A 114,373-nucleotide genomic window follows, 5' to 3' on the forward strand; every position below is an offset into this window, starting at 1 on the left:
CGCGGTCGACCACCTCCGGACGATGCTCGCGAGCGCGAAGCCCGCCGTCGACGCCGTCGGCAACAGCGCACGCCTTCTGCCCGGGATGCTCGGAGCGGGCGGTCCGCGTACCTACCTGCTGCTCGCGCAGAACCCGGCTGAGCTGCGCGCCACGGGCGGTCTGGTGGGAGCGCTGGCGCTGATCCGCGCCGACCACGGCAAGATCTCACTGGGGGAGCAGGTGTCCGGCACCAGCCTCGTCCCGTTCGAGGCGCCCGTCTCCGTCATCCCGGCCGCCACGCAGGGCCTGTACGGCCCGTTGCTGGGCCGCTACATCCAGGACGTGAACCTGACCCCCGACTTCCCGCTCGCGGCGCGAACCGCGAGTGCAATGTGGACGGCGAAGGCCGGGGGGCATATCGACGGCGTCGTCACGATCGACCCCGTCGCGCTCAGCTACATCCTCCAGGTGACGGGGCCGGTGACTCTGCCGAGCGGCGACGTCCTGTCGTCGAAGAACGCGGTTCCCCTGCTGCTGAGCGACGTCTACCAGCGCTGGTCCGACCCCGCTCAGCAGGACGCGTTCTTCTCGGCCGCGGCCAAAGCGGTGTTCGAGAAGGTCGCGACGGGCTCGGCCGACGGCGCAGCGCTCATGTCCGCGTTCGTGCACTCGGCGACGGAGCGGCGGATGCTCGTCTGGAGCGCGCATCCGGGGGAGCAGAAGGTGCTCGACTCGACGACGCTCGCCGGCACGCTGCCGGCTTCGACCCCGTCCAGTGCCGGCATCGGGGTGTACTTCAACGACGCCACCGGCGCGAAGATGGACTACTACCTGCGGACCGAGATCGAGGTCGGCAGCGCCGTCTGCCGCATCGACGGAAAGCCGAGCACCCAGGTCACGGTCACGCTGACGAACGAAGCGCCGCTGGATGCCGCGACGAGGCTGCCGGCCTACGTGACGGGGAACGGGACCTACGGCGTGCCGGCGGGTCACATCCGGACGAGGGTGGCCGTGTACGGGCCTCAGGACGGCCTGCTGACCGCCACCAGGAGCGGAACGGCCGACTACCCGACCATCGCAGGCACCGACTCCGGGAGGCCGGTGAGCGTCTTCACGGTGGAGCTCGCGCCCGGTCAGTCGAAGGCCGTGAAGGTCGACCTGCTCAACGTGAAGCAGAACGTCGCGGGTGCAGCGGTCACGGTGACACCGACGATCCACGCGACGAACGCGACCCCCGATGTGGGGGGTCAGTTCGGCGCGTCGATCATTGCTCTCGACTGCGGCCAGACAGTAAAGTGAGAAATAATCACATTGATGTCCCCGGGATAGACCGGGCTGCGAAAGGCTTCCGAATGCGCAAGAAACTCGTCGTGGCGTTACTCCTCGGAGCTGCCGTCGCTCTCGCGGCGCCGGCCGCCGCCAACGCGGAGCCCTACACCAAGGGCGGATCCTGCAGCATCAGTCCCATCACCGTAGTGGCCGGGGGCACGACAACGCTCACGTGCAGCTCCGGGACGTTCCAGCCCTCCGAATCGGTGGCCTACACGGTCTCCGGCGAGAACGGCGCCGACGCGAGCCTCGCCTCCTACCGGACCGGTACCAGCAGCGCCCACGCCACCAAGATCTCCTCCAGCAACGGCGGAGCCGTGCTGCAGATCACCGTCCCCAGTGAAGCGAGCGGCGCATATACGGTCACCGGCACCGGCGAGACGAGTCACGCGGACGCCGCCGCGACCGTGACCGTGGTCCCCGCCGACGCATCGGCCGGAGCGTCCGCGAGCGGCGACGGATCGTCGACGAGCGCCACCGGTTCGAGCACGATCGCGTCGACCGGGTCGGTGGTCGCCTCGTACATCGCCTGGATCGGCGGAGCGCTCGTCGTCCTCGGCCTGATCGCCCTCGTCATCGTGGCTGCGGCACGCCGTCGTCACGCCAACCCCTGACCCGGCTCTCACGAGCCCAGGCCGGACGCCCTCCCTCTCTGCGGGGCGGGCGTTTGCGCGCTGCGGAGCATCCGGTGGAATCATCGCGGCCCCGTGCTGGTTGCCCTAGGGGTGAGTACTGAAACCCGTGTTCCGCTGAACGTCCTCGATATGGCGAGCCGCCCTTCCGGCGGCAGCAACGCCGACGCCGTCGCCGGCAGCATCCGGTTGGCACAGGCTGCCGAGTCGCTGGGCTACCAGCGCTTCTGGGTCGCCGAGCACCACGGGATGCCCGCTATCGCCTCGAGCGCTCCCGCCGTGCTGATCGCCGGAATCGCGGCCGCCACGTCGCGCATCCGGGTCGGAAGCGGCGGAGTGATGCTGCCGAACCATGCGCCCCTGGTCGTCGCCGAGCAGTTCGGCACCCTCCGCGCGCTCTACGGCGACCGTATCGACCTCGGCATCGGCCGGGCGCCCGGGACGGACGGCGCCACCGCCATGGCCCTGCGGCGCAGTCCGGAGGGCCTCGGTGTCGAAGACTTCCCTCAGCAGCTGCTCGACCTCATCGGCTTCTTCCACGGCGGCATGAGCGACGCCAACCCGATGCACACCATCACCGCTGTGCCGGGGCTCGGGGATGCTCCGCAGCTCTGGCTCCTCGGATCCAGCGGCTACAGCGCCCAGGTCGCGGCGGCGCTCGGTCTGCCGTTCGCGTTCGCGCACCATTTCGCGGGCGACAACACCGAGGCGGCGCTCGACCTGTATCGGAGCCGGTTCGAGCCGAGCGACAGCCTGGCGGAGCCGCATTCGATGATCGCCGTGAACGTGATCTCCGACGACGATCCCGAGGTGGTGCGGGCGCTGTCCCTGCCCGGCCAGCTGTCGTTCCTGCGGATGCGCCAGGGGGCCAAGCCGCAGCCTGTGAGCATCGAGGAGGCCCTCGCCTACGAGTTCTCCCCGCTCGAGGAGGAGTTCATCGCCGCCCGCAACGCCCGCCAGGCCATCGGCACGCCCGACGAGGTGAAGTCGCGGCTGGAGGCGTTGCTCGCCTCCACCCGGGTCGACGAGCTGATGGTGTCGTCGGCCGCCGCCACGATCGACGGCCGGGTGCGGTCGTTGGAGGTCGTGCGCGAGGTGCTCGCGTAGGCCACGGGTTCTGGGCCCGGAAACACGAAAGCCGGAACGCAATCGCGTTCCGGCTTTGTCGTGTCGGGGTGACAGGATTTGAACCTGCGACCTCTTCGTCCCGAACGAAGCGCGCTACCAAGCTGCGCCACACCCCGATGGCCCGAGGGCCTCAATAAGAATACACGAGGCTGAGGGGCGTCGCTGACCATCCGGTGTGTGCAGGACGCCCGTCAGGCCGAGGCGGTCAGGGTGACGAGCGTCGCTTCGGGACGGCACGCGAAGCGCACCGGCGCGTAGATCGAGGTTCCGAGGCCCGCCGAGACGTTGAGGAAGGCCGAGCGGAACGCGTGACGCCAGATGCTGAGGCCCTTCACCTGCGAGCGCGGGATGTCGCAGTTGGTCACCAGCGCGCCGAAGCCGGGCACGCAGACCTGGCCGCCGTGGGTGTGGCCGGCGAAGATCATCGAGGCGCCGTAGGTCACGAAGGCGTCGAGCACGCGGCGGTAGGGGGAGTGGGTCACACCGAGGGTGACGGTGGGCCGCTCGGCCCGAGGCGTGTCCTGCGGCCACATCGCGTCGTCGGAGTACGGATCGTTCTCCCGCAGCTCGTCGAGGGCGCCGGGGATCGCCTCGACCCGGTCGAACCCGATGTGCGGGTCGTTGACGCCGAACAGCTCGAGGTGGGTGCCGTTCACGTCGATCGCGCCGGCCGCGTTGTTGAGGTCGAGCCAGCCGAGGTCGTCGAAGTATGCAGTGAGAGCGGCGTTGTCGAGTCGGGGCGCCGTGGAGGATCCGGTCTTGGACGGCCCCATGAAGTACTTGAACGGATTCTTGACCTGCGGACCGTAGTAGTCGTTCGACCCGTGGGCGAAGACGCCGGGGATGCCCCGGAACGGCTCGAATGCGCGCCGGATCCCGGAGAGCCCGTCGGCGTGCCCGAGGTTGTCTCCGGTGTCGACGATGAGGTCGGGCTCGAGGGCGGCGAGAGATCGCACCCATTCCTGCTTGTCGTGCTGCCACGGGGCCATGTGCAGATCGGACAGGTGGAGCACTGCGATCGGGTCCGACCCCGGCGGCAGCGCCGGCACCGTCACCCGGCGCAGGGTGAACAGTCGGCGTTCCACCAGGGAGCCCCAGGCGAACGCCGCTGCGCCGGCGGCAGCGAGCACCGTGAGTGCGGTGCCCGCCGCGTGCATCCCGGATGCACGTGCCACTACTTGCTCGGCTCCGGCTTCGGTATCGGTGCTGACGCCTTCGCGGTCAACGTCACCTTCGAGCCGGTCTTCACCGGCGTTCCCGCTGCCGGTGACATCGACTGGACGGTGTCGTCGCCCTTGCCGCCGCCCGAGATGGACACGGAGAAGCCGGCCAGCGTCTTCTGGGCATCGGAGACCTTCTGCCCGACGACGTTCGGCAGCGCGACCATCGATCCGTTGCTGGTGTAGACCGTGACCGTCGAGCCCTTTCCGATGCTGGAGCCCGGCGCCGGGTTGGTGGACGAGACCGTGCCGACCGGCTGGACGCCGTCCTGCTGACCGCCGTCGGCGAACTCGAGGCCGAGACCCGTGAGGATCGACTTCGCGTCGGCGGGCGACTTGCCGGCCAGGTCGGGGACGGTGACCTGGATGCCTCGCAGGAGGCGGTCGTCCGGTGACGGGAAGGGGTCGCCGCCGTAGCGCGTGACCGCCGCGGACATCATCGTGTTCATCACCTCGGGACGGAGTCGCGCGGGCGTGCTTCCGTGCGTCGGGTAGATGTTGCGCATCGAGGCGTGACCGTCGATGTTGCCCACCCAATAGGCGCCGGCGACCTTGGTGGTCGCTGCGATCAGCCAGATCTGTTCGTTGCCGTCGGTGGTTCCGGTCTTGCCGAGCATGTCGCGGCCGGTGCTGTTGGTGCCGGCAGCGGTGCCGCGGTCGATGACGCCCTTGAGCGCGTATGCCATGGTCGCCGCGATCTGCGGGTCGACGGCCTGCGTGCACTTCGACGTCGGCGCAGCGACCTGCTTGCCGGTTCCGTCGAGGATGCGGTCGATCGCGACCGGCGTGCAGACCTTGCCGCCGTTGGCGATGCCGGCGAAGGCGGTCGCCATGGCGAGGGGTGAGATCTCGTTGGTGCCGAGCACGCTGGCCGGGTTCGTCTCGAGGGCGCCGCCGTCGGCCCGGTGCACGTCGAAGGCGGCCGCGGTGTCGCGGATCTTGCAGAGGTCGAGCTCGTGGGCCATCGCGACGTAGGCGGTGTTGACCGAGTTGACGGTCGCCGTGTACGCGCTCATCGGGCCGCCGCCCTCACCCTCGTCGTTCGCGGGCCGGTAGGGCGCGCCGGCGGTCGACCCGCAGCTGTTGGTGAAGGTCGACGGATCGTACGTCTTCACGCCGGAGTTCACCGTCTCGTAGAGCGAGTGACCCTGCTTCAGCCACTCCGCCAGAGTGAACGCCTTGTACGTCGAACCCACCTGGAAGCCCGACGAGCCTCCGTAGCTCTTGTCGGTGTTGTAGTTCACCGAGGTGTAGTTCGCGCCGGACGCGAGGACGTCGGGGTCCTGGCTGTAGTCCTTGTTCTGGGCCATGTAGAGCACTCGACCCGTGTTCGGCTGGACGCCGACGAGCGCGCCACCGAGGTTGGCCTCCGCGTACGTCTTCGGCACATAGCTGTTCAGGGTGTCCTGCGCGACCTGCTGCAGATCGAGGTCGAGCGTGGTGTAGATCTTGTAGCCGCCGCGGTTGAACTTGCTCGTGCGGATGTCCTGGTCGGCGCCGAACGACGGGTCGCTCTTGAAGATCCTCTGCACGTAGTCGCAGAAGTAGGCCGAGGGACCTGCGGTCTGGCAGCCGCGCACCGAGGGCGAGATCTTCGGCGTGACCGGCGACTTGACGGCCAGGTCGTACTGCGCCTTGGTCAGCTTCTTGTACTGGTACATCTTGCCGAGGATGTAGTCGCGGCGGTCTTTGTTGGCCTTGTAGCCGTTGGCCTTGCCGTTGGTCTTGCTCGTGGGGTCGTCGATCTTCAGCGACGTCGGCTCGTTGACCATGGCCACCAGGCTGGCGGCCTGGGCGGGGGTGAGCTGGATTGCCTTCACCCCGAAGTAGTAGCGGGCCGCGGCCTCGATGCCGTAGACCGAGCCGCCGAAGCCGGCGATGTTGAGGTAGCCCTCGAGGATCTGGTCCTTCGAGTACTTCTTCTCCAGGCCGATGGCGAGCTTCATCTCCTTGACCTTGCGGTCGGGGCTGACGCCCGTGGACTCGTCGACGCAGTTCTGGTAGGCGACCTTGTCTTCTGCGGTCTTGACCGACATGGCCTCGCACTTCTGCAGCAGGACGTTCTTCACGTACTGCTGGGTGATGGACGAGCCGCCCTGCACGTCGTGGCCGACGACAGTGGACAGGACACCACGGATGGTGCCCTGGATGTCGACGCCGCCGTGGCTGTAGAAGCGGGGGTCTTCGCCGGCGATCGCTGCGTCTTTGGCCGCCTGCGACATCTTGTCGAAGGTGACCGGCAGCCGGTTCTGGGCGTAGAAGGTGGCCAGGGCGACGTCTTGCGTGCCCTTCTTGGCGTAGATCGTGGTCGGCTGCGCGAGCTGGTCGACGGCCAGGTACTCTGGAAGGCCCTCGAAGACGCCGATGCTGTCATTGGCGGCCATGCCCGTGACCGCGATAGCGGGCGTCACGGCGGCCGTCACCAGAAGCCCTGCAACGGCACTCATGCCGACGAACGCGACGAGTGCTCCGAGCAGACCTCTAGCCTGGGGTTTTTTGGCAGACATATGATCAAGGTTAGGTGACGAACCTGATAAACCCCCCGAACGCAAGGAGCACAATGCCGCGCTGGGAATACCTCACGACCCCTCTCATCATCCACAACACCGCCGCGATCCTCAACAACTGGGGCTCGGAGGGCTGGGAGCTCGTCCAGGTCGTGACCGGCCCGGAGGGCGGCCTGGTCGCCTACTTCAAGCGCCCGGTCCTCGACGAGGTGATCGCCTGATGGCCGACGTCGAGGCGCGCCTGGCCGAACTGGGCATCGTGCTTCCGGATGTGGTGCCTCCGGTCGCCGCGTACACGCCGGCCGTGATCGACGGCTCGCACGTCTACACCTCGGGTCAGCTCCCGATGGTGTCCGGAGCGCTCCCGGCGACCGGCAAGGTCGGCGACGGCCACGGTCTCGTGCCGGCCGACGACGCCAAGGAGTACGCCCGCACCTGCGCGCTGAACGCACTCGCGGCCGCCAAGAGCGTCATCGGCTCCCTCGACCGGGTGACCCGCATCGTCAAGGTCGTCGGCTTCGTCGCCTCCGACCCGTCGTTCACCGGTCAGCCCGGTGTGATCAACGGCGCGTCCGAGGTGCTCGGAGAGATCTTCGGCGACGCGGGCGTGCACGCGCGCTCGGCGGTCGGCGTGTCCGTGCTCCCGCTCGACTCTCCCGTCGAGGTGGAGCTGATCCTCTCGTTCGAGTAGCGGCACGCGAAAGGGGCGGGACATCGTGCGATGTCTCCGCCCCTTCGTGCATCCGGGCTCGCCGGCTGCGTGAGCCCGCTGCGTGAGCCCGGTACGTGAGCGTGCTACTTGAGCTTGCTCTGGATCGAGCTCATCACGGCCGTGTCGGCGAGCGTCGTCGTGTCGCCGACCTCGCGCCCCTCCGCCACGTCGCGCAGCAGACGGCGCATGATCTTGCCCGACCGCGTCTTCGGCAGCTCCGCGACGATGAAGATCTCGCGCGGGCGTGCGATGGCGCCGATCTGCTCGGCGACGTGCCTGCGGAGTTCGGCTGCCACATCCGTCGCCGCTGCCGCCTCGAGCTGGTTCTGCTTGATGATCACGAACGCGACGACGGCCTGGCCGGTCGTCTCGTCGGCTGCCCCGACCACCGCGGCTTCGGCGGTGAGCGGATGCGCGACCAGTGCCGACTCGATCTCGGCGGTCGAGAGCCGGTGGCCCGAGACGTTCATCACGTCGTCGACCCGGCCCAGCAGCCAGATGTCGCCGTCTTCGTCGAGTCGCGCGCCGTCGCCGGCGAAGTACTTGTCGCCGAACTTCTCCCAGTAGGTCTCCTTGAACCGCTCCGGGTCGCCCCAGATGCCGCGCAGCATGCTCGGCCACGGCTCGGAGACGACCAGCAGGCCCCCGTTGCCGTTCCCGACGTGCTCGCCACGATCGTCCAGCACATCGATCTCGATGCCCGGCAGCGCGACCTGGGCGCTTCCCGGCTTGGTGGCCGTGATGCCCGGCAGTGCGGAGATCATGATGGCGCCGGTCTCGGTCTGCCACCAGGTGTCGACGATCGGCGCCGTGCCGCCGCCGATGACCTCGCGGTACCACATCCACGCCTCGGGGTTGATGGGTTCGCCCACTGACCCGAGCACGCGCAGGCTCGAGAGGTCGAAGCCCTGGGGGATCTGGCGTCCGAGCTTCATGAACGACCGGATGGCCGTGGGCGCCGTGTAGAAGATCGACACCTTGTACTTCTCGATCAGCTCCCACCAGCGACCGGGGTGGGGGGTGTCCGGGGTGCCTTCGTAGAGCACCTGGGTCGCACCGTTCGCGAGCGGTCCGTAGACCACGTAGCTGTGGCCGGTGACCCAGCCGACGTCGGCGCTGCACCAGTAGACGTCAGTCTCCGGATGCAGGTCGAAGACGTTCTTGTGGGTGAAGGCGACCTGGGTGAGGTAGCCGCCGGAGGTGTGCAGGATGCCCTTCGGCTTGCCCGTCGTGCCGCTCGTGTAGAGGATGAACAGCGGATTCTCGGCCGGGAACGCCTTGGCCACGTGGTCGGCGTCGACCTGGGCGATCTCGTCGTGCCACCAGAGGTCGCGTCCCTCGGTCCACTCGACGTCGTTCTCGCCGCGCTTGACGACCAGCACGTGCTCGACCGTCGAGTCACCGGAGGCGATCGCCGCATCCACCGCGTTCTTGAGGGGGAAGACCTTGCCCTTGCGCCAGCCGCCGTCGGCGGTGATCACGAGCTTCGCCTCGGCGTCGTCGATGCGCGAGCGGAGGCTCTCGGCGCTGAATCCGCCGAAGACGACCGAGTGGACGGCGCCGATGCGGGCGACGGCGAGCATGGCGATGACGGCCTCGGGGATCATCGGCAGGTAGATGGCGACACGGTCGCCGGCCCGCACGCCGAGGCTGGTGAGCAGGTTGGCCGCCTTCTTCACCTCGGCGGTCAGCTCGGCGTAGGTGATGCTGCGGCTGTCGCCGGGTTCGCCTTCCCAGTGGATGGCGACCCGGTCGCCGTTCCCGGCGAGCACGTGCCGGTCGAGGCAGTTGTACGCCACGTTCAGTTCACCGTCGTCGAACCATTTCGCGAAGGGCGGGTTCGACCAGTCGAGGGTGCGCGTGAACGGCTTGTGCCAGTGGACGAGCTCGCGTGCCTGATCGGCCCAGAAGCCCAGTCGGTCGCGTGCGGCACTCTCGTAGAGCTCCGGGTCGGCGACGGCGCTCGCGGCGAATTCCTCGGTCGGTGCGAAGTGTCGTGTTTCGTGGAGCAGGTTGTCGATTGTGTTGCTCATGGGGAGGCTGTCCGCTCCTTTGCGATGCTGATCTGTCTGTCGTGGCGCGACATTGCCTGACTCTACAACGTGCCGGTGACGGGCTCTGAACAGACTTGCGTTTGCATCGATTCTGCGTAGACTGTTGGACGGCCGAATTTTATAAATTCTGGCGTGCGGCGCAAACGATTCCCCCCAATCATGCGTCGCAGTGGCCGCACCTGTTCCCCCCAATAGGTGCGGCCCCCCTTTTTTAACCTGGCGGTTCCCGTCTCTCCTCCACAGGCGCGGAATACGACGGGTTCTCCACCGATCTTCCGACGAGCTCCGGATGCCCGGCCAAGCTCCCTAGCGTCGGCGTATGCAACCTCGATCACCGCGTCCTCCAGCGTCCGCCGCCACCGTCCGGAGCGTCACGTCCGCCGACCCCCGCGATCCGGGCTCGCTGCCGTATCAACCCGTCGACAGGGATCCGCGTACGCCCTGGCACACGTTCGGACCGCTGGCTCCCTATCTCTTGCGCGACGGGGTGACCGACCTGTTCGTCAACGGGGCCGGCGAGCTCTGGACCGACGGAGGGCCCCGCGGGCTGCGGCGCCTCGACGGGTGGCACGCCGATGAGCGGTCGACGCGAGAGCTCGCGGTGCGTCTCGTCGCGCGCGGCGGCAGGCACATCGACGAGGCGACGCCGTTCGTCGATGTGCGTCTCCAGGGAGGCGTGCGCGTGCACGCCGTGCTCCCGCCCGTCTCCACCGGCGGAACGCTGCTGTCGATCCGGATTCCGAACCCGCACCGGGTGCGGCTGCCCGACCTGGTCGCAGCCGGTTCGATCACGACGGCTCAGCAGGCTGTCCTGCAGAGGGCGATCGCGTCGCGCACCAACCTGCTCGTCACGGGCGCCGGGGGAGCAGGGAAGACGACCCTCCTCGCTGCGCTCCTCTCTCATGCGCCTCCGACCGAGCGGTTGGTGATCATCGAAGACGTCGCCGAGCTCCGCATCGACCATCCGCACGTCGTCGGCCTGCAGACCCGGCAGGCGAACCTCGAGGGAGCGGGTGCCGTCGATCTGCGGCGGCTGGTGCGCGAGGCGCTCCGGATGCGTCCCGACCGTCTCGTGCTGGGGGAGTGCCGCGGCGCGGAGGTGAGCGATCTGCTCAGCGCGCTCAACACCGGCCACGACGGCGGTGCCGGAACGCTGCACGCGAACTCGCTCGCCGACGTCCCTGCGCGACTCGAGGCACTCGGAGCGCTGGCCGGGATGCCCGAGCGCGCCCTCGCCCGGCAGGCGGTGAGCGCCATCGGCCTGGTGATCCACGTCGAGCGGGAGGGCGCGCTGCGGCGCGCGGCGGACTTCGGACGCCTGGTCGAGCGCGAGGGCCGTCTGGGTGTGGTCGCGTATGACGGCTGAGGTCCGGAGGAACCAGTCTCGCGAGGCCGATGCCGCGGCCGAGACCGTCGAGGGTCTGGCGACGCTGCTCGAAGCGGGTGTCGCCCCCGAATCCGCCTGGCACCATCTCGGGGAGTTCGACCGGCACCCGGTGGTCGCGGCGATCGCCGAGGCGGTCGGCGGCGGTCTCCGGCCGGTCGAAGCGATCGGCCGCGCCGTGGCGAACCGTCGCGTCGTGGCGAACCGTCGACGCCCGCCGCCGATCACGGGTGCGTCGCGTCGTGACGACGTCGGCTCGTGGCGAGCCCTCGGGGCCGCGTGGGCCGTCGCGGATGCGGCCGGAGCCGCGCTCGCGCCGAGTCTCCGGCAGCTCGCCGTGTCGGCCCGCGATCGCGCCGAGACGGATCTCGAGATCGAGGTGGCTCTGGCCGGCCCGCTCGCCACGGCTCGCCTCGTGGCGTGGCTGCCGGCCGTCGGACTGGGCCTCGGAGTCATGATGGGCGCGGATGTCCTGGGCACCCTCGTCGGAAGTCCCATCGGGTGGGGTCTGCTCGGTGCAGGGATCGCTCTCGTCGCCGTCGGTCGTCTCTGGACGCGTGCGCTCACCCGCCAGGCGGCCTCCAGCGGTGGGACTCCCGGGCTCCAACTCGACCTGACAGCCGTCGCGCTCACCGGAGGGGTCTCGGTGGAGCGTGCCGGATCCCTGGTTCACGACGCCTGCTCGCGCTTCGGGATCGACGGCGCAGAGCCCACCGAGCTCCACCGCACTCTGGCGCTGGCCGAGCGGGCGGGCGCGCCGGTCGTCGAGCTGCTGCGGAGCGCGGCGCGCAAGGCTCGGCGGGATGCGCGGATCGAGGGCAAGCAGCGGGCGGCGGCGCTCGCGGTGCGGTTGATGATGCCGCTCGGGGTATGCGTGCTGCCGAGCTTCATGTTGCTGGGCGTCGCTCCCATCGTGCTGACCATCGTGTCCTCCACAGTCAGTGCGATCTGAGGTGTTTCCACAGATTGATCGGAGCCGCGCTGCAGGCCCGGTGTTCGGTCGACGATGGAATCGACCACGGTACGGTCCGTGGTCGCGAACAAGGGGGAGAACATGCGGGAGAAATCAGGGAATAACGTGGGATCGACGTTCATGCGGGCACGGGCGTTCCTGCGCGACGAGCGGGGGTCGGCGACGGCGGAGTACGCCGTCGCAACGATGGCCACCGTGGCAGGGCCAAGACGTACTTTAGACTCAGCGCATGTCCCTGAGCACTCAAATGCCCTCAACGCGCCTGGCTAGCTATGCCCGTCAGTCCGTCGGGGAAGACCAAGGGCTTAGGCAGCAAGTCGAGGATTGCAGGAACGAGGCGACCCGCCGAGCATGGTCGCTCGTCGCGGAGTTTGCCGACAACGACACCAGTGCCAGTAAAGCACGAGGGGCCGCGACTGCCTGGGCAGCCATGCTTCGAGCTTTTGACGCAGGCGAGTTCGACGCCCTAATCGTCACAGACGTTGACCGCCTCACTCGCAGCCTTACCGACGTGCTCGAAGTGCGCCCGCCTAAGCGCGACATGCGGATCATCGTGGTTCGGGGAAGTATCGACACCTCGGACCCTTCCGGTGACTTCATGTTCAAGCAGCTCGTTCTGCTGGCTGAACGTGAAGTAGCGGTCAAGACTGTCCGAGCCCAGCGGTATGCACGAGATCGACGGGCTGCTGGACATCCGAGCCCAGGCCTGACTCCGCACGGCTACCGATGGATTTTCAGCAACGAGCGAGACCACACAGGCACGCGTTACGCAATCGTCGAGGAAGAAGCGCAGGACGTCCGGCAGATTTTTCGTGAGTACTTGGCTGGTGCCGCACTCGGCCAGATTGCCCGCGATCTCAATGAGGCAGGCAGGCGGACACGCAAGGGTGCGCGCTGGCATACGTCGACGGTGCGCCGGATTCTTCTGAACCCGTTTTACGCTGCTCTTCTGCCTCCAGCACAGCCCACGGGAGAGCACGACTTGGCCCGAATCGTGATCGAAGAATGCACCGCGGGCGCCTGGGAGTCGATCATTCAGCGCGAACAGCTCCTCGCCACCCGCTCCACTCTTGTTGGTGCGAAGTCGAACCACGATGGCAACGCACGGCGATGGCTGTTGTCGGGACTGGCTATTTGTTCAATCTGTCGTTCGCCCGTGAGGTCGGCGCGGGGCGAGACTCACCCGACTGCTCGCAAGGACGGCAGTGGGACGGCCGCATCTCTGCGCTACCACGCGTACCGATGCGTCAACGGTCATTTCATGAGGAATGGCGACATCATCGATGAGTACGTTGCTGAAGTGTGCATAGGCCGCATCTCACAGCCAGATTCACGCACGCTCCTGGAACCGCCTGAAACGGGTCCCGATATAGAAGTCCTGAACGCTCAAAAAATCGAGCTAGAGGGCAGAGAATCTGCGATTGCTCTGTTGATCGCCAGCGGAAAGATGAACGCTCAAGCAGCACGAGATGCTCTTGACGTCCTTGCCGACGAGTTGAGAGGTGTGAACAACGAAATCGCGCGCTCGATACTCCGTGATCCACTTGCGGAACTCGCAGGCGTGGCTGACGCTCGAGCTTGGTGGTCCGAGGCGACACTCGCTCGTCGTCGGGCCGTCATCGACGCGCTGATGGTGGTGGCCATTCAACCCGTCGGTGCAGGACGTCGAGTCACGACGATGGACGCCGCAGCAGCGAGCGTTGCCATCGAATGGCGTCACTAGCTCGCCGCAACCTGTTTGCCGAAGCCAAGGAGTGGGCCTGTTCTAGCGCCCACCCCTTCGCTGCACATCACCAACGGCGGTATTGGTCTGCAAGTTTGAGTCCCAGCTTCCAGATGACTGCGCCCGACAGAGCAATGCCGCCGATCGTTCCACCGCCGATCAAAGCCTTCGCCCACCACTCGTCTGCCAACTCAAAAGCGGTCCATGCCCAGGTGAGCAGCGGACCGACGCCGAGAGCTTGTAGTGCGCCGAACGCGAGCCCTCCCACCACGAGCAGCACGGCAGCGAACGGGACCAGCGCTAGACACAAGCGCCCTACGGTGGTCCATGTCGTACGGGTCGTCATTGCATCAACGCGACGTTCTGCTCTGCCTGCAGCGCGGACCGCGTCTTCGACTCTGGCGACAACTCGCTCGACCTCCGATGAAGTGTCGACCATCCGCTTGGTGATAGCCGAAGCGCTGCGAGTCTCCCACTCAGCAAGTCTTGCTTCGAGACGCGAGACCGAGGGCGCAACCGCTGCGGCAAGCCGCGCGTCGAGGACGCTGATTGCCTGCTGGCTAAGCCTCGCCGCGTCGACTCGTATGACCCCTCTCGTTCGCACCGTCTCAGCCAGCTCATTCGAGGCCGAAGTCGTCGTCTGCAACTGTTTCTCGATCTTCAAGACCATCGCGTGCGCGTCCAGGTCTGACCTGCGCACGGAGCTTCCCTCGGGCAGCTTCACCGCTTCGTTCATGCTCAACTGCTTCGCGATGATTGCGAGCGTCTTCTCGATCTCGCTCAGCCTGCTCTTCGTCGCGTCGTCGAGCGGCAAGCTCAAGGGCGGTTCGGGCGGCTGCAAGGTCGACAGATTCCCGAGCCTCCTGTCCTGCTGCTCGTCCATGATCCTCACGAACGTCGTCAGATCCGCGACTGATTTCGTGAGCTTCGTGAGTTGCTGCTCGACGGCGGGAAGCGTCGAGGTCAAGCGCTCCAACATCTCCGAATTCTGTTGCCGTTCGTCCTGCTCCTTGATCGTGTCCAGCAGCCCCATGAGCCTGCCCTCTCTTTGCGTGGTATTCGAATACTCGTTGAGCGCCTACTGCGGTGAATTCGGGAGTCAGCCCGCTCGCCTTCTTACGGCCGTACTTCCCGTTGTCCAGCCGGCGCATCTTGTAGCTCCAGCCGTCGCGGTCCGTTACCGCCAACGTGATGTCGTACTCAGCGAGCACCTCCTCAAATGACTCGCGGTTGACCGACCGAGGATCTGCCAATGCCGCGTAGACCTTGTCCCCTAGGACCTGCTCGAATCCATCGGAGGCGAACTCCTCGCGTCGGAGTTCCCACTCGGCCTTCGGCTCTTCGGGGTCGGGGAGCACGAGCAACCCTTCGTCTCGCATCAGTTCGTCGTTCAACTGGCGCAGCCCGTGCTTCCACGATGTGTATCGCTGGAGGGATTTGCCGGTGAGGTTGTCGTGATTGGAAATGAGGATGTGCGCATGCCCGTGGCCTCCTAGAGAGTCCGCATGTACGACCACCATGTAGTCCGCACTGTGCATCCGCTCGGCCAGCTCCATGGCAACGTCGGCGATGCGCTCCATATCGCCGGACGCGCTCACATCGAACTCGTCCGGATGGAACGCAAGCACATAGCTGTAGAGCATGTTCTTTCGCCCGTGAGTTTCGGTGAGGTGTTCTGCTCGGGCGACAAATGCGGCGGGAGTCACATCCCCTGCAGCTACCGAGAGCCTGAATGCCGCGGCCCGGGTCGCCCCATCCGCGACGAGCCGAACCCGTAGCTTCGTCGAGTTTCCGTAGAGCACGTAGTTGACCGAGGCTGCGGCATCACGAGACGGCCTGACATTGACCGTGCTCACTGTTTCGTCCTGTCGCCAAACGAGAGGCGAATCTCGTCCAGTGCCGCGAGGACTTCGCACAGGAGCGCGTCCTCTACGGCACGCCCCGTGCGGAGCGTTTGATTGAGGTTCACACCTACACGGCGCAACTGTTCTATCGCCCTCGCACGCTCGGGCTGAGGCGTCGCCAGCGCCACCTCGTGCATCCGCGCTTCCTGCCCTCGACGAGCGTCGAGGGCATCCAGCATGACTGCGCGCCCCCACGCGCTCGGCTTGACGCCGAGCACGCGGGCACGGTCACGGATCGCTTCGCGCTCCGCAACCGTGAGCCGGACATCCAACGAGACCCGGCGTCGCTCGAGTGACGTCTCGTTGGATGTCCGGCTGTGGCGCTTGATTATTCCAAAGGGATGCAGGCCAGCAGGGTACTTGTCGGACAATTCGCTTGCGCTCTTGTCCTCGAAGTACCGCTGGCCCTCGTCCTCGCGCCCTGCGGGCGCTGCGGGCGAGGGAGCAGAAAGACCCGCTGCGCGGGCAGAGGGATCATGCGCGATAGTCATCGCTGTCACCGCCTTCAGCGACGGTAGGGTCACCGACGTGGTCCGTGACGCTGGACAGCGACCCCGAGTCGCCTCCATGAGCGGAATCGTGACCCTGGGCATCTGCAAGATGTGTAGCCGCGTAGCGACGAATCTGCTCCGTGTCGAGCAGATCTCCGAGGGCGGCCACGTCTTCTGGCGTGTCCGCACCCATCGATTTGGACAGTCGATCCCCTAGAGAACGACGAGCACGCTCGAGCGCTTCGCGCTCACGTCTTAAGGCGCTCCGTTTCGCGTCGCGAATCTGCTTCGCCAAGGCACGCTGCTGTTCGATGAGCTTGTCGAGATTGGTTGTCATAAGTTGTTCCTTCCCTCTGATGTGTTGGTCAAACCGTGTGGGCATCGGTCGTCGCGGCCGAGGTTGGTTCGGGTTCGAAGAGCAGCCGCAGCGCCTCCTCGCGCTGCGCAATAACCTCGCTTGGATCGGAGAGAATGTCTCCGTCCTCGTCAAGGACATATCCCTGTTCGGCAAGTTCGTTGCACTTGCCGTGGTGGCCGTGATGGCACCAATCGGGCTTGCACCTACCGGTGTGCCAGGAATGACTGCAGCCATTCGACTGCCAGGCGTCCTCTGTGGCGCCATCCGGCACTGTGTAGTGGTCGCCCAGCTTGTATTCCTTCACTAGCTCGTGGAGGTTCGAGTTCCGCTGGCCCGGGGACGTAGTCACGTAACCGCTGTCGATGAGGACATGGAGCGCTTTGATGATCGTTTCGGCCTTCCCCTTGATCTCCTTCTTGATCGCCGCAGTCGTCTGCGGCGTTTGGGCGCTCTTCAGGAATTCTGAAATGCCGAGCATCTGGCGCGTGGGGGCCCAGTCGTCATTCGCGTCCGGCCCGAGCGTTGCTTCGACACCGTTCGGGCCACGCGAAGTTTCTGGGGCGATGGTCAGCGTTATGGAGCTTTCGCCTGTCACGAAGTAACCGTGACGATCTTTCGTGGCCGTGATTCGCGCCTGACCGGGACGTCCCTTCGCGAATGCCATGTCCTTTCCAACTTGCTGAATGAACTGCGCGCCGGAGATAGCCGCCCGTTTCCGCTGCGATCCGATCGGTGACGTTGCACCGCTATCCGACTTCGGAAGATGGTCTAGCAGCAGGACGGCGGGGCCATGCTTTGCGATGGCTGTAGCAACACGTTGGAACCAGACCGCGACCGCGTCGTCTGAGTTAGGGTCTGTGCCCTCCAGCGCCATGCTCTCGCCCGTGCTGTCCAGCACCACGAGTGTCGGCTGTATGAGCTCAAGAAAAATCCAGAAGACGGCGCGAACGTCATCCTTGAACGCCTCATCCGGCCGAACGTAGGCAAACCTCGACTTGTCGCCAATCACGTCGGCAGGGACACCCAAACTGAGGAGCCGCGAAGCGACTCCCAACGGACCGTTCTCCATGTCGATGTAGATAACGTTGTTGCCGTCGTTCAGTTCGGATTTGACCGCCGCAAGCGCCGTCCAGGTCTTGCCGCAACCAGATTCACCAGCGAGGCCATTCGTGGCACCGGCGTACAGCCAATGCGAGCCATCCGTCAGTCGACCAACAGTCGGTTTCGGAGGCTCGAGAGTTCCGTCCTGCAGCCCTTGGACGAGCTCACCCAAGCTCGCGGGACGCCACGAAGCGCCCGCCTGCGGCGAGCTTGCAGACATTAGAACGCTCGCTCCGCTCGCTCTGTTCGGGGTGGGAGTGGGATGCGGAGGGATAGTAAAGCGACGGGAATTGCTGCCATCCGTTCCCGTTCCCATTCCGTTCCCTGGGCCGGGAACGGGTGATTGACCGCTCGGTGCAATTGCCGATTCGACGCGTTCCCCCGTTCCCTCTCCTAGAGGGAACGGGTGGAACGAGTCGGATTGCAGAGTCAAGGGCGGTGCATCCAAGCTGTCGCGACCCATTCCGGAGGGGAACAGCTGTTGAACGGCTCCTTCACTCTCCGAGCTCGGCCCGTGAGCAGAGCGAGCGGAAGTCTGCTCGCCCCCTGCCCGCTCGTGACCCGGGCGAGGGAAGCCGGCCGGTGGACTGTTCTGTTCGTGGGCGGCGCTCATCGTGCACCTCCGAGAATTACAGCGAGTCGTTCGCGCTGCGCATCGGTCAGTGGTGGAGCAGCTGAAACCACGCGGGCGACGGCATCGGCAAGTTGGTCGAACGGTGCCAGCGCGTCAGATGCGTCCGAATCGAACGGCCGCGCCACAGAGGACGGGAGCGACTCGTGCCGCGTGCGTTCCACCCCCGTGGGGACGGGTTGCATGTATCCGATGAGGTCAGAAATGCGGACGCGAACGCCGTCAACGGTGTGGGCAGCGGGCAGCACTCCACGGTCGTGGCGGCCAACCTCCGTCCAGCGACGAACAGTCCGGCTGGACCTCTGGGCGACAGCTGCGGCATCGGCAAGCGAGATGTACTCGTCACCTTCAACCGATAGGTCGTGGTTGTCGCGCGCTGGAGCGGGCGTCGAAAGGGTAATAGGCATGCGGAAGGATCCTCGTGGTGAGTTTTTCTTCCGGTCCCCGCTGTTTAGGCCTTTTACCGATTGCTATCCGGGTGCTGTCTCTCGCGCTTCGCAGCCATTGATTCCATCTGGATATCAGTAGCCCTGTCGCGACCCCGGTGGGATATTTTGTTGTGCTTCGACGGTAGTGACCAGCACTGACATTTTTCGTCGCACTTGTCACCGCTTGGCGTCAACTTGGGCGACATCTCGGAGCCCGCACTCCTCGACTATGGGGTCATTTGGTGGCGGCTATGAGGCACAGGGCATGCCTCTACGCCGCGGATTGCAAGCCCGTGGGGTCATTTGGTGGCGGCCGTGAATCCTGCGACGTTTTCAATAACAATGCTTGTTTTCTTCGCGTTACAAATAATGCTTGCCTTCAAGAGTGGGAGCGCAGACTTTCTTAGTGATGCGGTCTCGCACTATCCGTACAACCGCTGGGAGATGGTTTGGCACGATGAGGTGCTGGGCGGCCTCGTACTCGAGCTTCCAAGTGTCTGGGGAATCCACCGGCCAGTACCGCACGGCCCACTCGCCATCTTGCAGGGTCCAAGCTTGATCGCCAATGAAGCTCATCGACGGGACCTGCATCATTACCGCCCCTCGGTTGGTGCCTGGGCGACGGAACTGACCGTAAGTCGAATCGAGGAGCACTCGATGTTCATCTGACACAGCAATCAGATGCCCCACCTCACGGAACCAATCGGAACCATCAGCGGGCACCGTGTTGGAACGTACTGTTGCGCCACTAGAGAGAGCGAAATCGCGCGCTCGGTAGCCGGTGGCGGATTGTCCGGCGGTGTCTCCGCTCCAGATAGACACGGGTTGCGGCCGAAGCGAGAGGCCGAATTGCTCGCCGGCTGCAACAAGAAGGGCGCTCGCCTGGATACATGCGGGCCGGGTTTCAAACCGTGACCCCACGGTTGCGCACAGAAGAGAACGGAGAGTGAGCGGCTCGAGATTGCGGGTGACTTCCGCCCCCGGTTGAGCTGCTGGCATAACTTTGGTCCTATCGCTGACGGTCTGGTGAACGAAACTGTCAACCGTTCCCTTCGAACGGCTCCACAATGCTGTGCACGCCGTGATCGGCGCAAACGAACGCAATCCTGATGCCCGCATCTGTGTCGAACGGCTCAGGCTCGCAATCGGCCCCGCACGCCGGGCAGGTGCGGTACTGCTCTTCGCGATCGGACTGGGACACTACGCGGCCGCCAGGGGTGCATACTTGCCAGCCCCGCTAAGCGCAGCATGGAGCGTCTGGCGCGAGCACCCTAAATCACGAGCCACTCTGGCCTTCGGCACGCCCGCAGCGACTCGCTCGCGTGCTTCCTCGATCTGCTCGGAAGTAAGCTTGGGTCCCCGCTCGTACTTGCCGGCGGCCTTCGCAATCGCGATGCCCTCCGCCTGCCGCTCCCGGATGGTGGCCCGCTCGAGCTCGGCGACAGCGGCCAGAATGGTCAGCATGAAACTGCCCTGCGGGGTCTCAGTGTTGAGCGCCGGGTTGTCTACGAACTCAAGGGCGACGCCCTGTGCCTTCAGCCGCTCGACCATGCCGAGCAGATCCGTCGTCGAGCGGGCGAGCCGGTCGGGTGACTTCACACGTATGGTGTCGCCCTCGCGCACATACGCGAGCATCTCCTGGAGCTGGGGGCGGTCCGTGCTCTTCCCGCTCACCTTCTCGGAAAATAGCCGGTCAACTTCTCCGATGGCTTCGAGTTGCCGCGCCTCGTTCTGATCTGCGGCGCTGACCCGGGCGTAACCGACTACCTGCCCTTTGTGTCCACTCATCTTAAAGACCCTCCGTCAACTGTGTCTAATAGTACGCCACACCGACCCTGATTGACGGGCTTCCCGACTCTTCTCGACCTGCTCGATCGGGTACACCCTGATGGACATGGGGAGCCGCGATGGACGCAGCCGGGACCATCTCAGAAGAGCTGGTGAGAGATACGCCGCAGATGGCTTCCAGCCACGATGGACGATGGAGCAAGAGAGAGATCTATTTCAAGTCGGAGCTGTAGCCGACGCCGACGTTGGATCGGTGACCGTCGAGTCGCATGCCTTTCACACCGCGGGGGTCGTCCTGCTCGGCGTCGACGAGCGGCACAGCGACCCTGTCCGGGTGCGCCGGGGCGCGACTCCACTCGCTCTCCGGGGTTACATCCCAGTCGCCAAGGATGATGTTCCCGCTGCCTTTGAGCAGCGCGAGGAGACGCGTGATCCTCGGTCGCTTCTTTGCTGTGCTCTGCCAGTACTGCCGAGCACGCTCGGAAAAGAAGGCGCCACCGTGCGCACCGAATGGTGCCGGTCGGCCTTCGAGCTCGTCCGCGTCGATCGACACGATGACGGTACCGGTGAGGGTGCTCCACTGGATCGCGCCGGGCTTCGCGAAGATCGCCGGGCCCAGTTCCGTCGTCGACTGGACGCCGGAAATATTGGTGGAGGTAAACGCGGCGCCCTTGTCATCCTCGCCTAACACCGTCGTACCGGCGATCGTTGCGACGTAGATGGCGATAGCCTCTGCCTTCCTCGCGTCGCCGCGCGAGCTGAACGGCTTCACCGTCTGTAGGATTACCGAACCGGCCGCGTCGCGGAGCTGCTCGGCGGCTTGGTTATGGGTTTGGAAGACCCGGGACATGCTGTCGGCGATGCCGATGTAGATCGAATTTAGTTCCTTGTTTTCGTAGATGTATAGCCAGCATTCGGCCATGGTGCAACACCTACCTCGAGGTCCAAACGCTAGTAATTGAAGAGCAACCCGCAAGTCTATCGGCGTCCGGACTTGCTGCTCAGGCCCAGAGGCGGCTTGGAAGGTGTCTCGGAAGGCGATTCACCTAAAGCTGCGACACGCAATAGACCGGCCGATCCAGCGGCTGCATCAGTAGTCCGGGTCGTATTTCTCCTCGTAGTCCAGCGCGCTTTCCCACCAACTGCGTTGACGCCACCCGTCGGAGATCAGAAGGAACGCGGTGCCAGGCGCCACGGACGGTGGTCGTTGGGTGAGCGCGACAGCCTCGATGAACCGGATTTCGTTCGTGGGGCTGGCCTGCCCTGTCCGCAATCGTTCCGCGATCTTTGAGTCGGCGGACCAAAAGAACTGGTCTTCGTCGGGCGGCTGGAAATGTCGAATCACCTCAGGGACCAGCGAACGCACGAGGTTGTCGAGGTCCTTTCCTTGACCGCTCTCGAAGTACAGGACCGTCACGCCGACGATCGGGCGAAGTGGGAACAGGTGCGGGTATGCGTGCACCCGCTCTGTCATGAGCTCTGTGATGCGCCGTTTGAACCGTTCGGTGTCGCCCGCGGCTTCCGGGATTGGGCCGAGGTCGAAGGCGTACGGGTTAGAGCGCATCGGTGGGATGAGCCACTCATATAGGCCGTGCTTGTCTGTTGCGAGTTCGGTTATGGCCAACGCGGACAGATGGTCGAGCGCCTTGATGTGACCCATCTGCCGCGTGAAAGCCAGCTTCGCCGTCACTCGATCCCACTCTTCTTGCTGGAAACCGCCAAAATCAGGATGGAGCTCCCGCAGATAGTCCTCGTCGAGTTCGGTCTCGAAGTCGCGTGGTCCGAAAGGTGAATCATGGACCTTCTTCGGATCCCACGGTGGATCAAGTGAGCGCGCTCTCCTGACTCCATCGAGGGTGAGGGAGAGCCGTTGCGCGACGAGATGGATGGTGGGCTTCGGTTCGGGCAGCTCGGCCATCCCTCTGAGCCCGGGTGCCCACGGGTCGTCCGGTGCGACCTCAATCTTTTCAGGTGGTCCATAAACCGACTTGATGGCGAAGAGAAGCTTGACCTGTTTATCGTCCTTGAAGACGATCGCGTCGCTGTTCGGACCTCCTAGTTCGTCGAGCAGCCACTTGCAGATCTTGTCTATGCGCGGTGATTGCTTGCGGTTCGAGGAGACGCGCAGGTCGAGTGCGATGCTCGCGCGTGCGCGCGGCCAGGTTGTTCCGAAGCGCCCGCGAAGGTCGAGCCAGGGCTTCGCGTCTTCCTTGATCATCTCGGCGAGCTCGTCGCGGTCTTTGGTCCGGGAGGAACTCTTGGATCGGGCTTCGATTGGAAGCGCGAGTCGCAGTGCGCTCATCATGCGCTGCTGAGACTTGTACCTTTGCCCAGCCTCAGACTTCCAGAACCCGTGTGAACCGCTCATTATGTGCATTCTTCCGCACCCAGGAGCCCTGACCCTTTTGGGGCCGAAATTCGGGAGCCGTCCCGGGTGCAGACACATCAATAATCTGTGAACCGGAGGCGGCCGGCGGCGCATCACGGTATGCACGGTCGGATGCGTTTTCTGCGGAGACATCATGGAAGCCCCGGGCAGGCCCCGATCCGATACGGTGAGCCCGGGTCGACGTAGGTATGCCCTTCAGTGCGTCGAGCTGCGCCGTGAGGTCCTGCCGGGCTGTGGAAACTCGCGCGGATCCGATCTTCATGCGCAAGGCGTAGCGTTCTGCATCCCCTTACCGGGCAATCTATTCGGGCGGGCTTTCGAGACATTCGAGGCCGTGCAGCGTCGAAGATGAAGTTGGGGCTGCGACAGCTTCATAGCGTCAATTCCCAATAGTTCGACTGCGTCGCCGGTTGAGTGTCTTGCGTAACTTGGATCCATCCGCCATCGAAATGTCTCACGGGCCCCGCAAGACATCCCGCTTGCGGGACGAAGTTCCGCGCCAGAAGGGAACGGCCGAGCAGCCCGGAATGTGTTCGCTGGCCGTCCGGCATTCGGGACAACTCGTGCTGCGCGCCTGCGGGAGCATTTCGCGGATCACTCGATCGTGCTCAACCGCGCGTTACGACGATTGTCGAGGGCGACCGATGGGAGGATCTATTCCACCGACGCTCGGAGATCACAGATGGCGCAAGACTATCCCCTCGAGGAATTGAGTCCGCATGCGTTCGAACAGTTGACAGTCGCTCTTGCGTCCGAGGTCATGGGGGCTGGTGTTGAAGCGTTCGGTGCCGGACCCGACGGTGGGCGAGAGGCGACATACGACGGTCCGGTCGAGTGGTCTGCCACAACGAGCTTCGGAAAAGACTCGTGGAACGGCTACGTAGTCATCCAAGCGAAGCAACGAGAACACTTGGGTGAGCCCAGCACCAACGCAAGGTGGCTCCGAAAGCGAATCGACGAGGAGCTTGACGCTTGGGTGAGTTCATCCAGCAAGCGTGGTCGGTTGCCCGATTACATCGTGTTCGTGACGAACGTTCGACTCAGCAGCGTTCCGGGTTCGGGCATCGACTTGATCAACAACCACATCCGCACTCGACTCGGCGCTCCGATCGACTCCGACGCGCGCGACACTTTGTCGAGACGAGGCGTTCGTGCCGCAAAGGTGTGGCATCGCGACCAACTCAACGCACTACTGACGAAACACGCAGGCATTCGCCTTGCCTTCAAGGGCCTTCTGACCGTCGGAGATCTGTTGTCACGTCTCGGCGAGTTGGGGGGCTTACTCGACCCCAGCGCCTTCCAGCCCGTCCTCGTCGCACACGCATCAGCGACGCTCGGCACCGAGCGGTGGGTCAACTTTCGGGAGGCAGGAGGGACAGAACGCGAGTCCGTCGACCGTGTGGTCATCGATTTGAGGGCGCAAGGGGCGGCGTGCGCAACGACGGTGCTCGCCGAGACGATCATTCGTGCCGACCAAGTGCTTCGTCCTTCCTACGCCGGCTCTCCGCGACACATCGTTCTAACTGGCCAGCCAGGCAGCGGAAAGAGCACTATCACCCTGTTCTTGAACCAACTCTTCCGCGCGGGATTCGCGTCGGAGGAAAAACTCACGGACACGGCGAAAGAAGTCATTGAAGCCACGGCAGGAGCCCTTCGACGACTGAACCTCGATGCTCCAAAGAACCGGCGCTGGCCTATCAGGGTGAGCCTCCCCGAGTACGCCGATGCTCTTGGAACGAATGGCGACAAGTCGCTGCTCCGATGGATGTGCGAGAGGATCAGCGCGCGCGCCGAGCTCGACATCAAACCGAACACCCTGAAACGCTGGCTCCAGCACTGGCCCACCCTCGTGATTCTTGACGGTCTAGACGAAGTCACAGCGCCGGAAGTGCGGCCACGAGTGCTAGATGAAATCCGTGGCTTCGTGGAGCAGGCCGACGTTGACGACGCCGATCTCCTGGTCATCATGACCACGCGACCCACCGGTGAGGCTGAGAGGTTCATGCCCGAGCGATTCGGCCAGCTCAGACTTTCCTACCTCGACTCGGACGCTGCGCTGGATTATGGCCGACACATCACACATCGTCGGTTGGCTGATGATCCGGACTCCCGCGATCAGCTCATTGCACGATTCGAGCGCGAGGCATCGAACGGCTCGATGCTCCGCCTCATGAAGACGCCCTTGCAGGTTCTGATCATCACGTTGATTCTTCAGTCGCTCGGCACGCTTCCTGCCGACAGATATCAGCTTTTCTTCAAGTATTTCGAGACGATCTACCAGCGCGAGCAAGCCAAGACAACGAGTCTCTCCAACCTCCTCTCGACATACAGGCCGGCAATCATCCACCTTCATGAGGCTGTAGGTCTCGAACTTCAGATCCAGTCCGAAACGGCAACCGACGCTCGAGCAATATTGCCAAAGCATGAGTTGCAGAGACTCACGCTGGAGCGGCTAATCGCGCTCGGCAACGACCGAGGCGCCCAGACCGAACGAATCGCAGCCCAAATCGTCCAAGCCGCGACCGAACGTCTTGTGCTTCTCGTCCCAGCGGAAAACGACGGCATCTCGTTCGAGATTCGGAGCCTGCAAGAGCTCATGGCAGCACGCGCACTTAGCGACGCACCCGATGCGCAGATTCGCGCCCGACTCACCCTTGTGGCGCCGAGTCCGCACTGGCGAAACACGTGGACCTTCCTCGCCGGTCGCCTGTTTGCGGATGGACCAGACCACCGGCGAGACCTCGTCGTCGAAGTGGTCGAGGCCGTGGACCGCATGCCCGGATGGCCCGGCTGGTTGCTGCCCATTTCAAGCGAACTCGCAGCCGCACTCCTTGAAGACGGCATGTCGGCCGCAATGCCGAAATGGCAGTCACAACTTCTCGACATCGGTCTTCGCGCTATCGACGGACCAATGCCGCTGAACACACGAATGATTGCCGAAGGGCTTTCCGAGATTGCCGTTGACGGTAACCGCGCGCGCATCCGTGAAGCGATCAAGGCGGGCCTCGACGGCTCGCCAGTCAATCGGCAAATAGCTGAACTCTTCCAGCGGCACGGCAAGTTCGGACAAAATATGCAGGCGAGCTGGCGGTCCGGGTCGAGGCCGCAACTTCCGACTATCGTCACACGTCAGCCCATCGCTGACGTACTCGAACCGGTAATCGTGGATCTCGGGCTAGATGGAACCGCGCGCCAACGGTTGCTGGCGCTAGTCGAGGAGATTCGAGGTTTCGGCATCACCGACGAGTGGGACCCGAAACTCGTTCCGCTGCACGCAGTCCTCCCCGCTCAACTCCCCGCCACACTCTCGGCACTCCGCGACCGCGATGCCTCCGCCGCTGTCGAACTCGCTTTTTCTACTCTCGGGCCGGACCGTTGGACGGCATCGGCCGCACTCGGTGTACTGATTGGCGCCTCGCTTGCCCGTACACCAGTTGGCGACTTACTGAATTCAAGCGCAACTATTGCAGTCACTCCTGGCTAGCAGCCGAGCGCCGGCGCATGGCAAGGTAGTGAAGGTGTCAGAAGGCCCGCGTTCCGCCGAGGAAATGGCTCGATTCCCGCTCGCCGTGAGTTGGCCTCATGAGGAGTCCACGTCGGTTGGCGAGATCACAGCGGAAGACGGCTACCTGTGGCTCGACTCAGTAATGGCGTGGGCGATTCGACAGGTCGCAGGAACCGCTAGGTGTAGCCGCTCACATCCATCTTCGCCGACGTGTCCTGGCAACTGTGTCGGGGGGACACGCATATGGTGACCCCATGATCGAGTTCATCGCCGCCCACCTCTGGGACATCGAGGAGGCGCTCATCCTCATGGCGGCGGGCGCAGTGCTTGGGCTCGTGGTCAACCTACGAGGCCGACACCAGCGGAAACAGCTCTAGCGTGGATGCTCAATCGTTCGCCCCATCTGTGCCCGGCCTTGTCATCGGGCTCATACTGCTCATTCCTGGTGTCATTATCGGCTCGGCGTTGGGACAGCTCGCTGAACCCCGTAGCCATACCAGCCGGTCGCTAAATGACGCCCTTTTCAACGCGGACACGGCAACAGACTTTGGGATCCGGTGGCCGTCACACGCGTCCAGATCATCCCGTTCTGACGACCGTGGCTTAGCGGCATTCATCGTCCTTGTCTTCGCCCTCGTCCTCGGGTGGTACGTGAATCAGGCTCCGACGGTTTCGGTCACTCTCTATTTCATCGCCCTGGCGGTTTTCATTGCGGTGACGTCAGCCTTTGCGGTTCTTTGGTGGCACCGATTCGTTGATGGAACAACCGTCGCATTGCGACTACTCCTGGTCGTCCCAATCCTTGGGTCGGGATTCTTCAACGCCACCTGGCTCATTCACCCGCCACTGCATGCGGGCGCTTTAACGGCGGCGCAGAATGCAATCGCCTCCCACGGAGTGATTGGTTGGATTTTCACCCTCCCACCGTCGGTGACGGCTCTTCTCTTCCTCCAGCTCGTCGGCGCGATCTTGACCGTAGTCATGCTTGTCAGCTTCATCGGACTATGCCTCGCGACTATCTCGTCTGCGTTCATGGACATCGGGGCGCGACCCGAACTGCTGTGGAGCGTCGTATTCTGGTGCAACAAGTGGGCGGCCGGTCCGATCGCCTATGTCATCGCGCTCGCTGCTGGACTGCTAGCACTCGCGCTGACGAGCGGACTCGCTCTGGATTGGGTCCACGACGCTTGGGCCCTCTGGATGGGATTGTTTCGGGTACTGACTCCGCACGCTCCCAACAACCTCTGACATTCCAGATCGCGTCTCCTGGCGCCCCTCTCCGGCGACGCCTCCCCGGCGGCCAAGCCGGAATCCCCGAGGTCGAGGCGCGCGTGCGCATGGCCTTCGCAGAGGCCGGTGGCAGGTATGCATGACGCACCGACGCCGGAGCCCTCGAACGCCGCCCAGCGGGTTCGTGCGCTCCGTGAAGAGCGAGGGATCAGCCGAACGAGGCTCAACGAGCGATCTGGCATCGACGCAATGTATCTCGCCCAAGTCGAGACAGGCGGCGGCAACCCGACGCTACACAAGCTCATCCAGGTCGCAGCGGCGCTCGACACTACGGTCTCAGCGCTGGTCGACGGACTCGGCCGGGACGACCTGCCGGCGAACACCACCCGCCCGGTCACCGAGGCCAAGATTATTGCCGAACTTCGCACCAGAGCGCAGCAGCCGAAACACTGCACCATAAACCGTTGCATGTGAGTGTCGCAAAGCGATACACCCGGGCCACGCAGCCATCCCTTACGGGGTGGCGCTCCTGCCGGGGCAGGTTCCAGTTTCATCGCCTCCAGCCGACGCGAGGCCGGTCTTACGGTTGGCTCCGCTGGCGTCGCGGCCGGGCACTCCAGCCGAGGTGCCCGCTGAATAGCGGGCGAGGTTGATCGCGGCGTTCAGATCCCGATCGATCCCATGACCGCAATGTTCACACCGAAAGGTGCGCTCGGATAGGAGCAGCTTGATTTTCACTGCGCCGCAGCCTGAGCAGGTCTTCGAGGAGGGGAAAAAACGATCAGCGCGGGTGAGCGTTCCACCCGCCCATCTCGCCTTGTAGGCGAGCATCCGCGCAAGTTTCGCGAACGAGGCGTCCACGAGAGCGCGATTCAGGCCACGCTTGCGGGAACCCCCTGCTGTGGTCATCCCACGCACGTTCAGATCTTCGATCACGATGTTGCCGTAGGCGCGCGTGATGCGGGTCGTCGCTTGATGGAGAGTGTCCTCCCGGAGGTTCGCGATCCGGGCGTGGGCGCGAGAGATCCGGGCCTGCGTGCGGCGCCATCCCGACGAAGGGTCGCGATGCCGATTCGAGGCGGGGTCCCATGGGCCGACTTGGCGGTCAGCTTTTCGCTGCAACGCCCGTAGCCGGCGTTGGGCTTCGGCGAGGTGCCTCGGCGCCGAGATACGTTCGAGCTCGCGCCCGTTTGGACCTGCGACGACGAGCAGATCTTTCACGCCGACATCGATTCCCACCGGTCGGGATAGCCGATGCAGCTTTGCGTGGTCATCGACGTGCTTGTGGACCGTGAACGACACGAACCAGCGGCCTCGGTGGAATGCGAGCGTCGCCCGCGAGATCCGAGCCTGACCCGTCTCGACGAGGGTCAGAAGCTTCGTCGTGTCCTCGAACGCACGGAGTCTGCCGAGTCTCGGGAGGACGACATGACGGCGGTCATCCACTCGGATCGCACCGGTCGTGTATGTCACCGACTGCCGGCCGCGCCGTGAGGCGAAACGGGGGAACCCCGACTGCCCCTTTCTCGTCCCGCGGCGAGCCTTGTGCCAGTTGGATAGCGCTGCCGCAAGCCTCCTGCAGCCGTCCGCGTACGCCTCCTTCGAGTTCTCCGCCCACCACGGCGCCCACTCCTGCTTGTAAGCGTTCCAGAGCTTCTGCAACCCAAATGCCGACCTGTCCACACTCGGGGTGAGCAACTCAGGCGGGATCCCGTAGGAGCGTTCCGCGTGCCGCTGGGCGAGGTTCGCAGTAACGACGGCGAGCATTTGGTTGTATGCAAACCTGCGCCCCCCGACGTGCGACAACGCGGTTTCCGTCTGCGACTGGTTCAGATCCAACGCAAACCGGTACGCGAGTAACCGCTCACCCACTAGAGGTGCCCGTCGTGCTCCTGTGAATCTCGGCTGATTCCGGCACGAGGTCGCCGTGTGCTCCCCGGGTCGAAGAGGGGAGCATGTTCCAGCACTGAATGCTCACCACCAGTCGTCCGACTCGACGATTTCTCTTATATCGTTGACGTCGCCGCCGTCACGGAGCCACTCAACCGGGGTCTGGCGCCCCTCGGCGAAGAGGTCTGACTGCGGTGTCGCCATGAATCCGGCGACGCTCTGCCAGTCCCACCGCGGGGTGACGACTGAAATGACATCGGCGAGCCCCGGAATCAGCTTCTCGGGGGACCCGACGTTGAACTGCCACGCGGGAAAGCGGAGCCGGCCGGAGATCTCGATCGCGTAGAGGCGCCCCTCGGAGACTGCGGTGCGCACAGCTTCTTCGTCCAAATTCAAATAGCCGGTGACGTCGTCGAGCGACATTGTGGCGCACAGATTCGACAAGAAGGCCTCTGCTGCACCCAGTTGCAGTGATCCTCGGTCGACTTCTCTTTTCGTCGCTTCCAGCTCGTCGGCGGTGAAGGTTCCTGACTGGATTAGGAACTGCTCCTGCTGCTTGGTCAGCCGGCCTTCGCGGGAGACGGGCCGCATGGCGCGGAGATTTTCGGTGAGCGCGCGCGTGATGTAGGACGTTTCACCTGCGAGGTCGTCGATGGCTTCCCCGAGTTCCCGCAGGTCATCGGTAAACTGCGGGTCCATTTGCCCATCTGACCGGTCAGGGGTGGGTGTGGAACGGGTCATGAATCGCAGGTTAGGGGTTCCTCGGCTCTATTGCGAGCCTGCAGTAACGCCGCCAAATTTCTGTGAAACGCAATTTGTTCGTATATGAGGTGAACTGATGGATCGGGCTAGGATGCTCCCAGGAGATTCACAGGTCCACGGGCGTGCTACGGCCATGCTCGACGCTCGTTGCGACTCCAACGTGATCGTGATCAGTCTACGATTTGGCTGGTATTGGCGGTTCTCTTTCCGCAGATGGCGTCCTGCGGGGCCCCGTTGCGTGTCCGAACCGACGAGGGGATGTGCTCGCAGCGCGAATACGTGCGGCTCTTCGGCCGTAATTCGCTCTTCGACCGCGAAATGGGGCTCAGCCAGATAGTGGCGATAACTGTTCTTATCGACTGCAGAAAACCAGCCCCTTGAAGTGAGATGAGGCTGTTGTCGACCGTCGCCATAGATTGTCTTTCCGCCACGAAGATTGTCTTTCTGAGAGGTCTGGACAATCTAAGTGGCGGGCTTTGTCGAACAACCTCCCCGCGGTTTCAGCTGGTGGATGCAACGAGGAGTTTGTTGCGTGTTTGGGCTCGGTTACGCCATCCCAGTGTTTGGCGGGGTCGCCCATTCCGTGCAGCCGAGTTCGGAAACTGAAGTGTTCCGCTGGGATGCAAAGGTCGTTCGGTAGCGTCCCGCTATCGGGGCGTGCGACGGTGCGCCTGCTCTGTTGCCACCCCGGCGCCTTGGAGAGAGGGCGGTCTGCGCTATGTTTTAGGGGCACATGGTGGCCCTCACTAGGACTTGGGGTATGGGATCGCGCGATTTCCCGCCTGGGCGGATCCCGTCCTCGGCGGACTGCTGTGAGCATCCGGCAAATGGTTTGCAGTAGTGCCATTGCGCTTGGCGCCGGGATCGTGATGGGGATCGTCTGCTGGGCCATCCACGTTCAATCGCCGGCGCCACCGCCGATCGCACTGATCGGGCTTCTGGGCATGGTCGCAGGCGAGAGCGGGGCGCGCCTGGTTCGTCGCCGCCTCGCGATGTGGCGAGCGCGCCGCAAACCCGTCCGGTGACCTCGCACCTCGGGGTCGCGTCAAGTCATGAAGGTTTTGAGTTGGACGTGGGTCGCTTCAGGTGCTGCAGCCCGGCGATCCTCCGGTCATTCCTTTCTCCGCACTGGCCGATCACCGTGGCAGGTCCCACCCGATATGCGGTTCCCGCCCCGACGGCCGCCGGGACGGGAACCCGTGGTCTAGGGCTGGAGCACAAGTTTTCCGGTGGTCTGGCCAGACTCGAGGAGGCGGTGCGCATGAGCAGCCTCCGAGAGGGGAAGCACCTGTACGCTCGGCGCGCTCACTTCACCGGAGGACACCCAACCAACAAGCCGCTGAAGAGCCGCGACTGACTGCCCGGGGCGCTCCGCAAACCACGTACCGAGGTTGAATCCGATCAAGGACTGGCTCGGCGCGGGATCGTACAGCAACTGCTCGAGTGCCTTGGGGTCGAGGCCGCTGACTGAGCCGCTGACCGAGCCGTAGACAACAATCCGGCCGAAGGGGGCGAGGATGCTGAGTGTCTCGGCGAGCCGGGTAGGCCCGCTCATTTCGAGGGCGACGTCAACGCCGCGCCTGTTGGTGATGGCTCGAACGTCGTCAATCCACGTCGCGGTGGTGTAGTCGACGACGTGATCGGCCCCGAGCTGCAGGGCGATGTCCCGCTTCTCGGAAGTGCTGGCGCCCGCGATGATGGTTCCTGCGCCGAGCTGCTTCGCGATCTGCACGGCATAGCTGCCGACGCCACCCGCGGCCGCCGGGATGAACACGGTTTCGCCTTCTCGAAGCTTGGCGAGGTCGGCAAGGATTACCGTTGCAGCCAGCCCCGAGACGATGACGCCCGATGCGGTCGCGAGGTCAAGGCCGCCGGGAACGGGAATGACGTTGTACGCGGAAGCGACCGCGAGTTCCGCATAGCCACCCGAAGTGTCGGAGCCGACAGTTCCGAAGACGTCTGTTCCCACGACCGGGCTCTCGACCCCATCTCCGACAGCGACAACTGTACCCGCGACCTCAGCCCCGGGAACGAACGGCAGGGAGGTGGGTACGGGGTAGACGTCGCCGCGTCGCCGCATGACGTCGGAGAAATTGACGGCTGCTGCTTTGACTCGAATCAGCACTTCTCCCGGGCCCGGTGTCGGATCGGGCAGCTGCACCTCCTTGAGTACCTCGGGTTCGCCCTGCTCGGTCATCTGAATTGCTCGCATTACAAACGTGCCCTTCTTGTCATTTGTGTTGGAACATTAACTGTTCGAGACAGGTAACCTGAGCGAGTTACAGCGTATTCCTGGCCCTATGACGCTGTTCGGCGCAGGTGTCTATCTACTAACGTTGTCTGATGGGTACCGATCGGAAGCAGTGGGAACGAGCTCGGTCGTCATCAGCGGCCGGGGGCGCACCGATTAGTAACGCGCTCATCCAGGTCACCCGAATGCACATGATGGTCGCCCGCCAGCTGCTGAAGAGGCTCGGGCTTCACCCTGGCCAGGAGCTGCTGCTGATGCACTTGTGGGACTCGGGCGCGCAGCGGCAGTCTGTGTTGGCCTCCATCTTTGCTACGGACTCAGCCGCGATGACCCGGACCGTGCAGCGCCTTGAGAACGCAGGGCTCGTAGAGCGTCGCTCGGATCCGACCGATGGGCGAGCAACGCTTGTCGCAGCGACGGCGGCCAGCCAGCTCATCCGGCAGCGACTCGAGAATGTGTGGACCGAGTTGGAATCGTTGACGGTTCGGGACATGACTGAGGAGGATCAGGAGCGCCTCATGACCGGTTTGATCGCCCTCGAACAGAACCTGTCGGCCGTCATTACTGAATCCTGAAACGGTATCCCGACGTGCGCCTGAGCACTGTCGATCGGGGCTGTCTGGGAGCCAATTGCTGGGGGCTGTTTCGGGCCATGAATTCGAAACTTGCGTGAGTGTCCAAACCGCGTCTAAGGGCTTAGCAGTTGAAAAAGGTCAGATCGATGGCCACTGGCATGGGCGCACCGCCATTCTCTCGACTTACCTAGGTAGGCAGGCTGAAGGTCGCGTAAACTGAGGGGTTGTTCAACTACAAAGGAGAAGAGGGACATCTCATGGCACTATCCGATCAGCTGCTCAAGCTTTCGCAGCAGGCCAAGAACCTCGAGACTTCTGCGGAAGCCGTCAAGGACAAGAACAACGCCGCGATCACACAGCGCAAGGCCGAGCTGCAGAGTTCGCTCGAGGCCAGCCGCCAGTCGATACAGGACCACGTCGCCGACGCCAACGACAAGGTGGAGTCCGAACTCGACACCCAGAAGAAGGACATCTCGAAGTCCTTCAAGTCACTTCACGACAAGCAGGCCGCCCGACATGCGAAATGGTCGGCGAAGCGCGCCGAGAATGCAGCCGAGTGGGCGGAAAGCGACGCGCTCGACGAAATCGACTTCGCGTCCTACGCCATAGAAGAAGCGGAATACGCCATCCTCGACGCCGCGGATGCCCGCGCCGAGGCGGACAAGAAGGCTGCGGCGGCCCAGTGACGGACGACCGACCGCGCACCGCGAATGGATGATCAATGCAACGCGTGGTCCCCGGCTTCGATGCTGACGGCGGGCTGATCCCGGCCTCCGGAGCCTCGCAGCGAGAGGGCAAGGGCCCGCCGGCACCATCCCCTCGGCAGCGTGACGTGGACAAATGCACCAAACGCTCGGCTGGCGCATCCCGGCCGAGCGTTTAGATGACCTGCAATTGCTGATCTAAGCCTTCTCGGGCGTTGCCATTTCCACTGAACGCCGCGTCGCCGGGATGCTCCTCGGTGTCCGCCCGCGTGCTGCGCCCGGGCGCGGCGCACGATTTCGGAAGACCGTCAGCGTGCTGCACCTGCGGATGATCGTGCCGCCCGCGATACGCAACGACGACGAGGTGCGCCTGGCGGCGACGTTCATGACCGTGACGACGTCGGTCGGCGTCGTCACCGACCAGCCGATCCTCAGCGAACTCGCTGTCAGTTCGTCATCCTGTTTTGCGGGCCAGGCCCAGCGTCCGTTCCACACCGATGCGCCAGCCGGCTACGCCGCGCTCCCGTTCGTCCGCACTCATGTGTGGTTCCCAGCCGTGCGTGATGGTGTAGTTCGCACGCAGGTCGTCTAGCCCCGACCAGAACCCGGTCGCAAGCCCCGCGGCGTAGGCGGCGCCGGTGGCTGTGATCTCAGCTGCGGCGGGAGCGACCACCCGGGAGTCGAGGATGTCGGCCTGGAACTGCATCAGCAGCTCATTCTTGGTCATGCCCCCATCCACTCGGAGTTCGCCGAGCTCCGCCAGGCCGGTGTCGGCGAGCATCGCTTCAACCAGGTCATAGGTCTGGTACGCCGTGGCTTCCAGCGCCGCCCTTGCGATGTGTCCCTTGTTGGCGAACCTTGTCAGGCCCACGATCACCCCTCGCGCATCATCGTGCCAGTACGGCGCGAACAGGCCGGAGAACGCGGGGACGAAGACTACGCCGCCCGAGTCCTCGACGGATCGTGCGAGGGTCTCGACCTCGGAAGCGTCGGAGATGATTCCGAGGTTCTCGCTGAGCCACTGGATGAGGGCGCCGGCCATCGAGACCGAACCCTCGAGCGCGTAGACCGCGTCGGCGTCGCCCAGCTTCCACGCGACCGTCGTGATCAAGCCATGCTCGGACATCACCGGCTCCGTCCCGAGGTTGACGAGCAAGAAGGCTCCGGTGCCGTAGGTGCTTTTCATGTCGCCGTGGTCGAAACACGTGTGACCCAGCAACGAGGCCTGCTGGTCGCCGAGTACGCCGGCAACGGGGACGCCGGCCAGATCGCCCCTCGCGGTGCCGTAGACCTCGCTCGAGGAGCGGATCTCCGGGAGCAGCGCGCGCGGGAGGTCCATGATGTCCAGCAGTTCCTGATCCCATTCGATCGTGTGCAGGTTCATCAGAAGCGTTCGGCTGGCATTGCTCGGCTCGGTCACGTGCACACCACCGTCGGGACCGCCGGTGAGGTTCCACAGCAGCCAGGTGTCGGGTGTGCCGAACAACAGGTCGCCGCGGCGGGCCGCCTCCCGCCTGGCGGGGTCCTGGTCGAGCAGCCAGCGGAGCTTGAGAGCCGAGGAATATGTCGAGATCGGCAGACCGGTGCGCTGCTGGAACCGATTGATGCCTTCGTCGGCCGCCAGCGCGTCGGCGGCGGCCGCCGTCCGAATGTCCTGCCAGGTGATCGAGTTCGCTACCGGGCGCCCCGTACGGCGATCCCACAGTACGACGGACTCGCGCTCGTTCGTAATGCCGATCCCGGCGATATCCGTCGGCTGGGCATCCGCCGTGGCGAGCGCCTCATGGATGCATTCCTGGGTTCGCTGCCAGACCTCGGCCATGTCGAGCTCGACCAGGCCCGGTCCGGGGTAGTGCATGGTCTGTCCGCGCTGCGCGGTTGCGACGGCGGTCCCATCCTCGCCGAACAGCAAGCATCGCGTGCTGGTGGTGCCGTGGTCGATGGCCGCGACAAATCTGCCTGCCATTGGTCACGTCTCCTGCTCAGCCGGAGGCGGTTCGAACGGATCCGGGGCCGCCCCCTCCGGTGCCTCCGATTCGAGCTCGATCTTCACCGCCTGAAGGTCTCGCAGCGCATCGTCGTCGAGCGTTGGGTACTGCGGGTCGATCTCGATCAGTGCGTTGGCGATCACTGCCGCGGCTGCAATCCGGGCAAACCATTTGCGGTCCGCCGGGATCACATGCCACGGAGCCCACTCGGTGCTCGTGTGGCTCAGCATCTGCGAGAACGCCTCCTGGTAGTCGTCCCAGTACCGGCGCTCCTGCACATCGTGCGCCGAGAACTTCCAGTTGTGCTCTGGCAGGTCGATGCGCCTCAGGAAGCGGACGCGCTGCTCCTCTTTCGAGAGGTTGAGGAACAGCTTCACGACCCGGAAGCCGTTCTCGACGAGGTACTGCTCCCAGTTGTTGATCGCTTCGTACCTATGCTTCCAGACGTGGTCCCCCCGCGCCTCGAGCGGCAGCCTCTGGCGAACGAGGTTCTCCGGGTGCACCCGGACAACGAGCACTTCCTCGTAGTGAGAGCGGTTGAAGATGCCGATCTCGCCCCTGGACGGCAGGCGCTCCACATACCGGCGCAGGAAGTCGTGGTTCAGGTCCGTCGCCGAAGGAACCTTGAAGCTCTCGACTCTCACGCCCTGCGGATTCACCCCACTCATCACGTGGCGGATCGTCCCGTCCTTGCCGGCCGCGTCCAGCGCCTGGAGGACGACGAGGACGCCGATGGTGTCCTGAGCCGCGAGCCTGGCCTGGTAGTCCGCAAGCAGCTCGATCCCCTCGTTCAACAGCTCGGCGCCGTCCTCCCTCGTCTCGATCCCCGCCTGGAACGCGGGATCGAAGTCCTCAGCGAGTGTCACGTGCGAGCCCGGGGCGACTCGGAACGGCTCGATGAACCGTGCGATTCGTTCGGCAGACGGGGCATCAGCAGGCATGGTCGAACCTCCTCCCGTTACCGAGAATGCTACGCCGCTCGGGCGCATGCTCCAAGGAACCCTCGCTCGTCGCCGAAGCCGCCAAACAGCCGCTCCGAGGGAGTTGCAGAGTACGCCGCAAAGCCGGGGATCGCTCCACCCCGGCGCCACGATCATCGCCGGGCAACCCGACCTGGATCTGGACGACGGCACCCGGTTGCCGCTGCTGTGGCCGAGTCCGCCATCGGCGCCCGCGCTCTGAGACGGCACGCCCTCAGCGCGACGCGTGCCCTCCTGCCAGGCCTCAGCGTCAGTGGCTACCTTGTTGAGACGAACCTCGCACTCGTGCCATCCATCGGGGCAGCCTAAGAGCCGTCCACCCTGCCTCGATTTCCGCGCGCACGCCGATCGACTTCTGGAACGAGGGAACCCACCGTGTGAGCGCTGGAATGTCATGCTGGTAGACGGGGCTGCTGCGCTGCGCCGTAGGGATCACTTCTAGCAGGGACGTCATTGACGCGCTCGTAGACTCGGATCATCATCGCGGGGGCTGGCGCGGTCCCCACGAGACCGGCACCCGGTCCAGATGCCGACCGCTTTGGTCAGAGAACAGGGCAGTATTGGAGGTTGATCGTGGAGATTCCTGTCCAGTACTTCCAATCGATCATCACTGTGCAACTTGCGATCGCCGGCGCACTGCTTTGGCAGATCCGGTTCTTCGACAGCGACCTCCGTGACAAGGAGCGAGATGCCTCACTGCCTGACCCGCGGCTGCGTCTACTTATGGCTCTTCTAATCACCGCAAACCTGTTCGGCGCTTTGGAGGCAATGCGCGAGGGCGGCGGACGCATAACTGCCATCCTGCTCACGGTCGGACTCGCAGTGTCACTGCTGCCCATCCTGTTGCGCACGCTGCCGCCCCTTGGCCGCGACGCCGCCACGATGAAGCGCGATCCGCACTACTGGGTCACGGTGGCCGGCCTTGTGCTGTTCACCGCAGTTGTGGCATTGATCGTTTCGATCCCGTAGCCGGAGTCCCGCTCGAGACGACAGTTCGCGTCGTGGCCTAGGACGCGGCTACTCGCGGAAGATGTGGATGGCTTCGCGTGCGGCGTAGAAGACGATGACGAGTCCGGCGATCGGGTCTGCCCACCACCAGCCGAGGGTGTAGTCGAGCAGGATCCCGATCAGCACGCTCGTCGCCAGGATCCCGTCGATCAGGGTCACGCGTCCCTCGGTGAGGAGGACCGGGTTGTTCAGGCGCTTACCCACGACCCATTTTCCCCAGGCCAACGCGAACATGACGACGGCGGTGAGAGCGGTCCAGCCGATTCCGCCGATCAGGGGGGTGGCGTGATGGCCTAGCAGCAGCGCGACCACGGCCTGCACAAGAAGGTAAGCGGCCAGGAGGACGAACGCCCACGCGATCAGTCGGAGGGCGAGCCGTTGCCGGGTCTGGTTGGTGTCGGTGAGCTCCCAGATCACGACGGTGCTCGCACCGATCTCGATCAGGCTGTCCAGACCGAAGCCGAGCAGTGCCACGGATGAGGACTGGTAGGCGAGGATCGCCAGCAGCACCACTCCGACAACGTTCCAGCCGAGCGTGATGATCTCCAACCCGATCCCGGATCGGCGAAGTTTTAGCGCATGGTCGGTCACTCGACGACGCTACTCGATCCGGACGCGCGGCGGGATGAAACAATATTCAAATGTCCGACTCTCCGCATCCCCCCGGGTCCGACCCGGCGACCGCAAAGGCGCCGAGGTGGAGTCAACGCCGCCGGATCCTGATCGTTCTGTGCCTCAATGTTGCCTTGATCGTCGGTTTGGTCGTCGCGGGCCTGCTCGCCCACTCGGTCAGTGTGCTTGCCGCGGCCGGCGACACCGTGGCCGACTGTTTCGCCCTGGTTCTTGGCCTGATCGCCATCGCCCTTCGCGACCGCGATCCGGATCACCCGCACGCACAGCGACCGATCGCGATCGCGGCCCTGGTGAATGCCATTCTTCTGCTGGTCGTGGCCATAACCGTGACGATCGAGGCGATCTCTCGGCTCAGCGAAGGCTCACCACCGGTCGAGGGTCTGCCGATGGTGATCGTCAGCCTCATCACAGTCGTCGTCATGCTCAGCGGCGCATTCGTCCTTGGCCGTTCCGCCGCAGGCGAGGACCTGCACATGCGATCCGTTCTGATTGATGCTGTGGCCGACGCGGCCGCCGCGGCAGCGATCGCCGTGGCTGGTGCCATCATCTTGGTCACGAACGGTCTCTACTGGCTTGACCCGGTGCTGGCGCTGGGAGTGTCCGTCCTGATCGCAATCGCGGCCATCCAGCTCATCGTCAAAGCGATCGCGGCTCTGCGCGGAAAAGACGTCGACTTCGACGACGACTGAACAACGGGGACCCCGGACAATCTAGTTGGCGGCCCAGGGACTCCTGTTGGCGGAGCGAGCGGTCGAACGCGTACACAGGACAGCGTTAGTGGATCGTCGACAGCCAAGGTGAAATCAGGTGGTCGACTTACGATCGAGACCAATGAGTGCGCCGGGCAATTGGAAGCTTCCGCCCGTGTTCATCGGTTCCTCCACGAGGGTTTGGACATCGCGCGGCATCTGCAAGGACCTCGAGGCCACTGACGCGATCCTTGATCGGCGACTACTCGGATGCATACAGTCGAGCCGTGGGCGCGGCCGCGTTCGCGCCAGTGAATGGGGAGGAACATCATGGATCTAGAAAGCGTCCTAGAGAAGGTGGCCGAGTTGAGCCGCGAAGAACTTCACATCGTGCGCAAGCGTGCAGAAGAGAAGACGGTGGCGCGCGACCACAGCCATGACTTCCACGAAATGCAAGACCTCGCCAAGCGGCTCGACGAATACGCGAAGCACCTTCGCACTCTGCACGATAGCGAGTTCGCGGACGGCTGGCGCGACTAGGCCCGCGAGAACGTCAGCGCGCACCTTGTTTCCGGCCGCGCCTGACCACTTCCTCGATCTCTGGGGGTCGGGACCTCTACTCGGGTACTGAGAGCCGGAAATCCACGCACTGGATGCGGTCGGGATGCTGCTGCTCGCCCCCATCGGCGCTGCCACTGGGATCTGGCTCGGCACGGGACTTCGCGACCGCTGATACGCAGTCCAGACCCGTAACGGTTTGCGCCGTTGAACACACGAGCGAAATGAATCGAGTCACCTGACGCATTCGGGAGCCAATCGCTGCGGCCCATACTCGTCTCACGACCAACCGCGGTCGCGTGAGGAGACACGATGACTACACGAACCACGACGCGCGCTGGGCTCGGCGTCGGAACTGCTCCCTCGTTTTCAGCTCGTCTCGCAGCCGAAGCAGCGGGCACGTTCATCCTGGTCTTCGGCGTCATCGGCGCGGCGATCTTCGGTGCGGGATTCGACGCAGGTCGGGGTGGACTCAACATCGGCTTCCTCGGCGTCGCACTCGCTCTGGGCCTGAGCGTGTTCGCTGGGGCGTCAGTATTCGGCCCAGTCTCGGGCGGTCACTTCAATCCTGCGGTGACCATCTCCATGGCCCTCGCGCGACGACTGCCCTGGCGGCACGTCGGGCCGTACATCGTGGCACAGATCGTCGGCGGCGTGGTCGCATCCTCGATCCTGGTACTCATCGCCGCGCTAGGCCCGAGCGGGTTCCTGGCTTCGGCCCGGGCATCGGGGTTCGCCTCGACCGGGTGGGGACCACTCTCACCCGGCGACTTCTCACTGCCCGCCGCATTCATCGTGGAAACCGTCACCACCTGTGTGCTCGTCTGGGTGGTCCTGGGAGTGACCCGACCGGCCGCAAGGGCCGCCAGCGCCCCGCTGTCGATCGGTCTCACGCTGACACTCGTCGCCCTAGTCGCGATCCCGATTTCTAACGGCTCGTTCAATCCGGCACGGTCCATCGCCACTGCAATCTTCGGGGGACAAATCGCGCTAGAGCAGCTGTGGCTGTCAATCGTCGCGCCGATCCTTGGAGCGGTCATCGGATCGTTCATCCCCGGTCTCCCGCGCAAGAGCGGTGATCCGACGTCTGCGAACGCGGCCTCGGAAGCAAACGGGAACAATTCGGCCGCCTGAGCGGCCAATCCACACGAAATTGGGCCTCATGCAGCACTCAGTCGGTCATGCAGCTAACGGTTCACGGACGCGCGACTGCATTCGGATGAAACCCGTTAGAACTCGACGCCGACGCGTATGGGTTCCGTCAGGACGCGACCGGCGACACCTCTCGGCTAGTTAGATGAGTCCTTGGGTTCCGGCAGGGCGCCGGAACCCAAAGTCCCGTCGGCCGATGGGCGCGAACCCGAGAGTGTTCCGCCGACATCAAACGGATGCGTCGCCGATTCGGGAACGGTCGCCCCATCGCGTACTTGGATGTTCACTCCTTGATTGACGTCGTGGTCACGGCCTCGAGGATCAGCGCCGCGATCTCGTCTGGATGGGTGACTATCGAAAGATGGCCGCTGTCGAGCTCGATGGTGACGGCGTCCATCCGCGCCGCAAGGAATCGCTCGAGTGCGGGAGAGGTCGTCCCGTCATTCCGGGAAACGGCGTACCAGCACGGATGGTCGCGCCACGCGGTCACCGTGGTTCTGGACGCGAAGAGGGTCTGCGAGATCCGACCCTGGACGGCGTAGAGGACGCGCGCGCGTTCTGTCTCGACGCCATTGGCAAAATGCTTGATGAACGAGCCCTCGTCGAGCTGACCGAACCCGTCCACGAAGGAAAGTCTTGCTGATGCGGGCGGAGCCGGGTATTCGGCTGCAAGCGCCCCGTAGTCCTCGCCCGCCTCCGGTGCGCGAGCCGCCACATAGACGAGGGCCGAGACATTCGGATGGTCACCCGCCTCGGTGATGACCGTCCCCGCCCACGAGTGGCCGACGAGCACCGTCGGAGCGTTCTGAAGGTCGAGAGCCCGCCTGGTCGCGGCTACATCATCGGCTAGGGACACCAGCGAGTTTTGGACCGACATCACGGAAACGCCGGCGCCCTGCAGCCTGGGGATCACGTCAGACCATGACGAACCGTCGGCATAAGCGCCATGGACAAGGACGACATTGCCGGCTACGCCTGAATTGGCCATTCTGATCTCCCTTCGATTGCCTCGACGAGTCGGGGCAGTTCTTCGACTGTCCTACGAGTGAGCGCGCTCCCGGTAGCGTCACTTGACTTGACCCGGAAGCGCCATTTCCCGGCGCGTCGGTACGGGCAGATGACTTGACCCGAACCTGTTAGGTCCTCCTCATTGAGGGAGGTCATAGCAAGGGGAGCAGGACGATCACCGCGGACAACGTCGCGATTGACAGCACATGCGAGTAGAAGAGCGTCGGACCCACAACTCCCACCTTGACTCCGTGGCTCACGGCGAGGAGCACGCCGAAGAACCCGGAGGGAACGGCCATGAGAACGACGACCTCGGCTGCCATCGGGCCGGTCATGCCCAGCGCTTTGACGACGAGTACCGCGAGGAGCGGGCGGCCAATGTCGGCCATGAGGCTCGACACCCCGACGTTGAGTCCGAGGCGTAGGTGCTGCCCGGAGAGCACCAGTCCGGTGACGAACAGGGCGAGGCCGGCCGTGAGCCCGCCGAGCTCCATTAGCGTCGAGCGCAGCAGACTCGGGAAAGGCAGACCGAGAAGACTCCAAGCTAGACCCAGAATGGGCGCAATCACGACCGGGGTACGCAGCGCCCGAGCGAACATCAGGAGCGGCTTCGTCCATGCGGGTGCCGATGACGAGCCCGGTCGGAGGGTCTCCTGCTCGGTCGAGTTCAGGACGGCGATGGTCACCGGCGTCAGAATGATGGAGCCGACGGCCAACGACACTGCCACCGCGAGCTCGCCGGTATTACCAAGGGCCGCGTCGGCGATTGGGAGGCCGACGGCAGCTGCGTTCGGAAACGCCACCGTCAGGGACTGGACGATCGACGATGCGGTGGATTGCCGAAATGCAGTGCGCTGAAGTACATAGGTGCCTGCATAGGTGACGGCCGTCACGACGAATACCGCGGCAGCCACGGCGCTGTGAGCCAGGACGTCCGCCCGCTTGGAGCCCGCAAGGATTGTAAAGAGCGCGAGCGGCAAGGCAAACGTCATCACGATCTTGTTGAGAGGGTCGACGTGCGCGTTCTCGACGACATGGAACTTGCCCGCAGCAAAGCCCACCCCGAGTGCGAAATATACGGGGAGAAGCGCCGCCAGAACGCTCATCACAACCCTCTGCGCGCGCAGGGCAGACTTCCGCAGCCGGCCTCTTCCGAACCGTGCCGAACGCGGCGCCGGCCCGCCTTTTCAGCGCCGGATGAAGTCGAGGATGTCCTGGTCGAGTTCGTTCTGGTATGCGCCGTAGATGCCGTGCGGGGCACCCGGGTAGACCTTGAGCGTTCCGTCTTTCACAAGCTTGATCGACTTCTCTGCGGCCGCTGCAATGGGCACGATCTGGTCGTCATCACCCTGCGCGATGAAGATCGGCACATCGAGCGACTTTAGATCTTCGGTCTGATCGGTCTCGCTGAATGCCTTCACGCAATCGTAGGCTGCAGCTAGGCCGACGAGCATCCCCTGCCGCCAGAAGTCGTCCCTGGCACCTTGCGACACCTGCGCTCCAGGGCGGTTCGCACCATAGAACGGCGAGGACAGGTCCTTCCAGAACTGCGACGCATCCTTGAGCACGCCCGCACGGATGTTGTCTAGGTCTTCGATCGAAGTGCCCTCCGGATTCGTGGCGGACTGGAGCATGATCGGCGGGACAGCGCCAGCGGTTGCCACCTTCACGACCCGGCCAGCGCCATGCTGCGCAGCGTAGCGCACGACTTCACCTCCGCCGGTCGAGTGGCCGACCACAACGAGGTCATGGAGGTCGAGGTGGTCGACGAGCTCGGCGAGGTCTGTGGCGTAGGTGCTCATGTCGTTGCCCGTGTACGTTCGCGATGAGCGACCATGTCCGCGTCGGTCGTGCGCGATGGCGCGGAAGCCCGCATCGGCGAAGACTTTCAGCTCGACCTGCCAGGCATCGGAACTCAGCGGCCAGCCGTGCGAGAAGAGAACGGGCTGCCCCTCCCCTTGCTCGGTGTAGTAGATCTCGGTTCCGTCTGAGGTGGTGAAGTACGGCATTTGCTTGCTCCTTTCGTTGAGGACGCCCCGAACCACTCTCACAGTTCCGACGCTGCCCGAGCAGAGTCAAACGACCTCAATTCACCGAATGAGTCACCGAGTGCGCGCGAGCATGCGCCGCGGCCTACGAACCCTTCTCCCAGTTCGGCGCGGACGCATTTGCTGATCGCGCCGCCCAGGAACTCAAAGCAACCGGCACAACTGCCCCGCAGCATCTCACGGACGATCGCGGACTCACTCCCCAGGAGGAGCAGATCGCCCGCCTGGTCGCGGAGGGGCCGTCGAACCCGAAGCCCACGACGAGGCCGTCTCCCAGCACCTGCACAGTCGAATATCACCTCCACAAAGTGTTCTCGAAGTTGGATGTCTCGTCGCACATCAACTCGCCAAGATGTTCACGCGATAGCCGTTCCCGAGGTCGATGAATTCGGCCCAACTCGGTGCCTCATTCGGTGAATTGAGGTCGTTTGACTCTGCTCGGCCAGCGTCGGAACTGTCACAGTGATTCGGAATCCTCAACAAAAGGAGTATCCGATGTCACAACCAACCCCGTACGCGGCGAAAGTTACCGTTCCGTTACCCTCTGACGAAGACGCCCGCAAAGTGATCGGAAATAGCTACGACCCAGAGCAAGAGCTCAATGTCATCAAGATGATGTCGGGAACCGAGGAGTTCTATCCGGCACTGATCGGCATGGTGAAAGCCATATTTGGGACGCCTGACATTGATTCGAAGCACCGCGAGATCATCATCCTGAGAGCGGCATCGGTTCTGAACGTACCGTACGAGTGGCAGGCGAACTATCAGATGGCTGGAAACGCCGGGCTGACTGTCGCTGAGCGTGACGCGCTCGCCTCTGACGGACCGGTCAAGGGGATAGATTCCGAATACGTTCTAATCGCGGCCGCGACCGACGAGATGCTCACCGGTGGCACCCTGAAAGACCAGACTCTGCAGCAGTTGCTGGACACTTTTGGGGTCGTCGTCACCCGCAAGTACATCGCGTCGATCGCATGGTTCAGTCTGCTGGGTTTGTTCCTCAACGGAACGCGGGTGCCTATGGAGACAACAGACAAGATCGGTGGCCGGACCAGCCCGCTGAGATGAGCGGCGCGGTCTCTCGGGCGACCGTCGCATATCTTTTTCGTCGAGACTCGCGCCAGGAACGCCGACTCCGTTGTGCGGTTGTCGGTCTGCACTTTGGTGGCATAGCGGTCATGAGCAAGGGCGGGCCCCGATAGTGCCGAAAGCATCACTTCCCGGATTTGCGAAACCTCTCGGACATGACGCCAGGGGAACCTCTCCACCCGCCCGCGCGAGTTCGAAGACGCCGGCTATGTGGGGACCAACGCCAACCGATCACGAACTGTGAATACTCGTTCCGAGAAAGGAGCGTGTTATGGCCGGAAACAGCAACCCGAACTCCGGCTCGGGCGCTCGAACATCGGTGGGTCGCCCCACGCAGGTTGAGCGGCTCGCCGCGTACGCGTACCGCGCCCAGTTTGGCGACCTGTCCCCAGAATCGGTCCGTCAGTTGCCCATACACATCCTCGACAGCTTGGCCTGCAGCATTGCGGCGCTCGGCGCCCCACCCATCAACGCGTTCCGCGAGCAGGTGCAGGACTTCGCTGGGACCGGTCCGTCCTCGCTGATCGCTGGAGGCAGCTCGAATCCGGTCTACGCCGCGTTCTGGCACACCGCCCTCGTGCGCTACGTCGACTTCATGGACAACTTTCTCGCCCCGACAGAGACGTGCCACACGGCAGACAACTTCGGTAGCGTCCTCACCGCCGCCGAGTACGTGGGCGCCAGCGGGCGGGATCTCATGCTCGGTGTCGCGCTCTCATATACCGTCCAGTCGAGATTCGTCGACCACGCCAACTTCATGACACGCGGCTTCGACCACACCACGCAGCTCGCTTTCTCGATCCCGGCGGCGGCCGGAAAGTTGCTCGGGATGAGCGAGGGCCAGATCGCTCACGGCATCGCGATGGCCGCGTCCAGCGACGCGTCCTTCGCTGTCATCAGAGCCAAACCCCTATCGCAGTGGAAGGGACTCGCGTCGGCCCAGTCCGCACTCGGTTCGATGAACGCTATCTTCCTCGCCCGCCGCGGGGTGCAGGGCCCACTCGCCGTGATCGAGGGAACCAACGGCATCGACAACCTCCTGCACAGGCAAATCGACATCGACTGGGAGCATGAAGGGTACGAGGGAGTGGTCACCAGCACAATCAAGAAATACAACGCGATGATTCACACCCAGTCGGCAGTGCACTGCATGATCGAACTCATCCGGCAACAGGCGATCCACCCTGACGACGTGATCTCCATCGAAGCCGACGTCACCCAGATCACCTTCGACTTCGCCGGCGGCGGACTCTACGGCCCCGTCGGAGACAACATCACTACGAAGGAGCAGGCCGACCACAGCCTTCCGTACCTGCTCGCCGTAGCGCTGCTCGACGGAAGCGTCATGCCCGCCCAATTCGCCCCAGATCGGATCAACCGAGCCGACGTCCAGCAGCTGCTGCGCAAGGTCGTCACGCGACCAAACCCCGACTACACGCGCGAGTATCCGGTCCAGATGCCGGCGAAGATCACCGTCCGACTCAAAGACGGCACGGTCCGAACGCACACGGTCGAGGACTTTCCCGGCATGCCATCCCGTCCGTTCAGCTGGCAGCAGGCCGTCGACAAATTCGACAATCTCGTCGACGGACACCTCGACCGCACACTCTCAGACGAGATCAAGGACGCTGTTCAGTCGCTGGCAACCATCCAGACCCGAGACCTAACTAATCTCCTCGGTGCGATTCTCTATCCCGCCTCGGGGTAGTCGACAATGACCACCAAGTACCGGTTGCGTCGAACTCGCGCCACCCCCTGGAACCGGGCGGCGTCTCATCGCAGGCGCAGAACAATGTTCAGTCATGGCGCACCGCCGCCGCTGAGCGTCGAGGCAATCACCGTCAGTGGTTGCGGCTCAGTGATTCCAGAGTTCCACGTGCGACTTCACAGAATCACATCCGAGAAGTCTCATGAGGACCCTCCGGGACTAGAATCCGCATTGAGTCCGCAGGGGACTCCGTCATGAGCGACATCACCCGATCGCAGATTGCGACACCAGTTCTGACGACGGTCACTACATCAGGGACCGCCCCTTTTCTCGCGCTTCCCCACCTGCGAAGCGGTGTCCCAGTGCGCCCGTCCCCACGCGACCCTGTGCCTCAGCGACTATTTCGTCCAAGGATCAGCCGACGGAGAGAGTCGGCCGACCGCCAATGAGGGAGGAACCCGAAAAATGAGTACTAGTGATTCCAATCAGACTCCTGTGATGAAGGACCTACCCATCGGGCTGAACGCCACGGGACAGCGTGCGGAGTTCGACAGCATGGGTGCTGTCGATGTGCCGGCTGACCGGTACTGGGGTGCGCAGACGCAGCGTTCCCTGCTGCATTTCTCCATCGGCAACGATCACATGCCCAAGGAGGTGTACCACGCCTACGGGTACGTGAAGAAGGCCGCGGCCATGGTCAATAACGCGGCTGGACGCCTGGAGAAGTGGAAGGCGGATGCGATCATCAAGGCCGCTGACGAGACCATCGCGGGTCAACTCGACGACGATTACCCGTTGTTCGTATGGCAGACCGGGTCGGGCACGCAGAGCAACATGAACGTCAACGAAGTGCTCTCGAATCGTGCGATCCAATTGCTGGGTGGGGAACTGGGATCGCAGCATCCGGTCGGTCCCAACGACGACGTCAATATGGGTCAGTCGAGCAACGACACCTTTCCAACGGCCATGCACATCGCCGCGATCACCGAGATCGACGAGAGGTTGCTGCCCCGGGTTGCCGACCTCGCCGACGAACTGGAGAGCAAGGCGAGCAAGTGGATGGATGTTGTGAAGATCGGCCGAACGCACCTCGAAGACGCGGTTCCGCTGACGGTCGGCCAGGAGTGGTCGGGCTGGGCGGCGCAGATCCGTGCGTGCGCCGACGAGATCACGCACAGTCGCGAAGGGCTGCTGCAACTCGCAGCTGGCGGCACCGCGGTCGGTACCGGACTGAACGCGCCGGAGGGTTTCAGCAAGGAGATCGCCCGCACGATCGCCGAACTGACCGGCAAGAAGTTCGTGACCGCGCCGAACAAGTTCATGGCGCAGGGCTCGCTGGATGCCATGGTTCGCGCCCACGCGGCGCTGCGTGGTCTCGCGGTGGCGCTGATGAAGATCGCCAACGACATGCGATGGCTCGCGTCGGGTCCGCGGACCGGCATCGCCGAGCTGGTGTTGCCTGCCAACGAGCCGGGATCGTCGATCATGCCGGGAAAGGTCAACCCCACCCAGTGCGAGGCGATGGTGATGATCAGCATCCAGGTACTCGGTGACGACGCCGGGGTGGCGTTCGCCGGGTCTCAGGGCAACTTCGAGCTCAACGCCATGCGCCCGATCATCATCAACAACTTCCTCCACTCGGCGCGGATCCTCGGCGACGGGCTCGAGAAGTTCCTCACCTACTCGGTGAAGGGGACCGACCTGAACGAGAAGAAGATTGCGGACTATGTCGGTGAAAGCCTGATGCTCGTGACCGCGCTCAGCCCGGTGATCGGCTACCAGAACGCGGCACACATCGCCGAGGATGCCCTTGCCAAGGACCAGACGTTGAAGGAGGCGGCGATCGCCTCGGGTCACGTGACCGAGAAACAGTTCGACTCCATCGTCGTGCCGGCAAGTCTGGTCGGGCACGGCGTCGAGGGCGCCTGATGTCCGAGCGGCGCGGACCTGACCAGGGGCCAGCGTCGCAGCCATCATCTCCCGCAGCAGCCGACACGGCTGCTGCGGGAGAGCGGTTCATGGCCGACGCGATAGCTGCCCTGCACTCCAATGGCGCCGGATCCCAGCGCACGATCGCGCGCACGAACCAGATGGCTGCCGCGCTGGGAACGTCCGCGCGCGTGGAACTCGGATGGGATCAGTCCACCTTGACGCTCGGCGACAGTCCGTCGGACGTAAGGACTGACCTTGTGCCGGCACGGCCCGCCGGCATCGGCATGAACCGGGTGCTCGGGGTGGACAAGGCGATCAACCAACTCTCCGCCGGTCGGCTTACGCTTTCCGAAGCCATGAGTGCAGTAGAGCGGGCGGTAGCGCTCCCGCCTCCGAACATCTTCCTCTTCGCGGCCGCGTGTGCGGTCGGAGCTTGCTCTCTCGCCATCATTCTCGGCGTCGAACACTGGCAGGCCGTGGTCGTCATCGCGATCTCGTCGGCGGCGGGTGCATTCCTTCGCCGAGGAATCGCGAGGCTGGGCGGGTCGAACTTCTGGCAGGTCGGTTTCGCTGCGCTCCTTGCAGGGCTGCTCGGGGCTGTGGCGATCAACCTCGGCTTCAGTTCGACCCTTCGGCTGGTGGCGGTCTGTCCCTGCATGATCCTCGTTCCAGGTCCTCACCTTCTCAACGGATCGCTCGACCTGGCCGCGCTACGAATATCGCTCGGTTTCGACAGGCTGGTGTTTGCTTTCCTGACGCTCTTGTCGATCGGTGTGGGACTCGTCGTCGGACTGTGGTTGGGCGGTGCCGGACTGATCGTCGACCCGGCCGGTCGCGAGATCTCGATCGGGCTTGACGTCGTGACGGCAGGGGTCGTCGCGATCTGTTATGGGGTGTTCTATTCAGCTCCCCTCCGCATCCTGTACTGGCCATTTCTCGTGGGTGCAGCGGTGCACGCGATTCGCTGGGTCGCACTCAATGAATGGCACCTCGAGTCGTATGTGGGAGCGGGTCTCGCCTGCCTTGTGGCCGGGGCAGTTCTCATTCCGGTCTCGCATCGGTTCCAGGTTCCGTTCTCTGCGATCGGTTTCGCATCCGTGGTGTCGCTGATGCCAGGGGCTCTCGTCTTCCGATCGCTGAGCGAACTCGCGCAGCTACAGTCGGCGACGGGGGCTCAGGCAATCTCGCTGCTCGTCGCCTCGGTGAACGACGCAAATGCCGCCCTGCTCACCGTTCTGGCCATGGCGCTCGGGTTCATCGTCCCGGCAACGATCTACAGCACGGTCGGGGGCCGTCGCCGTCAAGGAGCGCGGCCATGACTACGACCAAGAAGACCTCGTCGCCCGCGATGGCTGTGCCGACGGCCCTCAGCGTGATAGCCGGCGTCACCGACGTCACGAGCTGGCTTCTGCTCGGCGGATTCTTTTCCGCACACGTCACCGGAAACCTCGTCGTCATCGCAGCCGACACTGTGACTGGGGCAAGGCCCGGTACTGCGCTGTTGCTCGCGGTACCCTCGTTCATCATTGTCACGGCGATCGCCACCGTTGTGGCAGCGAGGCTGGGTGCCAAAACCCCTCGATCCACGTACGCACTGCTTGGTGCTCAGGCCGTGTTTCTCATTGCGGCGGCAATCCTGTCATTCACCGGTCGCGCTTCGGCGGACCCTGAACACGGCATCGCGATCGTCATTGGAATCTGTGCTGTATCTGCAATGGCTGCGCAGAACGCCTACCTCCACCTTGCCTCGCCGAAGACACTCTCGACAGCCGTAATGACAGGCAACCTCGTAGGTGCCACAGTTTCGGGCATGGAGATCATCGTCTCCCGGGGGCGATCAGACTCGGCTCGTGCGCAGTGGACGCAGACGTGGCCCCTTATCGTTGGGTTCCTCGGAGGATGCGTGGTGGGGGCGTTCGGCGCGACACTTCTAAGTGACCACGCCGCCGTGGTTCCCGCGGTGCTCGCGACGGTGCTCCTCGCTGGAATCGTGTGGAACAGACGCAGGTCCGAGCGCGGGACCTCAACGGACGTGATCGTATGATCGGGTCCGTTCCTCATCCGATGAGATTAGGAGATTCAGCTGGGTTCGAATCAGCCGATGTGAGCCTGAATCTGGCAACAACTCCCTTAGCTGGTGCCGCGGTCGGCCCTGCACATATGCAGAACCGACGAAATTCGACCACGAACTACAGCGCGAGCGCACCCTCCGGCCGTCCGTGGAGTGCGCGCGATTCGAATGAATTGACCCAGACGCTGATTGGGCGGGACGGCGAATTGGTTCTACTTGGTGAGTTCGTGGATTCGCTCTCTCACAGCGGGTCCGGGTTGCTTCTCCTTGGAGAGCTTGGGGTCGGCAAGACTTCGCTCTTGCGGACAGCGGGGGAGATGGGGCGCGGCGCGGGGTATCTTGTCCTTGCGACCGATGGCTTCGGCCGGGAAAGTGTGCTCGACTTCTCCGCGCTCCACAAGCTGCTGTTCCCGGTGCTGGAGCACCTTTCGTCACTGAGCGTTTCACACCGCACAGCCTTGAGTACCGCGCTTGGCGTCGAGGTCGGCCCCCGCTCAGACGCGTTGGTTCTCTTCAATGCGGTGCATTCTCTGCTGACTCGGGCGGCGGCCGACCGCCCAGTGCTGCTTTTGGTTGACGACCTGAGCTTGGTGGATTCCTCGACAGACTTCATGCTCTCCCTGCTCGCACGCCGGCTCAGCGGGACGAGGATCGGGCTAATTGGCACGGTAGAGACATTGGGTCAACGAGTCCCATTCCCGCTCGAACGGCAGATCGTCCTTAGCCGACTCGCCAGGGGAGACGCCGAAGAGCTGCTGGATTCCGTCGAGCCGAGGCTACCGCTTCATGCGCGCGCCGTGCTGCTGGAGCAAGCCGACGGTAATCCGCTCGCGCTGCTTGAACTCCTGCCCGAGGTAGGTCGAGCGCTGACGCTGGGATCAGGTGGATACCCAATAGTCGCGTTGGATCCCGATCCTGGTGTGTCGCCGTTTTCGACGCAGATCGATGACCTTCCTGAAAGAACGCGGCGGCTTCTGCTTCTGCTGGCGTTGGACAGCGGAGGCGACCTTCGGGCGCTGCCGGAAACTCAGCTGACGTTTGATGATCTAGCCCCGGCAGAGCGGGCCGGTCTGATAAAGGTTGATCTGGCGACCTTCACGGCACGCTTCGAGCATCCGCTGATCCGATCAACATTGGTCGCCCGTGCAAGCTCAGGGGAGCGCAGGGTCGCGCACCTCACGTTGGCGAAACGTCAAGGGACCCGTCTCGAAGCCAGGGCGTTTCACCTCGCCGAAGCTGCAACCGATGCGGACGAAACGGTTGCGATGTTGCTCGAACGTGCGGCAGGAGTCGCTCTCGCCCGCGGAAGGTCGCGCGTGGCGACTCAAGCCCTCGCCCAGGCGGCCCGTATGAGCCCGCAACCGATCGAGAGACGGAGGCGGTTCGCGCGCGCGGCGTTCGTCGCCGCCGAAACGCTGGGAGAGGCGGTTCTTGACTCTGGATTGCAAGAGGAGGTCGGCCCCTCCGACGGTACCTCCGGTTCGATGTACGCTGCGCTGGCCAAGGCCTTCGCCGTTCTCGAAAACGGATCGGGCAGTCGCACCGCATGTCAACTGGCACAGGACGCCGTCGAGAAGGGCCTTCACGGCTGGGACGCGACGAACAGGGAACTGGTCGACGCCATGCATTTCTGGTTAGCGCTGTGCTTGACAACGAGCCGTGAGGTTCAATGGCGGGCGTTCTTCGAGGCGCTCGCGCGAATGAAGCCCGAGGCCCCCGAGAAGCTCCGAACGCTAAGTATCGTCCTTGCTGACACGGCGCACGCCCAGCCAGCGCAGCGCGCTCGGATCGGGGACATGTTGTCCGCGCTCGACGACCGTGACGAATCGGTCTACGTCCACCAGCTCCTGACCGCGGCAACGTTCCTCGATCTTCAAGTCAACGGTCGCCCTGTTGGCTGGCGTCTGATCGAGTCCGGGCGGGGCCGAGAGACGACTCTGACATACATCCGCTCACTTGCTTCGGTCACGCTGAACGACTTTTCAACCGGACGGTGGCGCGAAGCGCAGGAACTGGTCAGTGAGGGCCGTGCGGCGGTAGCAAGCATTCATCTACTGGCGCACCCAGTTCTGGGCATGTTCGAGTACGTTGCCGCGCTGCTCGCAGGAGCCCGAGGTGAATCAGGCGAGGCGGCTGAGTCGGCGGCTCGGTTGGATGAGATCGCCGTGCGGCTCGACTCGGTTGCGCTACAACGTTTCAGTCATCACGCACGAACCGTCGCGGCGTGCGGTCGAGCAGACTGGGAGGACGTCTATGGTCACGCTTCGGCAGTGGGGCGCTCAGGGGGGTTCGCGCCATACGTGCCAGAAGCCCTCTTGGTTGCGTATGACCTGGTCGAGGCGGGAGTCCGCACTGGACGAATCGAGGAGGCGCGGGCTCATTACTCGGCGATGATCGAGGCCGGCCTGCCCGCATTGTCGCCACGTCTAGCGATGCTCACACATGGTGCTGCAGGTTTGGTACTCGATGGGGCGGGTTCGTGCCAGGAATTCGAAAGTGCGATCGCTGTGCCTCACGCCGATGACTGGCCACTGGATTATGCGCGAGTCCAGCTTGAATTCGGGTCACGACTTCGCCGCGAGCGATGTCTCGGCGATGCCCGGGACCAACTTCACTCCGCGCTCGAAACGTTTGAGCGCCTGGGCGCCCAACCATGGATTTTGCGCACAAGCAGCGAGCTTCGAGTCGCGCGCGAACATCTGAGCAATCCAGACGTTCGGGCCCCTTTGACTGCCCAGGAGCTCGTCGTCGCCGAGCTCGCAGCGGAGGGTTTCAGCAACAAGGAGATCGGTGAACGGATGCTCTTGTCCGCGCGAACCGTCAGCGGCCACCTTTATCGCGTGTTTCCCAAACTAGGAATCGTGAGCCGGTCGGCGCTGCGCGACGCCCTTCGTGGCCAAGAACACCACCCCACGTAATGCCAAACCGATCCGACTTTGAGTGATGGGACCGAATCGGCGCGTTCCGCATGCAGTGAGTGCCGTCAAGGTGCAAATGCGTACGGCCAACCATTGGGGTCCGGAGTTCACCGCTACAGCATCATCCATTCACTCGCCATGCATCCATATTCGACACGTTGACCTCATGGTGAGATTCTTCGTCGGAGCTGTCGCCCTGACCATGGTCCTGTTCAATACGGGATGCAGCAGCGCTGGGGCAAATCAAACCAGCTTCGATTCGGTTGCGAGTGCGTCTGCCGCCGCTTCTCATGCAGCAGCAGTCTCCGCGGCAAAAGCAGCCGCTGAAGCCGCCGCAAAGGTTGCCGCAGAGGTTGCGGCCGCAGAAGCGAAGCAAGACGCAGCAGCCAAAGCAGCCGGAATGTTGCGTGCAGGACCCGAAATATACATGAAAACGATACCCGGAGCGGATTGTGGCTACGGTGCTTGTTCCGTACTTGCTCTTTTTACCGTGCGGGCATGCGCGGCGGGGATCTACGTCGAGGCCTCGGAGATGGCGGGTGGAGTTTCCGTCGGTCGCAGGAACGCAATCACGGCAGGCCTGCCAGAGAACGGTTGGGCAAAGGTGACCCTTCGCGCCGACGACGGGACGGATTCGCTCACTATTCAGGAAGCGCACTGCCTTGGATAACGGCCTTGAGGGTGGAGCGACTAGGAAATCGAGCCGGTGGGCGAACCCTTCGGGCTGCACGAATCGTTGACGTGCACTCGCGTGTAACAAACCGACCGACCCGATGCCATCTGGGCCGAATGTGGTGTCCCTGTCCCAGGTCACAACTAGGAGCACGTTATGACAATCACTGACGACCAACTGCCTGAGTTGCCGGATCTCCACGGCGTGCTTGATCTCGTGTTTCGGGTGCTCGCGCGCGAGGACGGCTATGTGGACAGTGGTCCGAATTGGGTGAGGTTTTTGTCCGCGGATGCCTATCTCGATGTTGAGGAGAAACTGGGCAACAGCACCAGTCTCAGCATCTCTGCATACCTGCTCGACCGGGACGGTGTCACCGTCACAGAGGCTGAGGTCCTCGAGTGGGTCAGCAAGCAGCCGCACCCCGTGTTGGGTGTTCTGTCCGTCGGTCGCGACGAGCACGATGACGGATCGGTTACTGCTCGGCCTCTGATTCGTTTTGAGATTCGTCACGACTCGATCGTTCCGGACTTCATCGACTCCGTTGTCTTGCCATTCGCTGACGCCTGGGAAAACGGTGGCGTTGCGGAGGTGCCCGCCGTGGGTGACCTGTTTCCGTACCGGGTCGAGCCGGCGACGGACGCGCCTCGGAACGCGTGGCTGCTTATGGCAAGCGAGGCGAGCTATCCGACACCGGAGGAGCTCGCCGAAATGTGGGACGACGGTGTGGCCGGCATCTTCGACACGGAATGGACAGCGCCGAAGAACGGAGAGTTCGGCGACCTTGTTCTGGTGTACTTCGTAGCACCGAGGAAAGCCGCGCATTTCGTGGCAAGGATGGCATTGCGACCCTTCTGGGAGTCCGGTCTTGAGGTGAACGCCGACGCGACCGTTGACCCGCATCAGTGGTGGGTCTATCTGACACCACTCGTCGAAATCGAACCCATTGCCTACAAGGAACTCCAACAGGCTCACAACGGCGACCTCCCGCTTCGGGGGCGTTCGGGTCACTATCTGCCATCGAAGACGATCGCGGCCCTCACCTTCAAAGCGGTGCGACCCGAGCAGCAAGCGGAGGTGGATCGCATTGTCCAGATACCAGTCGGCATGGCCGAGCTGCCGGACAAGGCTGACACGACGTTTGAGGAATGGAAGGCGATCCCGGGCGGCCTGTTGCCGTTGGAGGCCAGCGTCTCCGAGCACGTCGTGTGGCCGCTTGCGCGGCTCCTGGATGCCGCACCGTATCTCTCAACCGCACAGATGCTGGACGGGACCCTAGGACCTATTGTGACGCCCGAGTATCGCGTGCCTTCTGGCTTCGTCGACTTCGTCTTCGACTACGGTGGACCTCCAGCTCCCGCGCTTGCGGTAGAGGTCAAACTCACTCTCCTTCGGCCCGCGTCGGGGGTGTGGTCCGACTCTCCGGATTTTCGCCAGCTCCGACGATATATGGATGACCTCGACGTTCCGGGGCTTCTTGTGGACGCTCAGCGTCTCCTGCTCGTGAGGCCTGGAGCAGACGGCCCGTTCGCCGAGATCGTTCGATCCAATGCCACCTGGGGTGACATAGCTCTAATCCGCGATCTCATGCTCGAAGGGTGCCGTCGCAAATCGAATGAGCGTCCTTCGAGACCGAGCCGTCCGACACGTCGAGTGTTCAATCGAGGTTGAAATTCGAGCCACTCTGCCACGGTCTCAAGACACGAACATTCGACCGCTTCCCATGTCGGATCGGTTCGGATCCGTGAGTCTCAGGTGAGGGGGGCGATGTGTCGCTTGCGAGCGGAGTCGCGTTCGATCTTCAGTGATCGAATTGTGTCCTCATCGAGCCCTGGGTCTACGAGCTCCGCGAATGGGCTGGGTTGACCGGTGCGTGCATAGACAGCCTCGACGTAGGCGGCGGCCGCCAGCGTGAGTCTTGCGTTTGCGCGCTGGAGCTGTTTGACGGAAACGCGATGTGCACCAGCGATCTCACCGTGCTTCTTCAGCGCTTTGAGAAGCTCCTTCAGAGCTGAGTCGATCTTCTTCGTCACCTGTTCATTGTGGCGCATCCGCTAGTGCCGGCCCCGATAGTTCACCGGATTGGTCCGCCCGGTCCGGGTGAGCAGCCAGAAACGTCGACTATCCGCATGCTGTTGCCGATGTCAGCATCGGCCATATCTTCCGCAGCGACGTCGCCCTCACACCGCCAGGATGACGCTGGGTGGGTCCGACGAGCTCGTCGAGGACATCGTGAAGTTCGAGGGTGTCCGCCATCTGGGAGCGCGCAGGGTTCGTGCGAGCCCGACACTGATGTGATACTGCTGCGGCTCGGTGGGCGACGGATCTAGCTGGCCGCGGGATCGCGCGAAAGGGCACCGGGGTCAAGCGGGTACCGCGGGGCGAGTCCGTCGGCGATGCATGACCGATACGAGATCTCGTGATCGTCCGCGCGATCCGCGCGGTGACGGGTCGGCTCCATCCGACCGTTGAGGCTTTGGCAACTCGAGCACTGCTGTGCATCCTGCGAGAACCTGTTCGCGCCAGAGCGTCGGTGACCACAGTCCTCGCACGCCCAGGTCCCGCAGGCGGGACAGGGCTGGTTCTTGTTGGTGAGCGCCGAGGGCGCGATGAGGTTGCTCATGGAACCCTTTCGATATCGGTGACGTGAAGCTGCTCGTCCATGAGCGCGCGGCACGCGTTCGAGTTCCACGGGTCGGTGCTGGCGACGACGGGTGTTCACGATGCCGAGAGACGTGAGCACTGCGAGCACGGAATCCAACCGGGGTGAGCCCGTGCCGTTCTCCAGTGCCCGGAGGATGTCGCGGGTGACGTGCGCCCGGTCGGCGAGCTGCGCGGCACTGAGGCCCTCGAGCTTCCGCCAGTGCTTGATGTTCGCGCCAAGCTCGCGAAGGAGGCGAGCCCGGGCCGGGGGTTTCCTGGTGACTATGGTTGCGCCGTTTAGTCGATGGAATCTGTGTCAAGCGCATCCCGTAGATCGGCGATGGTCAAAACTTCGAACGGTCCGTCGACAAATCCCGCGGGGATAGGGTGACGCGTTACGAACACTGGGCGGACCACGTGCCCCTTCTCCGAAGTCGGCAACTTGAGTGCGGCGGCGACTTCAGCTTCATGGGAGAGCAGATCGTCTCGTTTGCGCGCAAGCTGGGTTGCATACGCGGGTTTGTTCTTTCGGTCGAGGTAGAAGTCGTCCAGCTGGTCGCGCATCTGCGAGAGGGCGTGGACGGAAGCAGGGTCTTTCGCCTCAAGAAGAAGCAGTGTCTTCTTTCCAGGCTTGCCGGCCACGACATCGATCTCGGTGGTGAGGTTTTCGAGGTTCAGGCGGCGGGCCTTTGTCTCCTTGATGTTCGTCTCCACGTTCCAGCGATGCTCAGTGAGCACCTGCGCGATGTCGTCTTCAAGGGACTTGTTCTTCACGTTGCGGAACCGCTCGAGCGCCACGTCGAGCGCCCTCGGCGGTTGAGGTTGAGTCCATGGCAAGACGCCCTGCGCGAGATAGGCCTGGTAAACCCGCAAGCTTGTGAGTAGGTAATGCGGCGAAATGACCAGGGTTCCGTCCGAGAGTTCCGGGATGGGTTGCGCTAGAAGGCGACGCTTTCTCTGACGGGTGCGCCAAGGCTGCCACTCCCCTTCGGAAAGTGAATCGGTGGTCGACGTGAGGAGTGCGAGTGCTGCTTGGACCTTTTCCGATCCATCGTCGTCTGCTCCCAGATCGGTGGCGTCGAGAACCTGTCGAACCGCATCCCGCGAGGTGACGACGGCAACGTCACCCTCGGTGCCGTCTACCGGCCAGGATGCGAGCCCCCCGAACACCGCATAGAGGTCGATCGCCCCGATCCCGTATGCAGCCTCCATCGCCGTGCTGACCTCTACATTCATAGGGTCCCCATGGCTTCCGCGGGGCTCGGGGTCGAACTGCTCAGCAGCCATGGCGAGGCTGAGTTCATGCTGGTTCAGCCGATAAGGCGCGCCAGCGTGCGGCTCCACTGGCGTGGGGTCGTCTACGGTATCTATTTCATACAGGTCGTTGATCTCCAGAGCGACGGGTGTTACCTGTAGGTGCACGCCTTCGCTGCGCGTGGTTGCTTCGACGAAAGCATTTGCTGCAGCGAGTAGGCCTGCCCATGAGATCTCGTTGAGTTGAGAGTCACCGCGCGGGTTCTCGCGAAGGGCGGCTTCAACGATCACCTCGTTTGCGCGCCGGAGCTGGAAGGCATCGCTCTGTATCTTGTTCGCGGTGGCGATGGGGTCCCAAGCCAGCGCGAGCGACTTCTGTGACTGCCGAATTCCCCGCAGTTCTCTGTCTCGCTGTGCCGCGCCTCGTTCAAGCTGCTCCATGCCGTACCGGATCAGATCGTCGCGATCGTACGGGGCCAGCTTGGCCCGGAGTGCGTCGAACGCCGCGCGTGAAAGGATCTCTCGATCCAGGCGCTTCGCTTCCGCGCCGGTGTAAGTGCCGGGCGCAACCCCTACGTCCTTGACCGATGTTGCGATCACTCGGTCGATCTCCGAACTCAACGACTCGTTGAAATCGACAGGAGACCGAAGCTCATTGTGTTGTGTGATCGTGTTGATGATCTGAAAGGTCAGAGTAGGCGGGGCGGTCCGCCACGCGCGCGCTACTGCAGCACCATCGTCTTCGGTTACCCCGCCCGAGCGGAGCAACTGCTCGATCAGAGTCGCCATCTCATCACGGATGAGCAAGTCCGCCCCTTCACCATCGAAGGCCTCGAGAACTGAGAAGGCTAGGCCGGCGGAAACATGATGGATGCCGTCGGGGTTCACTTCGCTGCTGATGATAGAGAACAGAGTCTTTGGGTCCGATGCGCTCCCGGGAACGATCTCGAGTACGTGGCCGAGTGCAGTGTGTGGACGGTGCGCGGTGTTCCAGTCCGACTCGACCTGTGCAACGCCGAACGGGATGGCCCCGGCGATGTCAATGACGAGCTTCCACTGATTCGCGGGCCAGTCATCGGACCAAGTCACGGCAACCGGATGCTGACCAGTGTGCAGTACCCAAGCGTCGAGCTCTCGCACTGCCTCACGAATGCCGGGTGCCCCGTCTGTTGAGGGGTTCTTCCAAGCAACCACGGTGGGTGCGTCGGTCCCTGCTCGTTCCGTAAGTGCAGAGTCGCGATCCACAGGCAGGTGAAGCCTGGATAGGGTCAACTCAACGTCGGTGCGTGTCGCGGCTAGCTCCCACTCCGCTTCCCCGCTGTGCGGCGCGAAAGTGATCATGGTTGGACTAGCGCCGCCGGCGAAGAAGGTCTTGCCCCGGTTACGCCAGGGTTCCCAGCGGTCGATGACCTCCCATCCCATCAGCTGCGGGCCGGTGGGGTTGGCTAGATCCTTACAGAACTGGGCGAGGTCGAGGTCGTCATTGGCGGTTTGCGCGATCCAGCGCAGGTCGTCAAGCGACATGGAAGCCAGTCCCGGTCCTCCCGGGCTAGCGGTGATGTGGTGTGGTGACGAGGCAACAAGAAGCGGTATGACTTCGGTTCCCTCGGGGATACTCACGCCGCGGTAAGCGAACGGAACGGAGAGCTGCGTGGGTGACGGGCTCGCGTCCGCGATTCGCTTGACCACTGGCTCCCCGGGAAGGCTGACGCTGTCGCCGAGCTCGGAGAGCATTTGAACGGCAAGAACGACCTCGCGGTCAACGGGCGCGATCCACTGCACTACGTTGCGCGGTGACACCGCGGGACCGTCCTCTAAATCATTGGGTCCCAAGACCGATGGGGAGAATCGCCATAAGTAGTTGCGAGCAGCTGCCGCAGACTCCTGGGCGAATCGCAAACGGGCCTCGGGGAGATGGGCCACAGAGGCACCTAACTCGCCAACTGCGTAACTCAGAACCTCCGGCAAGAAAGCCAGAGGGAGCCAGCGAATCTCAGTGCCGCGCCGAACCCGAGCGCATCTCCCGAAAGCGCTCTGTGGATGCATCGGGTCGAAGGACACAGCGGACGCATCTTTAGTCAGCCATCCAAGTGCCAGATTAAGGCGCTCCGAATCGCCGGGTGCATCTTCGGTGGGTAGTAGCGCACGCGAAGCGATCAGCTCCGCCTCTTGAAGTGTCCCCGTAGGTTCGGCGTCACCTTCTGCTTCGGATGCCGGCCAGCCGGGCGCGAGGACAGCCAGCGATGCATCGACGTGGGCGGTGATGACGTCTACAACGTCCTGGATACCAAACCCGTGAATACGACGAACAAACTCATCGACAGCGCGCGACGTGAGGGTTGCGCGGTCAATATCCGCGACAGGACGCTCAATACATCCCGGGAACAGACGTCGTACAGAATTGCCTATCCGGAGTCGGACGTCCAAGCGCGGATCCGCCGCAACGAAATCTTCGTTCCATGCCAGCGCTGGGAACTGCTCTACCGCCTCCTCGAGGAGTGGATCAAGCGCATGCATATCGACGGAGTCTCCCGATGCCGCCCAATCGGCTCGGATGCTGGCATATGCCATGGCCCCCACGGACGCCCATCGGTGACGCAGATTCGGCGATGAGCCAGCGGCGACGATCAGTGCCCACAGGTCGTCCGCTTGATATGTCCGTACCAGCCTATCGAGCCCGCTCAGCGCATTCGGTCGCGCCTTCTTCGGCTTCTTCGCTTTGTTCCGCCCCATAGGCAGAGCCTATGAGTAGCGAGCGACATCAGCTGGCAACCGGCCCAGCCGCGACAGCGCCGCCAACGGGTTCCTGGTGCTAAATGAAATCGCAGTGCTCGCGTGGCTAGCCGGCCGCGGCGATTGGGAAGACGGCATTTGAGATCGGAGGCGCGGTATCTTTGTTCCCTGGCTGGTTGCGATGGTTTGGGGTCTACGCATTGCGGGCAGCCCGGCGACCCAACATGGTCAGGCCGGCGTCAGTTCCCCAACAGTGTGAGTAAGGGTCACGAGGTCATCGTCTTCCAGCGTCTTAAGGAGCATTCCAACGGTGATCGGGCCGATTTCGGCGGCAGTGGGGGGATTGATCTGTCCGGCATTAGCGAGGTCGACGAGGATGCGATTTCGGAGTTCACCGATGTTCATCCCGCGGCCTCGCATTGCTTGCAGCCACACCTCTTCATTGACACCTACGACAGATGAGCCGGACAGAGAGTTGTCAACGGTGATCCGCCAGCGTGCTTTCAGTGCATGAAGCGCCTCCTCGACCCGACCGGCTACCAGTCCGAGTGCTTCTGCCTTCTCGACCAATTCCTCGTCATCCACATTGATGTTCCAACCTCCCAAAGAACCGCGGCGCAGCAGCAGATGAGAAGTGCTCGCGACAATTCCACAGGCCGGCGGAACGATCATGCGTCCGGGCCAAGGCGTCCGTCCTGCGGCCGACCCGCAGCAAGCGTGTCGCGTTTGGCGCCCCTTCACCGGGCACTTTTGCGGGACAGGCATACGAGAATCCCATGCTCAACTAGCAGGGGGCGGTGTGTGCAAAAGGAACGCGACGAAGATCGGCGAATCGGTCACACGCTCACGATAGGCGCCGGTCTAGGGCGCGGCTACACAGATAGTGACGCCCGGGCTCGGGGCATACTCGATGCGAATCGATCTGCTGTCACCACTCGACCCCCCACGCGCGCCTGGCAACGTCGAGCACCAAGTCGGGGTCGGTGTCGAAATGGTCGACCGGCCGCGACTCATCCACAAAATAGGTGGAGGGCGCGAACATCCACAACAAGACATCTGCGGGATCCCAGCCACTGCCTCGCGCGAGCTCTAGAAGGTCCTCGAGAACACCACGCTGTTTGTCGGACATGGATTCGTCGAGCCGGCTGCCTGCGGACAGGGCATGACGCTCTCCACCAACTGTCGGCTCTTTGCCTGACGCGCTACCACCGCTCATACCCAACTCCTGCCGCTTGGCCGGCGAAATTGCCTTCAGCGTCGCAATGCAAAGGATAACTCCGGAACAGTTCTGTTGAACGACAGAATTGCCTCGTCGACCGTCGCCATAGATTGTCTTTCCGCCATGAAGATTGGCTTTCTGAGAGGTCTGGACACCCTAAATAGCGGGTTCTGTCGAACAAACTCCCAAGAACCGCGGCGAAGCAGCAGATGAGAAGTCCTCGCGACAATTCCGCCGGCCGACGGAGAGGGCACGTGCCCGGGCCAGCGAGTCCGTCCTGCGGCCGAGCTGCAGCAAGTGTGTAGTGTTTGCGGCCCCTTCGCCGGGCATTTTTGCAGGACAGGCGAACGGGAATCCCATGTTCAACTAGCTGCTGATATCGTCGGCCTTGCTTTGCGGTGGGGGGCGTTTCGGTGAGGGACCGGTTTTCGGCGCGGAAATATCTATCGGATCACTGGCGCGCGATTGCACTCGCCAGCGACCACCATACTTTCGCGGTAGCCACGGTGCCCTCCATCGAACCCACCAATAGGTGGGCTGACCTTGAATGTCGAGGCTGAATCGCATCCCTCCAAGGTGAGAACCGAGGCGGCTGGGCTCCCACCATTGGACTATCACCCAGCACTCCGCGAGTGGCGCGGACGCAGAAAAGTGAACCCGTAAGTCCGGGCCCCGGACTTCCAAGAGCGGCGTGGTGGCGGCTATCGACGTCGGGGGAGACGTGCCGTCGATTAGGTCGAGGTCAACCTCGTAGAGCGCCTCAGGACCGATGGCCGAAAGGACGAGCTCGCCTCTGTGCTGGCCATTCGCGAAGCTTTGGATGTTGTCTATCGACACGCGAATTTCTCTACTGGGGGCTTGGCCAGACAGTAAAGTCACTATTCCGAGGAGGATTGCAGCGAGTAACGCGATGAGCGTGACAACGCCCGCTATCCCTACCCAGCCCGGCCAGGAGAGCCAACACCACGGGCCGTCCGAGCACATCGTTGACATGAGCACACCATAGGGCACGATGCGCTCTCATTTAGGGCGCTCTTTGCGCGGGCTTGGCAGAATCTTCGTCGTCATCGCCCAGCTCCCACGGAAGCTCGGTGGGGTATTGAGCTCAGCCGACTCAGTGACGTTCCCTCGGAACGAATCGGATCAGCGGAGTGCCCGAGCAGCCCTATCTGGCCGACGTTGCGGATGGCGTCCGTCTTGCGGGCGGTGAGGTGGCAGTTGACCGCTGCTTTGGGTTGCGCCCTTCAGATGTCGTGCTCAGCGACTCGAAATTTGGAAACTAGGGTCGAGGTGTGAATCGCACCGACCGTCTCTACGCACTCGTCGAGGAGCTGCGGGCGGTGGCACCGCGCCCGAGGAGTGCCCGGTGGCTTGCCGAGAAGTTCGCTGTCAGCTCCCGGACCATCGAGCGGGACTTGTCGGCGTTGCAACAAAGCGGAGTTCCCATTTGGGCAGAACCTGGCCGCACCGGTGGCTACTGCCTTGATTCGGGGCACACCCTGGCACCCTAGGGTTCACTGTCGACGAGGCACTCGCCGTAATAGTCGCTCTGGGCACGCTGGCCACCAGTCCATTCCGCGACGCGGCGACGTCGGCGCTCCGCAAGGTTGTCGCCGTCACCGACGATCGCAGCCTAAGAGAGACAGCGGACCTAGCGACCCGCATCCACCTGCTCGGCGAGCATAGGTCGAATGACGCGCCGCGCGAACTGGCCAACGCACTGCGAACCGGGCACGTTCTACAGATCATCTATACCGATCGCAACGGCATCGCGACCTCGCGAAACGTCGAACCCATGGGATTCGTCGGAAAGGGCAGCAACTGGTACCTGATCGCCTGGTGCCGGCTGCGCGACGGCGTTCGCGCATTCCGAGGCGACCGCATCACCGAGGCGAAGCCTACGGGCGAGCGACCACCGCGGCGCCCGCTGCGCGTGGAGGATCTCGGCATCGTCGAGGGAGAGCTCCGGATGGTCGGCTTGAGCGAGAAATCGCCCTAAACACCGACAGGACGTTGTCGCGCGTCTGGCCCATCCTGGACACGTCGAGCCAAACGGCCCGGCTGAAAGGAAGACCATGGACCTCGCATCGATCCGCATCATCACTCACGACGTCGACAGGCTCGTTCGTTTCTACGAAGCCGTCATGGGCGCTCTCGCCGCGCGGCTGGCTCCTGTCTTCGCGGAGTTCCGAACGGCCACCGGCACCATCGCGATCGCGAGCACAGTAACCGTCGCGATGCTCGGCGACGACGCCCCGAAACCGGGCAGCAACGACACGATCATCGTCGAATTCCTCGTCACGGACGTCGACGCGGAGTTCGCTCGACTGCAGGACGTGCTCGAGGACATCGTGCTCGAGCCGACCACGATGCCCTGGGGGAACAGGTCCACCCTGTTCCGCGATCCTGATGGCAACCTCGTGAATCTCTTCTCACGCGCGACCCCCTGAGACCGATCTGCGTTGTGGACCCTTGCCGCGGCCTGCATGCGTCAATAGGGGACGGCGACGCTCGAACACGACACATCGCCCGGTGAGGGATCCTTCTGCGTGCATCGAGTCGAACCCGTTTCCAATGCTCGAGGGGAGCCGTTTAGGTTGTGGCGAGGCCGATGACGGTCTCGTCAACGACTCCGTCAGCGCGATCAGGACGGTATGCGTGGGGGTGGTCCCGGTGTTCTCGCCCGCATGACGTTGCGCCGGCAGCCACACCGCTTGGTTCGCGGTCAGTTCAACGTCGCGATCTCCGGCCGGCGTGCTGAGCCGTCGATGGAAGTTGGTGAGCGTGACCGTCCACTGTTCGGGTGCATTGTGCGGTGGTGCTCTCACCAGGCTCATCGGCGTAGTCCAGGGCCCGGACATATTCGAGTTTGCTCCCGCTACCTGAACTCAGGCTCGGCGGAATGAAGAGGGGACGCAGCGGCGGCAACACGATCGGCTTCCGGACACAGTGCTCGGAAGAGCCACGTTCGCCCGAGCAGTCTTCCAAGCTCACGCGGGTCCCATGCCCGAACTCGGCCTTGAGCAGCCGCCTGTCCCCTCCATACGAAACAATGAGTTCATGGGAATGCGACGTCTCGAATTCGGTGACAGCCTCAGCGGATTGCTAATCGATGGCGTCGCGGACACGCCCTACGTTGGGGCTGCGTTTCAGTTGACGCGCGACACGGGTGTGACGGTCGAGGTGCCCTATCTTTCCAGTCCGGACGCCGCGCAGTTTGGTCACGTCCAAGCGTGGTTCAAGGATCAGTCCCCGCCGACCAACATGGTCCTGTTGACACCCGAAGGGACGATTTCACTTTTCGACATTGCCTGGAGTGGGCACTCCGAGAACTGGGGCGGGAGGAGTGCGTCAATCGGATCGGTACGACCCGCCCTTGCCATCCTCGGTGACCGCGACGGTGCGCTGGCGGACCCGCTCGTCATGGGCGAGATGCACAGTCGGTTGGACGGGCTGAACGAATGGTCGCGCTTGTCGGCAGTGAGCAGTGACAGCGAGACCGATGAGGAGGGCCGCATTCAGTCTGTGACGATGCTCCTTCATCGAGACGACGGGATCACCTGGCAGCAGGGTGACGCAACGATGGTCATTCGGGCGGGTTGGTTTCACTCCCCCGAGCAGGATGGGTATTACCGCAAGACGACCGTGGACGACAACGTGCATATCGAGAGCACCTTCGGATCGGGGCCGGCGCCCTTCTGGGAGCACTTTGTGGAACAGCGCAAGGTCGCCAACCTTATGGTCTTTCTATTCGGGCGACCGCTGTCCTTTCGCGAGCACCAACTGCGCGATGACCTGTTCGCCTCGCGGACGAACGACGGGCGAATCTATGCGCATCCGCTGACCGAGATCATCAGCCGGCACACCTATCGGGAGCGGGGCACCGAAATTCCGTCCAAGGAGGACCTTGGACGTCCGATCGCGCACATGGCCCAGATAGGGGCCGAGGGACTGGCTACATGGTCCGAAAACTACGGCACCTGGGAGCGTTTCATTCTCCCTAGCGTGAGTGTTTTGGGCCGCACCGGGAAGTACATCGAAGACATTGTCATTTCCACTTCGATGAGCATCGAAGCCGCTGGCCGCATCATTGGCGAGCGAGACGGCGAAGGAGTGACGTGGACACAAAGCCGCAATCCGAGACCCACGATGGCGACGGACGTCTACCGATGCCTTGACGTGCTGCATGTGCGCTAGCCGGAGCGCATTGGCGACACGGTTGGGCTGTCGCGAGCTATTGCCAACAACTACAACGACGTCAAGCACTATGACCGAGGCGACTTCCCTGACCACGACGAGTCCTACGTCGTAAGCGAGGTCAACCAGATGATTGTGCGCCTACTGGCTATCCACATAACCGGCCGAGGCGACGAGCTGCTGTCGTCCTATCGGGAAGGCAACAATCTCTACGAGATAATGCAGATGCTCGACGCGTACGGACTCCGAGTTGACGAGACCGGACGTTGGCATCGCGACACCCGATGATATGCATTCCGAGTGACAGACAACGTGCCACGCGGGCATCAATCACCCTCGCCGCTGGGATATGGGTGGAGCGATAAAGGGATGCTTCACCGGGCACTCGCGTTTTCGATGGCTATAGGGAGGCCTGCTTCGCGAACGCGTGGCCCCGTTCTACCCGCGCTGGTTCAACCCCCAACTTTTGGGGACTTCGCTTGGGGACGCGAGTCAGCGAGGGCAGCAGGCCATTCCCGCCGATGAGTCGTCACCTAGTGTCGCGGCCGTCCAGTGCTCGCCATATCCGTCAACGAACATCGACGCCCACGGTTCTTTCGCGGCACGATGCGAGGAGTGCATTGGTTCGTGCATCGCGGCAGTGCGCTGACTGACTTCAAGGCCGACCCCGGGCTGTTCGGAGAAGCGTGCGTCCCCGGAATTGGGGCTCAGTCTCCCACCCTCCAGGCTTGTAACGTCAACGTAGGGCGACCTCGGGGGAGTGATGGCGGACATAAGCGCGCCGACGAAGAAGACCATGCCGTTGCGGTACGCCGGGCGCTGCACGGCCTGTCAGCGCGAACTCCCGGCGGGCACGGTCGCCGTGTACGACAAGTCCTCCCGCACTGTCTGCTGCGTGAACTGCGGGACTTCCGCGGCCGAGGATCAAACGCCCGTCGTGAGCGGCCTAGCCGGAGCGTCCGCCGCCCGGCAGAATCAGCGGCTCCACGACGCTCGAGAGAAGCGCGTCCGCGAACGCCACCCAAAGATCGGCGGCTTCCTTCTCGCCGTCACCGAAGACCCTCAGAGCACTCGTGCCTGGGCAACCGGCGCGGCTGGTGAGCAGAAGCTCGGCGCGTGGTTGGACGGTGTCGCCAATGAACATGTGACCCCGCTGCATGACCGCGGGATCCGGGGCACGAAAGCGAACATCGACCACCTCGTGGTCGGCCCGCAGGGCGTCTTCGTGATCGACGCCAAGAAGTACACCGGCCAGGTCACCCACCACGTCGATGGCGGGTTCTTCACACCGCGGGTCGACAAGCTGATCGTCGGCCGCCGCGACTGCACCAAGCTGGCTGCGGGCGTGGAGAAACAGGTTGGACATGTTCGAGCTGCACTTGACGCCGCCGGCCTTACGGAGGTTCCTGCGTACGGGTTTCTCGCATTCGTTGACGCCACCTGGGGCCTGTTCAGCCGGCCGTTCACCATCGGGACGGTCACCGTCCTCTGGCCGCGGAGGATGGCGGAGCTCGCGGGCCGCCCCGGAGACCTTGACACCACAACGGTGAGGCGCGCCCTCACCGTGATCGCGGCCGCGTTTCCGGCGTACACCTGACTCAGCTCCGGGCTCCGGGCTCCACTCGCTTCGCCGGCCACGTCCCGCCTGGCACCGCCTCCCGGACCGTCGACGTTGCGTACGCTCCCTGACGGTGGCGGCTCCCGCTCATCCCGCCCTGGCCGGCGGAGCGGCGTCAGTGAGTGAAACCGCGTGAGCGGCCCCGGGTTTTGGTCTATCGGCCGCTGCCCCTAGCCGCTGAAGGGGCCGCGGCGGCGAGCTCCAACGTGATCTCCTCGTCGCTCAGGGTGATCGGCTACCGAGACGGCTTTGCGGCGTCGTGGCGGTTCGCTATCTGGCGCTACCTGACGCCCGACTTCACGCTGAGTTCGTCGGCCTCTTCGCCCGTCAAGTGTCCCGCAACCGATCTGTCCCGTAACGCATTGGATACGAGGCACTTCGTTTACGAGACAGAGGGCCCCGACTGATCCCCGGGTGTCCCGGAGAACCAAGCACATGCCACCAGATCGCGCAGCAGACCCTTGCTCATAGCCCTAAGAGATAGGGCCGTTATACAAGTTCGATTGAGTAACTGGCGCCTTGAGACCGTACTTCTCCGAAAGCCGCTGAATCAGCGGAAGCACCCATGGTTCAGCATCGGGTGCTAGAAACACCTGTTTTATCGCCATATCCAGGTTGACGCGTACGGGAATTCCTGCCCCAGCATCATGGGCAATTAGTCCTTCTTCGGCATCAAGGCCCGCTGAGGGATCGATCTTGACTTCAGCGGTTGACCAATGAACTAATCGCACCTCGTTCTCGTGCTCGAAGCTGAGTCGCTTGTACATGAACGGCGAAAGCGCGTTGGTGTCATTCATGTCGAACTCGTCGTAGTCGACATAATGTACCCGTCCGCCGGTGATCGGCTGGCTTCCCAAGATGGACGCTTTGAGCTCACCCCAGGTCGTCTTGATTGCAATTCCTCGGCCGTCGCGCTGGTAGATCTCCCACATTGCCGCTGACTCGTACTCCGATAGATGCCAGCAGTTCAGGTACATGCTCGGCGAAAGCGGATGACTTCTGATGTGGGCAATGAAGCCAGCCTCATCCTCAGCCTTCGCACCGTAGTTGCCCTCCCATTTGTCCTTCATCAGAGCGGCCTGAGTGAAGTGAAGCTCGCGAGTGTCAATGACCGAGAGAAATCGTGTCAGGTCCATGTAGCGCCAGACCGTCGCATCGTCTGGAGGCTGATCTGAAAATGACTTGCTCTCGAAGAACATGTGTGGATTTTATCCACCCGTTGTCAGACCGCGTGTGTCGTAACGCAGGGATGCGAGAACCCAGCAGCGGAAGACTATGCGTTGGCCCGAGCCGCGGCGACGTCGATGGAGTTATCGATCGACGATGCTCGCGATGGCGGTTCCGCGACGGTCATCATCCATATGGAGTCGCTTCTTGAGATGAGGGGGCTGAGGGCGTTCGAGGGTATTGCGCAGCGCTGCTAGCGCGCCCGCTCCCCCAAACAGGGCACGTTCTCCGCCCCATTCGTCCCTCCCTCTGGGACGTGCGTTGCCGTGGCGTATTTGATTCACTGACCTGAAGGAAAGGGGAATCATGGGCGCGAACGCGCGGCGGCGTCGAGAGCAGAAACAAGGTTCGCGGTCCACAGCTGGAGCGGGGTTCCCGATGATTGACTCGCACGACTTCAACCGGATGGCGCGGAAGACGTGCTCCGAGTGCGGGTCGCCCCAGATCGAGTGGACCTCGCTCGGTGCAGTTGCAGAGGGTCCCGAGCCCTATCGGACGCCCGCGAGGGAACTGCTTCCGGTTCTTGGCGCTAGCGCGGAAGCGTGGACCTGCCGCAACTGCGACGGTTTCGGGGCGTTCGAGCAGACGTTACACACCGGCGGTTTCTGAGGACGCCGGGCACTAGCTGCATGAGTCGGTCGGACGTTCAAGCTGCGTTGGGACGCTACGAGACCGCCTTGCGCGCTCTCGGCGCACCCGTCATGGTGAACCTCCGGCCGGCCATCTCTTCAGCCGAGATCCGCCAGCTCGAAAGCCATTTCGGCGTCGAGCTCCCGGATGGGGTCCGCGCCATCTGGGAATGGCACAACGGCGTTGACGGAGCACGCGGCGCGAACGCCGCAAATGCGGCACGAATGCTGGTGCCGCATCTGGCGTTCGGTGATCTCGCCTGGTCGCTGGAGTTCGCGGACGAGTTCTTCTCTATCGTCGCTTCCGCCAACCCTACGTCGGACTATGCAGGCCGACGGTTCGTGAGCCTCCTGATAGGCAACGTCGGGTTGGTCGTCAACCTGACACCTGGAGAACCCGACCTCACGTATCTGAATGACCCGATGAGCTCGGCGATGTCTGACTATCCCTCAATGCCGATCGCTGATCGGATCGACTGGTGGACGTGGGCGATCGAAACGGGCGCGTGGTCGCTGACCGAGGAGGGCGATTGGACTGTGAATCTTGACCTGTACCCGCAGGGCCAGAATCGGAACGTTCTGCTCTGAGGGCGACACGCAAGCCCTGTCCGAAGCGGGCCTCACAACTCGCGCCAGCTCAACCCCAGCGCGGCCATTGCCTGCTGGAGCTCGCGGACTTTATCGGTTCCGGCGAACTTGTCGGGTGGATGAGCGGGCTGGCTGGATCGCTGCCGCGCTTGAACACCGCCCACATCCGGAAGTCGTCGCCCATCCTTGATCGCGAAGGCGACGCCGTCGTGCAGCCCTCCTGCCAGGCAATTCCGGCTATAGGCCGAGTGTTCTTTCGGTGGATCTTCGGTTGACCCTCGGCGGTTTATAGCTAGAGTCATTTCGAGGTGGTTTCGATGGATATGGCTACGACGACTCGCAATGCTCACGCGGCGTCCGCGAGGATCGGTATCCGGGAGATCACGCGTCGCTTGAACTCTGCCCTCGGCGCGACGCTTGTCGCCTCGCTGGCTGGCAGCAAGGACCCCAAGATCAGCTATAAGTGGGCCCGCGCCGATGGACCTGAGCCGAGGAATGACGTGGTGCGACGCCTGCAGTTCGCTCACACCCAGTGGCTTGCGATCACGGAGTCTGAAGGCGAGCAGGTTGCTCGCATGTGGTTCATCGCGTCGAACCCGCTGCTGGACTACGACACCCCCGTGGATGCGATCCGCGAGAACCGATTCAAGGAGGCCGCCGCGGCTGCCGCGGCGATGGTGGAAGACGGCTTCCTCGGGTGACGGGTCGGATCGGCAGCTCAACGGCGCAGTCCCGGCCTGGTAGGCGTAGCCCGGTGAGGCGCTCCCTGCGGCCGCGCCCTACTCGAAGGGGGGCAAGATGCGTATGGTTGTTTCACGGGCCGATAATCTCGTGCCGAAGGTGGTGTTCCCCCCTGCGTCGGCATACCAGGCGCGTGGCGAAACCGGAGGAGTCCGAATGGCGAGCGCTAAGGTATCGGCAGCCGTCCGAGCGAGCGTCGCGGAGCTGTCTATGGTCGGTGCAGCGCAGGGAAGAGGTTCAGACTTCGTGATCGCGGTCCTGCGTGAATTGACCGACCTTGTGAACAGTTCATCAATGGGAACCGAATCATCTCCCAAGATGCGTCCATCGAGAGTTCCCTGATGGATGAGCGACGGGTCACCAGGAGTGGCCTCTCGCCCGAGCAGGTTGACTACCTCATTGAGTCGGGAGACTTCACTCCAAAAGAGCTTGCAGACGCTCAAGCCCGTGTCGCGCGAGGTGACCTGGCCGCGGAGGAAAGGGCGACCCGCCAGCAAGCGATCGACGAGTCCCTCGGTCTTTCCGAGGTCGCGGAGCTCTTGGGCGCGTCCACTGAAGACGTTGACCGTCGGCGGGTAGACGGCGCCCTGTTTGCCTTCCGCGCGAATCATGAGTTCCGCTATCCGACATGGCAATTCACGGGAGATCCGCAACGGCCCGTCCTGCCCGGGCTCGAGCGTCTCGTTCAGGCACTTCCTACCGATTGGCCTCCCGCGGGGATAAGGGGCTTCATGTTGACGCCACAACGCAGCGCGCGCATTGACGGCGTTCCGGCGACGCCGGTGGAATGGCTAGTGGCCGGCGGAGATCCACAGGTGTTGAGCGACATCCTGAACAGCTTCCTGCAGTCCTGACGTCAGCACTGCTTCGCGGGTCAGCCGACGTAGGCGAATGATCGCGCCGCGGCGATCACGTTCTTGCCGTCTTGATCGGGCCGGCCATCACGGAGGACGCGCGCGGGCGATTGGTCGGCGAGTGAGGGATTCATGCCCTTGAACCATGATTGGACTGTGATCGCCTCGTTGCGATCGATTAGCAACGCAGCCGCGTGATACGCCTGCCGAAGTCGTACCTCGACGGTGGGCTCCGGCGCCTCATCGCGCTCGGCCCAGCTCGAGACGACCTGGGTGGATTGAACGCCGCCGATGTAAGCGACCAAACGCACGCCGAGGATTTCACGAAGTCGGGTCACCAGATCACCGATCGGAAGCGCGATCGATTCGTCATAGGCGTCCTGATCCGGGCGTCGATCTGCAGCCGCGGGGAGTTCGACCATGCAGTCAGCGTAAGCGTTCCTACTTCGTCGTGAGCGCATTAAGCGTGCCTAACGAGGCTCGATTTTGAACCGTCTTCAGTGTGTGCGCGAACTCGCGCGCCTGTGCGAGGAAACTACCAAGCAGATCTTATGGATCTCAAAGTAGTGATCACAGGACTGACGAAGACCCAGAGCGGACTATGCCGTGGCGCTGTTGCTTTGAAAGGCAAGCCCTGGTACAGAAAGCCCTGGGACGCTTGTCCCTGGGATGCCAGAACGTCTGGGCCTGCCAGACAGACCACGTCATCGGGGTGTTCCAGAAAGCCCAGATGGTCTGGCATTGGCAGATAGCGCAGTATGGGTGTTTCAGAAAGCCCAGATGGTCTGGCGTTGCCAGATAGCGCAGTCGGGGCCGATGCGGAAGGCATGGAGCTCCCGACATCGCCGCGTTGGCCATGCAAATAGACACAAGCATTGCTTGACAAACAAGCCTTGTCTTTTCCCTGCCCCGGTGGCTTGTGGACCCGACAAGCCTTGCCTAGGCAAGACAAGCCTTGTGTTGAAAGACAAGCCTTGCCTAGGGAAGACAAGCCTTGCGTTGAAAGACAAGGGGACCGCTGAAGGTCTTGGTGACTCGTGGCCTACATCGCCGGTGTTTCAGGGACCCGCACGGTCCGAGAGTGGGCTGAGGCTACTCGCCGGCCGACACCAGCCGCCGTGGATCGGCTACGCGTCGCACACTGGGTCGTGATGTTGATCAGCCAAAGCGCGGGTGAGGCCATCGTGCCCATCTGGTTCCAGGGAATGAACCCGCACCTCGGGGACCGCACCCCGGCCGGCGTGCTGCACGAAGGACAGCTTCGACGAGGCAGGTGCGCGCGTCCTCGCTGCAGCGAACGCTTTCGTCGGCTCATAATGGCGGGCACGCTCGCCGCGCAAGGGTCCAACAGTCAGCTTGATTGGCCCTCGGTCGACCCTTCCCAAGCTACGGCGGTTTAGTCGGGAGGAGCTGGAGGTCACTCCATCGCGGCCTGGATGCGTCGGTCGAGATCGTCGAGCTCGGCCAGTGCTCCTGACGCAGCCCAAACGCGGTTCTTCTTGCGCCCGGTGATTTCCTGGATGTACCCGGCCCGGGTGAGTTGCTCAATGGCGCGGTATGCCTGAGAGGCAACTGAGCCGGAACGGGTCTCGATCTCGTCAGCGCTCATCACCGGGTGGTCGTAGAACGCCTGAATCAGCGCGGCGGCAGCAGACCCGGCACGTGGGCGTAGCTCTGCGGCCCACTCATCGGGCATCGCCTTCAGGCGAGCGATGGTGTCGCGCGAGCACTCGGCCGCAGCACGCGCCGATCGCGCGAAAAGGTCAACGAGCGGCGCGGGGTCGCCGAGGCGGTACGTGCCGAGCGATGCAAAGTAATCGTCGCGTCGCGCGAGGAGACCACTGGCGAGCGGCACGACGGCGTTACGGGTGACTCCGCGGCGGCGCAGCACGGCGGATACCAGCGCGCGGCCGATGCGACCATTGCCATCGGTAAAGGCGTGGATTGACTCGAACTGGGCGTGACCGATCGCGGCCTGCACCATCACCGGAACATCGTCGCGGTTGAGGTACGTCACGAGATCCGTCATCAGCTCAATGACCCGCTCGGACGCCGGCGGCACATGGAGAGCATCGCGGGGCGAGTAGTCGCTCCCGCCTATCCAGTTCTGCATGTCTCGCAGACGGCCGGCGTAATCGGCCTCGTCTGGGTCGTCCGCCATCAGAGCGCGGTGCGCGCTCGTGATGTGCCCAAGCTCGAAGCGCCCGCGCTCACTGACTGTCGTGATGAGCTCATGCAGCGCGGACGAGGCGGCGACCATGCTCACCGCAGAGGCGTTGCCTCGACTGCCTGCGATCGCTTTGGCGTAGTCAACCGCGGTTGCGGTGATGCGCTCGATCTTCGAGGAGGCCACAGATTCCGAACGCATCATGAAGCGGCTGAGCGCCGCGGAGTGCCCTTCGGCATCAGTATCGGCCTGCGCGACAGCGAGGAGAGCCTTCTCAGTTGTTAGCAGCACACCCAGAGGCGGCACGTAGTCGAGCGTCTTGATCAATGGTGGGATTGTCGCGTCGACCGAACTGAACATCCGGTCTTCGCGCGTGCCACCGCGCACCTGCTGACGCCAGGGCAGAGTCTCAACCCCGTGCGGAGGCCAGGTCGGATTGGTGACATCGATTTGCATAACCACGATTCTACTGCCTCTAAGTAGTGTTTATGCCTGCTAACCACAAATTTGCACCGGAGTAGTGGTGATTATTCGACACGCTCTACAAACGTTTTTCAATCAAGCCCCACCTCGACGACGCAGGGGGCTTCCACGCTTGGTGCGTCTAATACGAGCAGTCAGCGGCACCAATAAGGCCCCGTAGCCGACCTAGATGTAACGAAAATCAGTGAGCCGCGCACATGCAGAAAGAGCTTCCGCACATGTAGCAGCCCGGCTTTCCATCGCACCGGTTGCAACCGCAGCCGGTGACCGGTTCTGTGTGCTTGCGGCTCGCCGCAGCGTCGTCAGCGTCGTAATCACTGCGGCATGAGGCACAAGTCAGCACAAGTACGTCCATTCTTCTTCATTTGGCCAGCCCGAGCTTGCCCGGTCCTGTATCCCGCGAGCATATAGGCCAAAGGCGACAACGACTTGTTCAGATTCATGTCCCTCGCACCGATCCGCGGATTGGTGATCTCGAAGTCATCGACAGCGACATTAGTGTCGACACCCTTGGTCCGTCGCGGGGGACAAGAATCACCCACCGCGCATAGTCGATGCAGGCGTGACGCTCGTTTCGATGCAAGTACGCTTTTAGCCATCGACGGCCGCCGCCGTCGGATTCGCGGGGCTCCTCGTCGTTCTGCTCCGGGGCGACGAGGTGCGCGCTATTCTGACCGATCTGGTCACCCGGGCGCTCTCCTCGGCCGGCTGAGCCGTGGCCTCCCTGCCACTGCGCGATGAGCGCGGCAGTGTGACCGCCGAGTTCGCCGTCGTGCTGCCGGCGGTGCTCGTCTGCCTCGGTCTCTGCATGGGAGCGATCCAGGCGGTGGCGCAACAGGTGCGGCTGACCGACGCGGCGGCCGTCGCGGCGAGGGCGTTGGGGCGGGGAGACGATGCCGACGGCATCGTCTCGCGTTCCGGCGCGGCGATCGAAACAGAGAGAACAGGAGGGCTGCTGTGCGTACGACTCACGGCGGCGAGTTCGGTGGCCGGTCTCGGTCCGCTCGGGGTGTCGACCTCGGCGAGGGCCTGCGCGCTCGACGACAGCGCGCCAGGAGCCGGGTGATCGGCTCCGAGCTTCGCAAGGCGCTGCGCGACGATCGAGGCGCGGCCGGCGTTCTCGCTCTCGCGATCGTGGGCACGCTCATCGGACTCACGGGCGGAGGCGTCGCCGTCGCCGGTGCGTACGTCACGGCGCAACGCGCTGCCGGGGCGGCGGATGCGGCGGCCCTGGCGGCGGCGGAGGTCGCCTCGGGCGCCCTCCCCGGCTACCCCTGCTCCGAGGCCGCTCGGCTCGCCGAAGCGAACGGCGCCCGACTCGAGTCCTGTTCCGTCGACGGCCTCGTCGTCACGGTCACGACCGTGCGGCCGTATCTCGGGTCGTCGGCTCGAGCGCGGGCGCGCGCCGGACCGCCCGACTCGAGTTCTCGCTCGGGTTCGGGTGAGGGCAGCGGTCCCGGCTCAGCCGAACGACGCTCAGCCGAACAACGCCTCCAGATAGCGGTACTCGACCGCGCTGGGCCGTTCGTCGAGAGCGTCGTCGGAGGCGAACTCGATACCGGAGGATCGGACGTAGAGGTAACGCTTGGTGCCGGAGCCGGCCGGAATCTCCAGGCGGGGGCGCGGCACGCCGGAGTCGAGGAATTCGGTGGTGACGGTGATTCCCTCGAGGGGGCCGTCGATGAGTTTGGCGGTGTACGTCGTCGTTGAAGTTATTGCCATACACGCCATTTTCCTCGCACGACAGGCAACCGCAAGGGCTGCGCCGTGGGCGAACGGCGTCGACCGGATTAGGCAGACAAGCGGCTCAGGTGTGTATGGTGTGCCTGTTGGGCGTCGAGCCCACGCTCGCCGCAGGGGTGCGGCGCCCGGGGGAGCGCGCTTTCAGACGTCTAACTGTTCAATGCAGTGCGTATATATAGAGGAGTCAGGTGCCTGACACGAAGAAACTCGTCATCGTCGAGTCTCCGAACAAGGTCAAGTCGATCGCCCAATATCTGGGCGACGGATACGAGGTCATGGCCTCGGTCGGACACATCCGCGACCTCATCGAGCCCAAGAACCTTCCGCCGGAGCTCAAGAAGGGCTCGCTGGGCAAGTTCTCCGTCGACGTCGAGAACGACTTCGAGCCGTACTACGTGGTCTCCGACCAGAAGAAGAAGACGGTCGCCGACCTCAAGCGCGCACTCAAGAACGCCGACGAACTCCTGCTCGCAACTGATGAGGACCGCGAAGGCGAGGCCATCGCGTGGCATCTCATCGAGGTGCTCAAGCCCAAGGTCCCTGTCAAGCGCATGGTCTTCCACGAGATCACCCGCGAAGCGATCGAGAAAGCCCGCGACAACACCCGTGACATCGACACCGCACTCGTCGACGCGCAGGAGACGCGGCGCATCCTCGACAGGCTCTACGGCTACGAGGTGTCACCGGTGCTGTGGCGCAAGGTCGGCCCCGGCCTCTCCGCCGGCCGTGTCCAGTCCGCAGCAACCCGGCTGGTCGTCGACCGCGAACGCGAACGTCTCGCGTTCATCCCCGCGTCCTACTGGGGTCTCACCGCACACTTCATCCCGGAGGCCGAGACCGGTGCCGAGACGCCGACCGGGTTCGAAGCCCGGCTCGCACGCCTCTCCGGTGAGCGCGTCGCGACCGGTCGCGACTTCGACGACCGTGGACAGCTCACCTCGTCCGCCCGCACACTCGACGAGACGGGCGCGACAGCGCTCGCCGCGGCGATCAGCCTCGGCAGCACGAACGTCGCCGTCGGCAAGGTCGAGTCGAAGCCGTACTCCCGCCGCCCCGCGGCGCCCTTCACCACTTCGACCATGCAACAGGAGGCCGCGCGCAAGCTGCGGTTCTCGGCCCGCCAGACGATGAACGTCGCCCAGTCTCTGTACGAGAACGGGTACATCACCTATATGCGAACCGACTCCGCGTCGCTGTCGCAGCAGGCCACGAACGCCGCCCGCACCCAGGCGGCGAAGCTCTACGGTCCCGAGACGGTGCCGGACAAGCCGCGCACCTACGCCTCCAAGAGCAAGAACGCGCAAGAGGCGCACGAGGCCATCCGTCCGTCGGGCGAGACCTTCCGCACCCCCTCCGAGCTCTCGTCGGTGCTGCGCGGCAACGAGTTCCGTCTCTACGACCTGATCTGGAAGCGCACCGTCGCATCGCAGATGGCCGACGCGAAAGGCCAGACGGCCTCCGTCACAGTCGAAGCGGCGATCACCGAAGGCGACTTCGCCGGAACGCTCGCCGAATTCACCGCGAGCGGAACGGTGATCACCTTCCGCGGCTTCCTCAACGCCTACGAAGAAAGCAGAGACGAAGAGCGCAACGCCAACGCCGAACCGAGCGAGGCGAAGCTCCCGCCGCTCGAAGTCGGCCAGGCGCTCGACGTCCAGGACGTCGAGGCCGACGGCCACGAGACCACCCCTCCTCCGCGCTACACCGAGGCGAGCCTGGTCAAGACGCTCGAAGAGCTGGGTGTCGGACGCCCGTCGACCTTCGCCAGCATCATCTCGACGATCGTCGACCGCGGCTACGTCACACCGCGCGGACAAGCGCTGGTCCCGAGCTGGATCGCCTTCTCCGTGGTCCGACTGCTCGAGGACTACTTCGGCGACCTGGTGCAGTACGACTTCACCGCCGAGATGGAAGACGATCTCGACCGCATCGCCGACGGCGAAGCCCTGCGGCTCGACTGGCTCAACAGCTTCTACTTCGGCAGCGACAAGCACAAGGGCCTGCGCCGGGTCATCGACAACCTCGGTGAGATCGACGCACGCTCGATCAACTCCATCCGGATCGACGACGGCATCACGCTGCGCATCGGCAAGTACGGTCCCTACCTGGAGCTGGCCGAAGAGGGCGCCGCCGAAGACGCGACACCGCGTCGCGTGAACATCCCGCCGGAACTGGCGCCCGACGAGCTCACCCCGGCCAAGGCGCGCGAGCTGATCGATGCCCCCGTGCTGACCGACCGCGTCCTCGGGGTCAACCCGGAGAACGGCAAGAACATCGTCGCCAAGGACGGCCGGTTCGGCCCGTACGTCACCGAGGTCGATCCGGACGAGCCGGAAGCCACGGATGCGTCAGCGGTCGACCAGTCCACCGGCGAAGTGATCGAGCAGCCCACGAAGAAGGCCCCGGCCAAGAAGAAGGCGGCCGCCGCGAAACCGCGCACCGCCTCCCTGTTCAAGACGATGGATCTGGCGACGCTCGACCTGAGCACCGCGCTCCAGCTCCTCGACCTTCCCCGCACGGTCGGCGCAGACCCCGAGAGCGGCGAAGAGATCCAGGCGCAGAACGGGCGCTACGGCCCCTACCTCAAGAAGGGCGCCGACACCCGCTCGCTGACGAGCGAGGACGACATCTTCACGGTCGACCTTCCCGGCGCCCTCGAGCTGTTCGCGCAGCCCAAGTACGGCGCGCGCCGCGCGTCGAGCGCGCTGAAGGAGTTCGAGGCGGACCCCGTCAGCGGCAAGGCGATCAAGGTCAAAGACGGCCGTTTCGGGCCCTATGTGACCGACGGCGAGACCAATGCGACCATCCCGCGCGGCGAGACGGTCGAAGAGGTCGACTTCGCCCGCGCCGTGCAACTGCTCGCCGACAAGCGCGCGAAGGGCCCGGTGAAGAAGAAGGCTCCGGCGAAGAAGGCACCCGCCAAGAAGCCCGCGGCCAAGAAGCCCGCCGCCAAGACGACGGCAGCGAAGACCACGGCAGCAAAGGCCACGACGACCCGCAAGCCGGCGGCCAAGAAGCCGGCGGCCGAGTGAGCGGGAGCCAGACGTCCGAGACCGCTGCCACGGGAGCGCCCGAAGACGGACTGTTCATCACACTCGAGGGCGGCGACGGGTCGGGGAAGTCCACCCAGGCCGCGCTCCTCGAAGAGTGGCTCACCGGTCAGGGCCGTACGGTCGTGCGCACACGCGAACCGGGCGGAACGGACGCGGGCGTGGAGATCCGGGAGATCGTCCTCCACCACCGCGGCGACATCTCGCCGCGGGCCGAAGCGCTGCTCTACGCCGCGGATCGCGCGCACCACGTCGAGACCGTCGTCCGGCCGGCCCTCGCGCGCGGAGACGTGGTCCTGCAAGACCGCTACCTCGACTCGTCGGTCGCCTACCAGGGCGCCGGCCGGGTGCTCGACGCCGATGAGATCCGCAAGCTGTCGCTCTGGGCGGCGCAAGGTCTCCTGCCCGACCTCACGATCCTGCTCGACCTCGACGAGACCGTCGCACGGGCCAGGCTCGACACCTCCCGCACACGGTACGACCGACTGGAGGCCGAGAAGGCCGACTTCCACGCGCGGGTCCGTTCGGCGTACCTGCAGCTCGCTTCGGCCGAACCTCAGCGGTTCCTGGTCGTCGACGCCGCCCGGCCCGCCGACGAGATCGCAACCGAGATCCAGGCAGAACTCGGCCGGCGCATCGCGCCGACGCGCTGAGCACGCAGTGTCCGCGGCGAACGCTAGCCTGGAACACATGGCAGTGTGGGACGACCTGACGGGTCAGGATGACGCCATTGCCATCTTCAAAGCGGCGGCAGCGGGCGGAAGCAGCAGCGACACGACCCTCGCGCGCGCGGCCGGCAACTCGATGACGCACTCCTGGCTGATCACCGGGCCGCCCGGTTCCGGCCGGTCCAACCTCGCCTTCGCGTTCGCGACGGCACTCCTCAGCCCCGGCACCCCTGAAGGCGACCTCGCCGCCCAGCGCCAGGTGGAGGCCCGCACCCACCCCGACCTCGCCGTGCTCAGCACCGAGCGCGTCATCATCTCCATCGACGAGGTGCGCACGCTCGTCGCCAGCTCGCAGTTCTCGCCGTCGGTCGGCCGCTACCGCGTGATGATCATCGAAGACGCCGACCGCATGAGCGAGCGCACCTCCAACGTTCTCCTGAAAGCCCTCGAAGAGCCTCCCGAGCGCACCGTGTGGATCCTCTGCGCGCCCAGCGACGCCGACCTCATCCCCACCATCCGGTCGCGCGTTCGCACCGTGCGGCTCCGGGTGCCGAGCGTCTTCGATGTCGCAGCCCTCATCGAGCGACGCGACGGCGTCGACGCGGTCACCGCCGAGCGGGCGGCCCGGCACGCCCAGAGCCACATCGGCATGGCGCACCGCCTCGCCACCAACGACGAGGCGCAACGGCGCCGCGACGAGACCCTGCAGCTCGCGCTGAGCATCCGGTCGGTGTCGGATGCCGTGCAGACCGCAGCGACCATGCTCGAGATCGCAGGCGCAGACGCCAAGGCCATCACCGAGGAGCGCGACGCCGAAGAACGGGAGCACGCGCTCCGATCGCTCGGCATCGAACCCGGCGGCACCATCCCGCCCGCCCTGCGCTCCCAGCTGCACCAGCTCGAAGAAGACCAGAAGCGGCGGGCCACCCGCAGCCTCCGCGACGGGATCGACCGCATCATGGTCGACCTCCTGTCGCTCTACCGCGACGTGATGATGCTGCAGCTCGGCAGCTCCAGCGAACTCGTCAACGTCGAACTGCGCGAGCGCCTCGACCTTCTCAGCGCTCACACGACTCCTGCCGCTACCCTCGCAGCAATGGACGCCATCGCGACGGCCCGGCAGAGGATCGAGTCGAATGTCGCGCCGGCGCTCGCCCTTGAAGCGATGCTCACGGGCATCCTGCGCGGCGGCGCCACTCGAAAGGGGACGACTCAGTGACCACCCGACTGTCCGGGCACGGCGCGCGCCGGCGCCCGGTGCGCATCGCGCTCGTCGCCATCGCCGCCATCACCGCTCTGACCCTCAGCGGCTGCGTCACCATGTTCCTGCCGTCGCAGACCTCGCACACGTCGACGCCGGTGAAGGAGAGCGTCGCGCCCGACCTCAAGCCGTTCTACGACCAGGTGCTCACCTGGTCGAGCTGCTCGGGCGGCAAGGAGTGCACCACCGCCAAGGTCCCTCTCGACTGGACCAACCCGACGGCGGGCGACGTGAAGCTCGCGCTCATCCGCCAGGCCGCCAAAGGCACCAAGCAGGGTTCGCTCCTGGTCAACCCGGGCGGACCGGGCGGCTCCGGCTACGACTTCGTGAAGAACTCCGTGGACTACGCCACCGACTCCACGCTCCAAGACGCCTTCGACGTGGTCGGGTTCGACCCCCGGGGCGTCGGCCACTCCACCGCCGTCACCTGTTACGACGCCAAGAAGATGGACGACTACCTCTACGGCATCACTCCCGGCGTCCGCGGTTCCGATCAGTGGATCGCCGAGAACGCCATGACGTCCCGCGACTTCGGCGACGCGTGCAAGCAGAACACCGGCGCCCTCCTCCGGCATGTCGACACCGTGAGCGCGGCCCGCGACCTCGATGTGCTCCGCGCCGTGCTCGGCGACAAGAAGCTCAACTACCTCGGCTACTCGTACGGCACGTACCTCGGCGCGATCTACGCCGACCTGTACCCGGGCAAGACCGGCCGGCTGGTGCTCGACGGCGCCCTCGATCCGGCGGCCAGCAACTTCGACGTCACCAAGGTGCAGGCGCAGGGCTTCGAGAGCGCATTGCGCGCCTACCTCGCCGACTGCCTCACGCAGAAGGGCTGCCCGTTCGACGGCACCGTCCAGCAGGGGATGTCCACCATCTCCGACCTGCTGGCCTCCGTCGAGCAGAGCCCCATCCGCAACTCCGACGGTCGCGAGCTCGGCGCCAACACGCTCGTCACCGCGATCATCTACCCCCTCTACGACGCCACGGCCTGGTCGTACCTCACCGATCTGTTCACCTCGGTGATGAAGGGCGACGCCTCGTATGCCTTCACCCTCGCCGACGCCTACAACAACCGCCAGAAAGACGGTACCTACGGCGACAACTCCACCGAGGCCTTCATGGCGATCAACTGCCTCGACTACACCTACAACCCCGATCCCGCCACCATGCGCCAGCAGGCCGCCCAATTGGCTCAGGCGGCACCTGTGATCGGCCCGTACATGGCCTACGGCGACATCGGATGCGGCAACTGGCCGTACAAGTCCACCTACGAACGTGGTCCCATCGCCGCCGAAGGCTCGGCGCCCATCCTGGTCGTCGGCACCACCAACGACCCGGCCACGCCCTACGTCTGGGCGAAGAACCTGGCCGGCGAGCTGCAGAACGGGCATCTCCTCACCTACAAGGGCGAAGGGCACACCGCGTACAACAAGTCCAACTCGTGCGTGAACGACACCGTCGACGCCTTCCTCGTGAAGGGCACCATCCCCGCCGACGGCAAGACCTGCTGACCGCCGGATGCTCGCACCAACTACCATTCTTGAGTGGTGCAACTTTGCATAGAATGCAATAATCAACGCATGAGCGTGGCTGAAGAAGAACTGGGACTCCGCGAGCGGAAACGGCTCGCGACGCGCCGCGCCATCCAGCTCGCGGCTCTCGAACTCGCGAGCGAACGTGGCTTCGACCGCGTGACCATCGACGAGATCAGTCACGTCGCCAACGTGTCGCCGCGCACCTTCTTCAACTACTTCCCGTCGAAAGAGTCCGCGATCATCGGCGAGCTCCCCGAGCTCCCCTCCGAGGAGCGCATCGAGCATTTCATCGCCGCCGGGCCCGACGAGCCGATCCTCGACGGCATCAGCGAGCTCCTCATCGCCGCCATCGACACTGTCGAACTCACCGGCGCCGAGAACGAGCCCTCGGCCAGCCGCAGCGTTCACGAACTCCACGGTCTCCGACGCGCCCTGCTCAAAGACAACCCCGAGCTCTTCGCCCAGCGTATGGCGAGCATGCACCAGTTCGAAGACTCCCTCTCCGCCATCGTGCAGCGCCGGCTGGCCGCCGACGACCCCGTGCTCGCCGACGACCCGGAAACCTTGCACCAGCGTGCCCGGCTCGTCACCTACGTCTCCTTCGCCGGCATGCGCCACGCCTGGTCGTGCTGGGCCGATCACGGCGGTGTCGAATCGCTCGCCGACCGGCTCCGCAGCTCGTTCGCGCAGCTCCAGGCACTCGGCACCCAGGTGCGCTGACCGTGGTCCGGAGCGCGCTCGATGATCGGGTAAGCTATCTTCCTGTGCGCCGCTCCTGAGCGACCCACGCCGCCCTAGCTCAGTCGGCAGAGCATCTCACTCGTAATGAGAAGGTCAAGGGTTCGATTCCCTTGGGCGGCTCCGAAAAACCCCCGGTCAGAGCCAATACCCTGGTCGGGGGTTCTCGTCTTCGTGCCCCTCGTGCACCTCGCGCTGCACCTCATCCTTTTTGCCGCGCACACCACCGCGACGATGTCCAGCCCGAGCGCGGCGCAGATTGCGTCCAATTCATCGACGTTCAGCGGTCGTTTAGCCAGCAATTGCTTCCACACCTGCGACTGAGATCCATGCCCAGCATCTGTCCGAGTGCGGTTTGCGTGAGTTGGCGTCGCGCCGCACCAGCGTCTCCGAAATGGACGCCCAGCGCCCGCCGGCGGGCGACATGGTTCGGATCTATCGGGAGTCCCGAGGTCGCGGACTGGTCGTGTCGTGACGGCTATGAAGGTCACTCCCCGAGGAACCGGTTAGCGCGCTCCTCATCGGTGAAGGCCCGCGGCCTCCGGCGCCACAGCTTCCACCACAGCCGCCGGATCTTATACATCGGTCGGCTCGAGCTTCGAGTGGACCCACATCGCAGCGACCACCCCGACGACGGTGAGGGCAACCCCCGCGATCATCCAGGGGATCAGGTGGAACACCATCGCGGCGCTCGCGCCCACCGCACTGACGATCGCCAATGTGATTGCTACGACTTCCCTATGCAATATCTGAGAGTTACTCACTCACCTGAAGGTAGACCATTCTGTCCATCTCGTATTGCCCCCTTCCGGGTGCCTAGTCCGCCCGGTGACCTAGATGGCACCCTGCCGCCTGGCCGCATTGCTGCACGGCCCACCACTGATGCTGACGTTGCCGCATCCAAGTTCATCAAGATGGACATCAAGCTGTGGCATGCGCTGCTCGACGCGACCGGCCTCGAAACGGTGCGCCGGTACAAGAGCCGGCACACGGCGGCCACCCACCTCATCGTCGACTCCGGCGGCGACGTCGCGGTGACAGCGAAGATCCTCGGTCATGCGGATGCGGCGTTCACCTGCCGCACCTACGTGCACCCACTCGAGGAGCGAGAGAAGGACCTGATCGAGCGCCTCGACGCACCAAGTGCACCTGATGCACCTGACGCGGGCGAACGCCAGCGAACGGAGGATGCCGAAAGGGCCTGATCTTGCGGGGGCTGTTGACATCAGCGAACATCCAGAAAAGCCGGCGCACTCGTAATGAGAAGCTCAAGGGTTCGATCCCCTTGGGCGGCTCCACAGAATCCGCAGATTCCGCAGGTTCGCAGGACGCGACGAGCGGCCCGCGGACGAGCATCCGCGGGCCGCTCTTCTCTCCCCGTTCCCCTCTTTCCCCTCTGCGCCGCCCGATCAGCCGATCGACTCGACGTGGTCGCCGACCTGGCGCACGAGGATGCCGCCGGCGAAGTACCACAGCTCGTTCTTCGCCACCGGGGTGGACCACAGCTCCGCGCCCGTCGCACGGTCGTAGCCGCGGCCGACCCCAGGGGCGGTGAAGGTGCCCGTAGAGAGGTACGTGCCGGCAGGACCGAACAGAGGCCACTGAAACGCCTCGTGGTCCACGATGGGGCGGGGTGCGCCCGTGGCTCGATCCAGCGAGCAGGTCTCCGAACCGTGGACCAGGATGACCGCATTCAGCGCGTCGTCGAGCAGGATGTCGGGCTCGCTGTCCCAGTTCTGCGGCTTGATTCCGCAGTGCGTGATATCGGCGGCCCACTTCACCGTGCCGTCCGTGCCGTCGATCAGCGTCAGCGTGGACGGAGAGACCATGGCCAGGAAGCCCGAGCCGACGTGATCGGTTATGGACACCGCGAGGGAGCCGGGCGGAACATCCAGTGTGTGCACCTCCGCGACGCTGCTGTTCGCGCCGAAGGGCAACGACCACACGGGCTGCCCGTTCGTATCCAGCTTCGTGATCGTGCGGGGCCGGCCGTCGGAGCTCTGGTTCCCGTAGGCCAGGAGCCCGTCGCGCACGGAATGGTAGCTCGCACTCCGCGAAGGGGCGACGATCGCACCTGTCTCGACGTTGACGAGAGCCGACGTCCACGCGTTCACCGGTTGGGCGCTGAAGTACTCGAACGGAAGCAGGGTCGACACCTCCGGGTCGTACGACACGCTCACGAACCTGGCGTCCAAGGTGGTGGACCATTTCGGGTGTGCGAGGTCGCGAGGATCGACGCGCTGGAGCTGGTAGCGCTCCGTTTGCTGCCCGGATGCAACCGGAACGGGCTTCGCCCAGAGGATGTCTCCGGTGTTGTCCCGCACCCCGTCGATGTAGTAGTTCCTGTCGGAGGGCAGGTCGCCCGACAATAGGGTCTCAGTGCGGCCGGTGACGAGGTCGATCACGTCGCGTGGGCCTTTCCCGCTGAACTCATCGAGAAGGAGTGCGCGACCAGACGTCCCCAGCATGATGAGCCTGGCCCCGTAGCCCTTGTCGTTGTCCAGCGTCCAGTCGCGAGACCAGACGATGCGGCCGGTGTAGGTGTCGACCATGGTCAGCGAGGTGTGGGCGGAGCTGCGTGCGCATTCGTCGCCCGACCCCCTAGTCGAGTTCGAGACGAACAGCGCGAACCCGTCGGCGATGTCGTAGGCGTCGGTCTGTGCGCAGGCGACACCACCGCCGGGAAGCTCCAGGCTCCAGGCAGGGTGCGCCAACAGGGTGCTGACGTCGTGCGGGGTGATCGGAGTGCTCTGGAGGTGCAGCGCCCGCGCCGTCGGCGTGGGCGTAGGAGTGGGGGTCGGTGTCGGTGTCGGTGCGGGCGTCTGCGTCACGGTCGGAGTCGACGTCTGGACCGGGGCCGGCGTCTCGTCCCCGAAGTGGATGACGCCGGTGAGGGCGAGCGCCGCAGCGCCGCCCGCGAGCACGATCGCGATCGCGGACAGGACGGAGGTGAGCAGGATCTGCAGTCGGCGCTGCCGCTTCGGCTCCTGTGCGGCCGTGTCCAGCAGCAGCCGGCGGATGGCGGCGCTGCGGTCGGGCGAGAACTCTGGGGTGCTCATCGTGCACCTCCTTCGAGGATCGAGGTGTCGCCGGTAAGGGGGGCAGCGAGTTCGGTCAGGCGCTTTGCGTGCGCGCGAGAGGCGCGACTTGACGGTTCCCTCGGGCACACCGAGCGCCTCCGCGGCCTGGGCGGTGGTGAGCTCTTCGAGGATGCAGAGCGTGATGACGTCCTGGTCGCGCTTGGTGAGCTGGGCGAACGCGTCGCGCACCTGGCGGTTCCGGGAGGATGCGTCGATCGCGTCGTCGACGCCCCGTGCGTGGTCGTCCTGGGGGGAGGGCGCCGACAGCTTCGCCAATGCCGACCGGTAGCGGCGCAGGCTGCGGCTGTGGTTGCGCACGGTGTAGTTGGTCGTGACCAGCAGCCAGCCGATGACCGAGCCGTCCACCAGGCGAACGGAGCCGCGCTTGCGCCACGCCTCCAGGAAGACGACCGCCGTCACATCCTCGGCGTCGTGCGGTTCGCGCACCAGCCTCAGCGCGTGGCCGAAGACGCGGTCGCGGTGGCGGTCGACGTGCATCGACGCGAACGCGTGTGCGTCCCCATCGCGCGCCGCCGACCAGGCCGCTGCCTCGTCGAAATCATCCGTGCTCATACCCTCTACTGTCCGGTCGGGCACGGATGGTTCCATTTCCGTGGCGCCAGGGAGCGTCGCTGCGCTCGCGCGTTAGTGTCGTTCCCATCGAATCGCGAGCAGAGGAGCCCCGCCATGAACGACACGAACAAGTCTGCGAAGAGCACCGCCGCCGACACGAAGAGCGCCGCCGCCTTCGGCACGGCGTCCGACGGATTCACCGCCGAGGAACGAGCCGCTATCAAGGAGCGCGCGAAGGAGTTGAAGTCGAACGCCCGACGCCGCGGCTCGGCCAAGTCCGCGGAGGAGGAGGCGAGCGAGGTCCAGGCGAGGATCGCCGAGATGGCGGACGAGGATCGCGCCATGGCCGAGCGGATCCACGCGGTCATCCTCGCCAGCGCACCGGAGCTGTCGCCGAAGCTCTGGTACGGGATGCCCGGCTACGCCAAGAACGGCAAAGTCGTCTGCTTCTTCCAGGATGCGAAGAAGTTCAAGACCCGGTATTCGACGCTCGGCTTCAACGACTCGGCTCGCCTCGACGACGGCACCATGTGGCCGACCTCCTACGCGCTGACGACACTGACCGCCAGCGACGAGGAACGGATCGGCGCGCTCGTCAAGAAGGCGGCCGGCTGAGGGCTCTCACGAATCTCGACGATTTCGGGCTGACCGGGTTCACTCCGGCAAATCAGGCGTACTCTCGAATCAAAACGTGAGGGATCATCAAGTTCGTTGGGGGACGGTGCCGCCTGCTCGGTCGGCGATGGATCACTCACTCCACACCTGCCATGTTCGCCCGCAGACGGGCACCCGAAGCGGCCTGGAGTTCGCGGTCGCACCGACACAGTGATTATTTGCGACCTACCCGAGGTTGTCATGAGTTCCATTGCCACACCCACCCGACGCTCGCTCAGTATCGTCACCGCCGTCATCACGGCGATCGGACTGGTCTTCGGAGGCCTGACGCTCGCGTCGTCCGCCTCCGCCGACACGATGCCACCTGATCCGACGAATCCGGGGTCCCCGCCGACAGTGGGGGCGGATGCACTTCCCACCACACAGATGGACGGGGTGGCCTGGGCCCAGGTGGTCGTCGGCAACACCGTCTACGTGGCCGGCAAGTTCACTGCGGCCCGGCCTGCGGGCTCCCCGGCCGGGACGAACACCACCCCGCGCAGCAACCTGCTCGCGTACAACATCACCACGGGTGGTCTGATCTCGACCTTCAACGTTCCGCTGAACGCTCAGGCGCTCGCGATCACCGCGTCGCCCGACGGCTCGCGGGTCTATGTCGGTGGCGACTTCACCACCGCCGGCGGCGCCAGCTACTACCGCATCGTCGCGATCAGTACCGCGACCGGCCAGGTGATCAGCTCCTTCCGCCCCATCATGGAGAGCCAGGTGCGCGCACTGGCCGCGACCAACACGGCGGTCTACGCCGGCGGCACGTTCTCGAGTGTGAACGGGATCGCACGCGGGTACATCGCGAGGATCAACGCCTCGAACGGTTCGCTCGACACCAGCTGGTCGGCCAGCGCCGACTTCGTCGTGGACGCGCTCGCTGTCGCGCCGGACGGCTCCAAGGTGTACGCCGGGGGCCGGTTCAAGAACATGAACGGTGCGGCCCATTACGGGCTGGCGCTGCTCACCGGTACCAACGGCGCCAACCTGCCGTTCGGGGCCAACTCGGTGATCCGGGATGCGGGGACGCAGGCCGGTATCACCGCCCTCGTCGCCACGAGTGATCGCGTCTACGGCTCCGGCTACGTGTTCGGATCCGGCGGCAACTTCGAGGGGAGCTTCTCGGCCGACCCCAACGGCAACCTGCTCTGGATGGAGGACTGCCACGGCGACACGTACTCCGTCTACCCGCTCGGCGACGCCGTCTATGCAGCCGGGCATCCGCACTATTGCGGCAACGTCGGCGGCTTCCCGCAGACCAACCCCTGGACCTACCACCACACGATCGCCTTCTCGAAGGCGAGGACCGGCACCCTCACCAACAACGGCGACCGGGGATACGCCAACTTCTCCGGCCAGCCGGCTCCGACCTCGCTCAACTGGTTCCCGGACTACGTGACCGGCTCGTACACCGGGCAGGGTCAGGCGGCCTGGAGCATCTCGGGCAACAGCCAGTACCTCGCGGTCGGCGGCGAGTTCCCGTTCGTCAACGGCGTGGCCCAGTACGGGCTCACCCGCTACGCGCTCGACTCGGTCGTCAGAAGCAGGGTCGCTCCGAACAACAACACGGCGCTCACGCCGAACGCGACGTCCCCGGCAGCGGGCCAGGCGCGCATCACGTGGACGGCGACGTACGACCAGGACAACGTGAACCTGAACTACAAGCTGGTCCGCGACGGCAACACCGCCAGCCCGGTCTATCAGACCAACGTGATCTCCCGGTTCTACCAGCGACCCGCCATGTCGTTCGTCGACAACGGACTCGCGGGCGGAAGCACCCACTCCTATCGCGTGTATGTGACCGATCCAGACGGCAACCAGATCTCGAGACCCGGCAATACGGTGACCATCACCGGGGCGGCCGGGAACCAGCTGCCTGTCGCATCGTTCACGGCGACGCCGACCGGCCCGGTCGTAGCGGTCGACGGGCGGGCTTCGCACGATCCTGACGGGACGATCTCGTCTTACGCCTGGACCTTCGGCGACGGCTCGACCGCGACCGGCTCCACCGCGAGCCACACCTACGCGGCGAGCGGCACGTACACCATCGGCCTGACGGTGACCGACAACCAGGGCGGCACCGGATCGACCACCCGGTCGGTGACGGTCACAGCCCCGGCGGGTAACGCGCTCGCGCGGGACACGTTCGGGCGCACGGTCAGCAACGGCTGGGGGTCGGCCGACATGGGCGGCGCCTGGACGGGTGCCGGCGTCACCTCGGCCTACGGGGTCGCGGCCGGGACCGGTCAGATCGTCGATCCAGCGGGTTCGACCAAGACCCAGACCCTGAACGGCATCTCGTCGACCAGCACCGACTCCACGGTCACGTTCACGACCGACGTCGCCCCCACGGGCGGGGGAGTGCTGGTCTCGGCGATCGGACGAATGGTCGGAGCGACCGACTATGAGGCCCGCGCACTGCTCCAGCCGAACGGCGCCGTGCAGCTCCAGCTGCTCCAGGGCTCGACCGCCCTGCAGCTGGTGAACATCACGGGCCTCTCGTTCGCGGCCGGCCAGCAGCTCACGATGCGCGTCCAGGTCTTCGGCACCTCGCCGACCACGGTTCGCGCGAAGGTCTGGGCATCGGCGCAAGCCGAGCCGGCGGCCTGGCAGGCGAGCGCCACCGATTCGACCGCCGCGCTCCAGGCATCCGGCACCATCGGTTTGCGGAGCTACCTCTCGGGAACGGCGACCGCCACGCCGATCACCGTCAAGTTCGACAACTACGCCGTGAACGTCGCCCAGTAGAGGCGTCGCCCAGTAGAGGCGTCGCCTAGTAGAGAGGTCGTCAGTCCCGGAACGGCGCAGCCGTTCCTTCGGGAAAAGCGCTCACGCCCTGGGCCGGCGTGAGCGTGACCGGCCCGTCGCGATCCTTCAGGGCGTAGACCAGCACGCGCGAATCAGTGGCCAGCAGATCCCCGCTGACGTAGCCGTCGCCGCCGTCGCAGGAGTCCGCGCGGGAGCCCAGCCGGATCGTCGACCCGGCGGCCGCGCCCTTGAACGCCTCGTCGACGGTGAACCGGTAGGCGCGCACCGGTCCGAGGTCGGTGTCCATCGTCCCGTCACGACCGGCGACGTGGCCGGCGACCACCGTGGTCGCCTGGGCGTAGGCGACGTCCGGGTCGCTGAAGTCGGCCCAGCTCGCGCACGCGCCGTACGAGACCGTGCACCCGGTCAGCCCGAGGCTCGTCGCAACCGCCACGATCGCGATCGTCGCGGTCAGCGCCGCACCGCTCGCCCTCGGAGTCGTCGTCACGAACCGATCATGACCGTCCGCGGCCCACGTTACAAGGGGGCTCCGGATGCCGGGCCCGGTGCATCCGGACGGCCCGGAGAAGGAGGCGCCGGATCAGGCGGGGCGCCCGGTCTCCTCCACCTGCCGCTCGTCGCCGGGGCAGTGCAGATAGACGTGGTGCTCGGTCCGCTCGATCACGTGGTCGCGCATCGGCCGCCCGCAGAGCGGACAGATGGCGTCGAGCAGGTCGACCTCCTGCGGCTCGCCGTACGGTCCGAGGGGCGGCGGTCCCAGGATCGGCAGCAGCTTGCTGTCCAGCCAGTCGGAGGCTTGCCAAGCGCGGCGCTCGTGTTCCGGTTTGGGTTCGTGCTCCGGTTTCGATTTCGGTTCGTGACTGCGTCGTGCCATCTTCGTGTCCGATCTCTTTCACCCGGTCACTTCAGGTTCCTCTGATGAACGCTCCCAGTCAACGCATGTAATATGCCTGGATGCGCGAATCAGACCAGCCTGATACTGGCCTGCCGAGAAGCAACGAAGCTGACCCGGCGAGCATCCCCACCCCCATCCTTCCGGCCACCGGAGCGTCCGCAGCGGGCGAGCCGATGACCCGAGCTGCCCAGAAGGCGGCTGCGCAGGCCCAGGGCGACGCGCAGAGACCGTCGCCCTTCGCCGGTGTCCTCACCGCGATCCGCCGGCACCCACGCACCTGGATCATCGCCGGCGCTGCGGCCGCCTTCGTCGTCCTCGGCGGCGGCAGCGTCGCCCTCGGCGCCACCGTCGGCACGCCGGCAGCAGCGGCGGGCCCGGCCTCGCCGAGCGCGACGGCCACGGCGACGCCGACGCCGACGCCCACGCCGGTCAAGACGGTCGCGAAGCCCGCCCGCGCGGTGCCCGCCAATGCTCCGGCCGCCAGCCGGGTGCGCACCTGCTCCGTCGCCGGACTCTCGCAGGACGGCCGGCTCGGCAACCTCGAAGCCCAGGTCGTCAACGCCAAAACCGGGCAGGTGATGTTCGACCGCAACGGCGGAAAGCCGGGCCCGACGGCCAGCGTGCTGAAGACCCTCACCTCGGCGGCGGCACTCGCCGTCCTCGGCCCGGACTACCGGGTGTCGACGACGGTGCTGAAGACCTCGACGCCCGGCCAGCTCGTGCTCGTCGGCGGCGGCGATGTGACGCTGTCCCGTCTGCCGGGCGGTCAGAACTCCTTCTACACCGGCGCACCCAAGATCCAGGACCTCGCCGACCAGGCCAAGCGGGCGCTCGGCGGCCAGCCGGTCACGTCGATCATCGTCGACACCTCGCTGTTCGGCGCCCCGGTGTGGCAGCCCAGCTGGGACGAGCACGAGGAGCGGGTCGTCGAGGGCTCGACCTCGTACATCACCGCTCTGCAGGTGGACGGCGACCGCGACGACCCGACGGCGATCGAGTCGCCGCGCAGCACCGACCCGGTCGGGCGTGCGGTCCAGTCGTTCCAGCAGTACCTCGGCACCAACGTTCCAGTCGCCGCGGGAACGGCCCCGGCCGGAGCCCAGCAGATCGCGGTCGTCCAGTCCCAGCCGGTCACCACGCTGGTCGACCAGGCGATGCGCGTCTCCGACAACACGATCATGGAGGAGCTCGCCCGGCTGGTCGCCATCAAGACGGGCGCCGGCAACACCTTCGAGGCGGAGAACGCCGGCGTGATCGCCGGGCTGAAGCCGTACGGGATCCCCACGACGGGCATCCACATCGCCGACGGCTCGGGCCTGAGCGGCGACAACGCCGTGCCGCCGTCGTATCTGACGCAGCTGTTCATCAAGGTACTGAATCGTCAGAACGGCCTCGGCGTGGTCTACGACGGGCTGCCGATCTCCGGCCAGTCCGGCACGCTCGCCTCCGGCTACGACCGGTTCACCGGCGACAACGCCGTCGCTCGCGGCGCCGTTCACGCCAAGACCGGCTGGATCAACAACGGGTACACGCTGGCGGGCGTCGTCGACGCGGCCGACGGCACCAAGCTGACGTTCGCCGTGTTCGCGCTCGGCAATGTGGGGGACAATGCCAAGCAGGCGATCGACTCGCTCGTCACCGGCTTCTACCGCTGCGGTGACAACCTCTCCAACAACTGACGGAGGCGACCATGAGCAGGGCCCTGTTCATCATCGACGTTCAGAATGATTTCACCGAGGGCGGTTCGCTCGGCGTCGAGGGCGGGGCAGCCGTGGCGGCAGCCATCACGCGCTATCTCGCCGAGCACGCGCGCGACTACTCCGTGATCTTCGCGAGCCGCGACTGGCACGACGCCGGCAACGACAACGGCGGCCATTTCGCGACGGATGCTCCCCCCGACTTCGTCAACACGTGGCCGGTGCACTGCGTGGCCGGCACAGAGGGGGCCGCCTACCATCCGGCGCTGAAGACCGACAAGGTGACCTTCCACATCCGCAAGGGTCAGGGCGTGCCCGCCTACTCGATCTTCGAGGGGCACACGGAGGCCGGCTCGAGCGTGCACAACCTGCTCGACGAGCACGGCGTCGACTCGATCGACGTTGCCGGCCTCGCGACCGACTACTGCGTGCGGGCGTCGGCTCTGGATGCTCTCTCGCACGGTCAGCGCGTGCGGGTCCTGACCGATCTCGTGGCCGGTGTCGCACCGGATTCGTCCGAGGCAGCGCTGTCGGAGCTGGCGCACGCGGGCGCCGAACTGGTGGAGACCGGCGCGTAACCGCTCGGCCCGGTTGGCCGTGCCGCCCGATATCACGCTAGGCTAATTGCTACCCTAGCTAGGTATATCGGGAGACAGCATGAAACCTCGCACCGACTGGGCGCCCCCGCGCTGGCTGAGGGTGGTCCTGCCCTCGGTGCTCATCCTCGTCTGGCTGGCCGCTGCGGGACTCGGCGGTCCGACCTTCGGCAAGCTCAGCTCGGTGTCGAGCAACGACCAGGCGTCGTTCCTTCCGGCCAGCGCCGAATCCACCGACGTGCAGGACTGGCAGAAGAAGTTCACCGACTCCGCAGCGGTGCCCGCGATCGTCGTGATCGAGTCGGAGGACGCGCTCGATCACGCCCAGCTCGACGGGCTCAGCACACTCGGCCAGAAGCTCGGCGACGTGACCGGAGTGCAGAGACCGGCCGGAGACGCCCGCACCAGCGTCGCCGGCCCGATCCCCTCGAAAGACGGGAAGGCCGTCGAATTCATCGTGCCGGTCGCCGACACGAACAAGGTCAAGACGGTCGTCGCCGACCTGCGTCAGGTGCTCGACGACAGCGCCCCGTCCGGCCTGCACGCCTGGGTCACCGGCCCGGCCGGGCTCACCGCCGACCTCGTGAACGCCTTCGGCGGGATCGACGGCATCCTGCTGCTCGTCGCGGGCGGCGCCGTGTTCCTCATCCTGTTGCTCGTCTATCGCTCCGTCGTGCTCCCGTTCCTGGTGCTCTTCACCTCGATCTTCGCGCTCTGCGCTGCCATCCTCCTGGTCTATCTGTTCGCGCTGTGGGGGTGGATCGCCCTCAGCGGCCAGAGCCAGGGCATCCTGTCGATCCTCGTGATCGGGGCGGCGACCGACTACTCGCTCCTGCTGGTCGCGCGGTTCCGCGAGTCGCTCGGACACGTCGAGTCGCGGTGGGCGGCCATCGGGCGGGCCTGGCGGGCGGCGCTCGAGCCGATCGCCGCCTCCGGGGCCACGGTCATCCTGGCGCTGCTCTGCCTGCTGTTCTCCGACCTCAACTCCAACAAGAGCCTCGGGCCGATCGCGGCGATCGGCATCGTCTTCTCCGTGCTGTCGGCGCTCACGCTGCTGCCGATGCTGCTCGTCGTGTTCGGGCGGACGGCGTTCTGGCCGTTCCGGCCGAGGTTCGAGGGCGAGCATCCGCCCGCGCGCAAGCACGTCGACGAGACCGGGATCGCCGGGCTGGCCGGCATCCGCGGGCTCTGGCGCCGCGTCGGCACCCTCATCGCCCGGCGTCCACGCGCGACCTGGATCGTGGCCCTCATGCTGCTGGGCGTGTGCACGCTCGGACTCACGCAGCTGAAGGCGAACGGCGTGCAGCAGACCGACGTGATCCTCACGCAGTCCGACGCGGTCGACGGGCAGAAGGTCGTCGCGAAGCATTTCGACGCCGGTTCGGGCAGCCCCGTGGTCATCGTGACGAAGCAGGCCGACGCGGATGCGGTGCTCGCCGCGGTCGAGCAGAACGACGGCATCAGCACGGCCGCCCTCTACACGGGAGGCGGCGATCCCACCGCGCCCGGCCCGGCGCCGCAGCCCGTCGTGAAAGACGGACGCGTGCTCATCGATGCCACCCTCGCCTCCGAGGCGGACTCGGCCAGGGCCGAACAGGTGGTGCGCGACCTGCGCCGGACCCTGCCCGCCGCCGATCCGTCGGTGCTGGTCGGCGGTGTGACGGCGATCGCGCTCGACACGAACGACACGGCTCAGAGCGACCTGCTGAAGATCATCCCGATCGTGCTTGCGGTCATCCTGATCATCCTGATGCTGCTGCTCCGCTCGATCCTGGCGCCGGTCCTGCTCATCGGCAGCGTGGTCATCTCCTACGCCGCCGCTCTCGGCGTCTCCGCTGTGGTGTTCGACCACGTCTTCGGGTTCCCGGGGGCGGATGCGGCCGTCCCGCTGTTCGGGTTCGTGTTCCTGGTCGCGCTCGGCGTGGACTACAACATCTTCCTCATGACCCGGGTGCGCGAGGAGTCGCTGCGGATCGGCACCCGTCCGGGCATCCTGCGCGGTCTCGGCATGACCGGCAGTGTGATCACCTCGGCCGGGGTCGTGCTGGCGGCGACGTTCGCGGCGCTCGCGGTCATCCCGATCCTGTTCCTGGTGCAGATCGCCTTCATCGTGGCGTTCGGCGTGCTGCTCGACACCGTGGTGGTGCGCTCACTGCTCGTGCCGGCCGTGTCGTACGACATCGGCAAGGCGATCTGGTGGCCGTCGAGGCTCTGGAGCAGCAATCTGCACGATAAGGAGGGCGGTCCCCGCGTCTGAGTGCGCAGGATGAGCAGCCGACGCTGTGCTTGTTGCTCACCCTGTCCAGCCCTGCGAGAGTGGCGAAATGACCCTCACCACTCCCGGCAGCGCACTGCGTGCATCCGGTGGGGACGACGCCGCCCTGCTGCGCCGCCTCTACCGCACGATGGTGACCGTGCGACGGCTCGACCTCGACGGCGTCGCCATGCAGCGCCAGGGCATCGTGCCCGGCTACGCGCCGATGCGCGGACAGGAGGCGGCCCAGGTCGGAAGCGCCGCCGCCCTCGACCTCGCGCTGGACTTCGCCTTCCCCACCTACCGTGAGCTCGGCGTGGCCGTGACGATGGGCGTCGACCCGGTCGCGTACCTCGCCTCCCACCAGGGCGCCTGGCACGGCGGGCTCTGGGATGCTGCGGCGGCACGCCTCGCGCCGATCAACGCGGTGGTGGGCGGAGCCGTCACGCACGCGGTGGGCTGGGCGCTCGGGGCGAAGCTCGACCGCAACGGAGGGGTCGCGATCGCCTACTTCGGCGACGGAGCCAGCTCGCAGGGCGACATCCACGAGGCCATGAACACCGCCGGCGTCTCGCAGCTGCCGGTGGTGTTCTTCTGCCAGAACAACGGGTGGGCCATCTCGGTGCCCGCCGCCAAGCAGGTGGCGGGCGGTTCGGTGGCCGCACGTGCTGCCGGCTACGGGATGCCCGGAGTGCGCGTCGACGGGAACGATGTCCTCGCCGTCTACGAGGCCACGGCCGAAGCATTGCAGCTCGCCCGCGACGGCGGCGGACCGACCGTCATCGAGGCCATGACCTACCGCTCGGGGCCGCACTCCACCTCCGACGACCCCGGTCGCTACCGGACCCTCGACGAAGAGCAGAGCTGGCTGGCCCGCGACCCGCTGACCCTCTGCGAGGAGCGGCTCCGGGCGACCGGCACCGTCGGCGACGACTTCTTCGCCGAGGTCTCCGACACCGCCGGCGCCCTCACCGACCGGGTGCGCGCCGACGTCGCCGCGCTGGGCGGTCGCCCGGGCGAGGAGATGTTCGACTTCGTGTTCGCCGACGCGCCCGCGGCCCTGCTGGGCCAGCGGCGCGCCTGGGAGGAGTCGCGACATGGCTGAGACCACCATCGCTCCGGAGGCCGCAGGCACGGAGCTCACCACGATGCAGCGCGCCCTCAACCGCGCGCTCGACGACGCGCTCGCCGCCGACGACCGCACGCTGGTCTTCGGAGAGGACGTGGGCGCCCTCGGCGGCGTCTTCCGGGTGACCGACGGACTGCAGGCCAAGTACGGCGACGACCGGGTGTTCGACACTACGCTCGCCGAGTCCGGGATCATGGGCATGGCCGTCGGCCTGGCGATGGCGGGCTGGCGACCGGTCCCCGAGATCCAGTTCGACGGGTTCTCCTATCCCGCCATCGACCAGATCGTCAATCAGGTGGCCCGGATGCACTATCGGAGCCGTGGCTCCTTCCGCATGCCGATCACGCTGCGCCTGCCGAGCTTCGGCGGCATCCGGGGCCCCGAGCACCACGGGGAGAGCCTGGAGGCGCTGTTCGCGCACGTCCCCGGACTGAAGGTCGTCTCGCCGTCGTCGCCGTCGGAGGCCTACACGCTGCTGCGCCAGGCGATCGACGATCCGGACCCCGTGATCTTCCTCGAGCCGAAGTCGCGCTACTGGCACAAGGCCCCCGTCGACGCTGAGCAGTGGGGCGAGCGGCTGCCCGTCGGATCGTCGCGCATCGTGCGGCCGGGCACGCACGTCACGCTCGTCGCGTGGGGCGCCATGGTCGCGCGCTGCCTGCAGGCCGCCGAGCTCGGCGCCGAGGACGGCGTGGAGATCGAAGTGGTCGATCTGCGCTGGCTGAAACCCATCGACGCCGACGGTCTGGCCGCCTCGGTCTCCCGCACGCGCCGGGCCGTCGTCGTGCACGAGGCGCCGCTCACCGCGGGTCTCGGCGCCGAGGTGAGCACGCTCATCACCGAGCGGTGCTTCGGCGAGCTGCGGGCGCCCGTGCAGCGGGTGACCGGCTGGGACGTGCCCTACCCGTCACCCGTGCTCGAAGACGAGTACCTCCCGAGCATCGACCGGATCCTCGAAGCCGTTCAGAAGACCTTGGAGTACCGCCGTGGCTGAGATCACGTTCGCCCTGCCCGACCTCGGCGAGGGACTGCAGGAGGCCACCGTGCTGGAGTGGCTGGTCGCCGAAGGCGAGTTCGTGGAGCGTAACGCCCCGCTCGTCGAGGTGGAGACCACCAAGTCGGCCGTCGAGCTTCCGTCGCCGCAGTCCGGTGTGATCGCCCGGTTCCACGTGGAGGAGGGGACGACGCTCGGCGTCGGCGCCCCGCTCATCACGTTCACGGTGAGCGACGACCAGGCCGGCATCGTCGGCACGGTCCCCGTTGAGGAGGCCCCGGCGCGGCGCGTTCGGCTGCAATTGCCGGATGATTGAGTCGTGACCATTGCTCTGAACTCCGCCGGTGACCGGATCGCGTACGAGCGGCACCCGGGCGGGCATCCGGTGCTGCTCGTCCACGGCTTCGCCACCACCGGCGCCCTCACCTGGGAGTCGACCGGCTGGGTGCGTGCGCTCGCCGAGGAGGGACGCGGCGCGATCGTGCCCGACCTGCGCGGCCACGGGGGCAGCTTCGCGCCGCACGACCCGGCCGCGTACTCGCCGACGCTGCTCGCGGGCGATCTGCTCGCCGTGCTCGACGCCGAAGGCCTCGACCGGGTCGATGTGATCGGGTACTCGATGGGCAGCTGGGTGGCGCTCGCCCTCGTCGCACTGGCGCCGTCGCGGGTGCGCCGGGTCGTGGTGGGCGGCGTCGGCACGGTCGAGCAGTTCGCACGCTGGGGGGTGGATGCGGTGCGCTCGGCGCTCCTGGACGGGGACGCCGCCGACACCGCGGCCCTGGCGGAGTCGCCGCTGGCCCCGCTGCTCGGATCCCTGCGCCAGGCGCCGGGAGTGGACCGGGAGGCGCTCGCCGCGTGCGTCTCGGGCATGGCCGCGCATCCGCTGCCCCTGGTCTCGACCGTGCCGACGATGCTCGTCGTCGGCGACGCCGATCCGGTCACCGAAGGGCGCGACCAGGCGGCGGCTGCGCTCGGAGCCGAGCTGGTCGTGCTGCCCAAACGCAACCACGTCACGACCCTGAGCGCCCGAGCCTTCAAGCAGGCTGCGCTGCCCTTCTTGGAGTCCGCTGGCAGCGTGTAGCCGATCGCTTGCGGGCGACGTACGATGTGCGAGGACCGAAGGAGGCCGCGATGGCGATCGACAAGCTGGATGCCGATCTCATCGCGTTGCTGACCGAGGAGCCGAGGCTCGGTGTCTTCGAGGCCTCGCGCCGACTCGGCGTCGCCCGTGGCACGGTCCAGGCCCGGCTCGACCGGCTGATGCGCACGGGCGTGGTGCGGGACTTCGCCCCCACGGTCGACAGCGGAGCGCTCGGCTACCCGGTCACCGCCTTCGTCACGGCGGAGATCGCGCAGGGCGACCGCGACGTGACCGTCGTGGAGCACCTGCGCGCCATCCCCGAGGTGCTCGAAGTGCACACCATCACCGGCGCGGGGGACCTGATGATCCGCGCGGTCGCGCGTTCGAACGCCGACCTGCAACGCGTCATCGACCGCATCGTGAGTGATCCGAACATCACCAGGACGTCCACGGTGATCGCGCTCGCCACCAAGATCGACCACCGTGCCGTCCCGCTGGTGACGGCGTCGGTCGAAGACTGAGACGACGGAAAGACGGAAAGAGGGAGAAGCATGGATGAGAACGCGCTGCTCGAGAGAGTGCCCGACCGCCTGTACATCGGCGGCGAATGGGTGGAGGGAAGCGCCGGACGCTTCACGGTGAGCGACCCGGCGACCGGGCGCGTCATCAAGACCATCGCCGACGCGTCGGTGGAGGACGGCAAGCGGGCCCTCGACGCCGCGGTCGCCGCCGCCGACGACTGGGCCGCGACAGCCCCGCGCGTGCGCGGCGAGATCCTGCGCCGCGCGTTCGACCTGCTCCAGGAGCGCCGCGACGAGTTCGCCTTGCTGATGACCCTCGAGATGGGAAAACCCCTCGCGGAGTCCAACGGCGAGGTCACCTACGGCGGCGAATTCCTGCGCTGGTTCAGCGAGGAGGCGGTGCGCATCGCCGGCCGGTACGGGGTCAATCCCGAGGGCACCGGCCGCATGATCGTCTCGCAGCACCCCGTCGGGCCGAGCTACCTCATCACTCCGTGGAACTTCCCGCTCGCGATGGCCACCCGCAAGATCGGCCCCGCGCTCGCCGCCGGGTGCACAGTGGTCGTCAAGCCGGCAGAGCTCACGCCGCTCACGACCCTCTACGTCGCGCGGCTGTTCGAGGACGCCGGGCTGCCGGCCGGTGTGCTCAACGTGATCACCACGACCACGTCGGGCCGGGTGTCCGAGCCGATCATCGCCGACCCCCGGCTGCGCAAACTGTCGTTCACCGGGTCCACCGAGGTCGGCCGCAGGCTCCTGCAGCAGGCGGCCCAGAATGTGCTGCGCACCTCGATGGAGCTCGGCGGCAACGCGCCGTTCGTCGTGTTCGACGACGCCGACCTCGACAAGGCGGTCGACGGTGCGATGCTGGCGAAGTTCCGCAACATCGGCGAGGCCTGCACGGCGGCCAACCGGTTCATCGTGCACGAGTCGGTGGCCGACGAGTTCGCGGCGCGGGTCAGCGAGCGCGTGAAGGCCATGCGCGTGGGCCGCGGCACCGAAGCCGGCGTGACGATCGGACCCCTGATCAACGAGGATGCCGTCGACAAGGTGGCGGGGCTGCTCTCCGACGCGGTCTCACGGGGCGCGAGAGTCCTGGCGGGAGGCTCGCGGGTCGGCGACGAGGGTACGTTCTTCGCGCCGACCGTCGTGACGGATGTGAAGCCCGGCAGCGACATCCTGCGCGAGGAGATCTTCGGACCGGTGCTCTCGATCGTGCGCTTCAGCGACGAGGACGAGGCCGTGCAGATCGCCAACGACACCGAGTTCGGACTGGTCGGCTACGTCTTCACCCGCGACCTGGCTCGAGGCCAGCGGATGATCGACCGGCTGCAGACCGGGATGATGGGCCTCAACGTGGGGGTCGTGTCGAACGCGGCCGCCCCGTTCGGCGGCATCAAGCAGTCCGGACTCGGCCGCGAGGGCGGCCGCGAGGGCATCCAGGAGTACCTCTACACGAAGTACACCCTCACCCCGACCCCGTTCGGAGCATGACGATGGCTGCGACCGACGCGGTGATCGTGGATGTCGTGCGCACCCCCTCTGGGCGCGGCAAGCCGGGCGGCGCGCTCTCCGACATCCATCCTGCCGACCTCCTGGCCGGCGTCCTCGTCGAGCTGCTGCGGCGCAACGACCTCGATCCGGCGCTCGTCGACGACGTGATCGGCGGATGCGTGACGCAGGCGGGCGAGCAGGCCGGCAACATCACGCGCACGGCGGTGCTGAGCGCGGGGTTCCCCGACAGCGTTCCGGCCGTGACCATCGACCGGCAGTGCGGCTCCAGCCAGCAGGCCGCCGCGTTCGCGGCGCAGGGCGTGCTCGCCGGAGCGTACGACATCGTGATCGCCTGCGGGGTCGAGTCGATGAGCCGCGCACCGATGGGCTCCAACGTGGGCGGTGCGTCCCTCGGCGGCGCTCTGCTCGCCCACCGCTACCCGGACGGCCTCGTGAACCAGGGCGTGTCGGCGGAGCTCATCGCCCACCGGTGGGGCTTCTCCCGCGGGGAGCTCGACGCCTTCGCCGCCCAGTCGCATGCTCGTGCCGCGGCGGCGGCCGCGTCCGGCGCCTACGAGAGCGAGCTGATCGCGGTGCCGACACCGGACAGCGGGAGCGTCACCGCCGACGAGACCATCCGCTCCGCGACGACCGCCGAAGGGCTGGCGGGGCTGTCCCCGTCGTTCCGCACGGACCGGCTGGCCGCGCGATTCCCCGAGCTCGACTGGCGCATCACGCCCGGAAACTCCTCGCCCCTCACCGATGGCGCATCGGCGGCACTGATCATGAGTGCGGCCGCCGCCGAACGGCTGGGGCTGCGCCCCCGCGCCCGCTTCCGCTCGTTCGCCGTCGCCGGGAGCGACCCGCTCCCGATGCTCACGGGCATCCTGCCGGCCACCCGCAAGCTGCTCGACCGCAGCGGCGTGAGCCTCGATGAGATCGACGCCTACGAGGTCAACGAGGCGTTCGCGCCCATCCCGCTGCTCTGGCTGCGCGAGTTCGGCGCCGACCCCGAACGGCTGAACCCGCGTGGCGGCGCGATCGCCCTCGGGCACGCGCTCGGCTCCTCCGGCACCCGACTGCTCAGCACCCTCGTGAACGAGCTCGAGGCGAGCGGCGGCCGCTACGGCCTGCAGACCATGTGCGAAGGCGGCGGGACCGCCAACGCGACTCTCATCGAGATCCTCCGCTGACACCGAACCCCCACCTCCCGCACTTCAGCTGCAGTCGAAAGGACACCCATGAACATCGACGGATGCTCGGCCATCGTCACCGGCGGCGCGAGCGGCCTCGGCAACGCCACCGCCCGCGCGCTCACCGAGGCGGGGGCGCGCGTCGTCGTGCTCGACCTGCCCAGTTCCGAAGGGGAGAAGGCGGCGACGGCCCTCGGCCCGACGGCCCGGTTCGTGCCCGCCGACGTCGCGGACGACGAGCAGGTCCAGGCGGCCATCGACGTCGCGACCGGCCTCGCCCCGCTGCGGGTCGTCATCAACTGCGCCGGCATCGCGACCGCCACCAAGGTTCTCGCGCGCGACGGTGCGGTGCATCCGCTGGAGCAGTTCGAGCGCGTGATCCGCGTCAACCTCGTCGGAACCTTCAACGTCGTGCGGCTGGCCGCCGCGGCGATGGTGAAGACCGAGCCGCTGGGGGAGGAGCGAGGGGTGATCGTGAACACCGCATCCGTCGCCGCCTTCGACGGGCAGATCGGCCAGGCCGCATACTCGGCCTCCAAGGGCGGCGTCGCCGCGATGACCCTGCCGCTAGCGCGCGAGTTCGCGCGGGAGCTCATCCGGGTGGTCACGATCGCGCCCGGAATCTTCGAGACGCCCATGATGGCCGGACTCCCGCAGGCGGCGCAGGACTCGCTGGCCGCCCAGGTGCCGCACCCGTCGCGCCTCGGCAAGCCGGCCGAGTACGCGTCGCTCGTGCGCCACATCGTCGACAACCCGATGCTCAACGGCGAGGTGATCCGCCTCGACGGCGCCATCCGGATGCAGCCGAAATAACGACCCTCGCGAACAAGGCGACGATGAGGTTCCTCGGGTTCGGCGGCCTGAAGGCAGCACGGCGGTCGGCCGTGCTGGTCGCCCTGGCGATCGCGGCGACGGCCCTCACCGCCTGCACAGCCACGGGAGGCTCGTGCGCGCCCGGCGAGCAGCGCGTCCCGCTGACGTCGCCGAACCAGAGCGTCGACACTCTGGCGCGCGACCTGGTGCTCTGCGCCGACGTCGACACCGGTTCCGGAGCGAGCATCTACAACAGCGGCGAGACGGTCTGGACGGCCGACGGATCCTCGGGGCAGTTCATCCGGTCGAGCTCGACCGCGCGCGGCCGGTCGTTCCACGCCTTCGACGACGGCATCGTGCTGCTCCCCGGCGACACCTACCGGGTTCCGAGCACGAATGTGCTGTGGACCATCGACGAGCTGCGCAACGGCGAGTGGCTCGCGGGCACGATGGCGCTGGACGAGATCGAGGACAAGGCCTCCGGGTCGGTGACGTCGGCGCTCAGCTCCCGGTCGCCGGGGCTCCGGTGGGCGTGGAATTGCGGATCGTACGCCTACAAGCAGCTCACCCTGTCGAACGCGCTCGACCCGAACGGCCTGACGGTCGAGGTCGCGAACGCGCTGTCGCAGTCGGCCAACGCCCCGGACTGCGTGCGCGCGGTGGCGTCGATCGCGCCCGAACGCCAGGACGAGGTGCGGGCCCAGTGGGCCGGCGATTTCGTGACCCTCAGCAGGACGCCGGAGCGGCTGAGCGCGTACGAGAAGGCCGCTGCGTGGCTGGGAGCGCATGGCGAGTCGGTCGTCGCGAGGGTGTGCGCGGTCATCCCGAGATGCTGACCGCGCCGCCGGGCTGAGCACCGGGCGGACCGCGCCGGCGCGCATCACGAGGCCGAGTGCGCCTCCAAGAAGCTGTAGACCTCGGTGTCGTCGACGCCGGGGAACGAGCCCGACGGCAGCGGCGACAGGATGTGCGCGTGCAGTCGCGCGCTCGGCCACGCCTGGCCGGCCCACCGGTCCTCCAGCGCCGCCGCCGGCCGTTTGCAGCACGACTCGTCGGGGCAGCGGGACTCCGCGCGCTCCGTCGTCTCGCGTCCCCGGAACCACTTCGCCTGCGCGAACGGCACCCCCACGCTGATCGAGAACCCGCCCGCCGACGTGCTGCCCGTCTGGGTGGCGCACCAGTACGTGCCGGCCGGCGTGTCCGTGTACTGGTACATCTCCGTCGTGCGGTTGGTGTGCGTGAACGCGCTGCGGGCGCCCCACTTGCGGCACACCACCTGGCCTTCGATCGAGCCCGTCACGTCGGTGGGCAGCGGCAGCCCGTCGTTCTCGTACCCCTTGTAGAGCGCGCCGTCGTCGCCGACCCGCAAGAAGTGCAGCGTCATGTCGAGGTGGCTGGTCGCCAGGTTGGTGAGCCGGAGGGCGGCGGCCTCGTGCGTGACGCCGAACGCGTCCCGGAAGTCCTCGACGGCGAGGTCGCGGTCGTGCTTGGCCTCCTGGAGGAAGGCGACGGCGGCCTCACGCGGCATCAGGCAGCAGGCCGCGAAATAGTTGATCTCCAGGCGCTGGCGGAGGAAGTCGGCGTAGCTGTCGGGGCGTTCATGCCCGAGCAGCCGGTGCGCCATCGCCTGCAGAGCCATCGACCGCAGGCCGTGGCCGCCCGGGATGCTCGCCGGCGGCAGGTAGATACGGCCGTTCGAGAGGTCGGTGATCGAGCGGGCCGAGTGGGGGAGGTCGTTGGCGTAGATGAGGGAGAAGCCGAGCTGCTCGGCCATGACGCTCACCTCGCGGTGCGTGAGGGCGCCGTGGGTGTGCCCGGATGCCCGGACGCGCTCTTCGGCGAGCAGCTCGATCTCGGGGATGTAGTTGTCTTGCGCGCGCATCCGTTCGCGCAGCTCGGTGTTGGCGCGGCGGGCCTCCTCGGGGGTTGCGATGGCCTCGGTGGCGCGGCGGTTGAGCTCCCGGTGCAGGCCGATGAGCGCCTCGAGGGTCTCGGTCGGCGTGCCTTTCGTCGGCTTCACCGGCGGGAGGCCCAGAGAGGCGTAGAGCGACCCGCGCTGCATCCGGGTGAGCTCGATCTCGAGCGCTGCTCGGGCATCCGGCGGCTCGGAGGAGAGCAGGTCGGCGAGCTGCACGTCGAGCGCCGAGGCGAGGCTGGTGAGCAGGCTGATGCGGGGTTCGCGTTTGCCGTTCTCGATGAGCGAGAGCTGGCTCGCGGCGACACCGGCGCGGGCGCCCAGCTCGTCGAGGGTGAGGCCGCTGCGGGCACGGAAATGGCGGATGCGATGGCCGAGGGTCGCGACGTCGGTGGCTGACGAGTCCATGCCTTCACAATAGCTAAAGAATCGCCGTTCTTTCCAGACAATTCTTGGCTCGGGCGTGCATTTTGTCACGGATGCTTGATGTACAGCCAATCTTTCAACGAGAGGACCTTGAATGTCCATCGCGGAACTACCGCTCGACACCGCCTTCGCCGAACCCGACGGCCTCGACGCCCTGCGCACCTGGGTCGACGGCGTCGCAGCCCTCACCGAACCGGACGACGTGGTCTGGTGCGACGGGTCGATGCGCGAAGCCGACCGCCTGACGAAGCAGCTCGTCGCGGAGGGCAAGCTCATCCGCCTCAACCCGGAGTGGCGCCCGAACAGCTTCCTGGCGCGCACCGACCCCGGCGATGTCGCCCGGGTCGAGGACCGCACCTTCATCTGCTCCGTCGACGAGCAGGATGCCGGCCCGACCAACAACTGGCGCGAGCCGTCCGCGATGCGCGCCGAGCTCGCCGGCGTCTTCTCGGGAAGCATGCGCGGCCGCACGATGTATGTGGTCCCCTTCTCGATGGGCCCCGTCGGCGGCCCGATCTCGCAGGTCGGCGTTCAGCTGACCGACTCGGCCTACGTGGCGGTCAGCCTCGGGATGATGACCCGCGTCACCGACGATGTGCTCGACCTCATCGAGGCGGGCACCCCGTGGGTCGCGACCGTGCACAGTGTCGGATACCCGCTCGTCGACGACCACGACCATCGCCGCGACGACGTGGCGTGGCCGTGCAACGACACCAAGTACATCGTGCAGTTCCCCGAGACCCGGGAGATCTGGTCGTACGGCTCCGGCTACGGCGGCAACGCCATCCTGGCCAAGAAATGCTTCGCGCTGCGGATCGCCTCGGTGATGGCCCGCGACGAAGGCTGGCTGGCCGAGCACATGCTGATCGTCAAGGTGACGTCGCCCGAGGGCAAGCAGTACCACCTCGCCGCGGCCTTCCCCTCGGCGTGCGGCAAGACCAACCTCGCGATGCTCCGGCCGAGCATCCCGGGCTGGACCGTCGAGACCGTGGGCGACGACATCGCCTGGCTGCGTCAGGGTCCGGATGGCCGGCTGCGCGCGATCAACCCCGAAGCCGGGTTCTTCGGCGTCGCGCCCGGCACCGGACCCGCCACCAATGCGACCGCCGTCGACACCCTGTGGGGCAACACGATCTTCACCAACGTGGCCCTGCGCGACGACGGCGACGTGTGGTGGGAGGGTCTCACCGACACCGCGCCCGCGCACCTCATCGACTGGCGCGGCGAGGACTGGACGCCGGAGTCCGGCACCCCGGCCGCGCATCCGAACTCGCGGTTCACGGTGGCGGCGGCGCAATGCCCGGCCATCGCCGACGACTGGGACGCCCTCGACGGCGTGCCGATCGACGCCATCCTGTTCGGCGGACGGCGCGCGACGAACGTCCCTCTGGTCGCCCAGGCGCGCGATTGGAAGCACGGCGTGTTCATCGGCGCGACCATCTCGTCGGAGAAGACCGCCGCCGCGGAGGGGACCGTCGGCGAGCTGCGCCGCGACCCGTTCGCGATGCTGCCGTTCTGCGGCTACAACATGGCCGACTACTGGAGCCACTGGCTCCGGATAGGGGAGCAGCTGGGCTCGGACGCTCCGGCCGTGTTCCAGGTCAACTGGTTCCGCAAGGGCGACGACGGCGAGTTCCTGTGGCCGGGATTCGGCGAGAACGCGCGCGTGCTCGAGTGGATCGTGCGCCGGGTCGAGGGTCGGGCGGGTGCCGTCGAGGCGCCGATCGGCCGGCTGCCGATCGCGGACGAGCTCGACCTCGAGGGTCTCGACCTGAGCGACGACGACGTCGAGGCGCTGTTCCGGGTCGACAAGGACTCGTGGCTCGCCGAGTGCGACCTCACCGACGAGTTCTTCGCCCGTTTCGGCTCGCGCGTGCCGGCCGCGCTGCGCGCCGAGCTCGCCTCGCTGCGCTACCACCTGCGCGCCTAGCGCACGCGGTGCGCGTGCCTCCGGCCCGCGCACCGCGCCCGCGCGCCCGCGCACCAGCAATCGAGTCCGGACTTGATTGGTCGAAATTCGTGGTTTCGACCAATCACGTCCGGACTGGATTGCCGTGCGGAGCACGGCGAGGCGACGCGGCGCGGCGCAGCGCTCAGACGAGCAGCTGGTGCTTCGCGAGGTCGCGGTAGAGCGGCGTCGTCTCGACGAGCTCCGAGTGCGTGCCGGTGCCGATCACGCGGCCGTGGTCGAGCACCACGATCTGGTCGGAGTCGACCACGGTCGACAGCCGGTGAGCGATCACGATGAGCGTGCGGTCGACGGCCACCGCGTCGATCGCCTCGCGCATCAGCTGCTCGTTGCGCCCGTCGAGGCTCGAGGTCGACTCGTCTAGGAGCAGCACCGGAGGCGCCGCCAGCAGGGCGCGCGCGATCGCGAGCCGCTGGCGCTCCCCGCCGGAGAGCATGATGCCGTCCTCTCCGACCGGCGCGTCCAGCCCGAGTTCGTTGCGTTCGAGCACCTCGGTGAGGTTCACCGCGTGCAGCACGTCGATGCAGTCCGTGTCGGTCGCGTCGGCCGCGGTCAGTTTGAGGTTGTCGCGGAGCGAGCCGGCGAGCACCGGCGCGTCCTGCTCGACGTAGCCGATCTGTGAGCGTAGCGCCGCGCGGTCGAGGGTCCGGATGTCCAGGCCGCCGAAACGCACCTCGCCGTCGACGGCGTCGTAGAACCGCTCGATCAGGGCCAGGATGGTCGACTTGCCTGCGCCGGACGGCCCGACCAGCGCCGTGCGCTTGCCTCGCGGCGCCGCGAAGCTCACACCGTGCAGTACGCCGCCGAGGGCGTGCGGATGCTCGGAGAGGCCCGTGCCCAGCCCGGCCGCCGCCTCCGCCTCAGCCACGACGTCTTCGCCGCCCAGGGCGCTCAGCACGGGTCGGTCGGCGCCGCCGGCCGCATCGGGGACCTCGGACGGCTCGTCTTTCACCGCCGTGTCCGGATACGCGAAGTGCACGCCTGCGAACTCGATCGCCGCCGCCTCGGGCGCGAGCCCTTCGTTGGCCGCGCCGACGGTCATGCCGAGGGGAGCGATGTCGCGGTCGAACTGGTCCTCCGACGGCAGGTCGATGATCTCCTGGATGCGTCCGAGCGCCCCGAGCGCCGAGTTGACCGCGGTCACTGCACCGAAGGCCTGCCCGAGCGGCAGGATCATCATGAACAGGAACAGGATGAACGCCACGAGGTTGGCCACCGTGATCGCGCCGCTCGCCACCCGGAAACCGCCCACCCCGAGCACCACGAGGAATGACACCTGCATCGCGATTCCGGCGACCGGGACGACGAGCGCGGAGATCTTCGCGACCTTGATGCCCATCTTCCAGGCGCCCGTCGCGTCCTCGTCGATCGCCGCGATCTCACGGTCTGTCGCGTTGGAGGCGCGAATGGTGCGGACCGAGCTGATCGCCCGTTCCACCGCGGCGGCGAGGTCGCCGACCTTGGTCTGCGCCTTCTGGCTGGCCACCCGGATGCGCCCCGACAGCAGCGTGACCACCACGATCGACACCGCGATCACCAGCACGGTCAGGCCGAGGAGCACCGGGTCGATGATGAGCATCGCGATGAGCGCACCGATGAAGGTGAGGGCTCCGCCGACCGCTTCGACGAGTCCTTGGGTGAGCACCGCCCGCAGCAGCGTCGTGTCGGAGCCGACCCGGGAGACGAGGTCTCCGGTGCGGCGCGTGTCGAACTCGCTGATCGGAAGGCGGAGCATCCGGCCCACCAGGCGTCGCCGTGACGAGAGCACGACGCCTTCGCCGGTGCGCTGCAGGAGGTAGTGCTGGTAGCCGGAGATGAGGCCGGAGACGACGACCAGGATGACGAGGAGCCAGACGAGGCCGCCGAGCGGCTCGCCCTTTCCGACCAGGTTGATCACCTGGCCGACCAGCAACGGCTGGGCGAGGCTGGCGGCGGCCCCGAGCACACTGAGCACGATCACGACCGAGAGGACGCCTTTGTGCTCGAGCAGATAGGGGAGGAGCTGGCTGAAGCGGGCGCGCGGTCCTTCGTCGGCATGCGAGCCGGGGCGGCCGAGTCGGCGGCGTGGTCGGGTGGTCTGTTCGGTGCTCATGGGTCTCGTTCGTTCCGTATCGGGGGCCGGGATGCGCGTGCGTGCGTCGTCGAGGATGCGCAGGTGCTACATCCGACCGTACTTCTTGTGGACTGCTTGTTTGCTCACACCGAGGGCGAGAGCGATCAACTGCCAGGTCGCGTTGTCGTTGCGGGCGCGGCGCACCGTCGTCGCCTCGACGCGATCGAGCTCTCGGTGGAGCTCGGCGATGGCCCGGAGGGCGACGATCGGGTCGTCGGAGCCGGCGTCGCCGGCGAGCAGGTGGATGGTGCTGACGTCCATGAGGTCAACGCTAGTTGACGACCGGGCGCTGGTCAACTTCAGTTGACTTCGCCGGTGGCGAACGCCGGCCTGGTCGAGGAGACCTGCCGTGCGCTAGGTTCGGCACACCGGCCGAGAGGGGAACGACGTGAACGGTGTCATCGGCGAGATCCTGCCCAGCGCCCTCGGAGTGGCGATCAGCCCGATCCCGATCATCGCGGCCATCCTCATGCTGCTGTCGCCGAACGCGCGCGGCACCAGCGTGGGATTCATGATCGGCTGGATCCTCGGCATCGTCGCGGCGGTAGTCGTCTTCACGCTGCTCTCCGCGATCATCCCGGCCGCCGACCCGACGGCGTCGAAGCCGATCGCCGGCGTCATCAAGATCCTCCTCGGGCTCGGACTGCTCCTGCTCGCCGGGAACCAGTGGCGCAAGCGTCCGCAGCACGGCGAGGCCGCGGCGCCGCCGAAATGGATGTCCGCCATCGACACGATGAAGCCCGTTGCGGCGCTCGGACTCGGCTTCCTGCTCGCCGCGGTCAACCCGAAGAACCTCCTGATGGCCGTCGCCGGCGGTCTCGCGATCGGCGCTTCGGGGCTCCCGGCCGGTCAGCAGACCATCGCGATCGTCGTGTTCGTGCTCATCGCAGCCTGCACCGTCGTCATCCCGGTCGTGGCCTATCTGCTCGCCGCGAAGCGGATGGCCGGCCCGCTCGACGCCCTGCGCGTCTGGCTGCTGGCCAACAACGCGACCATCATGACCGTGCTGCTGCTGGTGATCGGTGTAGTGCTCATCGGAAAGGGCATCGCCGACTTCTGACAATGTCGGTGCATCGGTCTACAGTTCTGAACTATGCCGACGCCCGTCATCACCGCGAACAACCTCGTCAAGAAGTACAAGGAGTTCGCCGCCGTCAACGGAATCAGCTTCGAGGTCGATCCCGGGGAGTCGTTCGGCCTCCTCGGCCCGAACGGCGCGGGCAAGTCCACCACGATGCGGATGGTCGGGGCCGTCTCCACCCGCACCGATGGCGAGTTGAGCATCCTGGGCCTCGACCCCGACCGGCACGGTCCCGAAATCCGGTCGCAGCTCGGCGTGGTCCCGCAGTCCGACAACCTCGACACCGAGCTGCGCGTCCGCGACAACCTGATCGTCTACGGCCGCTACTTCGGCCTGCCCACCGCGAGGGTCAGGAAGCGGGCCGACGAGCTCCTCGCCTTCGCGCAGCTCGAAGACAAGGCGAAGGCCAAGGTCGACGACCTCTCGGGCGGCATGAAGCGCCGCCTCACGATCGCGCGCGCCCTGATCAACGACCCGCGCATCCTGCTGCTCGACGAGCCGACCACCGGTCTCGACCCGCAGGCCAGGCACATCCTCTGGGATCGGCTCTTCCGCCTCAAGGAGCAGGGCACCACGCTCGTGCTCACCACCCACTACATGGACGAAGCCGAGCAGCTCTGCGACCGCCTCGTGGTGGTCGACAAGGGCTCGATCATGGCCGAGGGCTCCCCGGCCGCGCTGATCCGCCAGTACTCGTCGCGTGAGGTGCTCGAGGTGCGGTTCGGGTCGGAGAGGAACGCCGAGGTCGCCGGCCAGCTCGGCGGAGTCGGGGAGCGCATCGAGGTGCTGCCCGATCGCATCCTGGTCTACAGCGACGACGGCGAGGCCGAGCTCGCGCGCCTCGCCGAACGCGGCCTCCACCCGCTCACCAGCCTGGTGCGCCGGTCGAGCCTCGAAGACGTCTTCCTGCGCCTCACCGGGCGGAGTCTGATCGAATGACCGACACCACCACGTCACCGGATGCGCGCCTCGCGCTCGCAGCCGCCGTCAAGCCGCGCCGGTTCGGCGCCTGGTACGTGGCCGAGCACCGCTTCCGGGTGATGCGTTCGTACCTGCAGACACTGCTGTTCACCGGGTTCGGAAGCCCGCTGCTGTACCTCTTCGCCCTGGGCGTCGGTCTCGGCAGCCTTGTGAGCAGCAATCTCGGGCCGCAGGCCGTCGACGGGGTCAGCTACCTCACGTTCGTCGCCCCGGCGCTGCTGTGCTCCGCCGCGGTCACCGTGGCCAGCGAGGAGTTCACGTACCCGATCATGCTCGGGTTCAAATGGAATCCCACGTTCTACGGCATGAACGCGTCGCCGATCGCTCCCGCCCAGATCATCGACGGCGTCATCATCTCGGTGGTGGCGAGGCTGCTCGGCACGAGCATCGTCTACTTCGCGTTCATGCTGCTGTTCGGCGCTGTGCCGTCGCCGTGGGGGTTCCTGGCCGTGTTCGTCGCCGTGCTGGGCGGGCTGGCGTTCGGCGCCCCGGTGATGGCCTACGTGTCGACCCTCGAGCAGGACACCGGGCAGATCGCCATGCTGATGCGTTTCGTGCTGCTGCCGATGACGCTCTTCTCGGGAACGTTCTTCCCGCTGTCGTCGATGCCGTGGTTCCTGCAGTGGATCGGCTGGATCTCGCCGCTCTGGCACTCGACCGAGCTGGCCAGGGTGTTCGCGTACGGGTCGGCCGAGCCGCTCTGGCTGAGCATCGTGCACGTCGTCTACCTCGGCGCGCTCTTCGTCGTGTTCTGGCTGTGGACCCGCCGGCTCGCCGCGAGGAGGCTGAACAAGTGACCTCCACCGACGAGCGTCTCACACCCGCCGTCTCCCGGATGCGGCCGGTACGGTCGCTCTACGCGGGAAACGCCACCTCGGTCATGCAGCGCGGCTGGTTCGCCACCCGCAGCACCAACTGGCTGGTCGTGATCAGCGGTTTCTTCGAGCCGATCTTCTACCTGCTGTCGCTCGGCATCGGCCTCGGCGCCCTGGTCGGCACGGTCACCACCTCGACCGGCGAGCCCGTGCCCTACGCCGCCTTCATCGCTCCCGCCCTGCTGGCGACCGCGGCGATGAACGGCGCCGTCTACGACTCCACCTGGAACGTGTTCTTCAAGATGCACTTCGCCAAGCTCTACGAGGGGATGCTCGCCACGTCGCTCGGTCCGCTCGACGTCGCGCTCGGCGAGATCCTGCTCGCGCTCGCACGCGGTGCGCTCTACGCTGTGGGCTTCATGCTGGTGATGCAGGTGCTCGGCCTCAACCTGTCATGGTGGGCGATCCTGGCGCTGCCGGCGGTACTGCTCATCGCCTTCGGGTTCGCGAGTTTCGGCATGGGCATCACGAGCTACATGAAGACCTTCCAGCAGATGGACTGGATCAACTTCATCATGCTGCCGATGTTCCTGCTCTCCGCCACGTTCTACCCGATCACGGTCTACCCCGAGTGGATCCAGTGGATCATCCAGGTGATGCCGCTCTGGCACGGCGTCGAACTCGTGCGCGGTCTCACGACGGGTGCAGTCTCGGTCGCGCTGCTGTGGCACGTGCTCTACTTCGCCGTGATGATCGCCATCGGCCTCGTGATCACCACGCGGCGGCTGCGCGCGCTCTTCCTCGACTGATCGGCGGCCGGTGCGCGCGGTGCGCGGGCAGAGGTGCGGGCGCGGTGCTCGGGTCAGGCCTCGAGGTAGAAGTTCTCGGCCGGCGCCGTCTCCCACACGTCGAACGGATCCTCGGCGACAGCTGCGAACATCCTGGGCGCCGCGGCTTCGAAGGCCTCGCGCGACTCCCACATCGCGATGCCGACCAGCCGGATGCCGTCGATCTCCGTCCACGCGTTGATCCGGATCAGCCCGGGGGAGCCGGTCGCGGCCGCATCGACCCGACCCATCGACGCGCGCACCGCATCCCGGTGCTCGGGCCGCGGATGGTGGATCGCCAGATGGGTGAACATCAGGCCGGCGCCGCCGCAGCACCGGCCGCAGCCTCGCCGTACCAGCCCAGGAGTTCGACCCAGCCGTGGCTGTAGTTGCCGGCGCTGTCGCGCTGCCCCGCCGCATCCCAGCCGCCGTGCCGCACCGTCACCCGCGTTCCGCCGTCGACCGCCTCGAACCGCACGTCGACCGTCGTGGCAGAGTCGGCATCCCAGGTCGCCTCACGCCAGGTGAAACCGAGTCGCTCGCCGGGCTCCCAGGCGGTCACGCGGCCGATCTCGAACGCTCCGTCGGCGTACACCTCCAGAAAGCGACCGCCGATCCCCGGCTCGAACTCGACCCGCAGTCCGCGCGCGGAATCGTTCCAGTAGCGCGTTCCCCGGCGCCACCATCGGCCGACGCCGCCCGTGAACACCTCGAAGGCGGTCTGCGGGTCGGCCGTCACCGTCGTCGACGTCACCGCCACCGCTTCATCGTCTGCCGTCGTCTCCGTCATCGTCTCGTCCTCTCCACTTCGTCGGCGAACGCGCCCAGCTGGTCGCGCCAGAAGGCTTGCACCTGGTCGATCCAGGCGCTGAGATCGCCGAAGGGCTCCGGCCGCAGCCGGTAGAGCTTCACACGCGCGTCGTCGTCGACGCGCACCTCCTCGATGAGGCCCGCGCGGCGCAGCACACGCAGATGCCGGCTGATCGTCGGTGCTGCGACCGGGAACGCCACCGCGACGGCGCCGGCCCGCATCGGTTCGCGCATC

At 65.4% G+C, this 114,373-nt stretch carries 101 protein-coding genes, 2 tRNA genes and 3 pseudogenes (2 of these 106 running past the window's edge); 65 read left to right on the forward strand and 41 right to left on the reverse strand.

Going from position 1 to position 114,373, the window contains the following annotated elements:
• The 3 genes from ACFVV5_RS06085 to ACFVV5_RS06095 form a co-directional block, all read left to right on the forward strand.
• A protein-coding gene (locus tag ACFVV5_RS06085; RefSeq protein WP_387240496.1) for a DUF4012 domain-containing protein crosses the window boundary here: on the forward strand, window positions 1-1,279 show its 3' portion. 587 nt of this gene lie to the left of the window's left edge; 1,279 of the gene's 1,866 nt are visible here — the last part of the coding sequence; its start codon lies beyond the left edge, outside the window; its stop codon occupies window positions 1,277-1,279.
• Between the two features lie 53 nt (window positions 1,280-1,332).
• On the forward strand, window positions 1,333-1,923 hold the full coding sequence (locus ACFVV5_RS06090; protein WP_387240499.1) for a hypothetical protein: 591 nt from the start codon (window positions 1,333-1,335) through the stop codon (window positions 1,921-1,923).
• Window positions 1,924-2,034: 111 nt separating this feature from the next.
• A complete protein-coding gene (locus ACFVV5_RS06095; protein ID WP_387240502.1) occupies window positions 2,035-3,048 on the forward strand; it encodes an LLM class flavin-dependent oxidoreductase in 1,014 nt (337 codons plus the stop codon).
• Window positions 3,049-3,111: 63 nt separating this feature from the next.
• Here the strand turns inward: ACFVV5_RS06095 and ACFVV5_RS06100 are convergent.
• From ACFVV5_RS06100 to ACFVV5_RS06110, 3 genes are all read right to left on the reverse strand, one after another.
• A tRNA-Pro gene (locus ACFVV5_RS06100) sits at window positions 3,112-3,185 on the reverse strand.
• Window positions 3,186-3,260: 75 nt separating this feature from the next.
• Window positions 3,261-4,226 carry a metallophosphoesterase gene (locus ACFVV5_RS06105; protein WP_387241314.1) on the reverse strand — a complete coding sequence of 322 codons (966 nt, stop codon included), beginning with the start codon at window positions 4,224-4,226 and terminating at the stop codon, window positions 3,261-3,263.
• Window positions 4,227-4,243: 17 nt separating this feature from the next.
• The gene (locus tag ACFVV5_RS06110; RefSeq protein WP_387240505.1) at window positions 4,244-6,796 is read right to left on the reverse strand and encodes a transglycosylase domain-containing protein; all 2,553 of its coding nucleotides are present in this window, start codon (window positions 6,794-6,796) and stop codon (window positions 4,244-4,246) included.
• A gap of 53 nt (window positions 6,797-6,849) precedes the next feature.
• On the opposite strand from ACFVV5_RS06110, the gene ACFVV5_RS06115 reads away from it, so the two are divergent.
• Together ACFVV5_RS06115 and ACFVV5_RS06120 are read left to right on the forward strand one after the other, a co-directional pair.
• Window positions 6,850-7,017 carry a hypothetical protein gene (locus ACFVV5_RS06115; RefSeq protein ID WP_387240508.1) on the forward strand — a complete coding sequence of 56 codons (168 nt, stop codon included), beginning with the start codon at window positions 6,850-6,852 and terminating at the stop codon, window positions 7,015-7,017.
• Entirely contained in the window at window positions 7,017-7,487 is a 471-nt protein-coding gene (locus ACFVV5_RS06120) for a RidA family protein (protein WP_387240511.1), read from the forward strand. Before ACFVV5_RS06115 ends, ACFVV5_RS06120 begins: the two co-directional genes overlap by 1 nt.
• Before the next feature lie 104 nt (window positions 7,488-7,591).
• Here the strand turns inward: ACFVV5_RS06120 and acs are convergent, their stop codons facing one another.
• Window positions 7,592-9,541, reverse strand: coding sequence for an acetate--CoA ligase (acs, locus tag ACFVV5_RS06125; protein WP_387240514.1), 1,950 nt, complete (start codon window positions 9,539-9,541; stop codon window positions 7,592-7,594).
• A gap of 340 nt (window positions 9,542-9,881) precedes the next feature.
• On the opposite strand from acs, the gene ACFVV5_RS06130 reads away from it, so the two are divergent.
• The 3 genes from ACFVV5_RS06130 (at window position 9,882) to ACFVV5_RS06140 (ending at window position 13,642) form a co-directional block, all read left to right on the forward strand.
• Complete coding sequence (locus ACFVV5_RS06130) at window positions 9,882-10,928, forward strand: TadA family conjugal transfer-associated ATPase (protein ID WP_387240516.1); 1,047 nt, start codon at window positions 9,882-9,884, stop codon at window positions 10,926-10,928.
• Window positions 10,918-11,898: a type II secretion system F family protein gene (locus ACFVV5_RS06135; protein ID WP_387240519.1), complete on the forward strand. Its 981-nt coding sequence runs from the start codon at window positions 10,918-10,920 to the stop codon at window positions 11,896-11,898. The genes ACFVV5_RS06130 and ACFVV5_RS06135 overlap by 11 nt, the downstream gene beginning before the upstream one ends.
• A gap of 250 nt (window positions 11,899-12,148) precedes the next feature.
• Entirely contained in the window at window positions 12,149-13,642 is a 1,494-nt protein-coding gene (locus ACFVV5_RS06140) for a recombinase family protein (RefSeq protein ID WP_387240521.1), read from the forward strand.
• 67 nt (window positions 13,643-13,709) lie between these two features.
• On the opposite strand, the gene ACFVV5_RS06145 is transcribed toward ACFVV5_RS06140, so the two are convergent.
• The 8 genes from ACFVV5_RS06145 to ACFVV5_RS06180 form a co-directional block, all read right to left on the reverse strand.
• Window positions 13,710-14,312 carry a hypothetical protein gene (locus ACFVV5_RS06145; protein WP_387240524.1) on the reverse strand — a complete coding sequence of 201 codons (603 nt, stop codon included), beginning with the start codon at window positions 14,310-14,312 and terminating at the stop codon, window positions 13,710-13,712.
• On the reverse strand, window positions 14,260-15,498 hold the full coding sequence (locus tag ACFVV5_RS06150; RefSeq protein ID WP_387240527.1) for a relaxase/mobilization nuclease domain-containing protein: 1,239 nt from the start codon (window positions 15,496-15,498) through the stop codon (window positions 14,260-14,262). Before ACFVV5_RS06150 ends, ACFVV5_RS06145 begins: the two co-directional genes overlap by 53 nt.
• A complete protein-coding gene (locus ACFVV5_RS06155) occupies window positions 15,495-16,037 on the reverse strand; it encodes a plasmid mobilization protein (RefSeq protein WP_387240530.1) in 543 nt (180 codons plus the stop codon). The genes ACFVV5_RS06150 and ACFVV5_RS06155 overlap by 4 nt, the downstream gene beginning before the upstream one ends.
• On the reverse strand, window positions 16,021-16,374 hold the full coding sequence (locus tag ACFVV5_RS06160; RefSeq protein ID WP_387240533.1) for a hypothetical protein: 354 nt from the start codon (window positions 16,372-16,374) through the stop codon (window positions 16,021-16,023). The genes ACFVV5_RS06155 and ACFVV5_RS06160 overlap by 17 nt, the downstream gene beginning before the upstream one ends.
• 28 nt (window positions 16,375-16,402) lie before the next feature.
• On the reverse strand, window positions 16,403-17,716 hold the full coding sequence (locus tag ACFVV5_RS06165; protein WP_387240536.1) for an AAA family ATPase: 1,314 nt from the start codon (window positions 17,714-17,716) through the stop codon (window positions 16,403-16,405).
• A gap of 2,039 nt (window positions 17,717-19,755) precedes the next feature.
• Window positions 19,756-20,343, reverse strand: coding sequence for a recombinase family protein (locus ACFVV5_RS06170; protein WP_387240539.1), 588 nt, complete (start codon window positions 20,341-20,343; stop codon window positions 19,756-19,758).
• Window positions 20,344-20,554: 211 nt separating this feature from the next.
• A complete protein-coding gene (locus ACFVV5_RS06175; RefSeq protein WP_387240542.1) occupies window positions 20,555-21,265 on the reverse strand; it encodes a hypothetical protein in 711 nt (236 codons plus the stop codon).
• A 168-nt stretch (window positions 21,266-21,433) separates the two neighbouring features.
• Complete coding sequence (locus ACFVV5_RS06180; protein ID WP_387240545.1) at window positions 21,434-22,648, reverse strand: hypothetical protein; 1,215 nt, start codon at window positions 22,646-22,648, stop codon at window positions 21,434-21,436.
• A 766-nt stretch (window positions 22,649-23,414) separates the two neighbouring features.
• Here ACFVV5_RS06180 and ACFVV5_RS06185 point away from each other — a divergent pair.
• The 4 genes from ACFVV5_RS06185 (at window position 23,415) to ACFVV5_RS06200 (ending at window position 27,941) form a co-directional block, all read left to right on the forward strand.
• Entirely contained in the window at window positions 23,415-26,216 is a 2,802-nt protein-coding gene (locus ACFVV5_RS06185; protein WP_387240548.1) for an NACHT domain-containing protein, read from the forward strand.
• Between the two features lie 275 nt (window positions 26,217-26,491).
• Window positions 26,492-26,614: a hypothetical protein gene (locus tag ACFVV5_RS06190; RefSeq protein WP_387240551.1), complete on the forward strand. Its 123-nt coding sequence runs from the start codon at window positions 26,492-26,494 to the stop codon at window positions 26,612-26,614.
• Window position 26,615: 1 nt separating this feature from the next.
• Complete coding sequence (locus ACFVV5_RS06195) at window positions 26,616-27,485, forward strand: hypothetical protein (protein WP_387240554.1); 870 nt, start codon at window positions 26,616-26,618, stop codon at window positions 27,483-27,485.
• 117 nt (window positions 27,486-27,602) lie between these two features.
• Complete coding sequence (locus ACFVV5_RS06200; RefSeq protein ID WP_387240557.1) at window positions 27,603-27,941, forward strand: helix-turn-helix domain-containing protein; 339 nt, start codon at window positions 27,603-27,605, stop codon at window positions 27,939-27,941.
• Window positions 27,942-27,980: 39 nt separating this feature from the next.
• Here ACFVV5_RS06200 and tnpB read toward each other — a convergent pair whose 3' ends face one another.
• Window positions 27,981-29,339, reverse strand: coding sequence for an IS607 family element RNA-guided endonuclease TnpB (tnpB, locus tag ACFVV5_RS06205; protein ID WP_387240560.1), 1,359 nt, complete (start codon window positions 29,337-29,339; stop codon window positions 27,981-27,983).
• A 102-nt stretch (window positions 29,340-29,441) separates the two neighbouring features.
• On the reverse strand, window positions 29,442-30,098 hold the full coding sequence (locus ACFVV5_RS06210) for a hypothetical protein (RefSeq protein WP_387240563.1): 657 nt from the start codon (window positions 30,096-30,098) through the stop codon (window positions 29,442-29,444).
• 848 nt (window positions 30,099-30,946) lie between these two features.
• On the opposite strand from ACFVV5_RS06210, the gene ACFVV5_RS06215 reads away from it, so the two are divergent.
• Window positions 30,947-31,144 carry a DUF1427 family protein gene (locus ACFVV5_RS06215; RefSeq protein WP_387241317.1) on the forward strand — a complete coding sequence of 66 codons (198 nt, stop codon included), beginning with the start codon at window positions 30,947-30,949 and terminating at the stop codon, window positions 31,142-31,144.
• Window positions 31,145-31,323: 179 nt separating this feature from the next.
• Here the strand turns inward: ACFVV5_RS06215 and ACFVV5_RS06220 are convergent, their stop codons facing one another.
• Complete coding sequence (locus tag ACFVV5_RS06220) at window positions 31,324-32,316, reverse strand: zinc-binding alcohol dehydrogenase family protein (RefSeq protein ID WP_387240566.1); 993 nt, start codon at window positions 32,314-32,316, stop codon at window positions 31,324-31,326.
• A 239-nt stretch (window positions 32,317-32,555) separates the two neighbouring features.
• Here ACFVV5_RS06220 and ACFVV5_RS06225 point away from each other — a divergent pair, with 239 nt between their 5' ends.
• Complete coding sequence (locus ACFVV5_RS06225; protein ID WP_387240569.1) at window positions 32,556-32,945, forward strand: MarR family winged helix-turn-helix transcriptional regulator; 390 nt, start codon at window positions 32,556-32,558, stop codon at window positions 32,943-32,945.
• 224 nt (window positions 32,946-33,169) lie between these two features.
• Entirely contained in the window at window positions 33,170-33,631 is a 462-nt protein-coding gene (locus ACFVV5_RS06230; RefSeq protein ID WP_387240571.1) for a hypothetical protein, read from the forward strand.
• 216 nt (window positions 33,632-33,847) lie between these two features.
• Here ACFVV5_RS06230 and ACFVV5_RS06235 read toward each other — a convergent pair whose 3' ends face one another.
• Genes ACFVV5_RS06235 through ACFVV5_RS06245 form a run of 3 tightly spaced genes read right to left on the reverse strand, consistent with a single transcriptional unit; the run spans window position 33,848 to window position 36,578 of the window.
• Window positions 33,848-34,066: a hypothetical protein gene (locus ACFVV5_RS06235; protein ID WP_387240574.1), complete on the reverse strand. Its 219-nt coding sequence runs from the start codon at window positions 34,064-34,066 to the stop codon at window positions 33,848-33,850.
• A 37-nt stretch (window positions 34,067-34,103) separates the two neighbouring features.
• Window positions 34,104-35,615: a glycerol kinase GlpK gene (glpK, locus tag ACFVV5_RS06240; RefSeq protein ID WP_387240576.1), complete on the reverse strand. Its 1,512-nt coding sequence runs from the start codon at window positions 35,613-35,615 to the stop codon at window positions 34,104-34,106.
• Window positions 35,616-35,618: 3 nt separating this feature from the next.
• A complete protein-coding gene (locus ACFVV5_RS06245) occupies window positions 35,619-36,578 on the reverse strand; it encodes a PPK2 family polyphosphate kinase (protein WP_387240579.1) in 960 nt (319 codons plus the stop codon).
• 612 nt (window positions 36,579-37,190) lie between these two features.
• On the opposite strand from ACFVV5_RS06245, the gene ACFVV5_RS06250 reads away from it, so the two are divergent.
• Window positions 37,191-37,586: a hypothetical protein gene (locus ACFVV5_RS06250; RefSeq protein ID WP_387240582.1), complete on the forward strand. Its 396-nt coding sequence runs from the start codon at window positions 37,191-37,193 to the stop codon at window positions 37,584-37,586.
• A 48-nt stretch (window positions 37,587-37,634) separates the two neighbouring features.
• Here ACFVV5_RS06250 and ACFVV5_RS06255 read toward each other — a convergent pair whose 3' ends face one another.
• Window positions 37,635-38,216: a cation transporter gene (locus ACFVV5_RS06255; protein WP_387240585.1), complete on the reverse strand. Its 582-nt coding sequence runs from the start codon at window positions 38,214-38,216 to the stop codon at window positions 37,635-37,637.
• 50 nt (window positions 38,217-38,266) lie between these two features.
• Between ACFVV5_RS06255 and ACFVV5_RS06260 the strand changes: the two genes are divergently transcribed.
• From ACFVV5_RS06260 to ACFVV5_RS06270, 3 genes are all read left to right on the forward strand, one after another.
• The gene (locus ACFVV5_RS06260) at window positions 38,267-38,947 is read left to right on the forward strand and encodes a cation diffusion facilitator family transporter (protein WP_387240588.1); all 681 of its coding nucleotides are present in this window, start codon (window positions 38,267-38,269) and stop codon (window positions 38,945-38,947) included.
• A 330-nt stretch (window positions 38,948-39,277) separates the two neighbouring features.
• On the forward strand, window positions 39,278-39,487 hold the full coding sequence (locus ACFVV5_RS06265) for a hypothetical protein (protein WP_387240591.1): 210 nt from the start codon (window positions 39,278-39,280) through the stop codon (window positions 39,485-39,487).
• Between the two features lie 330 nt (window positions 39,488-39,817).
• Entirely contained in the window at window positions 39,818-40,639 is an 822-nt protein-coding gene (locus ACFVV5_RS06270) for an aquaporin (RefSeq protein WP_387240594.1), read from the forward strand.
• Window positions 40,640-40,940: 301 nt separating this feature from the next.
• Here the strand turns inward: ACFVV5_RS06270 and ACFVV5_RS06275 are convergent, their stop codons facing one another.
• The 3 genes from ACFVV5_RS06275 to ACFVV5_RS06285 all read right to left on the reverse strand — a co-directional run bounded on the left by ACFVV5_RS06275 (window position 40,941) and on the right by ACFVV5_RS06285 (window position 43,674).
• Window positions 40,941-41,645, reverse strand: a complete 705-nt coding sequence (locus ACFVV5_RS06275) for an alpha/beta fold hydrolase (RefSeq protein ID WP_387240597.1) — start codon at window positions 41,643-41,645, stop codon at window positions 40,941-40,943.
• Between the two features lie 172 nt (window positions 41,646-41,817).
• Entirely contained in the window at window positions 41,818-42,771 is a 954-nt protein-coding gene (locus tag ACFVV5_RS06280; protein WP_387240600.1) for an AEC family transporter, read from the reverse strand.
• Between the two features lie 81 nt (window positions 42,772-42,852).
• Complete coding sequence (locus tag ACFVV5_RS06285; protein WP_387240603.1) at window positions 42,853-43,674, reverse strand: alpha/beta fold hydrolase; 822 nt, start codon at window positions 43,672-43,674, stop codon at window positions 42,853-42,855.
• Between the two features lie 245 nt (window positions 43,675-43,919).
• On the opposite strand from ACFVV5_RS06285, the pseudogene ACFVV5_RS06290 reads away from it, so the two are divergent.
• From ACFVV5_RS06290 to ACFVV5_RS06330, 9 genes and pseudogenes are all read left to right on the forward strand, one after another.
• Window positions 43,920-44,099: pseudogene (locus ACFVV5_RS06290) on the forward strand (hypothetical protein); the annotation flags it as partial.
• A gap of 109 nt (window positions 44,100-44,208) precedes the next feature.
• The gene (locus ACFVV5_RS06295) at window positions 44,209-44,781 is read left to right on the forward strand and encodes a carboxymuconolactone decarboxylase family protein (RefSeq protein ID WP_387240606.1); all 573 of its coding nucleotides are present in this window, start codon (window positions 44,209-44,211) and stop codon (window positions 44,779-44,781) included.
• A 292-nt stretch (window positions 44,782-45,073) separates the two neighbouring features.
• Complete coding sequence (locus tag ACFVV5_RS06300; protein ID WP_387240609.1) at window positions 45,074-46,510, forward strand: MmgE/PrpD family protein; 1,437 nt, start codon at window positions 45,074-45,076, stop codon at window positions 46,508-46,510.
• Window positions 46,511-46,864: 354 nt separating this feature from the next.
• Window positions 46,865-48,439 carry a class II fumarate hydratase gene (gene fumC, locus ACFVV5_RS06305; protein ID WP_387240611.1) on the forward strand — a complete coding sequence of 525 codons (1,575 nt, stop codon included), beginning with the start codon at window positions 46,865-46,867 and terminating at the stop codon, window positions 48,437-48,439.
• Window positions 48,440-48,528: 89 nt separating this feature from the next.
• On the forward strand, window positions 48,529-49,761 hold the full coding sequence (locus ACFVV5_RS06310; RefSeq protein WP_387240614.1) for a threonine/serine exporter ThrE family protein: 1,233 nt from the start codon (window positions 48,529-48,531) through the stop codon (window positions 49,759-49,761).
• Window positions 49,758-50,486: a YoaK family protein gene (locus ACFVV5_RS06315; protein ID WP_387240617.1), complete on the forward strand. Its 729-nt coding sequence runs from the start codon at window positions 49,758-49,760 to the stop codon at window positions 50,484-50,486. The genes ACFVV5_RS06310 and ACFVV5_RS06315 overlap by 4 nt, the downstream gene beginning before the upstream one ends.
• Window positions 50,487-50,545: 59 nt before the next feature.
• On the forward strand, window positions 50,546-53,431 hold the full coding sequence (locus ACFVV5_RS06320) for an AAA family ATPase (RefSeq protein WP_387240620.1): 2,886 nt from the start codon (window positions 50,546-50,548) through the stop codon (window positions 53,429-53,431).
• A 76-nt stretch (window positions 53,432-53,507) separates the two neighbouring features.
• On the forward strand, window positions 53,508-54,101 hold the full coding sequence (locus ACFVV5_RS06325; protein ID WP_387240623.1) for a hypothetical protein: 594 nt from the start codon (window positions 53,508-53,510) through the stop codon (window positions 54,099-54,101).
• A gap of 159 nt (window positions 54,102-54,260) precedes the next feature.
• Complete coding sequence (locus tag ACFVV5_RS06330) at window positions 54,261-55,772, forward strand: hypothetical protein (protein ID WP_387240626.1); 1,512 nt, start codon at window positions 54,261-54,263, stop codon at window positions 55,770-55,772.
• Window positions 55,773-55,852: 80 nt separating this feature from the next.
• Here the strand turns inward: ACFVV5_RS06330 and ACFVV5_RS06335 are convergent, their stop codons facing one another.
• From ACFVV5_RS06335 to ACFVV5_RS06355, 5 genes are all read right to left on the reverse strand, one after another.
• Window positions 55,853-56,134, reverse strand: coding sequence for a hypothetical protein (locus ACFVV5_RS06335; RefSeq protein WP_387240629.1), 282 nt, complete (start codon window positions 56,132-56,134; stop codon window positions 55,853-55,855).
• A 293-nt stretch (window positions 56,135-56,427) separates the two neighbouring features.
• Entirely contained in the window at window positions 56,428-57,030 is a 603-nt protein-coding gene (locus ACFVV5_RS06340; protein ID WP_387241320.1) for a helix-turn-helix domain-containing protein, read from the reverse strand.
• A gap of 11 nt (window positions 57,031-57,041) precedes the next feature.
• Window positions 57,042-60,731, reverse strand: coding sequence for a hypothetical protein (locus tag ACFVV5_RS06345; RefSeq protein ID WP_387240632.1), 3,690 nt, complete (start codon window positions 60,729-60,731; stop codon window positions 57,042-57,044).
• A 228-nt stretch (window positions 60,732-60,959) separates the two neighbouring features.
• Window positions 60,960-61,403: a hypothetical protein gene (locus tag ACFVV5_RS06350; RefSeq protein ID WP_387240635.1), complete on the reverse strand. Its 444-nt coding sequence runs from the start codon at window positions 61,401-61,403 to the stop codon at window positions 60,960-60,962.
• Window positions 61,404-61,659: 256 nt separating this feature from the next.
• Window positions 61,660-61,947: a hypothetical protein gene (locus ACFVV5_RS06355; RefSeq protein WP_387240638.1), complete on the reverse strand. Its 288-nt coding sequence runs from the start codon at window positions 61,945-61,947 to the stop codon at window positions 61,660-61,662.
• 1,343 nt (window positions 61,948-63,290) lie between these two features.
• On the opposite strand from ACFVV5_RS06355, the gene ACFVV5_RS06360 reads away from it, so the two are divergent.
• The 5 genes from ACFVV5_RS06360 to ACFVV5_RS06380 all read left to right on the forward strand — a co-directional run bounded on the left by ACFVV5_RS06360 (window position 63,291) and on the right by ACFVV5_RS06380 (window position 67,744).
• Window positions 63,291-63,461, forward strand: a complete 171-nt coding sequence (locus ACFVV5_RS06360; RefSeq protein WP_387241323.1) for a helix-turn-helix transcriptional regulator — start codon at window positions 63,291-63,293, stop codon at window positions 63,459-63,461.
• Window positions 63,462-63,697: 236 nt separating this feature from the next.
• Window positions 63,698-63,949 carry a helix-turn-helix transcriptional regulator gene (locus ACFVV5_RS06365; RefSeq protein ID WP_387241326.1) on the forward strand — a complete coding sequence of 84 codons (252 nt, stop codon included), beginning with the start codon at window positions 63,698-63,700 and terminating at the stop codon, window positions 63,947-63,949.
• A gap of 76 nt (window positions 63,950-64,025) precedes the next feature.
• Window positions 64,026-64,400, forward strand: a complete 375-nt coding sequence (locus ACFVV5_RS06370) for a VOC family protein (RefSeq protein WP_387240641.1) — start codon at window positions 64,026-64,028, stop codon at window positions 64,398-64,400.
• Between the two features lie 553 nt (window positions 64,401-64,953).
• The gene (locus ACFVV5_RS06375) at window positions 64,954-66,147 is read left to right on the forward strand and encodes a hypothetical protein (RefSeq protein ID WP_387240644.1); all 1,194 of its coding nucleotides are present in this window, start codon (window positions 64,954-64,956) and stop codon (window positions 66,145-66,147) included.
• 862 nt (window positions 66,148-67,009) lie between these two features.
• Window positions 67,010-67,744, forward strand: a complete 735-nt coding sequence (locus ACFVV5_RS06380; RefSeq protein ID WP_387240647.1) for a nuclease-related domain-containing protein — start codon at window positions 67,010-67,012, stop codon at window positions 67,742-67,744.
• Window positions 67,745-68,238: 494 nt separating this feature from the next.
• On the opposite strand, the gene ACFVV5_RS06385 is transcribed toward ACFVV5_RS06380, so the two are convergent.
• On the reverse strand, window positions 68,239-68,964 hold the full coding sequence (locus tag ACFVV5_RS06385; RefSeq protein WP_387240650.1) for a DUF2971 domain-containing protein: 726 nt from the start codon (window positions 68,962-68,964) through the stop codon (window positions 68,239-68,241).
• A gap of 705 nt (window positions 68,965-69,669) precedes the next feature.
• Between ACFVV5_RS06385 and ACFVV5_RS06390 the strand changes: the two genes are divergently transcribed.
• The 3 genes from ACFVV5_RS06390 to ACFVV5_RS06400 all read left to right on the forward strand — a co-directional run bounded on the left by ACFVV5_RS06390 (window position 69,670) and on the right by ACFVV5_RS06400 (window position 71,804).
• The gene (locus ACFVV5_RS06390; RefSeq protein WP_387240653.1) at window positions 69,670-70,209 is read left to right on the forward strand and encodes a hypothetical protein; all 540 of its coding nucleotides are present in this window, start codon (window positions 69,670-69,672) and stop codon (window positions 70,207-70,209) included.
• Window positions 70,210-70,526: 317 nt separating this feature from the next.
• On the forward strand, window positions 70,527-70,910 hold the full coding sequence (locus ACFVV5_RS06395; RefSeq protein WP_387240655.1) for a hypothetical protein: 384 nt from the start codon (window positions 70,527-70,529) through the stop codon (window positions 70,908-70,910).
• A 381-nt stretch (window positions 70,911-71,291) separates the two neighbouring features.
• Window positions 71,292-71,804, forward strand: coding sequence for a hypothetical protein (locus ACFVV5_RS06400; protein ID WP_387240658.1), 513 nt, complete (start codon window positions 71,292-71,294; stop codon window positions 71,802-71,804).
• A 20-nt stretch (window positions 71,805-71,824) separates the two neighbouring features.
• Here ACFVV5_RS06400 and ACFVV5_RS06405 read toward each other — a convergent pair whose 3' ends face one another.
• A complete protein-coding gene (locus tag ACFVV5_RS06405; RefSeq protein WP_387240661.1) occupies window positions 71,825-72,226 on the reverse strand; it encodes a hypothetical protein in 402 nt (133 codons plus the stop codon).
• A gap of 995 nt (window positions 72,227-73,221) precedes the next feature.
• Complete coding sequence (locus tag ACFVV5_RS06410) at window positions 73,222-74,427, reverse strand: Fic family protein (protein WP_387240664.1); 1,206 nt, start codon at window positions 74,425-74,427, stop codon at window positions 73,222-73,224.
• Window positions 74,428-75,052: 625 nt separating this feature from the next.
• Here ACFVV5_RS06410 and ACFVV5_RS06415 point away from each other — a divergent pair.
• The 3 genes and pseudogenes from ACFVV5_RS06415 to ACFVV5_RS06425 all read left to right on the forward strand — a co-directional run.
• Window positions 75,053-75,166 (forward strand): annotated as a pseudogene (locus tag ACFVV5_RS06415) (DUF4244 domain-containing protein); the annotation flags it as partial.
• Window positions 75,167-75,169: 3 nt separating this feature from the next.
• Window positions 75,170-75,520: a TadE family type IV pilus minor pilin gene (locus ACFVV5_RS06420; protein WP_387240667.1), complete on the forward strand. Its 351-nt coding sequence runs from the start codon at window positions 75,170-75,172 to the stop codon at window positions 75,518-75,520.
• A pseudogene (locus ACFVV5_RS06425) lies at window positions 75,517-75,855 on the forward strand (Rv3654c family TadE-like protein); the annotation flags it as partial. The gene ACFVV5_RS06420 and the pseudogene ACFVV5_RS06425, both read left to right, overlap by 4 nt.
• 75 nt (window positions 75,856-75,930) lie before the next feature.
• On the opposite strand, the gene ACFVV5_RS06430 reads toward ACFVV5_RS06425, so the two are convergent.
• Window positions 75,931-76,176 carry a hypothetical protein gene (locus ACFVV5_RS06430; protein WP_387240670.1) on the reverse strand — a complete coding sequence of 82 codons (246 nt, stop codon included), beginning with the start codon at window positions 76,174-76,176 and terminating at the stop codon, window positions 75,931-75,933.
• Window positions 76,177-76,385: 209 nt separating this feature from the next.
• On the opposite strand from ACFVV5_RS06430, the gene topA reads away from it, so the two are divergent.
• The 6 genes from topA (at window position 76,386) to ACFVV5_RS06460 (ending at window position 83,575) form a co-directional block, all read left to right on the forward strand.
• Window positions 76,386-79,229 (forward strand): type I DNA topoisomerase, encoded by a 2,844-nt coding sequence (topA, locus tag ACFVV5_RS06435; protein ID WP_387240673.1) that lies wholly within the window; start codon window positions 76,386-76,388, stop codon window positions 79,227-79,229.
• Complete coding sequence (gene tmk / locus ACFVV5_RS06440) at window positions 79,226-79,900, forward strand: dTMP kinase (protein ID WP_387240676.1); 675 nt, start codon at window positions 79,226-79,228, stop codon at window positions 79,898-79,900. Before topA ends, tmk begins: the two co-directional genes overlap by 4 nt.
• Before the next feature lie 37 nt (window positions 79,901-79,937).
• Window positions 79,938-81,134 carry a DNA polymerase III subunit delta' gene (locus ACFVV5_RS06445; protein ID WP_387240678.1) on the forward strand — a complete coding sequence of 399 codons (1,197 nt, stop codon included), beginning with the start codon at window positions 79,938-79,940 and terminating at the stop codon, window positions 81,132-81,134.
• Entirely contained in the window at window positions 81,131-82,690 is a 1,560-nt protein-coding gene (locus ACFVV5_RS06450) for an alpha/beta hydrolase (RefSeq protein ID WP_387240681.1), read from the forward strand. The genes ACFVV5_RS06445 and ACFVV5_RS06450 overlap by 4 nt, the downstream gene beginning before the upstream one ends.
• A gap of 69 nt (window positions 82,691-82,759) precedes the next feature.
• Window positions 82,760-83,434, forward strand: coding sequence for a TetR family transcriptional regulator (locus ACFVV5_RS06455; protein WP_387240684.1), 675 nt, complete (start codon window positions 82,760-82,762; stop codon window positions 83,432-83,434).
• A 68-nt stretch (window positions 83,435-83,502) separates the two neighbouring features.
• A tRNA-Thr gene (locus ACFVV5_RS06460) sits at window positions 83,503-83,575 on the forward strand.
• A gap of 452 nt (window positions 83,576-84,027) precedes the next feature.
• Here ACFVV5_RS06460 and ACFVV5_RS06465 read toward each other — a convergent pair.
• On the reverse strand, window positions 84,028-84,171 hold the full coding sequence (locus tag ACFVV5_RS06465) for a hypothetical protein (RefSeq protein ID WP_387240687.1): 144 nt from the start codon (window positions 84,169-84,171) through the stop codon (window positions 84,028-84,030).
• Between the two features lie 195 nt (window positions 84,172-84,366).
• On the opposite strand from ACFVV5_RS06465, the gene ACFVV5_RS06470 reads away from it, so the two are divergent.
• The gene (locus ACFVV5_RS06470) at window positions 84,367-84,657 is read left to right on the forward strand and encodes a tyrosine-type recombinase/integrase (protein ID WP_387240690.1); all 291 of its coding nucleotides are present in this window, start codon (window positions 84,367-84,369) and stop codon (window positions 84,655-84,657) included.
• 204 nt (window positions 84,658-84,861) lie between these two features.
• Here ACFVV5_RS06470 and ACFVV5_RS06475 read toward each other — a convergent pair whose 3' ends face one another.
• Window positions 84,862-87,105: an RNA polymerase sigma factor gene (locus ACFVV5_RS06475; RefSeq protein WP_387240693.1), complete on the reverse strand. Its 2,244-nt coding sequence runs from the start codon at window positions 87,103-87,105 to the stop codon at window positions 84,862-84,864.
• Between the two features lie 114 nt (window positions 87,106-87,219).
• Between ACFVV5_RS06475 and ACFVV5_RS06480 the strand changes: the two genes are divergently transcribed.
• Together ACFVV5_RS06480 and ACFVV5_RS06485 are read left to right on the forward strand one after the other, a co-directional pair.
• Entirely contained in the window at window positions 87,220-87,720 is a 501-nt protein-coding gene (locus ACFVV5_RS06480; protein WP_387240696.1) for an iron chaperone, read from the forward strand.
• Between the two features lie 240 nt (window positions 87,721-87,960).
• Window positions 87,961-90,513, forward strand: coding sequence for a PKD domain-containing protein (locus tag ACFVV5_RS06485; RefSeq protein WP_387240699.1), 2,553 nt, complete (start codon window positions 87,961-87,963; stop codon window positions 90,511-90,513).
• Window positions 90,514-90,553: 40 nt separating this feature from the next.
• Here the strand turns inward: ACFVV5_RS06485 and ACFVV5_RS06490 are convergent, their stop codons facing one another.
• Together ACFVV5_RS06490 and ACFVV5_RS06495 are read right to left on the reverse strand one after the other, a co-directional pair.
• Window positions 90,554-91,021, reverse strand: coding sequence for a hypothetical protein (locus ACFVV5_RS06490; protein ID WP_387240702.1), 468 nt, complete (start codon window positions 91,019-91,021; stop codon window positions 90,554-90,556).
• Window positions 91,022-91,114: 93 nt separating this feature from the next.
• Window positions 91,115-91,408 carry a hypothetical protein gene (locus tag ACFVV5_RS06495; RefSeq protein ID WP_387240705.1) on the reverse strand — a complete coding sequence of 98 codons (294 nt, stop codon included), beginning with the start codon at window positions 91,406-91,408 and terminating at the stop codon, window positions 91,115-91,117.
• Between the two features lie 80 nt (window positions 91,409-91,488).
• Between ACFVV5_RS06495 and ACFVV5_RS06500 the strand changes: the two genes are divergently transcribed.
• The 12 genes from ACFVV5_RS06500 to ACFVV5_RS06555 all read left to right on the forward strand — a co-directional run bounded on the left by ACFVV5_RS06500 (window position 91,489) and on the right by ACFVV5_RS06555 (window position 104,037).
• Complete coding sequence (locus ACFVV5_RS06500; RefSeq protein ID WP_387240708.1) at window positions 91,489-93,108, forward strand: D-alanyl-D-alanine carboxypeptidase/D-alanyl-D-alanine-endopeptidase; 1,620 nt, start codon at window positions 91,489-91,491, stop codon at window positions 93,106-93,108.
• A gap of 11 nt (window positions 93,109-93,119) precedes the next feature.
• Window positions 93,120-93,704, forward strand: a complete 585-nt coding sequence (locus ACFVV5_RS06505) for an isochorismatase family protein (RefSeq protein WP_387240711.1) — start codon at window positions 93,120-93,122, stop codon at window positions 93,702-93,704.
• A gap of 79 nt (window positions 93,705-93,783) precedes the next feature.
• The gene (locus tag ACFVV5_RS06510; protein ID WP_387240714.1) at window positions 93,784-95,979 is read left to right on the forward strand and encodes an MMPL family transporter; all 2,196 of its coding nucleotides are present in this window, start codon (window positions 93,784-93,786) and stop codon (window positions 95,977-95,979) included.
• A gap of 67 nt (window positions 95,980-96,046) precedes the next feature.
• Complete coding sequence (locus tag ACFVV5_RS06515) at window positions 96,047-97,081, forward strand: thiamine pyrophosphate-dependent enzyme (protein ID WP_387240717.1); 1,035 nt, start codon at window positions 96,047-96,049, stop codon at window positions 97,079-97,081.
• Window positions 97,074-98,099 carry an alpha-ketoacid dehydrogenase subunit beta gene (locus ACFVV5_RS06520; protein WP_387240720.1) on the forward strand — a complete coding sequence of 342 codons (1,026 nt, stop codon included), beginning with the start codon at window positions 97,074-97,076 and terminating at the stop codon, window positions 98,097-98,099. Before ACFVV5_RS06515 ends, ACFVV5_RS06520 begins: the two co-directional genes overlap by 8 nt.
• Window positions 98,092-98,415, forward strand: a complete 324-nt coding sequence (locus tag ACFVV5_RS06525) for a biotin/lipoyl-containing protein (RefSeq protein ID WP_387240723.1) — start codon at window positions 98,092-98,094, stop codon at window positions 98,413-98,415. Before ACFVV5_RS06520 ends, ACFVV5_RS06525 begins: the two co-directional genes overlap by 8 nt.
• Window positions 98,416-98,418: 3 nt before the next feature.
• On the forward strand, window positions 98,419-99,180 hold the full coding sequence (locus ACFVV5_RS06530) for an alpha/beta fold hydrolase (RefSeq protein ID WP_387240726.1): 762 nt from the start codon (window positions 98,419-98,421) through the stop codon (window positions 99,178-99,180).
• Window positions 99,181-99,230: 50 nt separating this feature from the next.
• On the forward strand, window positions 99,231-99,701 hold the full coding sequence (locus tag ACFVV5_RS06535) for an Lrp/AsnC family transcriptional regulator (RefSeq protein WP_387240729.1): 471 nt from the start codon (window positions 99,231-99,233) through the stop codon (window positions 99,699-99,701).
• A 30-nt stretch (window positions 99,702-99,731) separates the two neighbouring features.
• Complete coding sequence (locus tag ACFVV5_RS06540; protein WP_387240732.1) at window positions 99,732-101,195, forward strand: NAD-dependent succinate-semialdehyde dehydrogenase; 1,464 nt, start codon at window positions 99,732-99,734, stop codon at window positions 101,193-101,195.
• A gap of 2 nt (window positions 101,196-101,197) precedes the next feature.
• Window positions 101,198-102,388 carry a thiolase family protein gene (locus ACFVV5_RS06545; RefSeq protein ID WP_387240735.1) on the forward strand — a complete coding sequence of 397 codons (1,191 nt, stop codon included), beginning with the start codon at window positions 101,198-101,200 and terminating at the stop codon, window positions 102,386-102,388.
• A 48-nt stretch (window positions 102,389-102,436) separates the two neighbouring features.
• Window positions 102,437-103,201, forward strand: coding sequence for a 3-hydroxyacyl-CoA dehydrogenase (locus tag ACFVV5_RS06550; protein ID WP_387240738.1), 765 nt, complete (start codon window positions 102,437-102,439; stop codon window positions 103,199-103,201).
• Window positions 103,202-103,224: 23 nt separating this feature from the next.
• Window positions 103,225-104,037 carry a hypothetical protein gene (locus tag ACFVV5_RS06555; RefSeq protein WP_387240741.1) on the forward strand — a complete coding sequence of 271 codons (813 nt, stop codon included), beginning with the start codon at window positions 103,225-103,227 and terminating at the stop codon, window positions 104,035-104,037.
• A gap of 44 nt (window positions 104,038-104,081) precedes the next feature.
• Here ACFVV5_RS06555 and ACFVV5_RS06560 read toward each other — a convergent pair whose 3' ends face one another.
• Entirely contained in the window at window positions 104,082-105,524 is a 1,443-nt protein-coding gene (locus tag ACFVV5_RS06560; RefSeq protein ID WP_387240744.1) for a helix-turn-helix domain-containing protein, read from the reverse strand.
• A 112-nt stretch (window positions 105,525-105,636) separates the two neighbouring features.
• Here ACFVV5_RS06560 and ACFVV5_RS06565 point away from each other — a divergent pair, with 112 nt between their 5' ends.
• On the forward strand, window positions 105,637-107,472 hold the full coding sequence (locus tag ACFVV5_RS06565) for a phosphoenolpyruvate carboxykinase (GTP) (protein ID WP_387240747.1): 1,836 nt from the start codon (window positions 105,637-105,639) through the stop codon (window positions 107,470-107,472).
• A gap of 163 nt (window positions 107,473-107,635) precedes the next feature.
• Here the strand turns inward: ACFVV5_RS06565 and ACFVV5_RS06570 are convergent, their stop codons facing one another.
• Together ACFVV5_RS06570 and ACFVV5_RS06575 are read right to left on the reverse strand one after the other, a co-directional pair.
• Window positions 107,636-109,603: an ABC transporter ATP-binding protein gene (locus tag ACFVV5_RS06570; RefSeq protein ID WP_387240750.1), complete on the reverse strand. Its 1,968-nt coding sequence runs from the start codon at window positions 109,601-109,603 to the stop codon at window positions 107,636-107,638.
• 66 nt (window positions 109,604-109,669) lie between these two features.
• Entirely contained in the window at window positions 109,670-109,885 is a 216-nt protein-coding gene (locus tag ACFVV5_RS06575; RefSeq protein ID WP_387240753.1) for a hypothetical protein, read from the reverse strand.
• Window positions 109,886-110,012: 127 nt separating this feature from the next.
• Between ACFVV5_RS06575 and ACFVV5_RS06580 the strand changes: the two genes are divergently transcribed.
• From ACFVV5_RS06580 to ACFVV5_RS06595, 4 genes are read left to right on the forward strand one after another with little or no spacing between them, the layout of a single operon-like run.
• Window positions 110,013-110,684, forward strand: coding sequence for a GAP family protein (locus ACFVV5_RS06580; RefSeq protein ID WP_387240756.1), 672 nt, complete (start codon window positions 110,013-110,015; stop codon window positions 110,682-110,684).
• A 33-nt stretch (window positions 110,685-110,717) separates the two neighbouring features.
• The gene (locus ACFVV5_RS06585) at window positions 110,718-111,644 is read left to right on the forward strand and encodes an ABC transporter ATP-binding protein (RefSeq protein WP_387240759.1); all 927 of its coding nucleotides are present in this window, start codon (window positions 110,718-110,720) and stop codon (window positions 111,642-111,644) included.
• The gene (locus tag ACFVV5_RS06590) at window positions 111,641-112,483 is read left to right on the forward strand and encodes an ABC transporter permease (protein ID WP_387240762.1); all 843 of its coding nucleotides are present in this window, start codon (window positions 111,641-111,643) and stop codon (window positions 112,481-112,483) included. Before ACFVV5_RS06585 ends, ACFVV5_RS06590 begins: the two co-directional genes overlap by 4 nt.
• A gap of 38 nt (window positions 112,484-112,521) precedes the next feature.
• Window positions 112,522-113,310: an ABC transporter permease gene (locus ACFVV5_RS06595; RefSeq protein WP_387241329.1), complete on the forward strand. Its 789-nt coding sequence runs from the start codon at window positions 112,522-112,524 to the stop codon at window positions 113,308-113,310.
• A gap of 53 nt (window positions 113,311-113,363) precedes the next feature.
• Here the strand turns inward: ACFVV5_RS06595 and ACFVV5_RS06600 are convergent, their stop codons facing one another.
• The 3 genes in view from ACFVV5_RS06600 to ACFVV5_RS06610 are tightly spaced (each overlapping or abutting the next) and all read right to left on the reverse strand, a layout consistent with a single transcriptional unit that may run on beyond the window.
• Window positions 113,364-113,642: a hypothetical protein gene (locus ACFVV5_RS06600; protein WP_387240765.1), complete on the reverse strand. Its 279-nt coding sequence runs from the start codon at window positions 113,640-113,642 to the stop codon at window positions 113,364-113,366.
• Window positions 113,642-114,118 (reverse strand): SRPBCC domain-containing protein, encoded by a 477-nt coding sequence (locus ACFVV5_RS06605; RefSeq protein ID WP_387240768.1) that lies wholly within the window; start codon window positions 114,116-114,118, stop codon window positions 113,642-113,644. The genes ACFVV5_RS06600 and ACFVV5_RS06605 overlap by 1 nt, the downstream gene beginning before the upstream one ends.
• Window positions 114,115-114,373, reverse strand: the 3' portion of a protein-coding gene (locus ACFVV5_RS06610; protein WP_387240771.1) for an ArsR/SmtB family transcription factor. The gene runs 65 nt beyond the window's last position; 259 of the gene's 324 nt are visible here — the last part of the coding sequence; its start codon lies beyond the right edge, outside the window; the stop codon is at window positions 114,115-114,117. Before ACFVV5_RS06610 ends, ACFVV5_RS06605 begins: the two co-directional genes overlap by 4 nt.

The organism is Leifsonia sp. NPDC058248 (assembly GCF_042881905.1).
Taxonomy (GTDB): domain Bacteria; phylum Actinomycetota; class Actinomycetes; order Actinomycetales; family Microbacteriaceae; genus Leifsonia.

Bases quoted from the DNA above. Each gene is read 5' to 3' on its own strand.
- ACFVV5_RS06485 (WP_387240699.1), top strand. From the start codon at position 87,961: ATGAGTTCCATTGCCACACCCACCCGACGCTCGCTCAGTATCGTCACC.
- ACFVV5_RS06430 (WP_387240670.1), bottom strand. From the start codon at position 76,176: ATGGCAATAACTTCAACGACGACGTACACCGCCAAACTCATCGACGGC.
- ACFVV5_RS06455 (WP_387240684.1), top strand. From the start codon at position 82,760: ATGAGCGTGGCTGAAGAAGAACTGGGACTCCGCGAGCGGAAACGGCTC.
- ACFVV5_RS06280 (WP_387240600.1), bottom strand. From the start codon at position 42,771: ATGAGCGTTCTGGCGGCGCTTCTCCCCGTATATTTCGCACTCGGGGTG.
- ACFVV5_RS06325 (WP_387240623.1), top strand. From the start codon at position 53,508: ATGCGTACGGCCAACCATTGGGGTCCGGAGTTCACCGCTACAGCATCA.
- ACFVV5_RS06345 (WP_387240632.1), bottom strand. From the start codon at position 60,731: ATGGGGCGGAACAAAGCGAAGAAGCCGAAGAAGGCGCGACCGAATGCG.
- ACFVV5_RS06145 (WP_387240524.1), bottom strand. From the start codon at position 14,312: ATGGTCTTGAAGATCGAGAAACAGTTGCAGACGACGACTTCGGCCTCG.
- ACFVV5_RS06330 (WP_387240626.1), top strand. From the start codon at position 54,261: ATGACAATCACTGACGACCAACTGCCTGAGTTGCCGGATCTCCACGGC.
- ACFVV5_RS06370 (WP_387240641.1), top strand. From the start codon at position 64,026: ATGGACCTCGCATCGATCCGCATCATCACTCACGACGTCGACAGGCTC.
- ACFVV5_RS06155 (WP_387240530.1), bottom strand. From the start codon at position 16,037: ATGACTATCGCGCATGATCCCTCTGCCCGCGCAGCGGGTCTTTCTGCT.
- ACFVV5_RS06130 (WP_387240516.1), top strand. From the start codon at position 9,882: ATGCAACCTCGATCACCGCGTCCTCCAGCGTCCGCCGCCACCGTCCGG.
- ACFVV5_RS06550 (WP_387240738.1), top strand. From the start codon at position 102,437: ATGAACATCGACGGATGCTCGGCCATCGTCACCGGCGGCGCGAGCGGC.
- ACFVV5_RS06555 (WP_387240741.1), top strand. From the start codon at position 103,225: ATGAGGTTCCTCGGGTTCGGCGGCCTGAAGGCAGCACGGCGGTCGGCC.
- ACFVV5_RS06480 (WP_387240696.1), top strand. From the start codon at position 87,220: ATGAACGACACGAACAAGTCTGCGAAGAGCACCGCCGCCGACACGAAG.
- glpK (WP_387240576.1), bottom strand. From the start codon at position 35,615: ATGGCAGGCAGATTTGTCGCGGCCATCGACCACGGCACCACCAGCACG.
- ACFVV5_RS06275 (WP_387240597.1), bottom strand. From the start codon at position 41,645: ATGGCCAATTCAGGCGTAGCCGGCAATGTCGTCCTTGTCCATGGCGCT.
- ACFVV5_RS06470 (WP_387240690.1), top strand. From the start codon at position 84,367: ATGGACATCAAGCTGTGGCATGCGCTGCTCGACGCGACCGGCCTCGAA.
- ACFVV5_RS06220 (WP_387240566.1), bottom strand. From the start codon at position 32,316: ATGACCGAGCAGGGCGAACCCGAGGTACTCAAGGAGGTGCAGCTGCCC.
- ACFVV5_RS06585 (WP_387240759.1), top strand. From the start codon at position 110,718: ATGCCGACGCCCGTCATCACCGCGAACAACCTCGTCAAGAAGTACAAG.
- ACFVV5_RS06175 (WP_387240542.1), bottom strand. From the start codon at position 21,265: ATGGCCGAATGCTGGCTATACATCTACGAAAACAAGGAACTAAATTCG.
- ACFVV5_RS06090 (WP_387240499.1), top strand. From the start codon at position 1,333: ATGCGCAAGAAACTCGTCGTGGCGTTACTCCTCGGAGCTGCCGTCGCT.
- ACFVV5_RS06315 (WP_387240617.1), top strand. From the start codon at position 49,758: ATGACTACGACCAAGAAGACCTCGTCGCCCGCGATGGCTGTGCCGACG.
- ACFVV5_RS06115 (WP_387240508.1), top strand. From the start codon at position 6,850: ATGCCGCGCTGGGAATACCTCACGACCCCTCTCATCATCCACAACACC.
- ACFVV5_RS06200 (WP_387240557.1), top strand. From the start codon at position 27,603: ATGCATGACGCACCGACGCCGGAGCCCTCGAACGCCGCCCAGCGGGTT.
- ACFVV5_RS06170 (WP_387240539.1), bottom strand. From the start codon at position 20,343: ATGAGTGGACACAAAGGGCAGGTAGTCGGTTACGCCCGGGTCAGCGCC.
- ACFVV5_RS06385 (WP_387240650.1), bottom strand. From the start codon at position 68,964: ATGTTCTTCGAGAGCAAGTCATTTTCAGATCAGCCTCCAGACGATGCG.
- ACFVV5_RS06510 (WP_387240714.1), top strand. From the start codon at position 93,784: ATGAAACCTCGCACCGACTGGGCGCCCCCGCGCTGGCTGAGGGTGGTC.
- ACFVV5_RS06225 (WP_387240569.1), top strand. From the start codon at position 32,556: ATGCACATGATGGTCGCCCGCCAGCTGCTGAAGAGGCTCGGGCTTCAC.
- ACFVV5_RS06570 (WP_387240750.1), bottom strand. From the start codon at position 109,603: ATGAGCACCGAACAGACCACCCGACCACGCCGCCGACTCGGCCGCCCC.
- ACFVV5_RS06285 (WP_387240603.1), bottom strand. From the start codon at position 43,674: ATGCCGTACTTCACCACCTCAGACGGAACCGAGATCTACTACACCGAG.
- ACFVV5_RS06350 (WP_387240635.1), bottom strand. From the start codon at position 61,403: ATGATCGTTCCGCCGGCCTGTGGAATTGTCGCGAGCACTTCTCATCTG.
- ACFVV5_RS06265 (WP_387240591.1), top strand. From the start codon at position 39,278: ATGGATCTAGAAAGCGTCCTAGAGAAGGTGGCCGAGTTGAGCCGCGAA.
- ACFVV5_RS06575 (WP_387240753.1), bottom strand. From the start codon at position 109,885: ATGGACGTCAGCACCATCCACCTGCTCGCCGGCGACGCCGGCTCCGAC.
- ACFVV5_RS06135 (WP_387240519.1), top strand. From the start codon at position 10,918: ATGACGGCTGAGGTCCGGAGGAACCAGTCTCGCGAGGCCGATGCCGCG.
- ACFVV5_RS06495 (WP_387240705.1), bottom strand. From the start codon at position 91,408: ATGGCACGACGCAGTCACGAACCGAAATCGAAACCGGAGCACGAACCC.
- ACFVV5_RS06270 (WP_387240594.1), top strand. From the start codon at position 39,818: ATGACTACACGAACCACGACGCGCGCTGGGCTCGGCGTCGGAACTGCT.
- ACFVV5_RS06500 (WP_387240708.1), top strand. From the start codon at position 91,489: ATGCGCGAATCAGACCAGCCTGATACTGGCCTGCCGAGAAGCAACGAA.
- ACFVV5_RS06375 (WP_387240644.1), top strand. From the start codon at position 64,954: ATGCCCGAACTCGGCCTTGAGCAGCCGCCTGTCCCCTCCATACGAAAC.
- ACFVV5_RS06515 (WP_387240717.1), top strand. From the start codon at position 96,047: ATGACCCTCACCACTCCCGGCAGCGCACTGCGTGCATCCGGTGGGGAC.
- ACFVV5_RS06545 (WP_387240735.1), top strand. From the start codon at position 101,198: ATGGCTGCGACCGACGCGGTGATCGTGGATGTCGTGCGCACCCCCTCT.
- ACFVV5_RS06410 (WP_387240664.1), bottom strand. From the start codon at position 74,427: ATGCAAATCGATGTCACCAATCCGACCTGGCCTCCGCACGGGGTTGAG.
- ACFVV5_RS06405 (WP_387240661.1), bottom strand. From the start codon at position 72,226: ATGGTCGAACTCCCCGCGGCTGCAGATCGACGCCCGGATCAGGACGCC.
- ACFVV5_RS06535 (WP_387240729.1), top strand. From the start codon at position 99,231: ATGGCGATCGACAAGCTGGATGCCGATCTCATCGCGTTGCTGACCGAG.
- ACFVV5_RS06245 (WP_387240579.1), bottom strand. From the start codon at position 36,578: ATGCCTGCTGATGCCCCGTCTGCCGAACGAATCGCACGGTTCATCGAG.
- ACFVV5_RS06295 (WP_387240606.1), top strand. From the start codon at position 44,209: ATGTCACAACCAACCCCGTACGCGGCGAAAGTTACCGTTCCGTTACCC.
- ACFVV5_RS06120 (WP_387240511.1), top strand. From the start codon at position 7,017: ATGGCCGACGTCGAGGCGCGCCTGGCCGAACTGGGCATCGTGCTTCCG.
- ACFVV5_RS06140 (WP_387240521.1), top strand. From the start codon at position 12,149: ATGTCCCTGAGCACTCAAATGCCCTCAACGCGCCTGGCTAGCTATGCC.
- ACFVV5_RS06260 (WP_387240588.1), top strand. From the start codon at position 38,267: ATGTCCGACTCTCCGCATCCCCCCGGGTCCGACCCGGCGACCGCAAAG.
- ACFVV5_RS06520 (WP_387240720.1), top strand. From the start codon at position 97,074: ATGGCTGAGACCACCATCGCTCCGGAGGCCGCAGGCACGGAGCTCACC.
- ACFVV5_RS06400 (WP_387240658.1), top strand. From the start codon at position 71,292: ATGGATGAGCGACGGGTCACCAGGAGTGGCCTCTCGCCCGAGCAGGTT.
- ACFVV5_RS06475 (WP_387240693.1), bottom strand. From the start codon at position 87,105: ATGAGCACGGATGATTTCGACGAGGCAGCGGCCTGGTCGGCGGCGCGC.
- ACFVV5_RS06605 (WP_387240768.1), bottom strand. From the start codon at position 114,118: ATGACGGAGACGACGGCAGACGATGAAGCGGTGGCGGTGACGTCGACG.
- ACFVV5_RS06395 (WP_387240655.1), top strand. From the start codon at position 70,527: ATGGATATGGCTACGACGACTCGCAATGCTCACGCGGCGTCCGCGAGG.
- ACFVV5_RS06560 (WP_387240744.1), bottom strand. From the start codon at position 105,524: ATGGACTCGTCAGCCACCGACGTCGCGACCCTCGGCCATCGCATCCGC.
- ACFVV5_RS06180 (WP_387240545.1), bottom strand. From the start codon at position 22,648: ATGATGAGCGCACTGCGACTCGCGCTTCCAATCGAAGCCCGATCCAAG.
- ACFVV5_RS06215 (WP_387241317.1), top strand. From the start codon at position 30,947: ATGGTTTGCAGTAGTGCCATTGCGCTTGGCGCCGGGATCGTGATGGGG.
- ACFVV5_RS06540 (WP_387240732.1), top strand. From the start codon at position 99,732: ATGGATGAGAACGCGCTGCTCGAGAGAGTGCCCGACCGCCTGTACATC.
- ACFVV5_RS06590 (WP_387240762.1), top strand. From the start codon at position 111,641: ATGACCGACACCACCACGTCACCGGATGCGCGCCTCGCGCTCGCAGCC.
- ACFVV5_RS06445 (WP_387240678.1), top strand. From the start codon at position 79,938: ATGGCAGTGTGGGACGACCTGACGGGTCAGGATGACGCCATTGCCATC.
- ACFVV5_RS06565 (WP_387240747.1), top strand. From the start codon at position 105,637: ATGTCCATCGCGGAACTACCGCTCGACACCGCCTTCGCCGAACCCGAC.
- ACFVV5_RS06355 (WP_387240638.1), bottom strand. From the start codon at position 61,947: ATGAGCGGTGGTAGCGCGTCAGGCAAAGAGCCGACAGTTGGTGGAGAG.
- ACFVV5_RS06165 (WP_387240536.1), bottom strand. From the start codon at position 17,716: ATGTCTGCAAGCTCGCCGCAGGCGGGCGCTTCGTGGCGTCCCGCGAGC.
- ACFVV5_RS06105 (WP_387241314.1), bottom strand. From the start codon at position 4,226: ATGCACGCGGCGGGCACCGCACTCACGGTGCTCGCTGCCGCCGGCGCA.
- acs (WP_387240514.1), bottom strand. From the start codon at position 9,541: ATGAGCAACACAATCGACAACCTGCTCCACGAAACACGACACTTCGCA.
- ACFVV5_RS06300 (WP_387240609.1), top strand. From the start codon at position 45,074: ATGGCCGGAAACAGCAACCCGAACTCCGGCTCGGGCGCTCGAACATCG.
- ACFVV5_RS06185 (WP_387240548.1), top strand. From the start codon at position 23,415: ATGGCGCAAGACTATCCCCTCGAGGAATTGAGTCCGCATGCGTTCGAA.
- ACFVV5_RS06310 (WP_387240614.1), top strand. From the start codon at position 48,529: ATGGCCGACGCGATAGCTGCCCTGCACTCCAATGGCGCCGGATCCCAG.
- ACFVV5_RS06110 (WP_387240505.1), bottom strand. From the start codon at position 6,796: ATGTCTGCCAAAAAACCCCAGGCTAGAGGTCTGCTCGGAGCACTCGTC.
- ACFVV5_RS06190 (WP_387240551.1), top strand. From the start codon at position 26,492: ATGATCGAGTTCATCGCCGCCCACCTCTGGGACATCGAGGAGGCGCTC.
- ACFVV5_RS06600 (WP_387240765.1), bottom strand. From the start codon at position 113,642: ATGTTCACCCATCTGGCGATCCACCATCCGCGGCCCGAGCACCGGGAT.
- ACFVV5_RS06210 (WP_387240563.1), bottom strand. From the start codon at position 30,098: ATGACCCGTTCCACACCCACCCCTGACCGGTCAGATGGGCAAATGGAC.
- ACFVV5_RS06160 (WP_387240533.1), bottom strand. From the start codon at position 16,374: ATGACAACCAATCTCGACAAGCTCATCGAACAGCAGCGTGCCTTGGCG.
- ACFVV5_RS06505 (WP_387240711.1), top strand. From the start codon at position 93,120: ATGAGCAGGGCCCTGTTCATCATCGACGTTCAGAATGATTTCACCGAG.
- ACFVV5_RS06595 (WP_387241329.1), top strand. From the start codon at position 112,522: ATGCGGCCGGTACGGTCGCTCTACGCGGGAAACGCCACCTCGGTCATG.